Annotated in this window: 99 protein-coding genes and 1 rRNA gene (2 of these 100 running past the window's edge); 50 read left to right on the forward strand and 50 right to left on the reverse strand. The window is 38.2% G+C overall.

Features of this window, described 5'->3' with window-relative positions; all coding sequences use genetic code 11:
- Nucleotides 1–1,498, reverse strand: a 16S ribosomal RNA gene (locus RBH95_RS10910) (it extends 27 nt beyond the left edge of the window).
- Nucleotides 1,499–2,156: 658 nt separating this feature from the next.
- Between RBH95_RS10910 and thrS the strand changes: the two genes are divergently transcribed.
- From thrS to RBH95_RS10935, 5 genes are all read left to right on the forward strand, one after another.
- On the forward strand, nt 2,157–4,100 hold the full coding sequence (thrS, locus tag RBH95_RS10915) for a threonine--tRNA ligase (RefSeq protein WP_307899625.1): 1,944 nt from the start codon (nt 2,157–2,159) through the stop codon (nt 4,098–4,100).
- Nucleotides 4,101–4,137: 37 nt separating this feature from the next.
- The gene (infC, locus tag RBH95_RS10920; protein WP_307902251.1) at nt 4,138–4,686 is read left to right on the forward strand and encodes a translation initiation factor IF-3; all 549 of its coding nucleotides are present in this window, start codon (nt 4,138–4,140) and stop codon (nt 4,684–4,686) included.
- 58 nt (nt 4,687–4,744) lie between these two features.
- Nucleotides 4,745–4,942 (forward strand): 50S ribosomal protein L35, encoded by a 198-nt coding sequence (gene rpmI / locus RBH95_RS10925; protein ID WP_102754533.1) that lies wholly within the window; start codon nt 4,745–4,747, stop codon nt 4,940–4,942.
- 104 nt (nt 4,943–5,046) lie between these two features.
- Nucleotides 5,047–5,391 carry a 50S ribosomal protein L20 gene (gene rplT / locus RBH95_RS10930; protein ID WP_053992364.1) on the forward strand — a complete coding sequence of 115 codons (345 nt, stop codon included), beginning with the start codon at nt 5,047–5,049 and terminating at the stop codon, nt 5,389–5,391.
- A 113-nt stretch (nt 5,392–5,504) separates the two neighbouring features.
- Nucleotides 5,505–6,818 carry a CoF synthetase gene (locus RBH95_RS10935; protein WP_307899626.1) on the forward strand — a complete coding sequence of 438 codons (1,314 nt, stop codon included), beginning with the start codon at nt 5,505–5,507 and terminating at the stop codon, nt 6,816–6,818.
- On the opposite strand, the gene RBH95_RS10940 is transcribed toward RBH95_RS10935, so the two are convergent.
- The gene (locus RBH95_RS10940; protein ID WP_307899627.1) at nt 6,805–7,827 is read right to left on the reverse strand and encodes an ATP-grasp domain-containing protein; all 1,023 of its coding nucleotides are present in this window, start codon (nt 7,825–7,827) and stop codon (nt 6,805–6,807) included. The two genes, RBH95_RS10935 and RBH95_RS10940, sit on opposite strands and share 14 nt — an antisense overlap.
- Nucleotides 7,828–8,101: 274 nt before the next feature.
- On the opposite strand from RBH95_RS10940, the gene RBH95_RS10945 reads away from it, so the two are divergent.
- The 3 genes from RBH95_RS10945 to RBH95_RS10955 all read left to right on the forward strand — a co-directional run bounded on the left by RBH95_RS10945 (nt 8,102) and on the right by RBH95_RS10955 (nt 13,515).
- Nucleotides 8,102–9,211, forward strand: a complete 1,110-nt coding sequence (locus tag RBH95_RS10945) for a hypothetical protein (protein ID WP_307899628.1) — start codon at nt 8,102–8,104, stop codon at nt 9,209–9,211.
- A 151-nt stretch (nt 9,212–9,362) separates the two neighbouring features.
- On the forward strand, nt 9,363–12,623 hold the full coding sequence (locus tag RBH95_RS10950) for an amidohydrolase family protein (protein WP_307899629.1): 3,261 nt from the start codon (nt 9,363–9,365) through the stop codon (nt 12,621–12,623).
- 67 nt (nt 12,624–12,690) lie between these two features.
- Entirely contained in the window at nt 12,691–13,515 is an 825-nt protein-coding gene (locus tag RBH95_RS10955; RefSeq protein ID WP_307899630.1) for an HAD family hydrolase, read from the forward strand.
- Here RBH95_RS10955 and RBH95_RS10960 read toward each other — a convergent pair.
- The 8 genes from RBH95_RS10960 to tgt form a co-directional block, all read right to left on the reverse strand.
- Nucleotides 13,495–13,917 (reverse strand): secondary thiamine-phosphate synthase enzyme YjbQ, encoded by a 423-nt coding sequence (locus tag RBH95_RS10960; RefSeq protein ID WP_307899631.1) that lies wholly within the window; start codon nt 13,915–13,917, stop codon nt 13,495–13,497. The genes RBH95_RS10955 and RBH95_RS10960 overlap by 21 nt on opposite strands.
- Before the next feature lie 6 nt (nt 13,918–13,923).
- A complete protein-coding gene (locus tag RBH95_RS10965) occupies nt 13,924–15,108 on the reverse strand; it encodes an asparagine synthetase B (protein WP_374047830.1) in 1,185 nt (394 codons plus the stop codon).
- Nucleotides 15,109–15,264: 156 nt separating this feature from the next.
- Entirely contained in the window at nt 15,265–16,287 is a 1,023-nt protein-coding gene (locus tag RBH95_RS10970) for an AI-2E family transporter (protein ID WP_307899633.1), read from the reverse strand.
- 208 nt (nt 16,288–16,495) lie between these two features.
- Complete coding sequence (gene dnaB / locus RBH95_RS10975) at nt 16,496–18,043, reverse strand: replicative DNA helicase (protein ID WP_307899634.1); 1,548 nt, start codon at nt 18,041–18,043, stop codon at nt 16,496–16,498.
- Nucleotides 18,044–18,214: 171 nt separating this feature from the next.
- Complete coding sequence (locus RBH95_RS10980; protein ID WP_307899635.1) at nt 18,215–19,168, reverse strand: acetyl-CoA carboxylase carboxyltransferase subunit alpha; 954 nt, start codon at nt 19,166–19,168, stop codon at nt 18,215–18,217.
- 153 nt (nt 19,169–19,321) lie between these two features.
- Complete coding sequence (locus tag RBH95_RS10985; RefSeq protein ID WP_307899636.1) at nt 19,322–20,215, reverse strand: DMT family transporter; 894 nt, start codon at nt 20,213–20,215, stop codon at nt 19,322–19,324.
- Nucleotides 20,202–21,278: an LptF/LptG family permease gene (locus RBH95_RS10990; protein ID WP_307899637.1), complete on the reverse strand. Its 1,077-nt coding sequence runs from the start codon at nt 21,276–21,278 to the stop codon at nt 20,202–20,204. Before RBH95_RS10990 ends, RBH95_RS10985 begins: the two co-directional genes overlap by 14 nt.
- A 4-nt stretch (nt 21,279–21,282) precedes the next feature.
- Nucleotides 21,283–22,413 carry a tRNA guanosine(34) transglycosylase Tgt gene (gene tgt / locus RBH95_RS10995; RefSeq protein ID WP_307899638.1) on the reverse strand — a complete coding sequence of 377 codons (1,131 nt, stop codon included), beginning with the start codon at nt 22,411–22,413 and terminating at the stop codon, nt 21,283–21,285.
- Between the two features lie 251 nt (nt 22,414–22,664).
- Between tgt and RBH95_RS11000 the strand changes: the two genes are divergently transcribed.
- From RBH95_RS11000 to RBH95_RS11010, 3 genes are read left to right on the forward strand one after another with little or no spacing between them, the layout of a single operon-like run.
- The gene (locus RBH95_RS11000; protein WP_307899639.1) at nt 22,665–23,510 is read left to right on the forward strand and encodes a transketolase; all 846 of its coding nucleotides are present in this window, start codon (nt 22,665–22,667) and stop codon (nt 23,508–23,510) included.
- A 17-nt stretch (nt 23,511–23,527) separates the two neighbouring features.
- Nucleotides 23,528–24,481: a transketolase family protein gene (locus RBH95_RS11005; protein WP_307899640.1), complete on the forward strand. Its 954-nt coding sequence runs from the start codon at nt 23,528–23,530 to the stop codon at nt 24,479–24,481.
- A 53-nt stretch (nt 24,482–24,534) separates the two neighbouring features.
- Nucleotides 24,535–25,173, forward strand: coding sequence for an outer membrane beta-barrel protein (locus RBH95_RS11010; RefSeq protein ID WP_307899641.1), 639 nt, complete (start codon nt 24,535–24,537; stop codon nt 25,171–25,173).
- Between the two features lie 77 nt (nt 25,174–25,250).
- On the opposite strand, the gene hisS is transcribed toward RBH95_RS11010, so the two are convergent.
- Nucleotides 25,251–26,621 carry a histidine--tRNA ligase gene (gene hisS, locus RBH95_RS11015; RefSeq protein WP_307899642.1) on the reverse strand — a complete coding sequence of 457 codons (1,371 nt, stop codon included), beginning with the start codon at nt 26,619–26,621 and terminating at the stop codon, nt 25,251–25,253.
- A 132-nt stretch (nt 26,622–26,753) separates the two neighbouring features.
- Between hisS and RBH95_RS11020 the strand changes: the two genes are divergently transcribed.
- Complete coding sequence (locus RBH95_RS11020; RefSeq protein WP_307899643.1) at nt 26,754–27,995, forward strand: ABC transporter permease; 1,242 nt, start codon at nt 26,754–26,756, stop codon at nt 27,993–27,995.
- A gap of 1 nt (nt 27,996) precedes the next feature.
- Here the strand turns inward: RBH95_RS11020 and RBH95_RS11025 are convergent, their stop codons facing one another.
- From RBH95_RS11025 to rpsF, 4 genes are all read right to left on the reverse strand, one after another.
- On the reverse strand, nt 27,997–28,464 hold the full coding sequence (locus RBH95_RS11025; RefSeq protein ID WP_307899644.1) for a DUF6495 family protein: 468 nt from the start codon (nt 28,462–28,464) through the stop codon (nt 27,997–27,999).
- A 71-nt stretch (nt 28,465–28,535) separates the two neighbouring features.
- A complete protein-coding gene (gene rplI, locus RBH95_RS11030) occupies nt 28,536–28,985 on the reverse strand; it encodes a 50S ribosomal protein L9 (protein WP_307899645.1) in 450 nt (149 codons plus the stop codon).
- Between the two features lie 13 nt (nt 28,986–28,998).
- The gene (rpsR, locus tag RBH95_RS11035; protein WP_053975405.1) at nt 28,999–29,295 is read right to left on the reverse strand and encodes a 30S ribosomal protein S18; all 297 of its coding nucleotides are present in this window, start codon (nt 29,293–29,295) and stop codon (nt 28,999–29,001) included.
- A gap of 3 nt (nt 29,296–29,298) precedes the next feature.
- Nucleotides 29,299–29,637 (reverse strand): 30S ribosomal protein S6, encoded by a 339-nt coding sequence (gene rpsF, locus RBH95_RS11040; RefSeq protein ID WP_307899646.1) that lies wholly within the window; start codon nt 29,635–29,637, stop codon nt 29,299–29,301.
- 197 nt (nt 29,638–29,834) lie between these two features.
- On the opposite strand from rpsF, the gene RBH95_RS11045 reads away from it, so the two are divergent.
- The gene (locus RBH95_RS11045) at nt 29,835–30,530 is read left to right on the forward strand and encodes a LytTR family DNA-binding domain-containing protein (RefSeq protein ID WP_053976999.1); all 696 of its coding nucleotides are present in this window, start codon (nt 29,835–29,837) and stop codon (nt 30,528–30,530) included.
- 38 nt (nt 30,531–30,568) lie between these two features.
- Here RBH95_RS11045 and priA read toward each other — a convergent pair whose 3' ends face one another.
- Genes priA through nadC form a run of 3 tightly spaced genes read right to left on the reverse strand, consistent with a single transcriptional unit; the run spans nt 30,569 to nt 34,865 of the window.
- Nucleotides 30,569–33,022 carry a primosomal protein N' gene (priA, locus tag RBH95_RS11050; RefSeq protein ID WP_307899647.1) on the reverse strand — a complete coding sequence of 818 codons (2,454 nt, stop codon included), beginning with the start codon at nt 33,020–33,022 and terminating at the stop codon, nt 30,569–30,571.
- Nucleotides 33,023–33,964, reverse strand: coding sequence for a YihY/virulence factor BrkB family protein (locus RBH95_RS11055; RefSeq protein ID WP_307899648.1), 942 nt, complete (start codon nt 33,962–33,964; stop codon nt 33,023–33,025).
- Between the two features lie 40 nt (nt 33,965–34,004).
- A complete protein-coding gene (gene nadC / locus RBH95_RS11060) occupies nt 34,005–34,865 on the reverse strand; it encodes a carboxylating nicotinate-nucleotide diphosphorylase (RefSeq protein WP_307899649.1) in 861 nt (286 codons plus the stop codon).
- A 96-nt stretch (nt 34,866–34,961) separates the two neighbouring features.
- Here nadC and rlmH point away from each other — a divergent pair, with 96 nt between their 5' ends.
- Nucleotides 34,962–35,435: a 23S rRNA (pseudouridine(1915)-N(3))-methyltransferase RlmH gene (gene rlmH / locus RBH95_RS11065; RefSeq protein ID WP_307899650.1), complete on the forward strand. Its 474-nt coding sequence runs from the start codon at nt 34,962–34,964 to the stop codon at nt 35,433–35,435.
- A gap of 2 nt (nt 35,436–35,437) precedes the next feature.
- On the opposite strand, the gene RBH95_RS11070 is transcribed toward rlmH, so the two are convergent.
- The 4 genes from RBH95_RS11070 to RBH95_RS11085 all read right to left on the reverse strand — a co-directional run bounded on the left by RBH95_RS11070 (nt 35,438) and on the right by RBH95_RS11085 (nt 40,558).
- Complete coding sequence (locus RBH95_RS11070) at nt 35,438–36,463, reverse strand: DUF481 domain-containing protein (protein ID WP_307899651.1); 1,026 nt, start codon at nt 36,461–36,463, stop codon at nt 35,438–35,440.
- A gap of 69 nt (nt 36,464–36,532) precedes the next feature.
- Nucleotides 36,533–36,832: an HPF/RaiA family ribosome-associated protein gene (locus tag RBH95_RS11075; protein ID WP_307899652.1), complete on the reverse strand. Its 300-nt coding sequence runs from the start codon at nt 36,830–36,832 to the stop codon at nt 36,533–36,535.
- An 83-nt stretch (nt 36,833–36,915) separates the two neighbouring features.
- The gene (locus RBH95_RS11080) at nt 36,916–38,979 is read right to left on the reverse strand and encodes a M3 family metallopeptidase (protein WP_307899653.1); all 2,064 of its coding nucleotides are present in this window, start codon (nt 38,977–38,979) and stop codon (nt 36,916–36,918) included.
- A gap of 31 nt (nt 38,980–39,010) precedes the next feature.
- Nucleotides 39,011–40,558 (reverse strand): lipopolysaccharide assembly protein LapB, encoded by a 1,548-nt coding sequence (locus tag RBH95_RS11085; RefSeq protein ID WP_307899654.1) that lies wholly within the window; start codon nt 40,556–40,558, stop codon nt 39,011–39,013.
- A 154-nt stretch (nt 40,559–40,712) separates the two neighbouring features.
- Between RBH95_RS11085 and RBH95_RS11090 the strand changes: the two genes are divergently transcribed.
- The 3 genes from RBH95_RS11090 to RBH95_RS11100 all read left to right on the forward strand — a co-directional run bounded on the left by RBH95_RS11090 (nt 40,713) and on the right by RBH95_RS11100 (nt 44,213).
- Nucleotides 40,713–41,288, forward strand: a complete 576-nt coding sequence (locus RBH95_RS11090; protein ID WP_307899655.1) for a non-canonical purine NTP diphosphatase — start codon at nt 40,713–40,715, stop codon at nt 41,286–41,288.
- Nucleotides 41,289–41,482: 194 nt separating this feature from the next.
- Entirely contained in the window at nt 41,483–43,267 is a 1,785-nt protein-coding gene (locus tag RBH95_RS11095) for a DEAD/DEAH box helicase (protein WP_307899656.1), read from the forward strand.
- A 163-nt stretch (nt 43,268–43,430) separates the two neighbouring features.
- A complete protein-coding gene (locus RBH95_RS11100) occupies nt 43,431–44,213 on the forward strand; it encodes a carboxypeptidase-like regulatory domain-containing protein (RefSeq protein ID WP_307899657.1) in 783 nt (260 codons plus the stop codon).
- Between the two features lie 38 nt (nt 44,214–44,251).
- Here the strand turns inward: RBH95_RS11100 and RBH95_RS11105 are convergent, their stop codons facing one another.
- Complete coding sequence (locus RBH95_RS11105; protein ID WP_307899658.1) at nt 44,252–44,626, reverse strand: VOC family protein; 375 nt, start codon at nt 44,624–44,626, stop codon at nt 44,252–44,254.
- A gap of 29 nt (nt 44,627–44,655) precedes the next feature.
- Entirely contained in the window at nt 44,656–45,321 is a 666-nt protein-coding gene (locus RBH95_RS11110; protein ID WP_307899659.1) for an RNA methyltransferase, read from the reverse strand.
- 36 nt (nt 45,322–45,357) lie between these two features.
- On the opposite strand from RBH95_RS11110, the gene RBH95_RS11115 reads away from it, so the two are divergent.
- Both RBH95_RS11115 and RBH95_RS11120 read left to right on the forward strand, forming a co-directional pair.
- The gene (locus tag RBH95_RS11115) at nt 45,358–46,041 is read left to right on the forward strand and encodes an NAD-dependent deacylase (protein WP_307899660.1); all 684 of its coding nucleotides are present in this window, start codon (nt 45,358–45,360) and stop codon (nt 46,039–46,041) included.
- 153 nt (nt 46,042–46,194) lie between these two features.
- Nucleotides 46,195–47,439 (forward strand): LamG domain-containing protein, encoded by a 1,245-nt coding sequence (locus RBH95_RS11120; RefSeq protein WP_307899661.1) that lies wholly within the window; start codon nt 46,195–46,197, stop codon nt 47,437–47,439.
- Nucleotides 47,440–47,472: 33 nt separating this feature from the next.
- On the opposite strand, the gene RBH95_RS11125 is transcribed toward RBH95_RS11120, so the two are convergent.
- Nucleotides 47,473–48,594: a C1 family peptidase gene (locus tag RBH95_RS11125; protein ID WP_307899662.1), complete on the reverse strand. Its 1,122-nt coding sequence runs from the start codon at nt 48,592–48,594 to the stop codon at nt 47,473–47,475.
- A gap of 176 nt (nt 48,595–48,770) precedes the next feature.
- Here RBH95_RS11125 and RBH95_RS11130 point away from each other — a divergent pair, with 176 nt between their 5' ends.
- The 4 genes from RBH95_RS11130 to RBH95_RS11145 all read left to right on the forward strand — a co-directional run bounded on the left by RBH95_RS11130 (nt 48,771) and on the right by RBH95_RS11145 (nt 51,920).
- Nucleotides 48,771–49,838 (forward strand): BamA/TamA family outer membrane protein, encoded by a 1,068-nt coding sequence (locus RBH95_RS11130; protein WP_307899663.1) that lies wholly within the window; start codon nt 48,771–48,773, stop codon nt 49,836–49,838.
- Between the two features lie 108 nt (nt 49,839–49,946).
- Nucleotides 49,947–50,645 (forward strand): lysoplasmalogenase, encoded by a 699-nt coding sequence (locus tag RBH95_RS11135; RefSeq protein WP_307899664.1) that lies wholly within the window; start codon nt 49,947–49,949, stop codon nt 50,643–50,645.
- Nucleotides 50,646–50,778: 133 nt separating this feature from the next.
- A complete protein-coding gene (locus tag RBH95_RS11140) occupies nt 50,779–51,273 on the forward strand; it encodes an RNA polymerase sigma factor (RefSeq protein WP_307899665.1) in 495 nt (164 codons plus the stop codon).
- Nucleotides 51,274–51,278: 5 nt separating this feature from the next.
- Nucleotides 51,279–51,920, forward strand: coding sequence for a hypothetical protein (locus RBH95_RS11145; RefSeq protein ID WP_307899666.1), 642 nt, complete (start codon nt 51,279–51,281; stop codon nt 51,918–51,920).
- 15 nt (nt 51,921–51,935) lie between these two features.
- Here the strand turns inward: RBH95_RS11145 and RBH95_RS11150 are convergent, their stop codons facing one another.
- Entirely contained in the window at nt 51,936–52,733 is a 798-nt protein-coding gene (locus RBH95_RS11150; RefSeq protein WP_307899667.1) for a 1-acyl-sn-glycerol-3-phosphate acyltransferase, read from the reverse strand.
- 46 nt (nt 52,734–52,779) lie between these two features.
- Nucleotides 52,780–53,442, reverse strand: coding sequence for a CoA pyrophosphatase (locus RBH95_RS11155; RefSeq protein WP_307899668.1), 663 nt, complete (start codon nt 53,440–53,442; stop codon nt 52,780–52,782).
- A 37-nt stretch (nt 53,443–53,479) separates the two neighbouring features.
- Between RBH95_RS11155 and RBH95_RS11160 the strand changes: the two genes are divergently transcribed.
- Entirely contained in the window at nt 53,480–54,214 is a 735-nt protein-coding gene (locus RBH95_RS11160) for a peptidylprolyl isomerase (protein WP_307899669.1), read from the forward strand.
- 94 nt (nt 54,215–54,308) lie between these two features.
- Complete coding sequence (locus tag RBH95_RS11165) at nt 54,309–56,471, forward strand: M3 family metallopeptidase (protein WP_307899670.1); 2,163 nt, start codon at nt 54,309–54,311, stop codon at nt 56,469–56,471.
- A 64-nt stretch (nt 56,472–56,535) separates the two neighbouring features.
- On the opposite strand, the gene RBH95_RS11170 is transcribed toward RBH95_RS11165, so the two are convergent.
- Together RBH95_RS11170 and RBH95_RS11175 are read right to left on the reverse strand one after the other, a co-directional pair.
- Entirely contained in the window at nt 56,536–57,141 is a 606-nt protein-coding gene (locus RBH95_RS11170; RefSeq protein ID WP_307899671.1) for a trimeric intracellular cation channel family protein, read from the reverse strand.
- Nucleotides 57,141–57,857, reverse strand: a complete 717-nt coding sequence (locus RBH95_RS11175) for an RDD family protein (RefSeq protein WP_307899672.1) — start codon at nt 57,855–57,857, stop codon at nt 57,141–57,143. Before RBH95_RS11175 ends, RBH95_RS11170 begins: the two co-directional genes overlap by 1 nt.
- 32 nt (nt 57,858–57,889) lie before the next feature.
- Here RBH95_RS11175 and RBH95_RS11180 point away from each other — a divergent pair, with 32 nt between their 5' ends.
- The 8 genes from RBH95_RS11180 to RBH95_RS11215 all read left to right on the forward strand — a co-directional run bounded on the left by RBH95_RS11180 (nt 57,890) and on the right by RBH95_RS11215 (nt 68,219).
- Nucleotides 57,890–58,867 (forward strand): stage II sporulation protein M, encoded by a 978-nt coding sequence (locus RBH95_RS11180; RefSeq protein ID WP_307899673.1) that lies wholly within the window; start codon nt 57,890–57,892, stop codon nt 58,865–58,867.
- Nucleotides 58,864–59,736, forward strand: coding sequence for a hypothetical protein (locus RBH95_RS11185; protein ID WP_307899674.1), 873 nt, complete (start codon nt 58,864–58,866; stop codon nt 59,734–59,736). Before RBH95_RS11180 ends, RBH95_RS11185 begins: the two co-directional genes overlap by 4 nt.
- A gap of 75 nt (nt 59,737–59,811) precedes the next feature.
- Complete coding sequence (locus RBH95_RS11190; protein ID WP_307899675.1) at nt 59,812–60,486, forward strand: DUF4129 domain-containing protein; 675 nt, start codon at nt 59,812–59,814, stop codon at nt 60,484–60,486.
- The gene (locus tag RBH95_RS11195) at nt 60,483–61,703 is read left to right on the forward strand and encodes a DUF4350 domain-containing protein (protein WP_307899676.1); all 1,221 of its coding nucleotides are present in this window, start codon (nt 60,483–60,485) and stop codon (nt 61,701–61,703) included. Before RBH95_RS11190 ends, RBH95_RS11195 begins: the two co-directional genes overlap by 4 nt.
- Nucleotides 61,704–61,727: 24 nt before the next feature.
- Complete coding sequence (locus tag RBH95_RS11200; protein WP_307899677.1) at nt 61,728–62,729, forward strand: MoxR family ATPase; 1,002 nt, start codon at nt 61,728–61,730, stop codon at nt 62,727–62,729.
- Between the two features lie 3 nt (nt 62,730–62,732).
- Entirely contained in the window at nt 62,733–64,064 is a 1,332-nt protein-coding gene (locus RBH95_RS11205; RefSeq protein ID WP_307899678.1) for a DUF58 domain-containing protein, read from the forward strand.
- 32 nt (nt 64,065–64,096) lie between these two features.
- Nucleotides 64,097–66,022, forward strand: a complete 1,926-nt coding sequence (locus RBH95_RS11210) for a transglutaminase family protein (protein ID WP_307899679.1) — start codon at nt 64,097–64,099, stop codon at nt 66,020–66,022.
- Nucleotides 66,023–66,026: 4 nt separating this feature from the next.
- Nucleotides 66,027–68,219, forward strand: coding sequence for a hypothetical protein (locus RBH95_RS11215; RefSeq protein WP_307899680.1), 2,193 nt, complete (start codon nt 66,027–66,029; stop codon nt 68,217–68,219).
- A 114-nt stretch (nt 68,220–68,333) separates the two neighbouring features.
- Here RBH95_RS11215 and RBH95_RS11220 read toward each other — a convergent pair whose 3' ends face one another.
- A complete protein-coding gene (locus RBH95_RS11220) occupies nt 68,334–68,813 on the reverse strand; it encodes a Dps family protein (RefSeq protein WP_307899681.1) in 480 nt (159 codons plus the stop codon).
- Between the two features lie 106 nt (nt 68,814–68,919).
- Between RBH95_RS11220 and RBH95_RS11225 the strand changes: the two genes are divergently transcribed.
- Nucleotides 68,920–69,864 (forward strand): hydrogen peroxide-inducible genes activator, encoded by a 945-nt coding sequence (locus tag RBH95_RS11225; protein WP_307899682.1) that lies wholly within the window; start codon nt 68,920–68,922, stop codon nt 69,862–69,864.
- A 31-nt stretch (nt 69,865–69,895) separates the two neighbouring features.
- Here the strand turns inward: RBH95_RS11225 and RBH95_RS11230 are convergent, their stop codons facing one another.
- The 7 genes from RBH95_RS11230 to RBH95_RS11260 all read right to left on the reverse strand — a co-directional run bounded on the left by RBH95_RS11230 (nt 69,896) and on the right by RBH95_RS11260 (nt 74,958).
- Nucleotides 69,896–70,768: a hypothetical protein gene (locus tag RBH95_RS11230; protein WP_307899683.1), complete on the reverse strand. Its 873-nt coding sequence runs from the start codon at nt 70,766–70,768 to the stop codon at nt 69,896–69,898.
- A gap of 52 nt (nt 70,769–70,820) precedes the next feature.
- Nucleotides 70,821–71,864 carry a cytochrome-c peroxidase gene (locus RBH95_RS11235; protein ID WP_307899684.1) on the reverse strand — a complete coding sequence of 348 codons (1,044 nt, stop codon included), beginning with the start codon at nt 71,862–71,864 and terminating at the stop codon, nt 70,821–70,823.
- A 76-nt stretch (nt 71,865–71,940) separates the two neighbouring features.
- Nucleotides 71,941–72,741, reverse strand: coding sequence for an MbnP family protein (locus tag RBH95_RS11240; protein ID WP_307899685.1), 801 nt, complete (start codon nt 72,739–72,741; stop codon nt 71,941–71,943).
- A gap of 74 nt (nt 72,742–72,815) precedes the next feature.
- On the reverse strand, nt 72,816–73,142 hold the full coding sequence (locus RBH95_RS11245) for a hypothetical protein (RefSeq protein WP_307899686.1): 327 nt from the start codon (nt 73,140–73,142) through the stop codon (nt 72,816–72,818).
- Between the two features lie 139 nt (nt 73,143–73,281).
- Nucleotides 73,282–73,479 (reverse strand): hypothetical protein, encoded by a 198-nt coding sequence (locus RBH95_RS11250; RefSeq protein WP_053975444.1) that lies wholly within the window; start codon nt 73,477–73,479, stop codon nt 73,282–73,284.
- Between the two features lie 166 nt (nt 73,480–73,645).
- Nucleotides 73,646–74,446 (reverse strand): TIGR00266 family protein, encoded by an 801-nt coding sequence (locus tag RBH95_RS11255; RefSeq protein ID WP_307899687.1) that lies wholly within the window; start codon nt 74,444–74,446, stop codon nt 73,646–73,648.
- A gap of 50 nt (nt 74,447–74,496) precedes the next feature.
- A complete protein-coding gene (locus RBH95_RS11260; protein ID WP_307902253.1) occupies nt 74,497–74,958 on the reverse strand; it encodes a DUF4442 domain-containing protein in 462 nt (153 codons plus the stop codon).
- Between the two features lie 145 nt (nt 74,959–75,103).
- Here RBH95_RS11260 and RBH95_RS11265 point away from each other — a divergent pair, with 145 nt between their 5' ends.
- From RBH95_RS11265 to RBH95_RS11290, 6 genes are all read left to right on the forward strand, one after another.
- Nucleotides 75,104–75,550, forward strand: a complete 447-nt coding sequence (locus tag RBH95_RS11265; RefSeq protein ID WP_307899688.1) for a DUF4870 domain-containing protein — start codon at nt 75,104–75,106, stop codon at nt 75,548–75,550.
- A 129-nt stretch (nt 75,551–75,679) separates the two neighbouring features.
- Nucleotides 75,680–76,024 carry a PadR family transcriptional regulator gene (locus tag RBH95_RS11270; protein WP_307899689.1) on the forward strand — a complete coding sequence of 115 codons (345 nt, stop codon included), beginning with the start codon at nt 75,680–75,682 and terminating at the stop codon, nt 76,022–76,024.
- Nucleotides 76,017–77,795 (forward strand): PspC domain-containing protein, encoded by a 1,779-nt coding sequence (locus RBH95_RS11275; protein ID WP_307899690.1) that lies wholly within the window; start codon nt 76,017–76,019, stop codon nt 77,793–77,795. The genes RBH95_RS11270 and RBH95_RS11275 overlap by 8 nt, the downstream gene beginning before the upstream one ends.
- A 107-nt stretch (nt 77,796–77,902) precedes the next feature.
- Nucleotides 77,903–78,628 (forward strand): head GIN domain-containing protein, encoded by a 726-nt coding sequence (locus tag RBH95_RS11280; protein ID WP_307899691.1) that lies wholly within the window; start codon nt 77,903–77,905, stop codon nt 78,626–78,628.
- A 111-nt stretch (nt 78,629–78,739) separates the two neighbouring features.
- Nucleotides 78,740–79,579, forward strand: coding sequence for a GIN domain-containing protein (locus tag RBH95_RS11285; protein WP_307899692.1), 840 nt, complete (start codon nt 78,740–78,742; stop codon nt 79,577–79,579).
- 22 nt (nt 79,580–79,601) lie between these two features.
- Nucleotides 79,602–81,419, forward strand: coding sequence for a M2 family metallopeptidase (locus RBH95_RS11290; protein ID WP_307899693.1), 1,818 nt, complete (start codon nt 79,602–79,604; stop codon nt 81,417–81,419).
- Nucleotides 81,420–81,510: 91 nt separating this feature from the next.
- Here the strand turns inward: RBH95_RS11290 and RBH95_RS11295 are convergent, their stop codons facing one another.
- The 9 genes from RBH95_RS11295 to RBH95_RS11335 all read right to left on the reverse strand — a co-directional run bounded on the left by RBH95_RS11295 (nt 81,511) and on the right by RBH95_RS11335 (nt 91,984).
- Nucleotides 81,511–83,124: a peptide-N-glycosidase F-related protein gene (locus RBH95_RS11295; protein ID WP_307899694.1), complete on the reverse strand. Its 1,614-nt coding sequence runs from the start codon at nt 83,122–83,124 to the stop codon at nt 81,511–81,513.
- 187 nt (nt 83,125–83,311) lie between these two features.
- The gene (gene trxB, locus RBH95_RS11300) at nt 83,312–84,274 is read right to left on the reverse strand and encodes a thioredoxin-disulfide reductase (RefSeq protein WP_307899695.1); all 963 of its coding nucleotides are present in this window, start codon (nt 84,272–84,274) and stop codon (nt 83,312–83,314) included.
- Between the two features lie 183 nt (nt 84,275–84,457).
- Nucleotides 84,458–84,655, reverse strand: a complete 198-nt coding sequence (locus RBH95_RS11305; protein WP_307899696.1) for a DUF6327 family protein — start codon at nt 84,653–84,655, stop codon at nt 84,458–84,460.
- Nucleotides 84,656–84,660: 5 nt separating this feature from the next.
- Nucleotides 84,661–85,008: a hypothetical protein gene (locus RBH95_RS11310; protein ID WP_307899697.1), complete on the reverse strand. Its 348-nt coding sequence runs from the start codon at nt 85,006–85,008 to the stop codon at nt 84,661–84,663.
- 1 nt (nt 85,009) lies between these two features.
- Nucleotides 85,010–85,369, reverse strand: a complete 360-nt coding sequence (locus tag RBH95_RS11315; RefSeq protein WP_307899698.1) for a YtxH domain-containing protein — start codon at nt 85,367–85,369, stop codon at nt 85,010–85,012.
- 204 nt (nt 85,370–85,573) lie between these two features.
- A complete protein-coding gene (locus RBH95_RS11320) occupies nt 85,574–87,226 on the reverse strand; it encodes a sodium:solute symporter (RefSeq protein ID WP_307899699.1) in 1,653 nt (550 codons plus the stop codon).
- Between the two features lie 163 nt (nt 87,227–87,389).
- A complete protein-coding gene (xylA, locus tag RBH95_RS11325; RefSeq protein ID WP_307899700.1) occupies nt 87,390–88,706 on the reverse strand; it encodes a xylose isomerase in 1,317 nt (438 codons plus the stop codon).
- An 11-nt stretch (nt 88,707–88,717) separates the two neighbouring features.
- A complete protein-coding gene (locus tag RBH95_RS11330; RefSeq protein WP_307899701.1) occupies nt 88,718–90,226 on the reverse strand; it encodes a xylulokinase in 1,509 nt (502 codons plus the stop codon).
- A 30-nt stretch (nt 90,227–90,256) separates the two neighbouring features.
- A complete protein-coding gene (locus RBH95_RS11335) occupies nt 90,257–91,984 on the reverse strand; it encodes a glycoside hydrolase family 43 protein (RefSeq protein WP_307899702.1) in 1,728 nt (575 codons plus the stop codon).
- A 187-nt stretch (nt 91,985–92,171) separates the two neighbouring features.
- Between RBH95_RS11335 and RBH95_RS11340 the strand changes: the two genes are divergently transcribed.
- Complete coding sequence (locus tag RBH95_RS11340; RefSeq protein WP_307899703.1) at nt 92,172–93,200, forward strand: LacI family DNA-binding transcriptional regulator; 1,029 nt, start codon at nt 92,172–92,174, stop codon at nt 93,198–93,200.
- Between the two features lie 18 nt (nt 93,201–93,218).
- Here the strand turns inward: RBH95_RS11340 and RBH95_RS11345 are convergent, their stop codons facing one another.
- Entirely contained in the window at nt 93,219–95,510 is a 2,292-nt protein-coding gene (locus RBH95_RS11345) for a glycoside hydrolase family 3 C-terminal domain-containing protein (protein WP_307899704.1), read from the reverse strand.
- 226 nt (nt 95,511–95,736) lie between these two features.
- Between RBH95_RS11345 and RBH95_RS11350 the strand changes: the two genes are divergently transcribed.
- The 5 genes from RBH95_RS11350 to RBH95_RS11370 all read left to right on the forward strand — a co-directional run bounded on the left by RBH95_RS11350 (nt 95,737) and on the right by RBH95_RS11370 (nt 103,933).
- Nucleotides 95,737–97,833 (forward strand): alpha-glucuronidase family glycosyl hydrolase, encoded by a 2,097-nt coding sequence (locus RBH95_RS11350; RefSeq protein ID WP_307899705.1) that lies wholly within the window; start codon nt 95,737–95,739, stop codon nt 97,831–97,833.
- Between the two features lie 23 nt (nt 97,834–97,856).
- Nucleotides 97,857–98,591, forward strand: coding sequence for an SDR family NAD(P)-dependent oxidoreductase (locus RBH95_RS11355; RefSeq protein ID WP_307899706.1), 735 nt, complete (start codon nt 97,857–97,859; stop codon nt 98,589–98,591).
- Between the two features lie 20 nt (nt 98,592–98,611).
- Nucleotides 98,612–99,784, forward strand: coding sequence for a mannonate dehydratase (gene uxuA, locus RBH95_RS11360; protein ID WP_307902254.1), 1,173 nt, complete (start codon nt 98,612–98,614; stop codon nt 99,782–99,784).
- Between the two features lie 41 nt (nt 99,785–99,825).
- Nucleotides 99,826–102,744 (forward strand): glycosyl hydrolase 115 family protein, encoded by a 2,919-nt coding sequence (locus RBH95_RS11365; RefSeq protein ID WP_307899707.1) that lies wholly within the window; start codon nt 99,826–99,828, stop codon nt 102,742–102,744.
- 61 nt (nt 102,745–102,805) lie between these two features.
- On the forward strand, nt 102,806–103,933 hold the full coding sequence (locus tag RBH95_RS11370; RefSeq protein WP_307899708.1) for an endo-1,4-beta-xylanase: 1,128 nt from the start codon (nt 102,806–102,808) through the stop codon (nt 103,931–103,933).
- Nucleotides 103,934–104,171: 238 nt separating this feature from the next.
- Here RBH95_RS11370 and RBH95_RS11375 read toward each other — a convergent pair whose 3' ends face one another.
- Nucleotides 104,172–105,896 (reverse strand): glycoside hydrolase family 43 protein, encoded by a 1,725-nt coding sequence (locus tag RBH95_RS11375; RefSeq protein WP_307899709.1) that lies wholly within the window; start codon nt 105,894–105,896, stop codon nt 104,172–104,174.
- Between the two features lie 158 nt (nt 105,897–106,054).
- Nucleotides 106,055–108,751 carry a sialate O-acetylesterase gene (locus RBH95_RS11380; protein WP_307899710.1) on the reverse strand — a complete coding sequence of 899 codons (2,697 nt, stop codon included), beginning with the start codon at nt 108,749–108,751 and terminating at the stop codon, nt 106,055–106,057.
- 177 nt (nt 108,752–108,928) lie between these two features.
- On the opposite strand from RBH95_RS11380, the gene RBH95_RS11385 reads away from it, so the two are divergent.
- The 4 genes from RBH95_RS11385 (at nt 108,929) to RBH95_RS11400 (ending at nt 113,334) form a co-directional block, all read left to right on the forward strand.
- The gene (locus RBH95_RS11385) at nt 108,929–110,728 is read left to right on the forward strand and encodes a carbamoyltransferase (RefSeq protein WP_307899711.1); all 1,800 of its coding nucleotides are present in this window, start codon (nt 108,929–108,931) and stop codon (nt 110,726–110,728) included.
- The gene (locus tag RBH95_RS11390; protein WP_307899712.1) at nt 110,729–110,878 is read left to right on the forward strand and encodes a DUF5989 family protein; all 150 of its coding nucleotides are present in this window, start codon (nt 110,729–110,731) and stop codon (nt 110,876–110,878) included.
- Nucleotides 110,879–110,881: 3 nt separating this feature from the next.
- Nucleotides 110,882–111,241, forward strand: a complete 360-nt coding sequence (locus RBH95_RS11395) for an SxtJ family membrane protein (RefSeq protein ID WP_307899713.1) — start codon at nt 110,882–110,884, stop codon at nt 111,239–111,241.
- A 563-nt stretch (nt 111,242–111,804) separates the two neighbouring features.
- Complete coding sequence (locus RBH95_RS11400; RefSeq protein WP_307899714.1) at nt 111,805–113,334, forward strand: carbohydrate binding domain-containing protein; 1,530 nt, start codon at nt 111,805–111,807, stop codon at nt 113,332–113,334.
- A gap of 313 nt (nt 113,335–113,647) precedes the next feature.
- Here the strand turns inward: RBH95_RS11400 and RBH95_RS11405 are convergent, their stop codons facing one another.
- Nucleotides 113,648–115,343, reverse strand: the 3' portion of a protein-coding gene (locus tag RBH95_RS11405; protein WP_307899715.1) for a tetratricopeptide repeat protein. 128 nt of this gene lie beyond the right edge of the window; the window shows 1,696 of its 1,824 coding nt (coding positions 129–1,824); its start codon lies off the right edge, out of view; it ends in the stop codon at nt 113,648–113,650.

Consider the following 115,343-nt stretch of genomic DNA (forward strand, 5'->3'; position numbering starts at 1 on the left):
GGTACGGCTACCTTGTTACGACTTAGCCCTAGTTACCAATTTTACCCTAGGCCGCTCCTCTCGGTGACGGACTTCAGGCACTCCCGGCTTCCATGGCTTGACGGGCGGTGTGTACAAGGCCCGGGAACGTATTCACCGGATCATGGCTGATATCCGATTACTAGCGATTCCAGCTTCACGGAGTCGAGTTGCAGACTCCGATCCGAACTGTGATAGGTTTTGTGGATTCGCTCCTGCTCGCGCAGTGGCTGCCCTCTGTACCTACCATTGTAGCACGTGTGTAGCCCAGGACGTAAGGGCCGTGATGATTTGACGTCATCCCCACCTTCCTCGCGGTTTGCACCGGCAGTCTTGTTAGAGTTCCCGGCATGACCCGATGGCAACTAACAACAGGGGTTGCGCTCGTTATAGGACTTAACCTGACACCTCACGGCACGAGCTGACGACAACCATGCAGCACCTTGTAAGTAGTCCGAAGAAAGTCTGTTTCCAGATCATGCAACTTACATTTAAGCCCTGGTAAGGTTCCTCGCGTATCATCGAATTAAACCACATGCTCCACCGCTTGTGCGGGCCCCCGTCAATTCCTTTGAGTTTCATTCTTGCGAACGTACTCCCCAGGTGGGTCACTTATCACTTTCGCTTAGCCACTCAGACCGAAGTCCGAACAGCTAGTGACCATCGTTTACGGCGTGGACTACCAGGGTATCTAATCCTGTTCGCTCCCCACGCTTTCGTCCATCAGTGTCAGTACGTTGTTAGTGATCTGCCTTCGCAATCGGTATTCTATGTAATATCTATGCATTTCACCGCTACACTACATATTCTAACCACTTCACAACGACTCAAGACCGACAGTATCAAGGGCAGTTCTACAGTTGAGCTGCAGGCTTTCACCCCTGACTTACCGGTCCACCTACGGACCCTTTAAACCCAATGATTCCGGATAACGCTTGGATCCTCCGTATTACCGCGGCTGCTGGCACGGAGTTAGCCGATCCTTATTCTTACGGTACCGTCAAGCTCCTACACGTAGGAGTGTTTCTTCCCGTACAAAAGCAGTTTACAACCCATAGGGCAGTCTTCCTGCACGCGGCATGGCTGGATCAGGCTCCCGCCCATTGTCCAATATTCCTCACTGCTGCCTCCCGTAGGAGTCTGGTCCGTGTCTCAGTACCAGTGTGGGGGATCCCCCTCTCAGGGCCCCTATCTATCGTCGCCTAGGTGTGCCGTTACCACACCTACTAGCTAATAGAACGCATGCCCATCTCTTACCGCCGAAACTTTAATACCATTGTGATGCCACATCGGTATACTACGGGGTATTAATCCAAATTTCTCTGGGCTATCCCCCTGTAAGAGGTAGGTTGCATACGCGTTACGCACCCGTGCGCCACTCGCCGGCGGAAAAGCAAGCTTTTCCCCGCTGCCGTTCGACTTGCATGTGTTAGGCCTGCCGCTAGCGTTCATCCTGAGCCAGGATCAAACTCTTCATCGTTAAATCTTAAATATTATTCAGACTCCCGAAACGGAATTTTCTTGGTTCTCAAAATGGCTTGTTCTTTGTTTGACCAGATCTTATAAAAGATCCAATCTTACGCTGTCAATTCAATATGTTAATGAACTTGTCTTCTTTGTTTTTCCTAAGCTCAGCGCTTAAGCGGGTGCAAATATAGAACCCTTTTTTGAGTCTCACAAACAGTTCGGTTTTTTTTTTTTAAAAAAGTTTTTTTTTCGTGGCGCAATCACCTCTCAAAACCCCTATAACCGATACTCTCAATGAACTCCTTCCGCTACAACAGCACTCGCTGTTTTTGCGGGTGCAAATATACCGCCTTTTTGGATATGTGCAACTCTTTTTTTGTGTTTTTGAAAAATATTTTGAGATAGGAATTTTAGAAGTCTGAAATTGAAGTGTTTGATTGCGGAAATATTTTATGGTTTATAGGAAGTTCCGTGTTGAGCTGTTGTAGCATGCCCATTCATGCTCCTATTATATAAATGTATGAGACAACGACACTGCCTACCAATATTAAACTTCAGTATTCAGTCAAAAGCTTCTCTCATCATTAATGCCCTTCCAAATAATACATATATATATATTGTATGAAATTATTTATCCTCTTATCTTTGTCCTCTTAAATAGAAGACTATAAATGATTGATATTACATTACCAGATGGAACGGTAAAAAGCTTTGAAGAAGGCGTTACACCGATGGATGTTGCCAAAAGCATCAGTGAGGGGTTTGCTAGAAACGTGATTTCAGCAAATTTTAATAACGAAACCATTGAAGTTTCGACTCCAATAACCACCAACGGTTCCTTAATATTATATACATGGAATGATAAAGATGGAAAAAAAGCCTTTTGGCACTCCAGCTCTCACGTATTGGCCCAAGCTTTGGAAGAATTGTATCCTGGCGTAAAACTATCCATAGGTCCTGCCATTGAAAATGGATTTTATTATGATGTTGATTTTGGTGACCAATCCATTTCCGACAAGGACTTTAAGGCTATTGAAACTAAAATGCTTGAGATTGCCAGAGGAAAGCACGATTTTAAAATGCGTTCGGTTTCCAAAGAAGATGCCTTAGCTATGTACCAATCTCAAGGTAATGAATATAAAGTAGAATTGATCGAAAACCTGGAAGATGGTACCATTACATTTTGCGACCATTCTACCTTCACCGATTTATGTCGTGGAGGGCATATTCCTAATACAGGCATCATCAAAGCTGTAAAATTGCTTTCGGTAGCTGGTGCTTACTGGAGAGGAGATGAAAAGAATAAACAGCTCACCCGAGTATACGGTATATCCTTCCCAAAACAAAAGGAACTTACCGAATACCTTCACTTATTAGAAGAAGCCAAAAAACGTGACCACAGAAAACTAGGGAAAGAACTGGAGCTCTTCACCTTCTCCCAAAAAGTTGGTCAAGGTTTACCATTATGGCTTCCAAAAGGTGCAGCCTTAAGAGAGCGTTTGGAAAACTTCCTTAAAAAAGCTCAAAAGAAAGCAGGTTACGAAATGGTTGTAACCCCTCATATTGGTCAAAAAGAGTTATATGTAACTTCTGGCCACTATGCCAAATATGGAGAAGACAGCTTCCAGCCTATTCATACGCCACACGAAGGAGAAGAGTTTTTGTTGAAACCAATGAACTGTCCTCACCACTGTGAAATATACAACACCCGTCCTTTCTCCTATAAAGAATTACCAAAACGTTATGCCGAATTTGGTACCGTATATAGATATGAGCAAAGTGGAGAATTACACGGTTTAACTCGAGTAAGAGGCTTCACTCAAGATGATGCGCATATTTTCTGTACACCAGATCAATTGGATGCTGAATTTAAGGAAGTAATAGATTTGGTTCTATATGTATTTGGATCCTTAGGCTTCGAAAACTTTACAGCTCAAGTATCGGTTCGTGATCCTGAAAATCCAGAGAAATACATTGGAAGCGTAGAAAATTGGGAGAAAGCAGAACAAGCCATCATAAATGCCGCCAAGGACAAAGGTTTAAATTATGTGATTGAAGAAGGTGAAGCTGCCTTTTACGGTCCAAAATTAGACTTTATGGTTAAGGATGCCTTAGGAAGACAATGGCAATTGGGTACTATTCAAGTAGACTACAACTTACCAGAGCGTTTTGACCTTACATATAAAGGTAGTGACAATGAACTTCACAGACCTGTAATGATTCACCGTGCCCCTTTTGGAAGTATGGAGCGTTTCGTTGCAATTCTGTTGGAACACACTGGAGGAAACTTCCCTCTTTGGTTGGTTCCGGAACAGGCTATTGTACTATGTATAAGTGAGAAATATGAAAAATACGCCGAAAAAGTTTTAAATTTGTTGGAAAATCACGAAATTCGCGCCCTCATAGATAATCGTAACGAAACCATTGGGAAGAAAATCCGTGAAGCGGAAATGCAAAAAATCCCATATATGGTAATTATCGGTGAAAATGAGGAAGCTGAAGGTAAAATTTCAGTACGCCAACATGGAGGACAGGATTTAGGCTTGATAAGCATTGATGAGTTTTCCAACATTGTTGACGAAGAAATAAAAAAGACATTAAAGACCTTTAAATAAGAAAATTAAGTTTAACTAAAATTTATAAGTCATAGCAATACGTAGACACAGAAATAACTTTAAGAGAGAACAGAAAGAAGACCAGCACAGAATAAACTCTAAAATTAGAGCCGAAAAGGTAAGACTTGTAGGTGACAATGTAGAGGTGGGCATTTACGACATTAGGCCAGCTTTGGCCATTGCCGAAGAACAAGGTTTAGATCTTGTAGAGATATCACCAAAAGCTGATCCTCCTGTTTGTAAGGTTATGGATTATAAAAAGTTTCTTTACGAACAAAAGAAACGTGATAAAGCCTTAAAAGCAAAAGCGTCTAAAGTTGTTGTAAAAGAAATTCGTTTTGGCCCTCAAACCGATGACCACGATTACGAATTCAAAAAGAAACACGCTGAGAAATTCCTTAAAGAAGGAGCAAAGCTAAAAGCCTTTGTATTTTTTAAAGGACGTTCTATCGTGTTTAAAGAGCAAGGACAAATTTTATTGTTACGATTGGCGCAAGACCTTGAAGAATTTGGTAAAGTAGAACAAATGCCAAAATTGGAAGGAAAGCGAATGACCATGTTCATTGCTCCCAAAAAAACGAAATAACACCTAATTATTAGGTAAACAATAATAAGCGAAACGTAAATTAAAAACTAGGAGAAAGATGCCTAAAATGAAAACTAAATCAAGTGCCAAGAAACGTTTTAAACTTACTGGCACTGGTAAGATTAAAAGAAAGCACGCTTTTAAAAGTCACATTTTGACTAAAAAATCTAAAAAGCGTAAACTTGCCTTGACTCATGATACATTAGTACATAAGTCAGACGAGGACAATGTTAAAACCATGTTACGTTTAAAGTAATATCGGTCTTTAACCGGTTAACAAATTTATAAACCCTGGAGTTAGGCAAAACTATTTAGCAAGTACCTTTTTAGGTCGCCTACTACAAAAAAACAAATTAAGAAATGCCAAGATCAGTAAATTCAGTTGCAAAGAGAGCCAGAAGAAAAAAGGTTCTTAAGCAGGCCAAAGGTTACTTTGGAAGACGTAAAAACGTTTGGACAGTAGCCAAAAATGCGGTTGACAAAGCGATGCAATACTCGTATAGAGACCGTAGAAACAAAAAGAGAACTTTCCGTGCTTTGTGGATTCAACGTATCAATGCGGGAGCTAGATTACACGGAATGTCATATTCTAAGTTTATGGGAGCCCTTAAAGCTAACAATATCGAATTGAACCGTAAGGTTCTTGCAGATTTAGCGATGAACAACCCAGAAGCTTTTGAAGCAATCGTAAACAAAGTAAAGTAAGGCGTTCGCCTAAATAATAACAACAATTCGCTTATAAAAATCCGATTCTATTTGAATCGGATTTTTTTTGTTTACAGCCATATAAATGTTACATTTAATTATTTAAATGTGTTATGGCATTATTGAATGTGATAAGAAACCGCGTCTTTTGGACATTAGATTTTTTAAAAGGCTCGCCCATCCATACTCACTTAAGAGACATTGAAACCATTTTAAATTCTCCTGCTTCAACAACTTCGGAGGAGTACCGAAATCTTCACCTTCGCAACTTGTTGGATCACGCCACTAAAAGTACACCTTATTACCAAGCATATTTTAATTACAAATCTCTCGAAGATTTCCCTGTCATTCAAAAAACCATCATTCAACATAATTTTGAAAGCTTTCGGGCTTCAAATTACAAGGAAAAAGCGTCATTTAAGGTGGCTACTAGTGGTTCTACAGGAGTCCCCTTTTTTCTTTTTCAGGATAAGAATAAAAGATTTAGAAATACGGCAGATGTTATCTACTTTTCCAAATTGAGCAACTACAACATTGGAAATAGACTTTACAACTTGGAAGTTTGGCGAAAACACAATCAAAAATCGTCCATTCAATCTTACCTACAAAACATCATACAATTGGATATTACAAGATTGGATGACCAAAATTGTGAATTATTTTTAAATAGGCTACAAAGAGATAAACAAACCAAAACCATTCTTGGATTTGCTTCAGCCTTAGAGATTATTTGTCAATACCTGGAACGCTCGCAAAAAAAGCACATACCACCAAAAAAACTAACTTCTATAATTGCCAATGCAGAGCATTTAAATAGTTTCACAAAATCTCAACTTCATACCTATTTTGACGTGCCTATTTTATCCAGATACTCAAATGAAGAATTAGGAATTATAGCACAGCAAACCATTGAATCTCCAGATCACTACATAATAAATCATGCCAGCTATTTTATTGAAATATTAGACTTGGATACCGATGAAACTGTTGCTCCTGGTCATCCCGGTCGTATTGTTGTAACGGATCTCTTTAACTATTGCATGCCAATAATACGATATGACACTGGCGATATAGGACAATTGAACAAACATGAAAACGGCGTGACAAAACTGGAATACATTGAAGGTAGAAAAATGGATTTAATACATGATACAAGTGGGCAAATTATCTCATCCTTTATAGTTTATACCAAATTCTATAAATACTATTCTTATTTCAAGCAATTTCAATTTATTCAAGAAGCCAAGAATAAGTATACCGTCAAGCTTAATATCCATGATAATTTTCCCTATGAAGAAGATCTCATCGCCGATATTAAACAAGATTTTGGCCATGATGCCGAAGTGGAAATTCATTATGTTGACGAAATCCCAACACTTTCTTCAGGAAAACGAAAAAAGGTGTTAAACAACATTATGAAATATTAGCTCCCTTTACCCATATATTTTTAGTCCTCTTTATAAATTTAAAAACATAGGGAACTGGATCTTTAACTACATACTTCATTTGGGTGTTTTTAAGAATAAACAATTGATCTATCAAAATAGTCTTGTCCTCTTGAAAAAGTTTAATAAGCCCTTTTAAATTATAAAATCTTGCATTCTTATAGTCATCTGGAATAATTTGCTCCCCCATACTTGCCAAACAGTATAAATAGGGGAAATTAACACCAGCAATTTCCGAACCTTCCATTGATGACCAAAATCGAGTATTGATCTCAATAATTTTGTAATCACCTTTATCTCTATCGTATCGTAAATCTACATGAGCAATACCAGACCAATTCAATTTTGACATCAAGGATTCAACAATCTTATAAACCCGTTCTTCTTTAATGAATTCCATTCCAGATAATGGCCCAAGCGCATTCACTGCTTTTTGGAGTTCCTTTTGTATAGTATATGACACAATCTTACCGTCTTTACACAAAACACTACATCCCACATCATACCCTTCAATAAATTCTTGTATTAAAAAATGCTTTCCAAACTCTGCTCTCTTAAAATATAAGTCTTCCTCCTCCCTATTATGCAGTAACCAAACTCCTTGTCCGCCACCATACCCCTCTACTGGCTTAACAATTAAAGGATATTCTAGCACCTTGTCCCGAGCCCCTCCATTCATATATATAGTTTTCGGAACGGCCATATTATGATTTTGTAAAAACTTTACAAGAGAATTTTTATTTATAGCGGTGTCAAAGTTTTCTAAGGACGCCAACAAACCAAGTGCTTTAGGGTTTTTAATTTTCTCTTGATAAGCAATAAGCCTTCGTATTCCGGTCTCGAAAATTGGCATAATTACATCGATAGGATACTTATCTAGCTCTTTGTTAATATAATCTATCCAAATATTGCCATCAGTAGTTTCGGGATAATATGAAAACCTATGAATATTTCGTGAAAGCCGCATTGCAATCCATTTCTGGTTGGACATAACATGTATTTTAACCCCCCTACTTTGCGCAAGGCAATTCACAACATAAATCAACATATGACTTTCCCCGTCAGGAATCAACACAGAAATTTCCATAATACATGGGCATACCTTATCATTTGTTTTCTCGAAGATAGCACAATTCCCACATTAAAACACAAGAAAAATAAATATAAACCACTGAAAAACAGCTATCTATGTTAATTTTCATATATTTGTATCGAACTAGATTAATAGCATATGGTACAAATATCAATTCTAATCATATGCAATCATGAAAATCAAAACGAACCCTCACCACCTTTACTCCATATTGTTTGGAGTAATTATGACCTTAGGCATTTATAGCTGCCAAGTAGAACCATTAAATTCAGGAGAAACTTCAGTAATTGACACAGATTCTTCTGCAAAGCAACCAGCTCCAGCCACCTTTGTCGATTGTAATGAAACTTATTCAGAAACGGACCTATTAGCAGGACAAAACATACTTGTTGGTACGGTGAAAGTAGAAGTTGAAGGAAGCGATTACAAAATTACCTACTCAATTACCAATAGTAAATATTGTATTACTCAAACCCATTTATCTGTCGCCACCACCCCATTGGATTTTCCTGTAAACCAACCTGGCAACCCTCAAGTAGGTCATTTTGAAGAAAATGACAGATGGGACTGTGTCGATGAAGTGGTATACTTTGCCCCTATTGTAGACGGCCCTTTCATAGCTGCCCACGCCGTAGTACACTGCATCACCGATGTAACCAACGACCTATATCCGAATACTTTACCAGCTCAAGTTTCGCTATGTGTAACAGAAAAAGGAGTTGAAGCTGTTGATAGTTATTTCAACATTGAAATTGACCCAGAAAATTCCTTGACTGGTGCTTTTGATGCATGGTGTGCCGATCAAGATACTTCACTAGAAAGTGGAGATTGTTTTACGGCAGATGTTTATTCATCATATGAAACGCTACCAGAAGGTAAATTTGAACACCCAGAAAACTTTGGCGCCGTAAATTGGTTAATGAATCAAGGCTTTATTGGAACAGAGGCTACCCTTGAATTGGGCAATTATACCTTTGGAGATCTTCAAATAGCTATTTGGATGCTTATTGACGATAGCATTTGTAGCGAATGTTCTTATACAGGACCATATGATATGGACAGAGTAAATATGCTTGTTGACATGGCTTTACAACATACAGATTGCGTTCCTGTTTGTGGAGAAGATGTGGTCATCATTCTTATTCCTGAGGATGAAGATGTGCAATCCATTTTTATTACAATCCCTGTACCTTGTGATTGTGAAGAAACTGCTTGGGGAGATGGCTGTCCATTCCCAGGAAACCAGTGGGCCACCTATTTCCAATATGCAATCCCAGATTAATTATAGTTTTTAAAACATATAAAAATCCAGTTCTAATAGAACTGGATTTTTTTTACTTACAACTCACCTAAACACCTTTATCCATTGCAAAAGAACCCAACTATTTCAACAAATATAAGTATATTTCGGGCCAAAATAATTCATAATAAAAATGCTACGAACAAGCTCTTTAATACTACTACTGCTATCATGTCATTTTTCACTCTTCAGCCAGGATAAAGACAAAACCCCAACTTGGGATGTCAATAATCCTCAAGGTGATTTTGACTATCAAACCCATCATTTTTCTACAAATGAAGGAACTTGGATGAATCTAGATGTAAGCCCTGATGGTCAATTTATTGTTTTTGATATGTTGGGCGATATCTACAAAATAAAAAGTACTGGAGGAAAAGCCACTTGTTTGAGAGAAGGCATTGCCTTTGAGGTACAACCTCGTTTTAGTCCTGATGGAAAACATATTTCTTTCACCAGTGACGCCGGCGGTGGTGACAACATTTGGATGATGGATGCAGATGGTAGCAATGCCAAAGCCATCACCAAGGAGAATTTTAGACTTTTGAACAATGCCATTTGGACTCCAAACGGACAATACATTATTGCTAGGAAACATTTTACTTCAGAGCGTTCGGCTGGTGCGGGTGAAATGTGGATGTACCACCATTCTGGAGGGAGCGGTATTCAGCTTACCAAACGTAAAAACGACCAACAGGATGTCAACGAGCCTACCATATCTCCTGACGGCAAATACCTTTATTATAGTGAGGACATGTACCCTGGAGGCTATTTTCAATACAACAAAGACCCAAATAGCCAAATTTATGTGATCAACAGATACAACATGGCAACTGGGAAAATTGACAGAATTAGTGGTGGCCCTGGAGGAGCTGCTCGTCCTCAAATTTCCAGAGATGGAAAAAAACTAGCCTTTGTAAAGCGTGTACGAGAAAAATCGGTGCTGTATATCCACGATTTGGAAACTGGTCAAGAGTGGCCACTCTATGACAAGTTAAATAAAGATCAACAGGAAGCTTGGGCCATTTTTGGAGTATACCCAAACTTCAACTGGATGCCCAACAATGAAGACATTGTGTTTTGGTCTAGTGGTAAAATCAATAAAATCAACATTAATTCTTTTGAAGTCACCAACATTCCATTTCAAGTAGATGCTAATATTAAAATTGCCAAAGCTGTTGAATTTGACAATCCTGTGGCTCCCGACACCTTCGATGCCAAAGTTATCAGACATGCCGTGACATCCCCAGACGGCAAAACATTAGTGTTTAGTGCCGTTGGTCATTTGTGGTCCCAAAAGCTTCCAAATGGTACTCCCAAACGCCTTACCTCTAATACCGATTTTGAATTTGAACCAAGCTTCTCATCGGATGGAAAAAATATTATTTATGTAACTTGGAACGATGAAGACTTGGGTGCTATCTATAGAGTTTCAACTACTGGTGGTACTCCTGTGAAACTAACATCTGAAAAAGGCATCTACAGAAATCCTTCTTTTTCTCATAACAGCAAGCAAATTGTTTATTTGAAAGAAGCCGGTAACAGTGATCAAGGTTATGCTTATGACAATAACCATGGAATTTATGTAATGAATGCCGATGGTAGCAACACCAAATTTGTAACCAAAGAAGGTGATTTTCCTTTCTTTAATAATGAAGACACAAAAATCATTTACCAAACAGGAGGCAAATTCTTTGGAGCACTTACCAAAGAACTCAAAATTGCCAATCTTAATGGTAATGACGATCAAGTATTAGTAAAATCTAAACACGGCAACAGATTAGTTCCTAGCCCTGATGGTAATTGGATTGCTTTTATTCATTTGCATAAAGTATACATGGCTCCAATGCCACATGCCGGCCAAACTTTGGATATCACAGATACGACTAAATTTGTACCTGTAACACAGCTTTCGAAGGATGCAGGACTAAACCTTCACTGGTCTTCTGACAGCAAAAAATTACACTGGACTTTAGGGAACACCTATTACACGGCAAACATTTCAGAAGACACCAAATTGGTTGAAGATGGCATTACCATCAATTTAAAAGTGAAAACTGATAAACCTAAAGGACGTATTGCTTTAACAGGAGCAAGAATCATTACCATGGAAGGTGATGAAGTGATTGAAAATGGAACCATCATTATCAATGAAAACAGAATTGAAGCTTTAGGTAGCACTTCCGATGTTAAAATCCCATCCAATGCTAAGGTATATGATGTAACAGGAAAAACCATTATGCCCGGAATTGTAGATGTGCATGCCCATGTTGGAGGCTTTAGAGATGGTCTACCAACCCAAAAACACTGGCAATTCTATGCTAATCTTGCTTTTGGAGTCACTACTGCCCATGACCCATCAGCTAATTCAGAAACGATTTTCACCCTATCCGAATTACAAAAAAGTGGTGATATGGTTGGCCCTCGATTATTTTCTACAGGGTTCATTCTTTATGGTGCCGATGGCGACTTTAAAGCTGTTATCAACGGACTTGAAGATGCCCGTTCTTCCATCAGACGTACCAAAGCATTTGGAGCGCTTTCTGTAAAAAGTTACAACCAACCAAGACGTGACCAACGACAACAAGTATTACAAGCCGCTCGTGAAGAAGGTATTTTTGTAGTGCCTGAAGGAGGTTCCAATTTCTTCCACAATATGTCTATGATTATGGACGGTCATACAGGAATTGAGCACAACATTCCTGTGGCTCCTGTTTATAAGGATATTGTTGAATTATGGAGTAACAGTAATGTTGGCTACACACCTACTCTTATTGTGAATTATGGAGGATTAAATGGCGAATACTATTGGTACCAAAAAACCAATGTTTGGGAAAATGAAAAACTGTTGAAATATACTCCAAGAGGTATTATCGATGCTCGCTCAAGACACAGAACCATGGTTCCAGATGGCGAATATGAAAATGGACACATTTTGGTATCTGAAACCTGTAAAAAGTTGTCTGATGCTGGTGTAAAAGTGAATTTGGGTGCCCATGGTCAGTTGCAAGGTTTGGGAGCTCATTGGGAATTGTGGATGTTGCAACAAGGAGGCATGACTAACCACGAAGCCCTAAAAGCAGCTACTATCAATGGTGCGGATTATATTGGGATGGCCAAGAACATTGGTTCTTTAAAGGAAGGTAAACTGGCCGACCTTATTGTAATGGATAAAAACCCATTGGAAGACATTCAAAATTCTGAAAGCATCATTTACACTATGGTGAATGGAAGACTTTATGATACCGAAACCATGAACGAAATTGGTAACTCTCCTAAAGAACGCACAAAGTTCTATTGGGAAAACAACAAGTACAACCAAGCGTTCCCATGGCATGAAGAAACTCAAAGTTTTACAACACCATCCTGTAGTTGCCATACAGGAGTTGCCCACTAAACGATATATTAACATTAATTTCAGAGCCTTTTAACTTGATAATCTTAGCTTTGGAAAAAATTTGCCTATGAATTTATCTCAAATCAAATTGGTGGTCACCGATATGGATGGCACACTGCTCAATTCCAAAGGGGAAGTGAGTAGTAATTTTTATAAATTATTCAACGAACTTAAAACCAATAATGTCCATTTTATAGCGGCTAGTGGCCGTCAATATTTCAGTATCCTTGACAAACTGGGTTCTATAAAAGACGAGATTACCATTATTGCTGAAAATGGCGGTCTTACCAAACAAGGCGACAAACAATTGCACGCCAATTATTTCCCAATGGAAGATATCAATCGTCTGATTCCTATTTTGAGGGACATTGAAGATTCCTATATAGTATTATGTGGAGAACGTTCGGCCTACATTGAAAGTAACGATGAGAGTTTCATCAATATGTTTAAGGAATATTACACCGAATTTAAACAGGTTGAGGACTTGACCCAAGTTAGCGATGACAATTTCTTAAAGATTGCCGTTTACAGTTTTGGCGGTTCTGAGCAAAATATCTATCCTCACGTAAAGCATTACGAAGACCATATACAAGTGAAAGTCTCAGGATCTAATTGGTTGGATCTTTCGCATATGAATACCAATAAAGGTTATGCTTTACAACAAGTTCAGGATTTATTGGGAGTTTCAAGGGAAGAAACCATGGTTTTTGGTGACTACAACAACGATTTGGAAATGATGGCACAAGCAGCCTATAGTTATGCCATGAGCAATGCCCACCCAAATGTGAAAGAAGTAGCACGCTACCAAACCAAAAGCAATGACGAAGAAGGTGTAGAAGTTATTTTGGAACAACTTATCAAAGACAAGCAATCAATTGCCAAAGGCCGTTAATACCAAATGCCTTCCAGAGGCATGATTGCGATGTTCGCATAAATAAATACCTTGCCAAATTCCTAAATTCAATTGTCCTTGAGTAATCGGAATTTGAACAGAGGTTCCCATTAAAGAGGCCTTGATGTGTGCTGGCATATCATCAGGGCCTTCATAAGTGTGGCGGTAATATGGTTGATTTTCGGGCACCATTTTATTGATATGACTTTCAAAATCGTCACGTACTGTTGGATCGGCATTTTCATTAATGGTCAAACTCGCGGAAGTGTGTTTGATAAACACATGAAACAATCCCACGTTTATATTTTGAATTTCTGAAAACTGACTGAGTATTTCTTGGGTGACCAAATGAAATCCTCTTGACTTGGCCGAAAGCCGAATTTCTTTCTGAAAACTTTTCATGCTTATTTAGGTCTTCTGCTTTTTCTTCTTAGCGGCAGGGAACAATACGTTGTTCAATATTAATCGGTAACCAGGAGACGTAGGATGTAAATCCAATTCCGTTTTGGGGTCTCCTACCCTATGTGTGTAATCTTCTGGATCATGCCCGCCATAAAAAGTAAAGAACCCTTTTCCTTTTATTCCGTGAATATACTTCGCCTCACCATTGGTTTTGTTTTCTCCCATGATGAGCACATTCGACTTTATTTCATCACGTGTAAAGGCTGTAGTTTGCCCCATAAATCCTTTCACCAAAGCCGTATGATTTTGGCAAAGCATGGTTGGCACAGGATCCCATTTAGCTGAAAAATCCATTAGGGTAAAATAATCGGTTGTTTTTGGAATGCGACGCTTTTGGGTCATGTCTATCGATGAGAATTCATAAACATTAGGATTACGCTCCAATAAAAAGTCCTTAAAAGCAAATGTTTTGCTGAAATCAATTTTATTCTGATAAGCTGGATCGCTGCCATCACCATCAAACATTGGCTCACAAATATCCACACCTTCAGCACTTAATGCAATATCAAAACTATCGGTAGCACTGCACATGGCAAACATAAAACCACCTCCAACTACATAATCCCGAATCTTTAGCGCCACAGCCAATTTGGCTTCAGATACTTTATCATATCCCAATTTTGCAGCCAATTCTTCCGCTGCTTTTTTCTCTTCAATATACCATGCCGCCGATTTGAATGATCTATAGAATTTACCAAATTGCCCTGTAAAATCTTCATGGTGCAAATGCAACCAATCGTACAACAACAGCGCATCATTCAACACTTCTTCATCATAAACCGTCTCGTAGGGAATTTCAGCATAAGTCAACACCATGGTAACGGCATCGTCCCAAGGTTGCTTACCGTAAGGAGTGTATACGGCAATTTTAGGCGCCTTTTCCAAGACAACCGCCTCCATATTTTGAGAAGGACTACTGATGAATTCCAAAATTTCTTCGGCTTTGGAATTGGATAAGACTTCAAAGCTTACACCTCTTATCTGGCACTCTCGTTGGATTTCCTCCGCATCAGGCAACAAAAAGGAACCTCCTCGGTAGTTCAACAACCACTTCACCTTAAGCTGCTTTTCTAAGGTCCAATAGGTAATGCCATAAGCCTTTAGATGGTTTTGCTGCCCTTCGGCATCCATAGGAACCAAAATGTATGAGGCAAAACTAGCATTTGCACATAAAACCAAAAATACTACTAAGGCGACTATCTTCTTCATAGTGGAAAGATACTTAAAAATTAGCCGTCAATAAAAAGCTTTAAGGAAATATTAGACAAACCAACTAGGCAATTTAGACTAGGTTGTTCCCGATAACAAATCTGCAATACGTTTGGTATTGGGAAATTGCTCTAAGATAATTTTTATAAAAACAGTTATTGGAATAGCCATAATTAAACCAGGAATACCCCAAATGAATCCCCAAAGCATCAACATTACCAATACGGTAATGATATTGATTGAGAAGGATTTTCCCATAAAAATTGGCTCCATAATGGCTCCAAACAACACTTGAACACCTGTTATGGACAGCACAAAAAAGAACAAAGTACTACTAGGATCCAACTCCACAAAGGCAAATATGGCCAAAGAAATTACGGCAATAAACGAACCGACCATTTGCACAAAGTTAATGGCAAATGCAAACAAGCCCCAGAAAATAGGGAAGCTCACATCAAAAAACACACAGGCCAATCCGGTGCCAATCCCTGTAAGCAAGCTCACCAAAAACTTCACTTTAATAAACTTTATCAAGTCTTTTTCAATTTTGATGAAGGTCTTTACCGAGGTATGACGCTGCTTTAAAATGGTAGTATTCAACAGTTGGTGCATATTGATGGACTCTGCCAACCATAATACCACAAAAAAGGCTGTCATCAGTATGGATGTTGCCAATTTTCTGATAAAATCAAAGGTAGTTCCCAAATTTTCCTTTTGCAGAAATTGCGCCAGCACATTTTCGTTTTCCTTGAATTCCACACCAAAAGTTGTAGTGAGATAACTTTTTAAATTGAGAAGTTTTATTTCCGCCTTATCAAAAAATTCACTTTTAGTTGCCATAATCTGCTGGCTAGACAATTTTACCAACTCAATCCCTACCCACAATCCTAAAACGATTAACAAAACCACAATGACGATACTTGCCATTTTAGGAATATTTCGTTTTCCCAACCAACGCATCAATGGCAAAAACAATAGAGCTATAAACATTGAAAACACCAAGGGGATAAAGATAAACGACAGGGTTTTCAATAAATAAAACACCAATGGAATTACTATAATTAGCAATAACATGTTGGTAGTACGGGTTTGATTGATCATGTTGGCAATTTTTCTTTTATAACAGAGCGCAAAGTTACACCAAAATGTTTGGATTGTCTTCAAAATTCCCTCTATTACAAAGGTTAAAATTGTGTTTAAAAAACAGATTTTATCTCATCACTATATTCTAAAAGAATCCATAAAAAAACAGGAACCTTAGCTCCTGTTTCTTCACATCTTCAAAACGAGTAAAAACTCTATCAATTAATTAAAAAGGCACATCGTTATCGTCCGGTAGTTCCGGCGCTCCAAAGGCGTCGTGCGCCGATGGCGTAAAGTTTCCTGGATTGAAATTATCATCGCCTCCTTCATTCATTTTACTGTGGAATTCATTCCCAAATGGTGTATCAAATTCATCTAGGTTGTCAAATTTACCTAAATGTCCAATAAACTTAAGACGGATATTTTCCAAACCACCGTTCCTGTGTTTTGCCACAATAAACTCCCCTTGTCCTTCAGTTGGAGAGCGCTCTTCATCATCCCATTCCTCAATTTTATAATATTCAGGTCTATAAATAAATGATACAATATCCGCATCCTGCTCAATCGCTCCAGATTCACGAAGATCCGATAGCAATGGACGCTTACTACCACCACGGGTTTCAACCGCACGAGATAACTGCGACAGTGCTATTACTGGTACATGTAATTCTTTTGCAAGCGCTTTAAGGTTACGGGAAATCATGGAAATTTCCTGCTCACGGTTTCCACCTCCCTTTTGACTTCCCCCGGCTGTCATAAGCTGAAGGTAATCAATCATAATCATTTTAATACCGTATTGAGAGGCCAAACGTCTTGCCTTTGCACGTAAATCGAAAATAGAAAGAGACGGTGTATCATCAATGTACAACGGAGCTTTTTCCAACGACTTTACTTTCACGTTAAGCTGCTCCCATTCATGCTTTTCCAGTTTACCTGTTCTCAATTTTTCCGAAGATAATCCCGTTTCACTAGAAATCAAACGTGTGATCAGCTGTACGGAGGACATCTCCAGCGAGAAGAAGGCTACAGGTGTATTTCCATCTACAGCAATATTCCTTGCCATGGTTAAGGTTAAAGCTGTTTTTCCCATACCTGGACGCGCAGCAACAATAATTAAATCTGAAGGCTGCCACCCAGAGGTTAGTTTATCCAACTTTGTAAACCCAGTTGGAATACCACTTAATCCTTCTCTATTGGAAATTTCCTCAATTTTTTTCTTTGCCTGGATTACCAAACTTTGAGCCGACTCAGTAGATTTCTTGACATTCCCCTGCGTTACCTCGTAAAGCTTAGCTTCGGCATGATCCAATAGATCAAATACATCCTTGGTTTCATCGTAGGCTTCTTCTATAATTTCATTTGAAATTTTTATCAAACTACGCTGAATAAACTTTTGAAGAATGATACGGGCATGGAATTCGATATGCGCCGAAGATGATACTCTTTGGGTAAGTGAGATTAAATAGAAATCACCACCTACTAGGTCCAACTTCCCATCTTTCTTCAGTTGGGTAGATACCGTTAAAAGGTCAATTGGCTCACTGTTTTCAAAAAGTTTGAAAATAGACTCAAAAATATGTTTGTGAGCTTCCTTGTAGAAAGCATCGGGGCTAAGGATATCGATTACTTCGTCGACACCTTTCTTATCAATCATCATGGCGCCTAGTACTACCTCTTCCAAATCGATTGCTTGGGGTGGTATTTTGCCTTTCTCGAGGCTTATCAATGTACTTTTGTCGACTTTATATCCTTGTATTGGGTTTGGTTGTTTCATATATCACGAATGTAAATAAAATGATATGAAAGATTAAATAAATGGGGTTAATCAATCTTAACAATCCATCAACAATCTAACTGTTAATAAGTTAAAAAAATTGTTAATAGTGCCAAAAAAAACTGAAGCAACACACTTCAGTTTCCTTCTATTCTTTTATAAATGAATGTTTTAACCTTTAAACACCCCCATGTTAATGTACTTATCCATACGCTCGTTTACCAAGTCTTTTGGTGATAAGTTTTTAAGTACTTCATAATTCTTTTCGATGGCATTTTTAACGGCTAAAAAGGTTGACTCGCGATCGGTATGAGCCCCTCCAAGAGGTTCCTTAATAATGTCATCAACAAGTTTTTGTTTTTTCATATCGGGTGCGGTAAGCTTTAAGGCTTCGGCCGCTTGTTCTTTGTATTCCCAGCTTCTCCATAAGATAGAAGAACACGATTCTGGCGAAATAACCGAGTACCAAGTATTTTCCAACATTAACACACGGTCACCTACACCAATACCCAATGCTCCCCCAGAGGCACCTTCACCAATAATTATGGTAATGATAGGCACTTTCAATCTGGTCATTTCCAAAATGTTTCTGGCAATGGCTTCACCTTGTCCACGTTCCTCTGCTTCCAATCCAGGGTAAGCTCCAGGCGTGTCCACAAAGCTTACTACTGGAATACCAAATTTTTCTGCAGATTTCATCAAACGCAATGCTTTACGATACCCTTCTGGATTAGACATCCCAAAATTACGGTACTGTCTAGTTTTGGTATTGTATCCTTTTTGCTGCCCAATGAACATATAGGTTTGATCACCAATTTTACCCAAACCACCAATCATTGCTTTGTCATCTTTTACATTTCTATCGCCATGAAGTTCCAAAAATGTATCACCACAAAGTGCTTTGATATAATCTAAGGTATAAGGTCTGTCTGGGTGACGTGACAACTGTACACGTTGCCATGGCGTCAAGTTTTTATAGATGTCTTTTTTAGTCTCTAATAATTTCTTTTCAATCTTCTTACAGGTCTCACTAACATCGACTTCGCTCTCCTCGCCTATAAGTTGACATTTTTGCAATTGGTCTTGAAGTTCTTTAATGGGAAGTTCAAATTCTAAATATTCCATTGAAACTTAAGTTTAATTTTAGTTAGCCTACAAACCTACATAAATTTTCGTTTTTAACTCATTAAAAAATACGAAATGTAGGTTGCTGTCCTATGACGGGGCAAAATTAAATATATTGATGAAGAATAGAAAAACTTTAACGGGTTTTACCAATTAATTAGCGTTTTCTTTTATTGATTTCCGCTGCTTTAAAATGGCTTCCAAAACCAAAGTTCCTAAAACCAAAACAACGCCATAATAAAAATGGATTCCCATAATCTCTGTCTCAGGAAATAGCAATACCGCCAAGACAATACCATATACGGGTTCTAGATTATAGGAAAGAATTACAGTATAAGGACTGATATACTTCATAACTTTTACGGCTTCTATAAAGGCATAAGCAGTACAAATAGACCCTAAAATAAATAGGTATAATAAATCCATCCATGAAATCTGAAAGAATTTTGCATTAACTCCATTCTCAAACACCATAAACACACTTAAAAACAAAACACCACTAACAAATTCATAAAAGGAAATTACGGTTGCATTATACTGCTTAATAAAAGCACCATTAAGCACAGAGAAAAGCGTTGATAGCAAAGCCGACACAACGCCCAATATCATACCATTAATATAATGCAGTTCTCCTCTCGAGATTAAAAACACCCCAAAGATTACAATTAATCCAAAGATGATTTCGTACCAAACAATACGTCGTTTATGAATAAGAGGCTCTACAAAAGAGGCAAAAAAGGCACCTGTGGAAAACATAGCCAACGTGATGGACACATTGGATTGGTTGATGGCCTCAAAAAACGTGATCCAATGTAAGGCAATAAGAACGCCTGCCAATACAAACTTAAATATGGCTTTTGCATTTAAGCGAATTGCCAGTTTTTTATACTTGATATATCCAAACACCAAGATACTGGCAATGACCATACGGTACCAAACCAAATCCTTTGCCCCCACAGAAATCAACTCTCCAAGAATAGCGGTAAATCCTGCAATAAAAACCAAAAAGTGTAACTGCAGATAGTGTTTTAGCTTAGCGTTTGGCATTGTATAGAAGGTATAAAGCTAATATACCAAAGATTACATTAGGAAACCATACGGCCACCAATGGAGGGAAATCGGACTGTTCAGCCATTACCCCAAATACCTTATCAAAAAATACGTAGACCATGGCAATGGAAATCCCAAAAGCCAAATTCACCCCCATGCCTCCTCTTCGCTTAATCGAAGACACTGCCACTGCAATAATGGTAAGAATAAATACCGAAACAGGTAAACTCCACTTCTTGTATTTCACTACTTCATAACGTCCAATATTGGAAGACCCCCGCTTTTTTTCCTTTTCAATAAACCTATTCAATTCACCATACAATAAGGTTTCTGCCATGTAATTGGCAGGGGTAAGATCGTCTAAATCGAACTTAAAAAGCGTATCGTAACGTCTTATACTTTCCAAGACTTCGTCATTCTCGTCATAAGTACGTTTTAGGAAATTGGTTAACTTATAAGTGGTGTCTTGTTCCACATAAGTTATATTATCTGCGAATATTTTGTATTCCAACTTATTACCTTCATAATGTTCCAAAGTGAATTTATTCCCTCGTTTCATTTTGGGGTCAAAACGACTTACATAAATAATATCATGGTCATTGATTTGCCGGTAGATATCTTGAGTCTCTATAACCTTACTGCCCTTCTTAAGGTATTTATAACGGAACTCATTATACCCTTTACTCGCCAAAGGCGCCAAATATAATCCAAGAAGCAAGGCAAAAGCTGCCACAATACTTGCTCCAATCATATAAGGTCTTAAGAATCTAGAAAAGGACACTCCGGAACTCAAAAAAGCAACAATTTCCGTATTGTTTGCCAATTTGGAGGTAAACCAAATCACCGACAAGAACAAAAACAAAGGAAACAACAGGTTGGCGAAATAAATAGTAAAATCCAGATAGTATTGTGCCACAGCAGGAAACGGTACTTCGTTCTCCAAAATTTTTCCGATTTTCTCGGCTAGGTTAACTGTAATTCCAATAGGGATAAACAGTAACAACATCATTAAAAATGTAAACAAATACCGTTTAAGTATGTACCAATCCAGTATTTTCATAGGCTTATAAACGCTTGTCCATTTGTTTAACCATCATATCTTTCCAGGTTCTGAAATCTCCCGCTAATATATGTTTTCTTGCCTCTCTAACCAACCATAAATAGAACCCTAGATTGTGGATTGTGGCAATCTGTTTTCCTAAGAGCTCATTTACAGAGAACAAGTGACGTAAATAAGCTTTACTATACTCCGTATCTACAAAAGTGATGCCCATGTCATCAATTGGCGAAAAATCATCTTCCCACTTTTTGTTTTTGATATTGATGGTACCGTGGGCCGTAAACAACATTCCATTTCGGGCATTCCTTGTTGGCATTACACAGTCAAACATGTCAATACCTAACGCAATATTTTCCAAAATATTGATAGGGGTCCCCACTCCCATTAAATAACGAGGGTTATCCTCAGGTAAAATAGCCGTTACCACATCGGTCATGGCATACATTTCCTCTGCAGGTTCCCCTACCGAAAGCCCTCCAATAGCATTTCCAACAGCCCCTGCATTGGCTATATATTCAGCAGATTGTTTTCTTAGATCTTTATAGGTACTTCCCTGAACAATTGGGAAAAACGCTTGGCTGTAATCATATTTAAACGGCACTTTTTCCAAATGGTTGATACATCTATCCAACCAACGATGGGTCATGTGCATAGAACGTTTGGCATAGTTGTAATCGCAAGGATAGGGTGTACACTCATCAAAAGCCATGATAATGTCCGCACCAATACTTCTTTGGATTTCCATCACATTTTCAGGAGTAAACGTATGGTAACTACCGTCAATATGCGACTTGAACTTCACCCCTTCTTCCTTAATTTTTCTATTCCCTGAAAGCGAATATACCTGGTATCCTCCCGAATCGGTTAAAATATTTCTGTCCCAATTCATAAACTTGTGCAATCCTCCCGCCTTTTCAAGGATAGGAGTTTGCGGACGCAAATACAGGTGATAGGTATTTCCTAAAATAATATCTGGATTGATCTCGTCTTTAAGTTCTCTTTGGTGCACCCCTTTTACCGAAGCCACCGTTCCAACCGGCATAAAAATAGGCGTTTCTATGGTGCCATGATCTGTGGTAATTACCCCTGCTCTGGCACTACTCTGGGGGTCTTTCGCTTTTAAGTCAAATTTCATCCGTTCTACTGCTAATATCAACGTCCCTAAACTTCTTTTAAAGTCACCCTATAAGCAACTAATTTCAGAAGTTTTTAACGCTAAAAAAATGTATCAATCAGCAAAGATAATTAACTAAACACGATCTCTCTCGGTATTTAAAAATAAACTTTGAAAACTCTGTTGAAAATGCCCCTAAAATACCTCTGAATTCGTTTTGTTTACGGCCTATAAAGCCTTATTTTAGCGGCTTTAAAAAATACGTTTAAAAGATGCCAAAAACACAACAATTAGAAGACTTAGTAATTCAAGTGCGTAGAGATATTCTACGTATGGTACACAAGGTAAACTCAGGGCACCCTGGGGGGTCTTTGGGATGCACCGAATTTATGGTAGCACTGTACAATGAGATCATGGATCGTAAGGAAGGTTTTGATATGGATGGAATAGGTGAAGACCTTTTCTTCTTATCTAACGGACACATCTCTCCTGTATTTTACAGCGTACTCGCTAGAGCTGGATACTTTCCAGTAGAAGAATTAAACACATTCCGTTTAATTGATTCCCGCTTACAGGGACACCCAACAACACACGAAGGGTTACCAGGTGTAAGAATTGCTTCTGGATCGTTGGGACAAGGTATGTCTGTGGCACTTGGTGCTGCACAAGCAAAAAAATTGAATAACGACGCTCACTTGGTATACAGTTTACACGGAGATGGAGAGCTTCAAGAAGGGCAAAACTGGGAAGCGATCATGTACGCCGCTGCTAAAAAAGTAGACAACATTATTGCAACTGTAGATTTGAACGGACAGCAAATTGATGGTGCTACAGACGAAGTATTGCCAATGGGTAACATCCGTGAAAAGTTTGAAGCATTTGGTTGGACTGTTGTTGAAATTGAAGAAGGAAACAACGTAGAAGCCATCATCAAAGGAATGGCTGAAGCCAAATCAAAAACAGGTCAAGGAAAACCAGTTTGTGTTTTGTTAAAAACCATTATGGGTAACGGTGTTGACTTTATGATGTACACTCACGAATGGCATGGTAAAGCTCCAAACGACGAACAATTGGAGAATGGATTAAACCAAAACCCAGAAACTTTAGGAGATTACTAATAACAACGCAACACACAATGAAAACATATACATATACAGAAAAGAAAGATACAAGAAGTGGTTTTGGAGCTGGTTTGGCTGAATTGGGACGTACCAATCCTGATGTTGTAGCGCTATGTGCCGATTTAACGCCATCCTTAAAAATGGGCGAGTTCATCAAAGAAAACCCGGAGCGTTTTTTCCAAATAGGAATTGCTGAAGCCAACATGATGGGAATTGCTGCCGGTTTCACCATTGGAGGTAAAATTCCTTTCACAGGAACTTTCGCCAACTTCTCAACAGGTCGTGTTTATGACCAAATCCGTCAGTCTATCGCCTATTCAGGTAAAAACGTAAAAATATGTGCTTCTCACGCCGGTTTAACGTTAGGAGAAGATGGTGCAACCCACCAAATCCTTGAAGATATTGGATTAATGAAAATGCTTCCAGGAATGACGGTAATCAATCCTTGTGATTACAACCAAACCAAAGCAGCTACCATCGCTATCGCAGAACATGAAGGCCCTGTTTACTTACGCTTCGGGCGTCCGTCTGTGCCAATCTTTACACCTGCCGATCAGAAATTTGAAATCGGAAAAGCGATTCAGTTAACTGAAGGAACAGATGTTACCATCGTAGCAACTGGTCACTTGGTATGGGAAGCTTTGGAAGCCTCTAAAGCATTGTACGAGCAAGGTATTTCTGCAGAGGTTATCAACATCCACACCATCAAACCATTAGACGAGAAAGCTATTTTGGATTCTGTAGCTAAAACAGGTTGTATTGTAACTGCTGAAGAGCACAACTACCTTGGTGGTCTTGGAGAAAGTGTTGCTAGAGTATTGGCAACAAACAATCCAACGCCTCAAGAATTTGTAGCAACTCAAGATACTTTTGGGGAATCTGGAACGCCAGCTCAATTGATGGACAAGTACGGATTGAACGCTGACGCCATTGTAAAAGCATCGCAAACGGTAATGAAAAGAAAATAATAACTGCTTCATAACGTTTTAGAAGGTATAACCCAAATCTAAAACAAGTATTTATGAAAACGTTACAGGATTCTTCGAATTTAAAAAAGAGGAACTATGGCAAACCATTCAAGCTTTTGTTTGCCATGTTCCTCTTTTCATGTTTTAGCCATAACGCTCTTGCTCAAGACCTAATTGGTTATGGACTGAAAGGTGGCTTGAATTACAGTACTAATGGCGAATATTTTGAAGCTGCTTCACTGAGTTACAAATCTCCAGACAGAAATATCGGGTTCCATTTTGGGCTCTTCGGAAAAATAGGTGGTCGTTTGTATTTTAGACCGGAATTGGTGTATACCAATACCAAAAGTGAATACGATAACGACGACCTTAAAGTTCAAAAGTTGGACGCCCCTATGCTTTTAGGATTTAGAGTTGTTGGTCCATTGCATGTTTTTGCAGGGCCATCTTTTCAATATATTTTAAAGACTGAATTTGCAGATAACACTATCGACCAGATTGAAAACGACTTTACTACAGGACTCAATATTGGAATTGGAGTAACCATCCATAAATTGAGTATCGATTTAAGGTACGAAAGAGGTTTCAATTCCAACGAAGCCCAATTTATAAATAATGACCTTAATGTGTTGCAAGACCGCATCGATACACGCCCAGATCAATTCATTTTAAGTTTGGCATTGTTTATTTAAATTGTGATTCACAAATTCAACGATAAAAAAAGGCCCCGAAATTACTCGGGGCTTTTTAATTTACTTCTTGTAATTTTTTATTTCAATGTTTCTATCAACTCTTGAAGAGGAATCGTTTCTTGCACTCCTGTTGCCATATTTTTCAAAGTATAGGTATTAGAGTTTAATTCAGACTCCCCTACCATCACCACAAAAGGCACTTCACGTTTATTGGCAAAGTTCATTTGCTTTTTCATCTTAGCGGCGTCTGGATACATCTCTGCAGCCACTCCTTGCTTACGAAGTTCCTTAATAGCCTTTAAACAACCTAAGGCTTCTGCTTCTCCAAAATTGATAAACAAAACTTTTATATTTTCCGTAATGGTTGGAGGGAATAAATCCAGCTCTTCCAAAACCAAATAAATTCTGTCCAATCCAAAACTAATGCCAACACCACTTACATCTTTCAACCCAAAAATTCCGGTTAGGTCATCATAGCGACCTCCACCACCAATAGAGCCCATAGCAACTCCCTCTGGAGCGGATACCTCAAAAATAGCTCCGGTATAATAGTTCAAACCTCTAGCCAAAGTCACGTCCAATTGCAACTTGGCGGTTTGCAGTCCTAATTCGGTAATCGCGTTGTCGATAAACTGTAATTCTTCGATACCCTTTTTACCTTCTTCCGAAGTATTTAAGATTTCACCTAGCACATCAACCTGCTCTTCAAACGTTCCAGAAAGTGAAAACAACGGCTGTAGTTTATCAATCCCTTCTTGAGGAATCCCTTTGCCCAACATTTCTTCCTTCACCTTCTCCTCGCCTATTTTATCAAGTTTATCCAAGGCCACTGTAAAATCGATCAATTTATCATGAGCACCAATCACTTCGGCAATCCCCGATAATATTTTACGGTTGTTGATTTTGATAGTCACCCCTTTCAACTTCAAAGCAGTAAATACCGCATCGTACAGTTGTACAAACTCCACTTCCTGCCATAGGGATTTAGACCCTACCACATCTGCATCGCATTGGTAAAATTCTCTAAAACGTCCCTTCTGCGGTCTATCTGCTCTCCAAACCGGTTGGATTTGGTAACGCTTAAATGGAAATTCAATCTCGTTTTGGTGCTGTACCACATAACGAGCAAATGGCACTGTTAAATCATAACGCAGGGCTTTTTCTGAAATTTTAGAGGTCAGTTTTTGAGCATCCTTTTCAGCATATAACTCATCATTCACCTTTCCTAAAAAATCACCAGAATTCAAAATCTTAAAAATAAGACGGTCACCTTCATCACCATATTTTCCCATTAAGGTTTCAGAATTCTCAAAACTTGGCGTTTCTATAGGTTGGAACCCGAAGGTTTCAAAATTTGCCTTAATCGTATTGAAAATATAATTTCGTTTTGCCACCTCCATGGGGCCAAAATCTCTCGTACCTTTTGGTATTCCTGGTTTTTTTGCCATATCTAACGTTATTGAACCACAAAAATATTATAATTTTTACTGGCAGTCATAAGTTATTTCGATTTTATAGTAACTTTATTGGGTATTTAAAGTCTTATTATAACAAGACACCAATTATTGAATTCCTATTGAATGTTTTCACTGGCTAAAGAAAATTTTAAAATCGCTCTGGACTCCGTAAAAAGTCAAGTATTACGAACTGTTTTAACTGTGTTGATAATTGCCATTGGCATCACGGCTTTGGTGGGTATTTTAAGTGCTGTTTCCAATTTGGAAAACACCATCTCCAGCGATTTTTCTTCTATGGGCGCCAATACTTTCAACATTCAACGTTACGAATTTACGGTGCAGCGTCATGGCCGCAGGGAACGCCAAAAAATAAACCCAATTATCACCTATCGCAACGCCAAGGATTTTGAAGACCAATACAACTACCCGTACACCAAAACATCTATTTCGTTTTACGGCACTTCAAGTGCGGAAGTAAAATACGAAAATCAAAAAACAGATCCCGAAGTAGCGGTTATTGGGGCCAACGAACAGTACATCCAAAATTCAGGGCTTGAAATAGAGGACGGTCGTGATTTCAACTATTTTGATATTGAAAACAACAACAGTGTTTGCGTGATTGGGAGCGATCTTAAAAAAGCGCTGTTGGATAATGTCAACCCTATCAACCAAACCTTAAGCGTTCGCGGTGCTAAATTTAAGGTCATTGGGGTGCTTAAGTCTAAAGGATCTACATTTGGCAATAATCAAGACCTTAGAATGATTATTCCCCTTCAAAAAGCCAGAGGGATGTTTACCAATTCCGACATCAATTACAGTATTAGTGTCAAAACCGATAAGAATGATATGCTTGAAGGAGCGCAAGACTATGCGGTAAGCACCTTTAGAAATATCAGAAAACTGACCCCGGTTGAAGAAAATAACTTTGGCATTGAACGCAGCGATGACCTCTTGAACCGCATTGGCTCCATAACCACTTACCTTTACCTGGCAGCATGGATCATTAGTATCATTACCATTATAGGCTCTTCCATAGCCTTGATGAACATTCTGTTTGTTTCCGTTACTGAACGCACCCGTGAAATAGGAGTGCGAAAAGCCTTAGGCGCCAAGCGTAAAACCATCGCTTTCCAGTTTTTTATGGAAGCTATTCTTATTGGCCAAATGGGTGGTATTGTAGGTATCCTGCTGGGCAGCCTTATTGGCTTTATTTTTGCAAAAGTAGCCGACTTTAATTTTGTTATTCCATGGTTGGCAATGTTCTCGGCTTTTACCATAGCGTTTATTGTGGCTATTGTGGCAGGATTGCTTCCCGCCATAAAAGCCGCCAAACTAGATCCAATAGAATCTTTACGTTACGAATAGATTAGTTTATCAATTTATCAAAAAACTGATAAAGCTCTCCTTTGGTAATCACTCCGCCTTGTTGAATAAGCTTAAACTTGTCTAAAGCTTTATCATCGGAATACTCTTTTTTAGCATTCAGAAACTCTACGTCTTCGTCCATTAAGTTTTCACGTAACCAATTAAATCCATCTCTTGTGGTTAGGTCGATGGCATTCTTTAGTCTAATGGCAATAAGTTGCATGTGCTCTTCGGTACAATAAAACAGGTGGATTTGTTGTGGAGAAATATGTTCCAAATACACAACCTTTCCCAGAACCCCTTCCCAAACCAAATCACTGAACACATCCAGTTCCTGCTCTGCTACTTCTGGTTTGTTAGTTTTGATATCTGCCCATTCCTCTGCGGTAATGGATTGCGTTGCCAAAAAATTTATAAACTCTTGATGCAATTCTTCAAATTGCTCCTTGGTAAGCCTTGAATATTTCATGTGTAGATTTTATATAATTAAAAAGCCTCAATCCAAAGGGTTGAGGCTCTTTTGTAATATGATGTTGCGAATTATGCTTCAGCAATAACTTCGAATGGTAACTCTACAGTCACTTCACGGTGCAATCTTATCACTGCCTCGTATTTTCCTAATCTCTTAACAGAACCACCAATTACATTGATGAATTTCTTCTCGATAGTGTGACCTTCTTTTTGTAAAGCATCTGCCAAATCCATGTTGGTAACAGAACCAAACAATTTATCTCCAGCACCAGCCTTAGAAGCAATCTTGATTTCCAAAGCTTTCAAAGCCTCAGCAATTTTAGTAGCCTCGTCAACAATTTTCTTTTCTTTAAAAGCTCTTTGCTTTAAAGTCTCTGCCAATACTTTTTTAGCAGAAGCTGTAGCCATTACAGCAAATCCTTGAGGAATCAAAAAGTTTCTACCATAACCGTTCTTAACTGTTACAATATCGTCTTTAAATCCTAAATTTTCAACGTCTTGTCTTAATATAAGTTCCATAGTTATTGGTATTTTATTTTAATAAATCTGCTACATATGGCATCAACGCAAGGTGACGCGCTCTTTTTACAGCTACAGATACTTTTCTTTGGTATTTCAAAGAAGTTCCTGTTAAACGTCTTGGCAACAATTTACCTTGCTCGTTAACAAACTTCAATAAGAAATCTGGATCTTTGTAATCAACATACTTGATTCCTGACTTCTTGAAACGACAATATTTCTTCGTTTTGCTAGTATCGATGTTTAATGGAGTAAGATACCTGATCTCTCCATCCTTCTTTCCTTTTGCTTGTTGTTCAATTGAAGACATAATTTACGCTTTTTGTTTGTTTCTATTTCTTCTCTTTTCTGCCCAAGCAATTGCATGCTTGTCTAATTTCACGGTCAAGTAACGCATAAAACGCTCATCACGTCTGAACTCCAATTCTAGTGGAGAAATAACCTCACCTTCTACGGTGTACTCAAATAAGTGATAGAAACCACTCTTTTTGTTTTGAATTGGGTAAGCTAATTTTTTAAGCCCCCAATCTTCCTTGGCTATCATCTTTGCCCCTCTAGAAACAAGAAAATCTTCGTATTTCTCTACTGTTTCCTTTACCTGAGTCTCAGATAAAACGGGATTTAAGATGAAAACAGTTTCATAATGATTCATATAAAAATGTATTTATAATTAAAAATGGGTGCAAAAATAACCATTATTTCCAATACAAACAACATTTTCCCAATTAAAAAACCGTCTTTTACCTTCAATAAATTTTTGTTAAAAATAACGTTTTACCGATGTTTTTTGGTTTTTATCCGAATTTTTTGTACTATTGTCGATATCTTAACCTAAAACACAACAATGTTATGACTTTAAACTGTGTAGTAGTTGACGATTCTGCAATCCAGCGCTTATCCATCGTAAAGTTAATAGAGAACCATCCTTCTCTAAACCTAATTGCAGAGTACAGCAGTGCTTTAGAAACCAAAAATGGTTTAAACACACACAAAGTAGATTTAATCTTTTTGGACATCGAGATGCCCGTTTTGAATGGGTTTGAGTTATTGGACGTATTAAATAATAAGCCCCAAATTATTTTTGTGACCGGTAAAACCGAATATGCCTTTAAAGCTTTTAACTACGATGCTACCGACTACCTTCAAAAACCAATTACCAGAGAGCGCTTTAATATTTCTGTAGACAAGGCCATTGAACAGCACAAACTTAAAATGGACTTTAACGAAACTGACGGCGAACATATATTTGTAAAAAGTAACCTAAAAAAACGAAAAGTATATATTAAGGACATTAAGTGGATTGAAGCCCTTGGCGATTACGTTAAATTGGTAACCGAGGAAAACAGCTTAGTGGTACTTTCTACTATGAAAGCTTTTGAAAAAGAACTTCCAGAAGGCAAGTTTTTAAGGATTCACAAATCCTATATTGTAAACCTTGACAAAGTAGACCGCTTTAACAGTAAAAATGTAGAAGTTGGCGCTTATGAAATTCCATTAAGTAGAAACAAAAAAACGCAACTTGTAGATGCGTTAAATAATATTTAATAAGACAACTTCTCCTAACTTATGTTTAGGATAAGATTTTAATAATTGTCAACATTAAGAACTACTCTTACAGCCCTAAAATCTTTAACACTATTGAAGCTATTGTTTATTTTAACGATAGCTTCTTTTGTTTTTCCCAAAGACTGTTTTTGAGGAATTTTAACCAAAATGTTTTTATGGTAATTATTCCTAATTCTTGATACTGGCGGAAACTCTGGCCCCAACACATACTCCCCGAAAAATTGACGCAGTGATTTAGCATACCAATCAGCAGCCACATTAACGCGGTTATAATCCTTATGCTTTAAAGTAAGCTTTATCAGCCTATATATAGGAGGATATTTAAAATTATAGCGTTCATCCAATTGTTCCTTGTACATATCCAAATAACTATTGGTAGACACCTGTTGCAGTATTCTATGATGTGGATCGTAGGTTTGAATCAATACCTTACCACGTATATCCGTGCGGCCCGCCCTACCTGATACCTGCACCATAAGTTGATAACTGCGCTCATGCGCCCTAAAGTCTGGAAAGTTCAACAAATTATCGGCATTCATCACACCTACCAGCTTAACGTTCCTAAAATCGAGCCCCTTGGTAAGCATTTGGGTTCCCACCAAAATATCTACTTCCTGTTGTTCAAAAGCCGTGATGATTCTTTCGTACCCAAATTTCCCTCTAGTGGTATCCAAGTCCATCCGCCCTATTTTATGCTCTGGAAACAAAGCCTTTGCCTCCTCCTCTACCTGTTCGGTCCCAAAACCTTTACTATCCAATTCGGCACTTCCACAAGCTTGACAGGATTGAAGCATTGCCATATGGTAGCCACAATAATGACAACGCAATTCATTTTTATATTGGTGGTAGGTTAAACTCACATCGCAATTTGGACATTGCGGAGAATGTCCACAGGTATTACACTCTACAATTGGCGAAAAACCTCTGCGGTTTTGAAACAAGATTACCTGATGTCCTTCTGATAGGGTTTCCGTAATTTCTTCAATAAGCCGATCGCTAAAATGACCGTTCATCCGCTTGCGTTTATGCTTATCCTTGATATCTATCAATTCAATATCAGGCATCAGCACATTATTATAACGATGTGCCAACTCCACAAAACCATACTTACCCTGTTGGGCATTAAAATAACTCTCTAAACTTGGAGTAGCAGAACCCAACAACGTTTTTGCATGAAACAAACTTGCCAACACAATAGCTGTATCTCTTGCATGATAACGTGGAGAGGGATCAAACTGTTTAAAGGACGATTCATGTTCCTCGTCCACAATAATCAATCCTAACTTATGAAATGGCAACAATACCGATGACCGCGCACCCAATATAATTTGAGCTTTTGGAACGTTGTTCAAAACATTGTTCCAAACCTCAACGCGTTCATGCGATGAATATTTGGAATGAAACACCGAAACCTTCTCTCCAAAATAATCCTGAAGCCTATTGACCAACTGGGTAGTAAGTGCTATTTCAGGCAGCAGATACAGCACTTGCTTTCCTTGATCCACCATCTCCTCAATAAGCTTTACATAAATTTCCGTTTTACCGGAAGACGTCACCCCATGAAGCAGCGTGATATTTTGTGTTTCAAAGGCATCCTTTATCTCTCGTAATGCTGTTTCCTGATGAGTATTCAGATTTTTGGAAGCCATATTTTCGTCGCCTTCATATTGTACGCGATCCGTTTGAATATGGTATTCCTCAAAAATACCCTTGTCGATCAAAGCCTTCACTATAGCGGATGATGCCCCACTTTCTTCTGTCAGCTCCGTAACCTTAACGGGTTTTTGGGTTTTGGCCGAAAGCATAAATAAGCTCATAACCACTTCCCGTTGTTTTGGTGCCCTTGACAATTGCTCTAAAAGCTCTTTCAGATTATCTTCTGAAGTATGCGAAGCCCCAAGTTTCACATACCGCACCAATTTTGGCTTATACTTTTCATACACTTCTTCTTCTACGGAAATGATTTGTTTTTCCAACAACCTTTTAATAACCGGAAGGACATTCTTTCGATCCAAAATACTTTCCAAATCCTGAAGCTTTAAGGACGATTGATGTTGAAGGGCCTCGTACACCAAAAATTCATCATCCTTTAACAACGTATCATCTTCAATAATAGCGTCTCCTTTGGTTATTATGGTTTCGCTTTCCAAAATAAAAGCTCCGGGAAGGGCTGCCCGCATAACTTCCCCTAAGGTAGACAGATAATATTTGGCTATCCATTTCCAATGCTGAATCTGTGTTGCAGTTACAATAGGCTCTTCATCCAAAATTTGATGAATATCCTTTGCCTCATACGCTAAAGGTTTTTGAGTATGTACACGCAACACTATGGCTGTGTAAATTTTACTCTTCCCAAAAGGAACAGAAACCCGCATGCCTGGTTTCAAAAAGTTTGATTCAGCCTCCGTGATATGGTAGGTGAACTGCTTTTCCAAAGGAATCGGTAATATGACATCAATAAAATGTGACATTTAAACACTTTTCTTTAAACGGTTGATGGTTGCGTTAAGCTCGTAGCCCAACAACAAAATATTGGAATTCAACCACAGGTAAAAAAGAAGAATCAACAAAGCTCCAATTGACCCGTAGAGCTCATTATATTGCGAAAAGTTTTCTATGTAAATACCAAACAGATAGGAATTCAAAATAATGAGTAAGGTTGTAAACAACGCCCCCACCGAAAAGAACTTTGAAGACTTCCCCTCTTTGGTTCCAAAATAATACAGTACAGCTGTTGCTAAGTATACCATTAATACAAAAAAGACATATTTGGCAACAATCAACCAAGTTACATTACTCTCTTTAGGCGCCAATCCTTGCTCATGCAAACTATCCAACAAGGGTTGGATGATATAAATTTCAAAATACCCAAAAATAGCGACTGTAATAATTAACAACAACCCCAAGATTAAAGCTACACCCACCGCCAACAAGTACTGTCTAAACACGCTTCTGGTTAGCTGTTCGTGATACGAGCTTTCAAAGCCAGAAAATACAGCACTTACACCATTGGCCATAAGCATGATGGACAGCAGAAACACCGACGACAGCAACCCACCGCGCTCAGTGTTTTCAATATTACCAAAAATATTGGCAAAGAAAAAATCGGAAGTTTGTGGCGGTAAAAAAGACTCCAAAAACATCAAAAACTCCTCTCTAAACCCATCAATAGGAATATGGGGTATCAGAATCAAAATAAACAGTAAAAATGGAAATATAGCAGTGAAAAAACTAAAGGCAATGGCACTTGCCCTCGAGGTAACTGCTCCCTTTACAATTCCAGTAATATAGAGTTTTAACAGGTCGTATAATGTCAATCCTTCTAAGGCGGGAAGCTGGATTTTTTTCAATAACCGCATAAGAGTACTTATTACAGGAATTGACTCTAGCTTTTCTTCTAAGGATTTGGTCATTGACTAAATTATTGTTTACTTAATTTTGAAGCAACCTCAATTACTCTACCGCCTTTAAACTTAGGTCCATGTTATTAACCGAATGTGTCAAGGCTCCAGAAGAAATATAATCTACACCGCATAGGGCATACTCTCTAATAGTAGCTTCGGTAATCCCTCCGGAAGACTCGGTTAAGCATACATCTCCAATCATTTCGACAGCCTTTCTGGTATCTTCGTAATTAAAGTTATCGATTAAAATTCGATAAATCCCTTCGTTTTGGAGAATTTCCCTTATTTCATCCAGATTCCTAGCTTCTACAATAATTTTCAAATCCCTATCGGTATCTTCCAAATATTGCCTTGTTTTAGTAATGGCCTTGGTAATGCCGCCCGCAAAATCAATATGATTGTCCTTCAACATAATCATGTCATACAAAGCGAAACGATGGTTTTCGCCTCCTCCAATTTTCACGGCCCACTTTTCCAAAGCACGAATTCCTGGAGTAGTTTTTCTGGTATCCAACAATTTGGTTTTGGTCCCCTCCAATAAATCTACATATTTTTTTGTTTTGGTGGCTATGGCACTCATGCGTTGCATGGCATTAAGCACTAAACGCTCTGCTTTTAAAATAGACTGTGAAGATCCCTCTACATAAAACACCACATCCCCTTTTTGCACCGTTCGACCGTCCTTGATAAAGGTTTTTACAGACAAGTTTTTATCCACACTTTTAAAGACCATTTTAGCAAAGTCCACACCTGCTATAATGCCATTGTCCTTCACCAAAAGTTTCGCCTTCCCCCTTGCTGTAATTGGTATACAGGCCAAAGAACTATGATCCCCATCTCCCACATCCTCTCGAATGGCATTGGTAATAATCAACTCTAATTCTTTATTAAATTGCGCCTTGGAAATCATGATTGCTATATTTTATGCTAAAATAAGAATAGATTTCCGATAATGGAATTCCCAATACAGATTTCAATTCACAATCTTTAGTTGTAATTTTGCGGTATGACCATAAAACTTTTAGCCATAGGGAAAACCGATTCTAAGGACTTGCAATCCCTAATCAACGATTACGAAAAACGTTTGGGGTTCTACATTAAATTTGACCTAGACATCATTCCAGACCTTAAAAAAGTAAAACACCTCAGCGAAGCCCAACAAAAACAAAAAGAAGGCGAACTGATTTTAAGCAAGCTTCAGCCTACCGATGTATTAATTTTGTTGGATGAAAACGGAAAGCAACTGGACTCCGTAGGGTTTTCAGAATACCTTCAAAAACATATGAATTCTGGGATTAAGCAATTAGTATTTGTAATTGGTGGGCCTTATGGTTTTTCGCCTGAAGTGTATCAAAAAGCACAAGGCAAGGTTTCCCTATCCAAAATGACCTTTTCACATCAAATGGTACGCTTGTTTATGATTGAACAGCTGTATAGAGCCTTTACCATCCTAAAAAACGAACCCTATCACCACCGCTAAGCTCAATCTGTCTCCCAGCCAAAGGTTGTTTGGAACACATAATCATTGGTAGAAGCTCCTTCAACAGGTTTGCTATCATAATTATAGGTAAGTCCCATTTTTATAAACAAATTAAATGGCAAGTCGTATTTTCCTGTAATGTTTAAATCTGTACGGAATCGATTCTTTTCCGTTAAACTGGGATACCCGGTTACATTGGTGTATAAGTCAAAATCATCGAAGTCGAATAAATTGGCTTCTACCGCTAAAAACGCCTCCAAACTGTTCCTGTTACTAATCGCTGGATCTGTATAACGCTCGTTGTTCCATGCCAATCCCCCACCTGAAGCCAAGTACATTCTGTTGGAATGGATGATATATTTCCCTATACCACCTTGAACAGCGGTACGAAGTTTTAATTTCTGTTCGTCATTGGAAAGGAAATTTGCAGAAGCCAAGGCAAACCAGTCCTTTTTAAGGAAATAACGGGATCCTAAAGTAGCATCGGTACGAATAGTCGACTCCACATTATCCTGACTACTACTCACCCTATTGTATCCCCCGTTAAAAAACCATTTGCTTCCCGTATAGGAAATTTTGCTATTAACGGCTAATTGCGCCAAATTATTCACCTTAGTAAAGTTGAATCCTACTGAAACCTCTGCATCTACTCTTGAAATGAAATCGGATTCCACCTCCTTAAAATAAACAATCTCATCCACTTTAACTGTAATGGATTCTGTTTCACTCACCAAAAGGACTTCATCAGGGTCGTCCTCAGACATTTTTATAGATCCATTAAAACGTGTACCGTTGGAAAGATTGATTAAAAAAAGCTGCATGCTTTTTACTTCTTTAACATGCAGCCATTTTATTCTAAAATCGTCTTTACTATAATCAGTTTCTATGGTCAATACCCCATTGTTCATTTCCTTCATAGTCCCAACAAGTGTATTGTTGTTCTTTAAAACAATGGTGTCGTTTTGTGCATTGAGTTGCAGTATCGCAACTATAAAGACCACAAAAGAGCAGAGTACTTTTTGTTTCATACGAGGCTTTGGATTTTTAACTAATTAATAATTAAGTCTAATATAGACAAAATCACTCACCTCACGAAATCAATAAGTTGCAAAAACTTGCTTTCTTTTTTTTAGCTGTTTTTCCAAATCACCAATAGTTTCTTTAACCGCCATTTCAAAATTCCTTTCAGTTGAAGAAGCAAAAATTCTTGGACCAGGTAAACTCAATTCCATATTACAAATTTTCCAATGTTTTTGATGATTGTTATCTTCTTTAAAAGAAACACTGCAATTGATTACCCAATCATATTTTTTTGCTAATCCTTCAAGTTTTTTAATTGTGTAAGTAGATAAAGAATTGCTGTTATCTAGATTTACGTATTGAATTTTGATTTTCATGATTGTGGCTTTTAAGGGTTAAACATATTGCAATTTACAGCCCTTAAACCAAACAAAATATGACCACCATCATAGTTACCAAATTACTCCAATCCTAAACTTTTTATATACGCTTCGTTGTTTGAAGGTCTTCCCAAAAACTCTTCCACAGCACTTACCACATCGCGTTGACTACCATTGGATAAGATCAACTTTCTATAGCGAACGCCCGTTTCTTGATCTGTCAAACCATTTTTCTCAAAAAGGGTAAACATATCTTGAGCGTATACTTCAGACCATAAATATCCGTAATAGTAAGTTGGGTGAGTGTTCACGTGAATCCAACTTCCTTGCGGATGTGTTCCTTCAACATACCAATCCATAACACCCATTTGTTTGTCGATATTCTTCCAAATCTCATCCGTATTTACAGGGTTGGCAGGATCGTATTTGTCATAAAGGTTCATGTCGTAGATACACTTTCTCAACATAGACTGTGCATTCAAACCAGAAGACACATTTTGGGAGGCTTTCATGTTATCAAACAACTCCTTAGGGAATACTTCTCCTGTTTTGTAATGTTTCGCAAAAGAACTCAACATCTCATAATTTCCAATCCAGTTTTCAAAGATTTGCGACATTGCTTCCACAAAATCGGAATTAGCCTGAGCCTGAACATTGAATTCTCCATCGTAAGACATGCTGTTTACAATATGACCAAACTCATGGAACAGCGTGCTCAATTCTTTATAGGTCAATAATGAAGGCATATCTTCAGTTGGCTTGGTAAAGTTCCCCAATAGCATAGCCACAGGCACCTCATATCCTTCCGCTGTTTGTCTACCATAAGTTAATGGCACCCCATAGAACCAAGTTTCTTTAAAAGGTCTTGGATATAAATCCAAATAGAAACGCCCTTTCAACTTGTTGTTCTCGAACACTTCGTAAGCTTCCACTTCTTCAGACCAAACTGAAGCATTTTCCGCCCTGCGGAACTCAAGTCCTAACAACTGCTGATAAATAGTAAACAAACCTTCCAAACAAGCATCCATTGGAAGATATTCCCTGATTTTTTCGTGGTCTACATTGTATTCGTTCTTTAAGATTTGATCTTTATAATATCCCAAATCCCAAGCGTTAACTGTTTGTCCTTTCTTGGCCGCGACAGCTTCCAACACTTTTAAATCTTCAACAGCCTTACCTTTAGATTCTGCTACCAAACCATCAATAAAGTTCCATACGGTTTCTGGAGTCTTGGCCATTTTCAATTTCAAATTATACTCTGCATAAGATTTGGCTCCAAACAACTGTGCCAATTGGTAACGCTTGCTCACCAAAGAATCTAAAATCTCTAAGTTCTTATCGGCTCCACGGTTGTCATACTTAATCGTGTAAGCCTTTCTAACCTCAGAGCTATTTGGGTTGTTCAACATGGTTACTCTAGTAGCATTGATTACAGGAATACCATAGGAACCATCTTCCTGTTTGTACTGAGCTTTGAAAGATTCTGGCAAACCATCGGTTTCTGCCTCAGACAAGGTCAATACTTCATTAGCTGTATTCATATTTGTTGAATACTGTGAAGACAAATCGCTAATTTCTGCTGTAAGCGTTTTAAACTTCTCAAGGTTTTCAGGGCTTAAATTAACCCCAGACTGCTTGAATCCTGCAATCACATCATCCACCATTTTCTTTCTATGCCCCTGTAATTCATTATATGCTTTGGAAGCCGCAAAGGTTTCCAACTTGTCAAACAATAATTTATCAGCCCCTATTACAGTTCCCAAAGAATCCACTTTCTGATTGCCTTTCAAACCTTCAGCACGTACAATAGAATCTGTAGATACCCAATACAACATAAAGGCATTATTACTGGCTTTGCTCAATTGGCTGTTAATTCTGTCGTAGGCTACAAACGTATTTTCAAAGGTAGGAGTTTCCTGTGCTTTGATAGCTTCTACCTCCGTCACTACATTATCGATAGTAGTTGCTACATATTCTTCTATAGCAGCACCGTCCACAGATGCGTAATCTATTGGTACATTTAATTTAACATTGAATGGATTATTTTCCGAAAGTGTTTTAAGCTGCACCTGTTCAGTCTTGGTATTATTAGCACATCCCATTAGCAATAAGAGTGTAAAAAGTGAATAAAAAGTAGTTTTCATTAAAGTATTTTTAAAAATCCGGACAAATATACTATTCCATAACTACTTTGTCTCCTAATAACATCTTAACTTTTTGAATTCCTTGTTCTACCAACTTTCTTTTCGGGCCTCGCTCTAGAGCAAGCTCATATTGTTGTAAGGCTTCTTCATAACGTTTTTGCGCTACCAGCCATTCCGCATACAACTCGTGTGTTGGTTTTTGAATGGATGGTGGCCCGTAGCTATAGCTCATGGCCTCTTGGGCGGCTACCGAAGCCTTTAAAAATGTTTCTGTTTTTTCGACATCCTCATTCAACCACGCCTGTAGCGCTTTGAGTTGAGTCAATATTACTGTTGAACCATCTATACTACGTTGTGTTGGTGTTTCCCTAGTCACCGAGGCACAAAACGCGGCTCCTTGTGAAAGATTATCAACCAGTAAACTTTCCTTTTGTATTTTTTCTTCTAAATCTACAATGAGACTATCCAATTGCTGTGGTTGCTTATCATAAAACGCTTTGTAACCATCTAAAAACTGATTCATGGCTTTAATTGAAATTCGCAACCCGGACACATCTATGGGAATCTCGACAATAGCATTATCCCAATCATCCGTTTCACACAAATAAGTTCCTTTTAAAAATACCATATGCGTTCTGGCACGTTTGGAAGGCAATTCATTGGTGTATTTCTGCATGTCCCAAACCATGTCCCTAGCCTTGTTGATGCTATCCATTTGCAAATAGCCATATTCCAACCAATGATAAGAATGATATCCTCTCGCATCATTATCCAATTCTTTGGCATTCTTTCTAGTAATACTAGCTCCATAAGACGCCACGTTGGAACTTACCACCTCATCCCACATGCCCAATGCCACATAAATATGGGATGGCATATGCAAAGCATGGCTGGCATCTGGAGCAACTTTGGAATAGCTATTGGCGGCATCCAAAGCCAAATGCGCATGATAAGGATCGTCATAAGAATGTATCAAATAATGTAAAGCCCCAGGGTGCTTAGGATTATCTTCCAACACCTGTTTTGCTATCACAGCGCCCTGTCCAAAAATAGAATCATTCCTAGCCCCTACCACAGAGCCCAATTGAGAAAGCGCATAAAAAGAGGCTACTTCATTATTACCTGGATACTTTTCATACAAACTGCCCATAAAATCCCGATACTTTACATCACGTTCATTCTTGGACGTTTTGGGGGTATATAGTATTTCTACGGCTTCTATAAAGTCCTGCTCTATTTCGGACAACTCATCCAAATGCTCCATTTGTTTCAATTCTGCAATAACTGCATTAGCTTCTTCAAAGTCTTGCTCAGACCACAAACTATGATTGTAAGTCATCGCCTCTCCCCAATAGGCCATGGCCAAGTTTGGATCTAATTCCTGAGCCTTTTTAAAAGCTTCCCTAGCATCAACATATTCAAAACTATGCAATAGCAACAATCCTTTTTCAAAATATGGCTTTGCCTGTTCATCCCCATGGACAGTAAACTCTACACTTCCCAAGACCGATTCCTTGGGCACTTGTTCTTTACAATTAAAAAGGATAAGGGCTAACAAAAGAAAACAAAAAGGTTTCATAATAAGTCTATTTACAACAACGCTTTAAAGCACTATTTATAAGATTTATACTCAAATATAATCAATTATTAGTAGACCTAGATTCATTGAGAAAGTCTACTTGGGTTTTAATTTGAAATACTAAGTTGTACTTTTGAACTCTAAATTTCAAGCTATGAAACTGGTTTTTGCCACTAACAATCTGAACAAACTTCAAGAAGTTCAAAAGTTAATTCCCTCAAACATCCAATTGCTGAGTCTCAAGGATATTGATTGTTTGGAGGACATCCCTGAAACCCAAGACACCATTGAAGGCAATGCCATTCAAAAAGCCAATTATATCAAAGAGAATTATGGCTACGATTGTTTTGCAGACGATACCGGTTTAGAGGTTGAAGCTTTAGATGGTGCCCCTGGCATCTATTCTGCACGCTATGCAGGACCACAAAGAGATGCCAATGACAATATGGACAAGCTACTGGAAGCATTGAAAAACCATTCCAACCGAAAGGCACAATTTAAAACCGTTATTGCCCTTTCACTTAACGGAAAACAACATACTTTCACTGGGATTTGCAAAGGCAACATCACTCAAGAAAAAGCTGGCTCGGCTGGCTTTGGATACGATCCTATTTTTAAACCGGAAGGATACGAGCTTACCTTTGCCGAAATTTCCATGAAAGAAAAAAACCGCATAGGGCACCGTGGAAGCGCCGTGACACAACTCGTTGACTTTTTAAACCAATTGTAGACGCTCTTAACAAAATCATAATTATCGGGGAATTCCTGTTCTCTGAAATAAAAAGCGTATATTTGCCGGCTGAAACTCAAAACGTTGAGTCAAATTCCTCAGAGTGAGGATGTGTTACAGGAAGATTTAGGTTAAGTATGTCGATTCGCTTCTTATGTAACACTACAAAAACATAATCGAATACTTACAATCGAATGAACACATTCCAAGATTTAGGTCTTAATGACGACCTATTGCATGCTATTAATGATTTAGGATTTGAAACTCCTAGTGACGTACAAGCGCAAGCCATCCCTATTTTAATTGAAGAAGACACCGATTTGGTGGCCTTGGCACAAACCGGAACAGGAAAAACAGCCGCTTTCGGATTTCCAATGTTACAAAAAATAGATGTGGGAAGCAGAACAACACAAGGGCTTATCTTATCGCCAACACGTGAACTTTGTCTACAAATCACCAATGAGCTTAAACTTTATGGAAAGTACTGCAAAGGCTTAAATGTAGTCGCTATCTATGGTGGTTCTAGTATTAGCGATCAAGCAAGAGCTATCAAAAAAGGGGCGCAAATTATTGTAGCCACTCCTGGTAGAATGAAAGACATGATTAGCCGTAACATGGTGGATATTTCAAAAATTGAATATTCTGTTCTGGATGAGGCCGATGAAATGTTGAACATGGGATTCTATGAAGACATTACAGACATTCTATCTCATACACCAACAGATAAAAGCACATGGTTGTTTTCGGCTACCATGCCAAGAGAAGTAGCATCTATTGCCAAAGAATTCATGTATGATCCAAAGGAAATCACTGTTGGATCTAAAAATGTAGGTAGTGACCAAGTATCTCACGAGTACTATTTAGTAAACTCAAGAGACCGCTACCAAGCCTTAAAACGTTTGGCTGATGCCAATCCTGATATCTTTTCAGTGGTATTCTGTCGTACTAAGCGCGATACGCAAAAAGTAGCCGAGAACCTTATTGAGGACGGTTACAATGCAGGAGCACTTCACGGAGATTTAAGCCAAAATCAAAGAGATTTGGTAATGAAATCCTTCAGAAACAAGCAAATCCAAATGTTGGTAGCTACCGATGTAGCTGCTCGTGGTATTGATGTAGATGATGTGACCCACGTGATCAACTACCAACTTCCGGATGAAGTAGAAACCTACACCCACCGTTCTGGACGTACAGGTCGTGCAGGAAAAACTGGGGTTTCTATGGTGATTGTTTCCAAAAGTGAACTGAGAAAAATCAAAAGTATCGAGCGTATCATTAAAAAACGCTTTGAGAAAAAAGACATTCCTAGTGGTATGGAAATTTGCGAAGTACAATTATTATCCTTGGCAAACAAAGTCCACAATACAGAAGTAAACCACGAAATTGATAAATACCTAAGCAGTATCAACGAACTTTTTAAGGATACAGACAAGGATGAATTAATTAAAAAATTCTTCTCTGTAGAGTTTAACCGCTTCTTCAACTACTACAAAAAAGCCCATTCCTTAAATGTGGAAGAACCTCGCGGAGATAGAGAGGGTAAACGCTCATCCAGCAACGATGTCCGCTACTTTATCAATATTGGTAAAAAAGATGGGTATGACTGGATGAACTTGAAGGATTTCTTGAGAGACCTTCTTGAATTAGGCAAAGATGACGTCTTTAAGGTAGACGTTATGGACAGCTTCTCTTTCTTTAACACAGAGCCAGAATTACAAGAAAAAATCCTGAGCTTCTTCACAGACTTTAAACACGAAGGCCGATACGTTAATGTTGAGCTTAGCTCGGACAAAGGAAACCGTGGTGGCAAGAGACGTAAAGGTGGTAGACGCGACGGCGGAGGAAGAAGAAGAAGCAATGACGACTTTAAAGGAGGAAACTCACGCAAAAGATCGGAAAGCGGTTCTAAACCAAGACGCAGCGGAGGACAAAAAGCTAATACCGTAGCAGGTTCCAGACCAAGACGTTCTAGACGCTAATCAATAAAACACTAAAAGGCTATCCTATAGAAAACAGGATAGCCTTTTAACATTCAAATAGCCATTAATTAAGAAAAAGGCTTGTTAATTTTTAGTCAAAATTTTTTGGATGTATCAGTAATATATGTTTAGTTTATTACTTTTATACCTTACAAAGATTGATATGAAATACCTACTTCTGCTAATATGTACTTTTTTTATAACAAGCCCTGCACTCTCTCAGGAAGATGAATCTAGGGTAAAAGGTATTGTTGTAAGCTCAAGTACGGGAGAAACTTTGGAGAAGGTTAATATTGTTAATCTTAATCAGGTTATTGGTACTTCTACCGATGACAAAGGAGCCTTCGAAATTGAAGCTAAAGCCAACGACACTTTACATCTATCTTATCTAGGGTATAAATCTATCAAAGTAAGAGTTACCAACGACTGGATCAAGTTTGGAGAAACCAAAATAGAACTTACTGAGTCTGCCTTGGCCCTTGAAGAAGTTGTTGTAAACCAATTACGACTTACCGGCTATTTGGAAGTAGACGTAAAGCAGGTGCCCATAAAAACCAATTACAGATATAGTATCTCAGGTTTGTCCAATACCGGATATGAAGCCGGAAACAACTCACCAAATGCAGTTAACAAAGTTTTGGGAGCGATTTTTAATCCTGCTGATTTCCTTTACAATGCCTTTGGAAGAAAACCCAACGAAATGAGAAAATTACGCCAAATGAAGGAGGATGACGAAATCCGAAACCTTTTGGCAACCAAGTTTGACAGGGAAATGCTTACCGTCCTCCTACAGGTAGACCGGTATGATTTAGATGAAATAGTAAGCCACTGCAACTACTCAAAAGACTTTATAGAGACTGCGAATGACCTTCAAATTTTAGATGCTATCAGTGAGTGCTACGAAGAATACAAAGTTCTCAACAGAAATAGGCCGAGTAGGTTTTAAATACTAAAGAAAAAGTCGAAACTAAGTTTCGACTTTTTTTATGCTCTGGAGTGAAGGGCAATCCTATTGCCTTCAGAATCTATAAACGCGGCCATATAACCATGCTCTGGTGAAATTTGCGTTTTGGGCTGATAAATTTGCCCACCGGCGGCTTCAATTCTGTCTAATTCATTTTGCACATCTTCACTAATAAAATAAATAAGCGTTCCCTCTTGACTAGGGATATATGAATCCTGCTTAATCAAGGTTCCTTGGGCTCCAGTGACCTCTCCTCTATCTGGAAACCATCCCATCTGCAAGCCTCCAAAATCATGAAGAGCAATCTCTACCTGAAAAACCGTTTCATAAAAGGTTTTGGCCCGCGCCATATCCGATACTGGAATTTCAAACCACCCCACCATATTATGTGCCATGCCTTTTGAATTTATAATTATACCTAAAGTTACAAATTCTCCTTGTTATCATGATAGTGCGTTACGATTTTATCATAGCTTTTAATAGACTTTTTAATCCAATCCATACGCTTTTCCAAAATTTCTTCCTCCGTGAGTCTCCAGTCCAAATCGCTCAGTCTCATTTTTGAAGTCACATGCTGCAATATAATTGCTGCAGAAACCGAGATATTCAAACTTTCGGTAAAGCCTACCATTGGAATCTTTAAATAGCAATCAGCCTCCTTTAAGACATCTTCAGAAAGGCCTTCGGTCTCTCTTCCAAAAAAGAAACAGGACTTTTTAGTGAAATCGAATTCATGCAAATCGCAGTCGTTGGTATGCGGCGTTGTGGCCACAATTTGATACCCTTTGCTCTTTAAATCCTTTAAACACGATTTTACTGTGTGGTACCGATTGACATCTACCCATTTTTGGGCTCCCATAGCAATTTCCCTATCTATTTGTCTAGAGTTGCGTTCTTCAACAATATGTACTTCCTGTATCCCAAAAACATCACAGCTACGTATTACCGCACTGGTATTATGTAATTGAAAAACATCTTCTGTAGCCACCGTAAAATGTTTGGTACGCTGGGCTAAAACCTCAGCAAATCGCTGTTTTCTACTATCGGTAAGATACCCTTCCAGGTATTCTAAAAGTTTGAGATCCATCATGCTCCAAATATAATTTATAAATAGTAATTTTAGCCCATGAAACACCTCGTAGTACTCACTGGTGCAGGAATGAGCGCCGAAAGTGGCATCAAGACCTTTAGGGATGCCGATGGGCTTTGGGAAGGCCATGATGTTATGGAAGTGGCTTCCCCAGAAGGCTTTAGAGCCAATCCTGAATTGGTTTTGGACTTTTATAACCAAAGACGTCGCCAATTATTTGAAGTGATGCCCAATACGGCACATTTTGCTTTGGCCGAACTGGAAAAAGACTACCACGTAAGCATCATTACCCAAAACGTTGACGACCTTCATGAACGCGCTGGCAGTACTAAAGTCATCCATTTGCATGGAGAATTACTAAAAGCGAGAAGTACTTATGACGATACAGACATAATAGACTGGACTAAAGATATTGTAATGGGAGATAAATGCAAAAGAGGACATCAAATACGCCCACATATTGTTTGGTTTGGAGAAGCCGTGCCTATGATAGACCCTGCTATTTCTATATGTGACACAGCAGACGTACTGCTTATAATAGGCACCTCGTTACAAGTCTACCCTGCGGCTAGTTTAATGCATTATGCACCTACAAACACGCCCACATTTTATATCGACCCAAGACCAGCGGTTTCTAGCTCAGAAAACATTAACGTAATTGCCGAAAGTGCCACTCAAGGCATAGAAATTTTCAAGCAAAATTTAAAATCACTTCTTTAACTCAAGTTTATTAAAATCAGCCCACTAAACACACAAACACCTAATAAACAGCACTTAAAGACACTTTTCTTTGAGGTTAAATTAAGGTTAATCCGAAGCTTTTCACCATCTTAAAACTGAAAAGCTTGCTAATTTTAATTTACTAGCCAATTTATGACAGTAAAGATCATGATAAATATTATGCCTTTAAAAAAACAATTTCATTTCATAATACTATTACTAAGTACTGCCCTATCTGCTCAAAATGCCCTAAACTTTGACGGTGTTGATGATTATATACAAACAGACTACAAAGGCATTGAAGGCGATGGTGCACGAACTGTAGAAGCTTGGATAAAAGTAGAGCCTAGTGATACTTGGCGATTTATTGTTGACATGGGAACCTCAGGAATTGGACAACGATTTTCTTTTAAAATAAATAATAATGCACGCTTTATAAGAATTGAAGTTGGTGGCGGCGGTATTTACGGCAAAACAACCATTACAGACAACAAATGGCATCATGTAGCAGCTACCTTCGATCCTGAACTATCAGAAAATCAATTTAAACTATACGTAGACGGAAATTTGGATGGAGAAGGAGATCTTGATATAGAAGTTAACACAGTAACAAATAAGCCTGTAAGGATTGGCTATAGCAACTATAACTTAGGTCCTTTTGAAGGTATACTTGACGAAGTGAGGGTATGGTCTGTTGCCAGAACAGCGGAAGACATTAAAACCAATATGAATACCGAAATATGTGACGCTCCTAATCTAGAACTTTACTATAGGTTTAACCAAGGCTCTGCAAATGGCAAAAATAAACATATAAAAAATGCCCTGGAGTTAACTGGCAATGCACAAAACAGTGAGCTGATTGGTTTTAACCTCGCTGGCTCAACCTCTAATTGGGTTGCGGGAAGTCCCATTACTCCAACCCCCATTGACAACACCATTAGCATAAAAGGTACAACCCTTAGCGCCAATCTAAATGAGGCAAAATACCAGTGGGTTGATTGCTCCAACCATAACAATGAAATAAAGGGAGCTACATTGCAAACCTTCACCCCCACTACCATTGGCTGTTATGCAGTAAAAGTTACCGATGCCGATGGTTGTTTGAAGTTTTCAAAATGCATTGTTGTACCTTCCTTGAACAACAAAGCAAACACCTTTAAAGACCGTGTTAGATTTTCCAAAAACTATTCGGAAAAAACCATTGATTTCGATTTGGGAGCGTCTTTTCAAGAAATAGAAAGCAAACTCTTAGGTATGGATGGACACACTATATCCGAAAGTAAGTTTAAAGATATTGACAAGTTCGAAATGAGTATTGACCAATTACCTGGCTTATATTTCATTCAGATTTCAACCAACACTGGAGATTCGGGTATTTTTAAGATTATCACACAATAAAAAAAAAAGCAGCAATAGAATTGCTGCTTTTTTTTATAAGTTTAATTGACTTTTTACCGAAGGCTTTAACGCATCTTTATGTACCATTATTGAAATGGCTTTTAATTTAAAATAGGCCTCACTCATATAAATAAACCCTTCATTGGAAACACGCTTGGTATTTTTCCCCCAAGAATTTTTCACTTTATAATAAAGCGTACCATTTTGATCTTCCAGCATACCTACAATATGCATGAGGTGATCATCTGTAGTATTAAAATTCTCAAACTCCTGTTGACGATATTCCGGCGTCACCTCCTTTTCTTTCGAAATTTCTTTCAAAGCATGGACTCCTAAGGTTTCATCTTCCGGAATTACAGCAAGACCATATTTAGATGAAAAAGTATCTTCGGTAACATCACAATCCAGTTCAATGCTAAAACCTGCATTCAAGGCATCATTTGTAATCTGAGCCAACTCGTCCAAGGTCACATTATAATAACTTCCATTGGAAAAATTATCTGGAATCTCCAAAATAAAATTGCTGTGGTAAGGATGATGGGAAAAGGACGTGATACTGACATAATCCTCCAATTTAAGTCCTGTCATTTCCAAAAATGACTTTGGAGTATAGGCCGCTCCTTCATACTCAAATGTATCAACAGGTTTCCCCAAGGCCTCATCCAAAACAGCTTCAACGTTACTTTTCCAATCCCCTTCATAAGTAACTGGACTTTTAATATAAGCATCTAGAATTGGCTTTATATCTCCTACTATTTTTGAATGGTCATGTGTTGTATGGGAGCCTTGCAATCCCGTATATACCTCATTGGGAACCAAACCAAACTGCGAGATGCTATTCATTACATCATGAGCTAATCCTCCTTCGCTTAATTGTGCCGTTCCTTGACGCATGACATAATTCCAAGCCTTTTTAGGATAGGTCTGTCTGACATTATACATTTCAGATAAATCGATATGCTTACCGGTAAGTCTGATAATCTCACTTTCTAAAAACGATGACGTTGAAAAACTCCAGCATGTACCAGTTTTCCCTTGACTAATAACTTCGGTGGCTTCTAGATCTATAAGGGTTTTAAATTTGTAGGTTTGAGAAAACACTACCGTAGAGGTTGCAATAAGCAACAAAAAAATCAGGGCATTTTTATATGTCATTTTTCCTATACTTTTTTAGGTCTTCAAAAATAAGAAAAATGGAAAAACACTTTTAACAACCTTAATAAAAAATAACATTCCTTTACACTTTTAAATCACTTCCACAAAAAAACATAACTCACTCACTGTAAGAACTATCGGAAATATTTGTATATTTAAATACAACTAATCCAATTATGAAAAACATATATTTACTGCTCCTTTTTCTATGTGCCATCACTCCTAGTAAAGCCCAACAGGAATCTTCTAAAACAACCAAGGATTCCATGGTTCAAAAACCACATGAATTTACTGTAATGCCATACATAAGTTATAACAGAAATCTAGAATTCATGTTTGGCGTAACACCCATGTACATGTTCAGGACCAATAAAGACGATTTGAAATCGCCTAGGTCCATGGTGGGATTGGCTGGTGTATATACTACCAATAAATCCTATTTTATTGCAGCATTTTCACAACTGTACTTTAACGAAGATACTTGGCGGCTTCAAGTATTTGGCGTCACGGGTGATCATATCTCCCAATTTTATGCGGGAGACGTTGATGAACCAGGTTTTTATGATTATGCTACAAATACTACCATTATAAACGTGGGACTTAAAAGAAAGATTGTTGAGTATTTATATGGAGGGCTCGCCTACACCTATGCGCATTACGAAACAGATTTTTATAATCTGCAACCAGCCACCGAAACAACATCCAATGGCCTTGAAATCAATTTCATGATTGACAAGAGAAGTAATATATACTATCCCACAAATGGTTACCTAACCAAATTACGTTTAAAAATGTATCCTTTATGGATGGGAAACGATGAAAGAGCCAACAGGATTTTAAGTTCGCACAACCACTATTTTCCTTTTAGAAAAGACAAAGATGTTTTGGCCGCTCGATTTTCGGGACAATTTGGTGTTGGAAACATTCCTTTTGAACAACAGGTAACTATTGGTGGAAAAGATATTCGCGGTTACTCCGAAGGGAAATACCGAGGAGATGGGTTAATGGCACTTCAAGGAGAATACAGATGGAATTTTCACCGAAAAATGGGCGTTGTAGGCTTTGCTGGCCTAGCTACCATTTATGGATCTGACACCTCCAGCTTTGATTGGAAACTCTATCCTGGTGCAGGAGTTGGGTATCGCTATCAAGCATTTAAATCTATGAAATTTAATGTCGGCCTTGACGCAGCTATAGGTAAAGATGATTGGGGCATTTATTTTAGAATTGGAGAGGCATTTTAACAATTTTACGGCTTTTAAATTCATCGATAGCGTTTTTTGTTACAATTAAAAACAATATCTTTAAAGAAACCTTTGATTAGGTTACTCCTAAACGAATACAATACTTTAATGCTTACCAAAACAGAAAAGTCCTTTAGCCTCATCTACTTCATTATTGTCATAGCCGAATTGGTTTTTGGAAATTCTGAACGCCTGCACGCTTTGCATTATGTGAGCAAACCAGCCATTTTAACCACTTTAATTATCTTTTTTGTTGCACGAAGCAACCACCTCAACAAAACGTTGCGATTAATGGCCTTATTTGCGCTTTTATTCTCGCTTTTGGGCGATATAGAGCTCATGTACGCCAAAAGGGACGAACTCTATTTTATCTTTGGCCTAGTGGCTTTTTTGGTTTCCCACATCATGTATACCTTCGTATTCCTAAAAAACAGGGATCCCGAAAAAAAAGCATTCCCCTTTATAGGCATTCTGCTTCTCTTTGGAGCAGGATTATTATTTATAATTTACGAAGGATTAGGGCATTTAACCGTAGCTGTCGTTACCTATATGTTGGTTATCTTAACCATGGTTACAACAGCTTACCTCCGAAAGGAAACTGGAACACGCAACAGCTACTATTTGATATTCTCAGGCGCTTTGTTGTTTATGCTTTCCGATAGTATTTTGGCTATCGACAAATTTCACGAGCCTCTTCCCTATTCACACATCAGTATCATGTTTACTTATGCCTTGGCCCAATATTGTATTGTACTGGGATTATTAAAATCAAGGGACAAAAGTGAAATTCTTCAAAAGGCTACCTAACTTTTAAATTGTTAGTTTTCAGAAGTAAAAATGGAGCTTGTGTTAAAAATTTCAAAATTCTTATTTTAAATTGCCTCCAAAGTGTAACAACTTCACATTTGGGACTACATATAGACAGCTAACTACTAAAAATTTGGATAAAGAACTAGAACATAGTTTTGTAAAATTACTTGAAGAGCACCAAAACATTGTGCACAAGGTGTGTAGGCTATATACCAACAACCAAGATGCCCACAATGATTTGTTTCAGGAAATTACAATACAACTCTGGAAAGCCTATCCAAAATTTAGGGGTGATGCCAAGTTTAGCACATGGATGTACCGTGTTGGTTTAAATACAGCCATTACACTATATAGAAAATCTAAACGCCGAATTGCGACCCAGGAGTTTGATGCTGTACAATTCAAAATAAAGTCTGAAGTGTATGACGACACTGAAGAACAACAACTAAAGCTCCTGTACAATGCTGTCTACCAATTGAACGACATTGAAAAAGCCTTAGTGTTTTTATACCTAGAGGATAAAAACTACAAAGAGATTAGTGAGACCTTGGGGATTACAGAAGTGAATGCCAGAGTGAAAATGAATCGCGTGAAAACAAAATTAAAAACCATCTTAAATCCGTAAGCCATATGGATGAATTAGAATTTTTAAAGAAAGACTGGAATAAAAATGGGACAACCTATCCCAAATTATCCTATAATGATATTTACAAGATGATCTTGAAAAAATCTTCTTCTATCGTTAAATGGATCTTTATTCTTAGCATGCTGGAATTTGTATTCTGGTTAGGGATTTCATTTTTGTTGAAAGACTCTAAAAACCTTAAATCCTTTAACGAACTGGATGGGAGTTACCTTTTGATCCCCTTAACGGTTCTTGGATATATTGTATTGGCCTACTTCTTCCTTCTGTTCTATAGAAATTACCGAAAAATTTCGGTTACGGACAGTGCCAAACAACTCATGGAAAATATCTTAAAAACCAGAAGAACTGTCAAGCAATATGTGGCATTCAATTTAGTGTATATGGTACTTTCCAGTTTGGCCGTGCTGTTTATTGAATTTGACCAAAATCAGAATTTAATAGCCAAAGTAAATGAAGCCTCTGCCAATGGCCATATTTTAATGTTCTATGCCAAAGTTTTCCTATCCTTTGTATTGGTATTTGGACTAGTAATCCTGATATTGCTTGGCTTCTATTGGTTAGTTTATGGTATTCTACTTAAAAAGCTTAATAGAAACTACCACGAACTTAAAAAGTTGGAAATCTAAACAACTAAAAACTTTCTACCACTCACGTTGTTTATTGAGCTCTTCCAATTCCATGAGTTCCTTTTGGGAAATTACCTTTAAAAACGACGGATGCTGCTCGATAGCATATTCAATTTTTTCTACAATGTCTGCTACAGAATCATTGTCGTAATCAATTTCCAAAGGTTCCTTGATTTCAAAAGATTGCAAAACATTTTTCTTCTTTACACGGAGTCCCTTTTTATCGAAAGAACGTCTAAAGCCATCAATTACAATAGGAACCACCACAGGTTTGTATTTTTTAATGATATGGGCCGTTCCTTTTCTAATAGGTTTAAAAGGGGTTGTGGTTCCTTGCGGGAAGGTAATTACCCAGCCATCATCCAAGGCCTTTCCTATATTGGAAATATCACTCATTTTTACCTGACGGTTCACATCCTTGCCTTCGGCTCTCCACGTACGTTCAATACTCACAGACCCCACATAAGCCAAAACTTTAGGTAGTAATCCTGCCTTCATGGTTTCTTTGGCTGCAACGTAGTATAAATTCAATTTTGGGTTCCAAAGGTATCCCACATTTTTAATGGAATCTATTCTCCCACTTAAACTGGCGTTGAATACATGGAACATAGCCACGACATCCGCAAAATAGGTTTGGTGATTAGAAATGAACAGCACATTCCTGTCGGGAAGGTTCTTTATAATTTCAGACCCTTCAATTTGAAGTTCGTTAAACCCCCTAAAACGTCTGTGGGTAATAACACCCAAAACACGGATTAACCATTTCTTAATAAACAATATATGTCCAAAAGGATTTTTTTTAAACAATCCCATACCCTTTAAGTTTTTACAAAGCTACAAAAGTAACAATTCTATGATTTTATGACCCCTGTTTTAACAAGTCTTTTAACTCACTAAGCATCATGGCTGTAGCCCCCCAAACAATATGATTATTCAATTTAAAGGCAGGGACCTCCACTTTAATTTTGTAAGAAGTGTCTACAATGGCACTTGTTAGACAGCCATCATCAATAAAATGTCCAAAAGGAACTTCTATTACATCTTCTACCTCATCTTCCTGCTTGATGAAACTTGGGGTTTTGTTGGTGACACCCAAAAATGGGTATACAGTAAAATTACTAGGTGGGATATATAGGCGGGTCAAAGGTTTTACAACACTAATGTCTGAAATAGGCACTCCAATTTCTTCATGCGTTTCACGCAAGGCGGTTACCTCCAAATCACGATCTTCATGCTCGTAACGGCCTCCAGGAAACCCAACTTGGGCCGAATGTACACCCCGATAGGTTTTCCGTAAGATAAGCACCAATTTGGTATACAATCTTTCGTCAGGATAAAACAGGGCCATCACGCCTGCATTTTTAGAGTGTTTCATAGCCTGTTCCTGTTGCTTCATCAGCTCCAAACGGAACGGTGGCGACATTTTAACCTGCGAGGCTTCTCCCGGAAGTGGCAGATTTTTTATTTTTGAAACCAACTTAGTGAATGCATCAAACTCCATACGCTTTTTGTATTTGCCCAATCACTCAGGAAATTAACAAATCCGTAAATATACACAGATGTCCAATATTATCAAGACTCTAACAACAACAACTCTAATATTGCTCTCCTTTTCTGTTCTTACCAACTGTGAAGGTACGCAATCCAAGAAAAAAAACACAACTTCAAAGGTAGATTCCACAAGCACACCCCAGATAAAACCTAAAGTAAAGGCCACTAATACTACGCCAAAACGAAAATTCCCACGGCTTACCGATGACAATGTCATGGAATTCTTTTTGGAATACGAAAAAGAAAACAAGGAGAATAAGGTGCGTATTACCACCGATTTTGGTGAGATTGACATTTTACTTTTTGACGAAACAAAGTTCCACCGAGCCAATTTCATTTTCTTGACCAAACAACACTATTTCGACGATACTCAATTTTATCGTGTTGTGAATAATTTCATCATCCAAGGAGGGAGCTCCGATGATTATAACATCTCCAAAAAAAGGAGCAACATTGGTAAATACCTTCTTCCGCCAGACACCAAAAAAGGTTTCAAGCATGACCGTGGTATTGTAAGCATGCCTAGCAGCGAAATTGAAAACGCCTATAAGTTAGCTTCCCCTTATGAGTTTTTCATTGTCCAAAAACAAGGTGGCGCTCATCATTTAGACGGTGCTTATACAGCCTTTGGGAAAGTCATAAAGGGCATGGACGTGGTAGATACAATTGCGGCTCAAAAAACGGACAAGGCAGAATGGCCTCTTCACAATATCTATATAAGAAAAGTAGAAATTATCGATTAAAACCCTACTACAAGCTAAGGTTTTAACGAAAAATTCACGCAATATTCAACAGAGATTTAATACCTTCGAGGCCATTAATAAAAACTAATTCTAAATGAAACAAAAAAGTATCACTAAACACGTCCAGGCCTTTGGATTATGTGCTTTAGTTGCATTTACCTCTTGCAAAGATGTCCCTAATCAAACAGAAGACACTGCTATGGCAACCAATACCGAAAACATTTTGCTACAAGAATGGACAGGCCCTTACGGAGGTGTTCCTGCCTTTGATAAAATGAAGGTAACCGATATCAAACAAGCTATGGAAACGGCTATGGAATCGCACCTTCAAGAAATTGATAAAATTGCCAACAATCCAGAACCAGCTACCTTTGAAAATACCATTGTAGCTATGGAAAGTTCCGGAAAAACCCTGGATCGTGTATATGCTTATTACGGCATTATGAGCAGCAACGTTTCTACACCAGAATTTAGAACCATTCAAGCTGAATTAGCGCCTAAATTATCTGAGTACGGTTCTAAGATTTCACAAAACGAGAAGTTGTTCCAACGCATCAAAACAGTTTACGATGCGTCTCAAACAACACCTTTGGAAGCAGATCAACAACGTGTCGTTGACTTGACTTACAAGCGTTTTGAAATGAACGGTGCCAATCTTGATGCTGAAAAAAAGGCTCGTTATGCTGAAATCGATAAAGAATTATCAAGTCTTTACAACAAGTTTTCGGATAACTTGTTACACGATGAAGAAAACTATGTAACCTACCTTAACAAAGAGCAATTAGGAGGGCTTTCAGAAGGGTTTATCAAATCTGCAGCTAAAATCGCTACCGATAAAGGCCATGAAGGTGAATATGCCATCACCAATACGCGCTCGTCAATGGATCCGTTCCTTACCTACTCTACCGAGCGTGACTTACGCAAGCAAGTTTGGACCAATTACTACGCTAGAGGAGACAACGGCGATGAGTATGACAACAATGCTTTGATTGCCAAAATTCTAAAACTCCGTAAAGAGCGTGTTGGATTAATGGGTTACGACAACTATGCACAATGGCGTTTACAAGACCGTATGGCTAAAAACCCAGAAAATGCTATGGATTTAATGATGGCTGTTTGGCCAGCGGCTATTGGTAGAGTTGCCGAAGAAGTGGCAGACATGCAAGCTATTGCCGATGCTAATGGAGACAATATTACCATCGAGCCTTGGGATTACAGATACTACGCAGAAAAAGTACGTCAGAAGAAATACGAATTAGACAGTGACGAAGTAAAACAATACTTGCAATTGGATAAATTAACCCAAGCATTATTCTACGTTGCGGGAGAATTGTTCAATTATGATTTTACACCTGTTAAAGAAGGAAGCGTACCTGTATTCCACGAAGATGTAAACGTTTGGGAAGTAACCGATAAAGATTCAGGAAAATTAGTAGGACTTTGGTACCTAGACCCGTATGCACGTGAAGGAAAACGTTCTGGTGCTTGGGCAACCACCTATAGAAGCTACACATCTTTTGAAGGAGAAAAAAGCGTATTGGCTTCCAATAACTCCAACTTCGTAAAACCTGCTCCAGGTGAAGCTGTATTAGTATCTTGGGATGATGCTAACACCTTCTTCCACGAATTTGGTCACGCATTACACTTCTTCTCTGCTAATGTAAAATACCCAACATTGAATAGCGGTGTTAGAGATTATACCGAATTCCAGTCGCAACTATTAGAGCGCTGGTTATCTACAGATGCGGTTATCAACAAGTTTTTGGTACACTACAAAACAGGAGAGCCTATCCCGGCTGAATTGGTTGCGAAAATTAAAAAAGCATCCACCTTTAACCAAGGGTTTGCTACTACAGAATACTTGGCTTCTGCTTTAATAGACATGAAATTGCACTTAGCAGATCCTACAAACATCGATATCGACAAATTTGAGCGTGAGACTTTAGCAGAATTGAACATGCCTAAAGAATTGCCAATGCGTCATAGAACACCTCAATTTGGCCACGTATTCTCTGGTGAAGGATATGCCACTGCATACTACGGTTACATGTGGGCTGATGTATTGACGAGTGATGCATCTGAAGCCTTTGCTGAAGCGCCAGGAGGATTCTACGATAAAGAAGTTGCCGATAAATTAGTGAAATATTTATTTGCCCCAAGAAACTCGATGGATCCAGCAGAAGCTTACCGCTTATTTAGAGGCCGTGATGCCGAAATTGAAGCCTTGATGAGAGACCGTGGGTTTCCAGTTAAATAATTAAGACGTTCATTCCACAAAAAAACCACGCAAATGCGTGGTTTTTTTGTGCTCTATCTAATTTCTATTCTCTATACAAACTTGGTAAACTTATCTTGAATCTAACAGCTAAAAGCCTTATTACTATCACAACCAAAGCTGCCACAACAAAAATAAAATTCTCTTCGATGGGCAATTGCCTCAACACAAAATAGGTTGTCCCACCTAAAATACAAGCTGTAGCATAAATTTCCTTTCTAAAGATGACAGGAATCTCATTGCATAATATATCACGAATTACCCCGCCAAAGCAAGCGGTCATGGTGCCTAGGGAAATACAAATTAAAGGGTTTAGTGAGGCCACCAGCCCTTTCTCAATTCCCACCACAGTATACAGGCCAATACCAATAGTATCAAACAATAACAAAGAGGTTCTTAAATAGTTTAGTTTACTTTTAAATAAAACAGCAAATAAGGTGGCTCCAAAAATGACGTACACATAAGTCATATTAGTCATCCACGAAACCGGTGTTTGGCCAATTAGGACATCACGAAGGGTTCCGCCTCCAACCGCTGTTACAAAGGCAATAATAAACACACCAAAAGGATCCATCTTTTTACTCAAGGCCACCAAAACTCCTGAAATAGCAAAAGCTATGGTTCCTAGTATATCAATAATTTGAAAAAACATTACATCTGTTGTGTATAGTAGTTATAGTCCTTGATTACGGTGTCTACAAAATCAATTGGTTTTTCCTTGGGTTCAATACCAATCACTTTTACAATTTGATCATGCAGCATCACAATTACATTATGCTGCCCATTTCTCTTGGCATCTTGATATAACCCTTTTATGGTTTGCATATCACTGTCCTTAAACAAGGTAACTTGAGTATAGGTAGGTATATAATCCGTTGGCAAATCTCTTAACACCATATCATTCACCGAAATAAAGTCCTTTTCACTTATAACTGTAGTTCCTGCCGCCATATCTCCTAGGCGCTGCCCATTTCCTTTAAACAAAATGGTCAATATGGCTACACCCCCACTGGAAAGGCTCACATCGATAATCCTTAAAATCCATCTCACAAAATAATTGGCAAAGGTCGGTTTCGATCCATCCAATTTCACTACTCTTATTTTTAAGGCATACTTCCCTATAGTTTGTCCATTCCAAAAGGTTTCCAACAACAGATAATACAAAAAAGCAGGAAGTGTTACCAATAAGGATACCGCCCATTGATCTCCCAAGTCCATATCTAAAGCTGCTAAAAGCATAATTACCAATATAATATAACAGCCTACCACTAAAGAGTCCAACAAATATGCCAATATCCTATCCCCAATGCCGGCTACATTTTGATGGATGCCTACATTTTGCGCAGTTTCTATTTGAAATTTTTCCATATTTTCTTTTCTTTGAAAGCAAATAGCTACCTATGCGTGAAGCTGCTTTCGCCAAGCAAAATAAAAATAAATGGTTACAATTTGAAAACATTCTTTCAAATAAAACTACGGTAAACCCAAATGAGCTTTCCGACCTCTATATTGAAATTACTGACCATTTAAGCTACGCCAAGACGTTTTATCCCAACAGCAACACCGAACGCTATTTAAACCAATTGGCTTCTAAGGCACATTTAAAAATTTACACCACCAAAAAGGAATCCAAAAACAGACTTATCGCTTTTTTCAAAACCGAATTCCCTACACAGTTCTACTATCATCAGCGTGAATTGTTAATTGCATTTTTGGTTTTTGCCCTTTTTTCAATTGTCGGGGCCTATTCGACAGCCCATGAAGGCGACTTTGTTAGAGCCATAATGGGGGACAGCTATGTGAACATGACCCTTGAAAATATTGAAAACAACGACCCTATGGCCGTATATAAAAAGATGGGGGAAGTGAATATGTTTTTAGGCATTACCATTAACAATATCAAGGTAGCCATGATGGCTTTTGTTTATGGCATTTTATTTGGTGTTGGGTCCTTGTACGTAATGCTCCAAAATGGTATTATGTTGGGAAGTTTTCAGTATTTCTTTTACGAAAAAGGATTGTTTTGGGAATCAGCTAGAACCATTTGGATTCATGGAACCTTTGAAATTTCGGTAATCATCATTGCCGGTTGCGCAGGTTTGGTAGTTGGAAACGGCATCCTGTTCCCTGGAACTTATACCCGATTGGACTCCTTTAAACGAGGCATCATTAACGGATTAAAAATATTACTGAGCACCCTTCCGTTTTTTGTAGTGGCGGGCTTTCTAGAAGGGTTTGTGACGCGTCACACCGAAATGCCCGATTGGCTTGCTATTTTCATTATTGGCAGCTCCCTATTTTGTATTTTATATTACTACGTGATATACCCCATTCAATTACATAAAAAATCAACCAAAACACTAACCCCAAACCAATGAAATCCTATATAGAATTTAAACAACAGCGCGAACTTGGAGCTATTTTAACCGATACTTTTGCTTTTTTTAGAAATGAATTCAAGCCCCTATTTAAAGCCATTTTCCAAATAGCAGGTCCCTATATTGCCCTCTTTTTGGTATCTCAGGTATTTTACGTTTATACTATAGGGGACAGTTTTAATTTTGAATTAGGCAGTGGCTTCCCCGACACCAATCCATTGGTATTTGTTTCTGTCTATTTAATTTATTTGGTCTGTGCAATTTTGGCCTACACCACAACGACCTCTGCGGCATTGCACTATATTAAATCGTACATTAAAAATAAGGGAGAGACCAATATCCTGGAAATTAAACAAAATGTAAAACAGACCTTTTGGAGCTTTTTAGGACTTTCTTTCCTTAAAGGGCTTACCATCATAATTGCCGCGTTAGTATGCTGCTTGCCCGTGTTCTACTTTTTTGTTCCAATGGCGGTAGTATTACCTATTTTGGTGTTTAGAGAAATGACTGCTGGAGATGCTTATGGCTATGGGTTTACTTTAATAAAAGATGAATTCTGGATAACGCTAGCCACCTTAATTGTTTTTTATATCATTATTTTGGTTGCAGCCAGTATCTTTTCAGTTCCTACTGCAATCTACTCACTTATTAAATCAGGCGTCTTTAGCGGAGCTATAGATCCTGCAAACATGAACCAAATGAAGGATCCCGTAATGATTCTTCTCAATGTTTTGAGTTCCTTATTCCAATATGCCTTGAACCTTTTGGTTACCATTGGGACCTCTTTTGTATATTTCAATTTAAATGAACGCAAAAACTTTACAGGTACCATGGAACGAATTAAGGCCATTGGAAACACAGACCAATAAATGCGGTTTCAAAATTTCATAGTAACATTTGTATTTCTATTAGGATCTCTAGCCGTTGCGCAAAAAGATTCTCTAATGGTGCACTTAGACGACAGTCCTGTAGATGTTAAGCGCATTAGCCAGGAAGATCTTAGCAAATACAACGAAGACAGCGATTTCAACTATATTGAAACTCCTGAAGGCGACAATGCCATTGCCGAATTCTTCCAAAGTGTTTCCTCCTTTTTTATAGATATCTTGAGGGCAATTTTGGAAGCCATTTTTGGCGTGGGTCACGCAACGGGAATTTTGAACTTTATTTTGACTGCCTTTCCCTATTTGGCTTTTGCAACACTTGTTTTTTTATTCTTGAAATTTTTTCTGAAAGTCAAGTCAAAAAATATTGTTTACGGACAGGCTAATCCCCCTACAGTAAAGTTTTCGGATGATGAACATATCATAAAAAATGAAGACATTCAAAGTTTGATACAGAAAGCCATTTCGCAAAACAACTATCGGTTGGCTATCAGATATCATTATCTCCAATCGTTAAAGCACCTATCCGAAAAACAGATTATTGATTGGAAACAACAAAAAACCAATGAAGATTACATAAAGGAAATTTCGCAAGACCAATTAAAAACTGAATTTACAACCATTACACGCATTTATGATTATGTATGGTATGGAGAGTTTCCTATTGATGACCTTAAATTTGGAACCCTAAGTACCGTTTTTGAAAAATTAAACCTAAGCCTCAAAACAATTTGAATAGAAAGGGAAAAATATATATAGCCTTAGCGGTCTTTACTTTATTGAGCATCGTCGCCTTGGAAGCAACCAAACCCAATGAGCTCAATTGGTTCCCGTCCTACGCCAAACACCATAAAATTCCCATGGGTACTTATGTGTTCCATGAACAATTGGACAGGTTGTTTGCAGCCTCTAAACCTATCAATTTAGACCGACCTCCCTTTGAATATCTTGAAAACAATCCTGACGTCACGGGGACCTATGTCTTTATAAACAACGACATTAATTTTGGCCAAAGCGAACTGGACAGACTTTTGGATTGGACCTCTAACGGCAATACACTTTTTGTGGCATCTTCAGCTTTGGAAAACCAATTATTAGACACCTTAAAGCTGGAGACTTCATATTTAAGCCAACTTGATGGTTTTGGATTTGATTACGAACTTCAACTAAAAAACAAGGCCCTGTATACCGATAAGGTTACTTTCAACAATGAAGAAATACAGAGCTCCTTACTTTACTTCAGCTCGATTGACACTTTAAACTCCAAAGTTGTAGGCGTTGTTGAAAAAGTGAATAGTTCAGATTCGTTAAAAGTTGCCCACCCCAATATCATTAAAACCCCTTTTGGAGAAGGGACCGTTATTGTGAGCTTATTTCCACAGGCCTTTACCAATTATTTTATGCTCACAGCTCCAAACCAACAATACGCAGCAAGTCTGATGTCGTATTTTAGTGAGGAGCAGCCCATTTACTTGGACCAGTATCATAAATCTGGTAAAATATTTTACAGTTCCCCCTTGTACCTCATGCTTAATAACAAGCATTTAAAATGGGCCTATTACATCATGCTCATAGGTGTTGTCTTTTATATCATTTTTGAAGGCAAACGCAAACAAAGGGCCATTCCTATAGTAAACCCATTGCGCAACCAAACCCTTGATTTTACTAGAACTATTGCCAACATGTATTTTGAAAAAGGCAACCATCATGACATTGCACTGCATAAAATTCAGCATTTTATGGATTACATTCGCACCCAACTTTACCTATCTACCGAAACCATTAATACTGAATTTATCAAAAACCTAGCGGCAAGAAGCAACAACAGTGTTGAAGCTACCAAGACTCTATTGAACACCATTGAAAGCATATCAAATACACCAAACATATCCGCCTCGGAATTGGAAACACTTAACAACTTAATTGAAACTTTTAAATCCAAACATGCCTAAGGTGCATGCTTAAAATATTGTAATATGGACGAACAGATAACACCACAACAGGACAATTTGGAATTCAATAACCGCATTCCTCTCGAGGATCTAAAAAATGCCGTAGAACAAATTAAGGCTGAACTACAAAAAGTCATTGTTGGTCAAGACCAGTTTGTAGAATTACTTATTGTAGCCCTATTGGCCGATGGCCACGCCCTTATTGAAGGGGTGCCGGGAATTGCAAAAACGGTCACTGCTAAGCTATTTGCCAAGGTATTGAAAACAGACTTCAACAGAATTCAGTTCACCCCCGATTTAATGCCGAGTGATGTATTGGGAACTTCTGTATTGAACATGAAAACCTCCGATTTTGAATTTAAAAAAGGCCCTATTTTTTCAAACATTGTCCTGATAGACGAAATCAACAGAGCCCCAGCGAAAACACAGGCAGCCCTATTTGAAACCATGGAGGAAAGACAGGCATCCATAGACGGTACCACTTATAAATTTGAAGCCCCTTTTATGGTTTTGGCCACGCAGAACCCAATTGAGCAGGAAGGCACCTATGCCCTTCCCGAGGCGCAATTGGATCGTTTCCTGTTCAAAATAAAAGTGGATTATCCATCGTTGGAAGAAGAAATTAAAATTTTGGACACCCATCACCAACGTCAGGGCAAACAACCACAGACACTAATTTCTCCAGTTTTGGATGCGGAACAATTGGCCGCCTTTAAAGAAAAAACTCAAGCCATTTTGGTCGAGGAAAAGATTATAAAATACATTGCCGAATTGGTGTCTAAAACTAGAAATCACCCCCATTTATATTTGGGAGGCTCTCCAAGGGCATCCATTGCTATTTTAAATACCGCCAAAGCTTTTGCAGCCATTAGCGGTAGGGATTTTGTCATTCCTGAAGATGTTAAAAAAGCCATTGCACCTGTATTAAATCATAGAATCATTTTGACCCCAGAACGTGAAATGGAAGGTATGACCACAGAACAGGTCATCGATATGGTTGTACAATCTGTTGAAGTGCCGAGATAACCCATGAAGTTTATTAAATCCCTATACATCCACGGCCGTTTTTTTGTCTACATGGCAATAGTCAGTCTATGCTTCCTGGCATCCTATTGGCTGACTGCTTTATATGCTCTAGCATGGGCCATGGTACTAACCCTAGGCATTCTATTTGTAGTGGATTTAATATTGCTATATCGTTTTAAAAATGCTGTAGAAGGAAGGCGTATGCTACCTGAGAAATTTTCAAATAGCGATGAAAATGAAGTTCCTATTACCGTTTCCAACAGATATCCATTTAAAATTTCTATCCAAGTCATTGATGAACTTCCTGTTCAATTTCAAAAAAGAGACTTTTCATACACCTCTGTTTTGGAATCCAACGCTACCCATAATTTCAATTATTTGGTGCGCCCTGTAGAACGTGGTGAATATGTCTTTGGCCAATTGAATATTTTCGCCTCTACAGCCCTTAAAATTGTAAAAAGAAAGTATCAATTCCAGAATGAGCAAATGGTAGCCGTTTACCCTTCCTTTATCCAAATGCAGAAATATGATTTTCTGGCAATCGGCAATAAACTAACGGAATTTGGCTTAAAAAAAATACGCCGCATTGGGCATACTCTGGAGTTTGAACAAATAAAAGAATACGTAACTGGTGACGATTTTAGAACCATTAATTGGAAAGCCACTGCCAAAAAGGCCCAATTGATGGTCAACCAATACCAAGACGAAAAATCGCAGCCCATCTATTCAATTATTGATACGGGACGTGTTATGAAAATGCCCTTTAATGGACTGAAACTTTTGGATTATGCTATCAATGCCTCTTTGGCCTTTAGCAACGTTGCTTTAAAAAAACAGGACAAAGTGGGCCTTTTAACCTTCTCTAAAAATATTGAAACTCTCCTGCCAGCCAACCAAAAATTAACCTACCTCAATAGGATTTTGGAGGCTCTTTATAATGTCAACACCCAATTTACGGATAGTGATTATAGTTTGCTATATGCCCAAATCAAGAGAAAGATCACTCATAGAAGTTTACTGTTGCTATATACCAATTTTGAACATATTAGTGGATTGAAACGGCAATTACCATTTCTACAGGCCATTTCAAAAACGCATCTTTTGGTAGTTATTTTCTTTGAGAATACCGAATTGGAATCCCTAATTAGCACTGACGCCGAGGATTTACAAAGCATTTACCATAAAACCATTGCCGAAAAATTCTCCTATGAAAAACGATTAATGGTTAAAGAACTTAACAAGCACGGTATACAAACTATATTAACCGCTCCTGAAAATCTAACTATAAACACTATAAATAAATACCTCGAAATTAAAGCGCGAGGGCTCCTTTAATAAATACCATAACCAATATTAACCAACTATTTATGAAAAACAAGCTACTACCACTTTTAGGTCTTGTTACCCTGTTGGGGTATAGTCAGAAAAAATTTGACCCAACACCAGAACACATTACACAAGCAAAAGAATTAAATGAACAGTTCCCCGAAGAAGACGTTATTCTTTTAAATACTAAGGATTATGTTAAATTCGATATTGATAAGCGCAACACCTTGGTAACCGTTGACCATTCCCAAGAACAGCAAATGATGAACATTAGCAACCGTGCAGACATCCAGAAGTACGACTTTTACAACGGGGAAATAGAGATTGAGGATTTCTACTTTAGCCATAGGAATAAAGATTACGCATCGATACGAAACTATCGTGAATCCTACACCAGTAACGATCTATTTCACAACGACTCCAAAGTTATTTATGCAAATGTTGATTTTCCTGTCCAAGGCTACCAATATTTTTTTCAAGAGAAAAAGCACTACAAAGACATTAAGTATTTTACCTCCATCCATTTTACAGATGAATACCGCATTTTAGAAAAAGAAGTTGAAATTAGAATACCACAATGGTTGGAAATTGAATTCAAAGAAATGAACTTTGAAGGTTTCGATATTACGAAAAAAGAAAGCAAAGACGAAAAAACAGGAGATATTATCATCACTTATTCCGTTAAAAACCTAGAGGCTCGCTATGATGAACAAATGATGCCTGGGCCTAGTTACATCTACCCTCATATCTTAGTCTTATCAAAATCATTCACTTATGACGATAAAAAGCATAAGCTATTTGGAGAAACAGCAGACCTTTATGCTTGGTACAGCTCGCTGATAAATCAAATGAAGGACAACCCTGCCGAATTTAAAAGCAAAGTGGCCGACTTAACCGCCAATGCTAAATCTGATGAAGAAAAAATTAAGAACATCTACTATTGGGTACAAGATAATATTAGATACATTGCCTTTGAAGACGGTATTGCAGGCTTTAAACCCGACGATTCCCAAAATGTTTTCAAAAAGCGCTATGGAGACTGTAAAGGGATGGCCAACCTAATCAAACAAATGCTAGTGGAGGCAGGTTTTGATGTACGCCTTACTTGGATTGGCACCAAACATATTGCCTACGATTACTCTACGCCTTCCCTTTCTGTAGACAACCATATGATTTGTACCTTATTTAAAGACGGAAAGAAAATCTTTTTGGACGGCACCGAAAAATACAATTCCTTTGGAGAATATGCCGAACGCATCCAAGGAAAGCAAGCCTTGATTGAAGATGGAGACAATTTCATATTGGAACCAGTTCCAGTTTCTACTGCAGCAACCAATGCTTCTTCGTTTGTTTACAATGCCAAAATAGTTGATGAGGAAATTACAGGAACAGCCAAACGCACTTTTAAAGGAGAAAGTAGAGCATCATTTCTTTATCATTACCACAACTTAATGAATGATAAAAAAGAGGAGGCCCTAACCTACTATTTGGATGATGGTGATAAAAACATCAAAGTAGAGAACATCGTGACCTCTGATTTGGAAAATAGAGAAGCTGACATGGCTATAGATTATTCCTTGACCCTTAAAAATGCTATTTCCAGTTTTGATGGGACAATATACTTAGATCTTGATCCAAACAAAGAGTTCTCAAGTTACGAACTTGAAGATCGTAAAATAGACCTAATGTTCCAATACAAAACGCATTACCAATTTCAAATGAATCTAGAAATCCCTAAAGGTTACGCCATAGACAACCTTCCAGAAGCAATCGACATAGACAACGAAGACTTTAGGATTAAAGTGGAGCTTCAATTGCAAGACAACAAATTAGAATACAACAAATTGTTTGTTATTAAAAACGCCCAAATAAAGCAGCGTAATTTCCAACTCTGGAACAACACAATAAAACAGCTCAAAAAAATATACAATGAACAACTATTATTAACCAAACCAAACAACAACTAAAAACATGACAAAAAATTTAGCCTTAAGTCTATTATGCTTATTTACGGTATTCGCCCTACAGGCGCAATCTGAAGAACAACTCAAAAAGATAAAGAAAATTGAAGCCAAAATTTGGAGCAAAAGAGGTCCCTACAACGACGTTTTTGACATTCCTGAGAAATGGCAAAATGAATCAGCTGTTTATATAGTTCGTTCAGTAGACTATTACTACATACGTCCTCAAAACAGTATAGAATACACCAAATTGGTAAGAAACAGAATTAAATTATTAGATCAAGCCGCAGTAACAGAATATTCCGAATTTAAGTACAAAAATGACAACCAATACAGACGCATTGGTACCAGTGTAGTCACCAATACTTTTTATTTAGGAGTCAAAGTAATCAAACCCAACGGAGAAGAGTATATCGTAAACACCAAGGAAGAAATCATCGAAGGCGATGATGAAAGAAAAATTGCCATCCCAAACTTGGAAAAAGGAGATATTATAGATTACTACTTCTACACCGATATGATTCCAGGTGAAAATGACCTCTACCGTTTTAAATCAGTAGAGGGTATCGTAGAAGCTAACTACCCTATCATGAACTACGATTTCAAACTTCATACCGAAAAAGATTTCTTTATAAGTTTCAATACCTATAATGAAGCCCCTGAATTGGAGAAATACCCAGCTACAGGGAAAAAAGGAAGAGATTGGCACTACGGCTTTAAAATGAAAGATGTTGAAGAAAACACTTATCCTAGATGGTTTTACCCTTATCTAGAACTCCCTTGCTATAAGTTTAACGTCACCTTTGCGCGAACTCGCGGGAACCAAGAAGATGCTTATGCCTTTATCCCTGCGGAGGATACAACCATCAAAAAGAAAGTCTCCCAAGAAGAAGTTTTTGAATTTTATGAAAGTAGACTTGCTCCAGATGGAAAATTAAAAGATGTAAAAAAATATATCAACGACCATGACTTTAAGTCCAATGCAGAAAAAGTAAAGTCCATATTTTACTACATGCGCCATGCCTACCTGACCAAATACATTGAAGCCATTGTAATGGACGAGGCTAAAATCATCAATTTCTATCAACATTATGACAATTTTCCAACCTTATACAAAAGTGAAGAAAGGTTCATGCGTTATTTTACTAACGTCCTTAAGGATGAAAAAATTGATTACGATATCCTTGTAGGCACCAAACGCTACAATGGTACTATAGATGAACTTTTACTAGAACATAACACCGATTTTGTCCTGAAGATAAATACGGAAACACCCGTTTATATTGATTTATTTAACGCTTACGCCATGGCCAACAATATCTCTCCTCTTTTGGAAAACTCAAAAGCCTACGCTCTAAAAGTTGAAAAAAGAAAGAATATCGAAGGGATTGAACAATTTACATTTCCTAGCACAACTTACCAAGCCAACAATTCTAAAGAAGTTATGGAAGTGAGTTTTAAGGAAGATTTCATGGGGTTACAAATGAATAGAGTTTCCACACATACAGGGCATAATAAAACCGGTGAGCAAGAAAATAGGCTAGAATATTTCGACTTTATTTACGAAGATCACGACAAATATGAAACCTTGCCTATCCTAAAACATGTTAGAAACAAGAAAAATAGAACTCGATTAGAAAAAGAGTACGCTGCGTTATTAAAAAAGCTTAAAGAAAAGCAACAGGAAACTTGTAAGAAATCAACGGCAAATGAATACGCTTTGGAATTGGACGAGTATAACTTTGAAGTAATAAATACTGGACGTTTTGACATTAGTGATCCTTTAAGTTTCAAAGAGAATTTTACCACTAAAGGAGATTTAATCAAAAAGGCTGGTCCTAATTATATCTTCAATGTAGGCAAATTAATAGGTAGTCAATTTGAAATCAATGACAAAACTCGAGCCCGGACCCACAATGTATATTTGGGTAACCCTCGTTCTTTCACAAATGAAATCAACATTGCCATTCCCGATGGTTTTGAGGTTACAGGTCTAGAAAAACTAAACTATCATATAGAAAATGAAACAGGCGCCTTTATTAGTACGGCCAATATAGAAGGAAATACCCTTACTATTAAAACCGAAAAGGTATATAAAAATTACTTCGAGCCAAATGCAAATTGGAATATGATGGTAGAGTTTTTGGAAGCAGCTAACGATTTTGAAGAGGCAAAAATCCTTTTAAAACGCAATAACAGCTAGTAAATCCATTAGAATGAATTAAAAAGCGCCACAATTAAATAATTGTGGCGCTTTTTTATAACAAAAACCACCGCAATTGCGGTGGCTTGACCAATCATTATCAATTAAAACTCGTTAGATGCTTTCATCCAACCAAGCTTTCATCATCCAAACGGTTTTTTCCTGTTCTGTGATAAAATCACTCATCATGGAGTTGGTTCCTTCATCATTGGCTTCATCAGAAGCTTCCAAAATCTCTCTTTCAATTTGTAACAACTCCTTTAAGGAATCTACTATTAAACGTACGGCCTTTTCATCTTGAGAAATATTTTTCCCAACAGGTACTTTGGCACTTTTAGTATAATCTTCAAAGGTGTGCAACGGTGTGGCTCCCAAAGTTAGTATACGTTCTGCAATTTCATCCACTTTCACATTAGCATCGGTATATAATTCTTCAAACTTAACGTGTAAATCGAAGAAGCGTTTACCTTTAATATTCCAATGTATTCCTCTTAGGTTTTGGTAATATATTTGAAAATTAGCCAATAAAACATTTAGGTCTTCTGCAATGGCTTTTGTTTGTTTAGTATCTAATCCAATACTATTAAATGTCATAACATATTGATTTTTAGGTTCAATACAAATTTACAGGATAATTAACACATTCACCCATAAGTTTTATTAATAGTTTTTATATTTTTATAGCTTAAATTAATAACCCATGACCATAACCCAGCTACACTATGTTTTAGCCATTGCAGAATACAAAAATTTCACAAAAGCGGCTGAAAAATGCTACGTTACTCAACCTACTTTGAGTACACAAATTCAAAAATTGGAAGACGAGTTGGATGTACTTATTTTTGACAGAAGCAAAAAACCAATCGAACTGACCGATGTAGGAAGAAAAATTGTACAGCAGGCACGTAATATTGTCAACGAATCTGACCGGATTCAAGATATTGTAGATCAACAAAAGGGATTTATAGGAGGAGAATTTAGACTCGGAATCATTCCTACCGTAATGCCGACCTTACTGCCAATGTTCCTAAAAACCTTTATTAAAAGGCATCCAAAAGTTAAGCTTATTATAGAAGAACTTACCACCGAAGAGATTATTACCCGTATTAGTGAAGGTCATTTAGATGCAGCCATTGCCGCTACGCCTTTGCAAAACGAGTTGATAAAAGAGCGTGTTTTGTACTATGAACCCTTTGTAGCCTATATTCCAGAGAGTCATAGACTTCACGAAAAATCGAAAATTAGCACCGAGGACCTTGAAATAGATGATATGCTATTGTTGGAAGACGGCCATTGTTTTAGGGATGGGGTCATTAATTTATGTAAGGTATTCAAAAACCATGTTGATGATAGTTTTCAATTGGAAAGTGGTAGTATTGAAACCTTGGTAAAACTCTCGAACGAAGGTCTTGGTATGACCTTATTACCATATTTACATACTATGGAATTGAATGATAAATTACAATCTAACCTGCGTCATTTTGAAGAACCATCCCCTGCCCGAGAAGTCAGTATCATTTACCACAAAAGTGAGCTTAAAATGCAAATAGTTGAAGCATTACAGTCTGTTATTTCGGGAATTATAAGAGGTGCCATTGCGTTTCAAAATGTTGAAATCATCAGCCCACTGCCTACTTCAAAATAAACACAAAACACTTAAAATCATTATATCTCAACTACAGGCTGTAGTTGAGATATAATGCATACTGTTGCTGGAAATTAACATTCCCTTCAAACAAATCTTGAGCAATGGGCAAAGTATATTTTACTCCCAAAACAAATTTTTCCTTGGAAACTTCAGTTCCCAAGGAACCATTAAACATATGTCCATCGGTATTGGCCAATGTCTCACTATACTGCTCTATATTTTCGTAGATATCTCCAGACACTCCAATAAAAGGCTTCAATATTATTGTTTTCAAACTCACGCTATAAAACACATTTGCAGCGCCGCTAAGCTGATTGCCGAACTTATAATCATTCTTATTTTCAGTCTTGAAATAATAAGCCAAACTAGCCCCTACTCCCAAGTTCTTCTTTTTATAACTATACAGCACAGTAGCCAAAACATCCCAACTTCCTGTTCCTACTTGAAACCCTGGATTGACTCTGTCGGTGAGCTGTTCCTCAAATTCACCTGTGGGAAGTTTCATTCCCAAACCAAAATTCAAACCGTGACCTGATAGTTCTTTAGTAGCAAACACCAAGCTATCGTTTTTCTGTTTTTTGTAAAAACTAAGCTGGTACCAGCCCATAACATTGACATCGCCCAAACCATTAATATGCTCTACACGATCATCAAAATGTCTATACAAATCCTGATACGGCACAATGGCACTCACATAAAACTTATCAGACAACGGAATTCTCCCCCACAATTGGTAGGTGTGAAATGTTTCCTCACTTTGGGGAGAGTTTTCAAAAATTCCATCCTTAGATTTATATCCCTGTTGAATATACCGTAGGCCAATAAAATTTGAGGAGCTTAAATCTCCAAATCCAGAACTAGCACTACTACTGCTACAACTGCATAAATCACATGCTTTCAAGCTACTTGTTAGCCCTAAACATAGAGCCAATACAATAAAAAGAGTATATTTTTTAATATTCTGAAAAACGGTCATCAGTCAAAAATTCATTATCGGTTAAAGTTTTCAAAAAGGCAATCAGACTTTCCTTTTCATAAGCATCCAAAGAGATACCATAAGTTTGATCCTCTCTCAATAAAAGGGGATCTACATTACCATTATCTACCATGCCATGGTCGTAAAAATCCAATACAGCCTCTAAGGTTTGGAACCTCCCGTCATGCATATAAGGATAGGATGTTTCTACATTTCGCAAACTGGGCACCCTAAACTTGTAAAGGTCATTAGGGTCTTCAAAAATGTCAAAACGTCCCTTATCATTCAATTGCGGATTGACCGGCAAACCATTATCACGATAACTTTGATCAGTAAACAAATCGGTAGCATGACAAGAAGCACATTTGTTTTCAAAAGTTTGCAAGCCATCCAATTCCATAGCAGATAAGGTAACGCCTTCTTCATTGCGCACATATTTGTCATATTTTGAATTGGAAGACACCATCATCACCATAAACTGGGATAAGGCCTTGAGCATATTGGCAGCGTTCACGGCACCGTCTTCAAAGGCCCTTTCAAACTGCTGTTGGTAATTAGGGTCGGCCTTTAACTTTTCAACAACATTTCCCATGGTTTCCCCCATTTCCAAATGGCTGGTAATAGGAATAATGGGCTGCATGTCTAAATGCGTGGCAGCACCATCCCACATAAATTCATTTAGAAAGGCTAAATTTTGGATGGGCAGCGAATTACGAAGGCCAATGGCGCCATCAACACCATGACTTAAATTATGCCCATGATGAGTAAAAGCAAAGGCCTGTTCATGGCAAAAAGCACAAGGAATAGCATCATTCACCGAAAGCTTGCCGTCATAAAACAAGGATTTGCCTAACTCAAAGCCAGCTTCGGTAAGTGGATTGTTGTCTAAATTATAGGCCAATTCAGGGAAATTGGAAGGTGCCTCCAAAGTTAAAGGTAATGGTACATAACCAACTTCCTGATCGTTGGAACAAGACAACACAAACACCTGAAGAAGCATCATTACAATGATCTTTTTCATCACAACGTCATATTAAATGATAGTGCACAGGCTGGAACCTCCTTTTGAATGATCCAGACAAACACTAACTTATTTATTAGTTATTATGAACGTGGTGTACTTCGAACATACCCGGAAGGTTGTTCGCAATTACCGGCGTAGTTTCTGAACTGGTGTGTACCTGACCATAACCATCGGCAAAATTCACGGAAGTTTCTCCATCAAACACCTTGGCAAAATCGGCCTTGATATGCACTTCAGGAAAAGCTGTTTCTCTTACTCTTACGGTGTTTGGAAATGATAAGGTTACTTCTCTATAGTTGTCCAAAGAGGTTCCAACGCTTCCCATATGAATGTTCAAAGGTTGGTCAACAAGCTCTCCTGTTGAATACGTACCGTCAAAACGTGTAAATTTATAGCCGGTTGCCCAAGACCACATCATTCCAGCTGCTTCAGCCTCTACAAGAAAATCGCCTTGTCCTTCAGCTCCCATCGCGAAGCGCTCTTGATCAATTCCAATACCAAAAGTAATTTCGACATAGTCGGCTGCTTCAACATTGTCCAAAGTCACAAAAATCTCACCGGCATTGTTACCATTGCTCTCATCAATAATAAAAGCGTTGCTTTCCGAAGGGTAGGTAAATGTATTCCCTTCGGCATCCTTTACGCGAATGTTGCTTATGATGTATTTAAGGGTTTCCAATTGATAGGATTCTCCGTTGGACTTATTATAGGTCACGCCAAAAATAAAATCTTGGTCACCTACACCGTTATCGAATTTTAAAGCTAGAGTTCCTGTTTGTCCTGTTAAGTCTGTTGTATTATTGTCATCATCAGATGAACATGATATAATTGAGGTGCATAGCAATACTGCAAATGCAAATTTGATAATCTTCATTTGTAAAATTTAATATTGGGGTGCTTTTAATGGCAAGCACCATAAGCCTTGTCAAAAAAATTGAATATTAAATTTTAGGCCATTGGAGGCTTGTAGATGGAATGCTCCACCAAATGGGTATACTGCTTATTGTAATGGAATTTTGATTTCTTCTGAAGGTCTAAATGGTTATTTTTAAAAATCACCTCAGACTGTTGAACCAAAAACACCGGAAAAAAAGCTTCTGCCAAAAATGTAGCATCGGTATTATCTTCGGAAGACGTTGAAGTAAGCTGCATTTGTTTTGCCAAATGACATTTTCCATTACACTGCAACTGCGGTTTGTCCTTATTGACACAATAAGTTTCAATAATGTAGTCGATATTCAACTCATAATAGCCTATCTGGCCCAAGTAGAACATGGGGCGTAATGAAAAGGCAACCAACAATATGAGAAGAAAAATCTTTTTCAGAATGAAATTTTCGGCAAAGATAACTCGCTAATCCTTATTATTCTAAAAAAGAGTTATAAAAAAGGCGACCAATTGGTCGCCTTTTTCTTTATGCTTTTAAATAAATTAAACATTGATTTAGTTCTGGGTTTTGCTGTACAAGCGAATCAATAAAGATTCTAAGTTCGTCAATTTCATATGGTAATAATCTATTGACTGCCTTTTGTACCTCTTTGCAAAACAACGTAGCATCAAAACTCACTTTTTTAAGGATTGTTTTGGTGTACTCAAACATTGCTCTTGCCATGCGTTTGTTAGGTTTTTAGGTTTAAAGTAGATTTATGTATAGGCTTAATGTTAAGTTTTCCATGTTTTAAATGTAGTAAAAAAACCTATATGTCTGACCAAAATCTCAAAATTTTAACACGGAAAAACAAACATTAATATAGGTTTAAGAAACTATTATAATGGGCTTAAAAACGGTTGTCTCCATCCAACAAATCTCCCAAACCTCCTAAAATACTTCCCTCTCCTTTACTTCTTCCTCCTGCCTGAGGCGCATTGGCCAATACTCGTCCTGCAAGTCGGCTGAATGGCAAAGATTGAATGTAAACAGTTCCTGGTCCCTGTAACCTGGCAAAGAACAAGCCTTCACCTCCAAAAATGGAGTTTCTAATACCGCCAACAAATTCAACATCATAATCTACCTCCTTGGTAAACCCTACAATACAACCCGTGTCAACCTTAAGGATTTCCCCCGGTTGCAGTACTTTTTTAGCTAAAGTTCCCCCGGCGTGAACAAACACCATTCCATCACCTTCCAACTTCTGCATGATAAATCCTTCTCCTCCAAATAGGCCTCTTCCTAAACGTTTACTGAATTCTATTCCAACACTCACCCCTTTAGCGGCACAAAGAAAAGCATCCTTTTGGCAAATAAACTTCCCGCCAAACTCCGTTAAATCCAAAGGCACAATTTTTCCTGGATAGGGAGATGCAAAAGATACATTTCGTTTTCCTGGTAGGGTATTATAAAATGCCGTCATAAATAGGCTCTCACCAGTTAAAATACGCTTTCCTGCTCCTAAAATAGAGTCTAGAAAACCGCCACTCTTTGTAGAGCCATCTCCAAAGATAGTTTCCATCTTTACACCGTCATCCATCATCATAAAACTACCGGCTTCGGCAACCACTCCTTCATTGGGATCGAGTTCAATTTCTACAAATTGCATTTCTTCTCCATAAATTCTATAGTCGATTTCGTGTGCTGTCATGGTTTCATTTTTTGATTAAACATCTATAAGTTGTTCTTTTTTAAACTTTGTTACAGCCGTTCCTTTAATTTAATGGTCCATTCAAAACTAAAGGCAGACACCTCTTCCCCTTCACTATTGATTCCTTTAGCATTCATTACAAAACTTTGCCCCTCCTTAGTAGCAATTGCCTTTTCTATAACTTCATCCAATTTATGGCCGTCCACACAGTGAAACATGATTTTACCCACCGCTTTTTTACTAAAAGTAGAACTATTGGAAACCACCAACATAGAAATTGACTTACCAGAAGCTCTTATTTTTGAAAGCACCAAGGCTCCTGTGGTTAATTCTGCTGCCATTCCCTGAACGGCCCAAAACATAGATCGAAATGGGTTTTGATTGATCCAACGATGCCTCACCTTAACCTCGCAACGTTCATCATCGATATAGGTAGCACGGACGCCCGTAAAGTAAGCTGCCGGTAATTTGGACATTAAGAAAAGGTTGATTTTTGCTGGAGTAAGCTTCATAATAACGATTAAAATTTCACTAAAAGTATTGAAAATTAAGGAATTGATTATTGTTAATATTTTGTTAATTTTAAGTACTTTGTATTGCATAATACCTTCTTTTAGATATATATTTGCATAAGAAACTATTATATGTTTTAAAATCATGCTAGACAATCACCAAAAAAATATCGCCACCTTCATTCATTTATCCACCTTTTCAAGGTTCGTAATCCCCATGGGTAACTTTATAGGTCCTGTTGTTTTATGGATTGCCAACAAGGATAAATCGGAGTTTGTAGACCAACATGGTAAACAGGCAATTAATTTTCAGATTAGCATTTTGTTATATGCCCTGATTATTGGAACCCTTACCGTTCCGTTTTTCGTTTTTAAATTTCTTCATGGCATAGATTTTATAGATTTTCATGGGTTACACGATTTCCACATCAATATTGGCAAACCTTCTCCCCTTCTCTATATAGGTGGTGGATTGGGGGTTTTGGCCTTTATAGGATTTATCTTGGAATTGGTTTTCATCATAAAAGCTAGTCTTAAGGCTAGGGATGGTGAACCGTTTCACTACCCATTTACCATAAATTTCATCAAATAATCAATCAAAAAATGAACAGTTTAACTTTTAATTCCCCAGTACCATGACACGAACAGTATCAGGAATTTTTCAACACAAAATTAACACAATGCCCACTGCGAGTGATCATTGAAAAAACAGCATTGACACATGAAAATAGAAAACACAAAAGCACAAATGCGCAAAGGTGTCCTTGAATACTGCATACTTTCCATTCTAAAAGATGACGATGCTTATGTTGCAGAAATTCTGGAGACCCTTAAAGATGCAAAAATGCTTGTAGTAGAAGGGACTATTTATCCCCTACTAACAAGATTGAAAAATGCTGGACTTCTCAATTACCGTTGGGAAGAATCCACCTCTGGACCACCAAGAAAATATTACGGTTTAACCGAAACAGGAAAACTGTTTTTAAAAGAATTAAATACCACTTGGAGTGAATTGCAACACGCCGTTAACCTAGTAACAAGCCAAAAAAACAAACAAAATGAATAAAACAGTCAACATAAATTTAGCAGGTATATTTTTTCATATCGATGAAGATGCATACTTAAAACTGCAACGCTATCTTGAGGCTATCAAACGTTCATTTACCGACTCCCAAGGTCGCTCAGAAATCATTGCAGACATAGAAGCTCGTATTGCCGAACTTTTCAACGAACGGGTACAGCACGATAAACAAGTCATTGGCGCTAAGGAAGTGGACGAAGTCATCGCCATTATGGGACAACCTGAAGACTACCTTGTAGATGACGAGATTTTTGAAGATGATCCAAAAACAAGCTACCAAAGCAAATCCAGATCTTCCAAAAAGCTATATCGAGACACCGACAACTCATACATAGGGGGTGTGGCCTCTGGTTTAGGACACTACTTGGGCGTGGATGCCGTTTGGATTCGTTTGTTATGGATTTTATTGGCTTTGGGCTCTGGGGGAACCTTTATATTTATCTACATCCTGTTTTGGGTGTTGGTCCCGGAAGCCGTGACCACTGCTGAGAAACTCACAATGACTGGAGAGCCTGTAAATATCAGCAACATTGAAAAAAAAATTAAAGACGGATTTGAAAATGTCTCCCAAACGGTATCAGATACGGTAAAGAATATTGATTTGCCGAAACAAGGCAACAAAATCAAATCTACTTCCAAATCGTTCTTTGAAACCATAGGAGACATTATCATGTTCTTCCTTAAAATATTTGCCAAGTTCATTGGTATTATTTTAATCATTTTTGGAGCAATTTTACTCTTTGGACTTATCATAAGCTTGTTTTCTCTTGGAGGCTCCAGCTTTTACAGTCCATGGTGGATGGATTACCCTGAAGCACTCAACACAACGGGATTGCCGCTATGGGTAGGCTCGGTCTTACTGTTCCTTTTGTTTGGAATTCCATTGTTTTTCATTTTCTATTTAGGATTGAAAATATTGATCAACAATCTCAAGTCTATTGGTAATGTGGCAAAATTTACACTATTGGGCCTTTGGTTATTGTCTTTGGTAAGCATTATTGTCATTGGAATCACTGAAGCTTCTCATTTCGCTTTGGAAAATTCAGTCACCCAAACCGAAACATTAGACCTTACCAAAAAGGATACCCTTTCCATTAAAATGGTATCCAGTGAATTTGATAAGTATAAATATGGCATGCACAGAGATGGTGGCTTTGAAATTAAATACAACGATGAAGACCAAAAGGTAATCTTCTCCAAAAATGTAATGCTCAATGTACGGTCTACCCCCGACAGTTTGGCTTATTTACAAATTGTAAAAGAAGCCAAAGGCAGCGACTATATTGAAGCTAGAGAAACCGCCGAAAAAATAGACTACGAGTTCGCGCTTAAAAACAACCAGTTATTGTTGAGCAACTATTTGCACACCGATTACAAAAACAAATTTGCCGACCAAAACGTAACCCTCATACTGTATTTACCAGAAGGTATGGTGTTCAACCTCCATGGTAATACAAGGTCTTATCTAAGACATCACAGAAACAATGACAACATCGCTACTTATGACGATACCTCCCACACTTTAAAAGTGATGGAAGACAGCAGCATTTGTTTGGACTGTGACGATGACGAGTTTAAAGTTAAAGTCAATATTAAAGACGACAAATCTGGTTTAAATATTGATGACGAAGGTGTTCGTTTCAATAAAGACAGTGTACAAATTGAAATTAACAACCAAGGCGTAAAAGCAAAAAAAGAAGATGTTAATGTAGATATCTCTGAAGATGGTATTGAAATTACCTCTGATGATAATTAAGCTACAATTCATCTTTAAAAATCGACAGCCCATACGTTTTTAAAAGTATTCATCAATAACATATCATACATTAGCACAACCAATTATCAATCAAAAAACAATCAGTTATGACAACCTTATCCAAAATTATCATCGCCGCCTTATTAGGAGCATTGGCAAGTTCCTGTAATATGGACTTTAAAATCTCTGGTGTTAAAGGCAATGGAAACGTAACTACTGAACAGCGCCAAGTAACGGGCGATTATAACCAAATAAAAATCAGTAGTGGTCTGGATGTTTATTTAACACAAAGTAACAACTCCAGTATTGAAGTAGAAGCCGACGAAAACCTTCAAGACATTATAATTACTGAAGTGGATGGCGAAGTTCTTAAAATTTATGCCAATGAAAATATTTCCAGTTCGGCCTCCAAAAAGGTAATGGTAACTTTCAATAAAGCAACTCGCATCAAAGCAACCAGTGGCAGCGATGTATACGGAACCAACACCATTGAAGGGGATCATTTTGTTTTGGAAACTTCCAGTGGGAGCGATATGGAATTAAGCTTAAAGGCCCAATCCATAGATTGCAGTGCCTCCAGCGGAAGCGATTTGGAACTATCTGGCTCTACTACAGATCTTATTGCCAAAGCAAGTAGCGGCAGCGACATCGACGCCGAAAATTTAAGCACCCAATCATCGCATGTTAAAGCCACCAGTGGAGCTGGAATTAAAGTTAACACCTCCAAAGAGTTAATTGCAACGGCCACTAGCGGCGGAGATGTGACCTACTATGGCAATCCTCAAAAAGTGGAAAAAAGCGATAACGTTTCTGGCAGCATCAAAAAACACTAAGCACAGGAATAAACACCAACAAGCCAATCATTTTGAAAACCATTTCAGGCTCATTTTAGAGTTTGGGATGGTTTTTGTATATATTTGCTTAACGAACCTTAAATAAACCTGATGAACAAAATCCTTTTAACGTTATGTATCGGCATAGGTTTTATTCTAACGGCCTCTGGCCAAAGTGACGATAAAATAAAAGGTGACAGGAATGTAACCATCAAACAAACCTACATTGATGCATTCAACAAAATTATAGTTGGTGAAGACTTCTCAATTGAAATCATCTATAATTCAAAACCTTCCGTCGAAATTGAAACTGATAGCAACCTCCACGAGGTTATTCTGTTTGAAGTCAAGGACAGCACCCTAGTCTTTAGTACTTCAAAAAAAATCACTTCGAAGAAAAAAATGCATATCACCGTTAATTATAGCCACGACCTTAAACATATTGAGGTGAAGGATGACGGCGAAATAAGGTCCTTGACCTCATTAGAGCTAAAGGATACCTCTTTAAAAACTATGGGGTCTGCTCGGGCTTATTTAAATATAAATGCAAGTAATTTTGAGTTTTCGAGTAACGACAGGTCCAAAGTCAAATTGAATGTGTCTGCCGATAGCTCTAAAATAATCCTTAACGACAATAGTAAAACGGAAGCCCTTATCAACTCCAAACATTTAAAATTGGATATGTACCAACGTTCTGATGCGAACATTGAAGGCGCTTCTAAATCATCTTTAATCCGTACGGACAATTCTTCCAGTTTTGAAGGCAAGGAGTTTACTACCAAAACCTGTAACCTGGTCAGCGACCTGAGTAGCTATGTGGCCATTGGAGTTGAAGAGACGGTAACTATAGATGCCTCTGGAAATTCAGAAATTTACCTCTATCACGAACCCAGAATAACAATCAATAGATTTACCGGGACAGCTAAACTTCAAAAAAAAGAAACTAATTAAATTCTATAATTATATAACACAAATGAGAAAAATAACCCCTTTAATTTTTCTACTTCTTACAATGCTAGCTTGTAAAGAGGAAGACAAGAAACCAGAGACGGCCTCCAATGTAAAAGAGGAAGCCCAAGCCTTTTTGGAAGACTATTCCAAAACTTATAAAAAACTATATTATGATTCCTCTAAAGCAGAATGGGCTGCCAATACCCACATTGTAGCAGGCGACACCACAAATGCTTACAACGTACAAAAGGCCAATGAAGCCTATGCAAAATTTACGGGAAGTACAGAAGTTATTGAAAAGACAAAACAATTTTTAGAGCATAAAGACGAATTGGACATCGTTCAGGTACGTCAATTGAATACCATTCTTTATGGAGCAGGTAACAACCCTGAAACGGTTTCGGATGTTGTATCCAAAAGAATTGCGGCTCAAAATGCACAAAGTGAAACGCTTTACGGTTTCGATTTTCAAGTGGATGGCAAATCGGTAACTACAGGAGATATCGACAAAGTGTTGAGAGAATCTTCCAACGAAACAGAGCGTCTTAAAAACTGGGAAGCTTCCAAAGCCGTTGGAAAAGATTTAAAAGATGGCTTGGAGAACTTACGTCAATTGCGCAACCAAACAGTGCAGGCCTTAGGCTACGACGATTACTTTAGCTACCAAGTATCAGAGTACGGAATGGACCGTAAAGAAATGCTTGCAGAAATGAACAAAATGGTGAAGGAAGTTTGGCCTTTATACCGAGAATTACACACTTGGGCACGTTACGAATTAGCCAAGAAATATAACGCAGAAGTACCTGAGTACATCCCTGCCCACTGGTTGCCTAACCGTTGGGGGCAAGACTGGAGCCCATTGGTAAATGTTGAAGGGTTAGATATCGACGCTGCCTTGGCTGACAAAGATCCTGAGTGGATTGTAAAAGAAGGAGAAAACTTCTATGTGAGTATTGGGTTTGATCCGCTTCCAGCGAGTTTCTACGAAAAATCAAGCATGTATCCACTACCTGCTGATGCCGATTACAAAAAGAACAACCATGCCTCTGCATGGCACATGGACCTTGAAAACGATTTGCGTTGTTTGATGAGCGTAGAGCCTACTGCAGATTACTATGAGACCATTCACCATGAATTGGGACATATTTACTACTATCAAGCCTATACCAATCCAAATGTACCGCCATTATTACGCGCTGGTGCCAATAGAGGATACCACGAAGCTATTGGAAGTTTATTAGGGTTGGCCGCAATGCAAAAACCTTTCTTGGCCAGTAAAGGTTTAGTTGACGAAAACGTAAAAATTGACGAGATCCAAAACCTTTTAAAAGAAGCCTTAAACTATGTAGTATTTTTACCATTCTCTGCAGGAGTAATGAGCGAGTTTGAAAATGCCTTGTATGCCGAAAATTTACCTAAAGACCAATACAATTCAAAATGGTGGGAATTGGCTAAAAAATACCAAGGTATGGTACCTCCATCAGAAAGAGGAGAAGATTTCTGTGATGCTGCTTCAAAAACCCATATCAATGATGATGCGGCTCAATATTATGACTATGCCATCTCATACATTTTATTGTTCCAATTCCACGATCACATTGCAAAAAACATCTTACACCAAGATCCTCATGCCACCAATTACTTTGGAAGCAAGGACGTAGGGACTTTCTTAAGAGGTGTCTTGGAAACTGGAGCTAACAATGATTGGAGAGAGCTTTTAAAATCAAGTGTAGGAAGTGAAATGAGTGCCAAACCTATGTTGGACTACTTTGCGCCTTTAATGGACTACTTAAAAGCACAGAACGAAGGAAGAACTTATACGCTACCAGAAACGATCTAAGTTTTAACTAAAGAGAAATAAAAAATCCGAAGCAATTTGCTTCGGATTTTTTTGTTGTAGTTATTGTAGTTTTAGTTGTGGTATAACTTATTTAGTTGATATCTCCTTGTATGTAAACTGATACAGGAATTTTTCCATCACCGCCAACAAACTCCGCATCAGGAACTTCAATTTTAAAGGAGTGAGTTCCTTGAGAGAGCGCTCCCAACTCATAAGTTCTGATTGGAATAACATCTCCTGGGCACCAATTGTTCCAAGCCGTCCACCAAGCCTCTGACTTTGGTGATCCAGTATAAATTCCATTCCCTTGAGTATTGTATTGACGGTAAGGTTCACAAGATTTCCCTCCAGGCATGTACATATCCAACTCACTGTTATCAAAATAAATAAAATGCTCTCTTCTTACATACTCCTCTCCCCCAGTGCCAGCACCATGGTTAGAGGTAATCAAGTGAATTTTAGCATTGCTTAGGTTTTCTTCAATCTCGAAAGTAAATGTCTTCGTAGTTTCACCTAATACATCTGTACCGTTGGAATTATAATTATTTACATTTATACTAGCTGCAATTGGCTCTAAATGTTGTGCCACATGCTCGTAAGTCTTATCTGTAGAAACAAATTTTAAAGTACCTAAGAAAGTATCAATTCTTCCAGCACATCCGGCAACCTCAGTTTGTGCCGCATAAGGAACTCCAAACACATACAATTCAATCCAAAAATCGTAGGTACTGCTAATTACAGGGTCGTTAAACAATAATGCTAAATTATCAACTTCAAATTCATAAGGCACCTCTGTAGGCTGAACATTTTTATTCATAAAAGGCGTGATAAAACGTCCTATTTCAATACGCTCCTCAACGGCAGCTGTACTAAATTCCGTCCCACTAGGCACCAAGTTTAAATACACCCCACCAATTCTATCATAATTGTCACATAAAGCTCCAATCGTTACTTGCATGGTCAACTCATCACTAAACAAATCAATAGCCTCCTGTGTTAACTTGGTAACATTTGAGGCATTGTTTTTTCTAATAACACCAGCAGGAACCGGTTCGCTAACCGTGGCGGCATAACCGTCATAAAAAACTACCTCATCAAATACAGTTACTTCTGTAGATTGGTACAACACTTCTAAAGAAAGAACCTCTGTTTCTAAAAGGGTTCCTTCATGCATATAGGTAGCCTTTACTTCATAAGTTCCTGTTTCTTCCGGAGTGTATTCATTTCCAGAAATTTCGGCATCATTGATATAATAAGTGGCGTCTGAAGTAACATCCGCCCCATTGTTTCCTATTACACTAAATGTAAAAGTGTCACCAATTTCAATACTTTCAGATGCAGCACTAATTTCAATAGAAGTCAAAAGCATTTCAGTTACAGTAAAAGTAACCATATTACTTGTTAAGTTGGAACCATTTAACGAATAGGTCGCCTTTGCTGTGTATTGCCCCTCTGCTTGTGGAGTAAATACATTGGATTGTAGGATTGTATTGTTCACCAAATAGGTAGCGCTTGTCGTTACATTTTGGTTCTCGTGCGTCATCACTTCAAAGGTGATACTCTCTCCCAAAGGAAGGGTCTCTACATTGCTCGATAAGGTAATTGCCGGAGTTATTGATTGGGTGCCATCGTCATCGCTACAGGAAAGCACCATAAAAAACACCGATAAAACACTGGATAAAAGTAATTTTGTATGTTTCTTCATAATAATAATTAGGGTTAATAAAGCCGCTAATTTAGAAAATAATAGTTAAGCCCAAAGTTTTAACAGGTCTTTAACCTTTAATTAATCAAGAATTGTAAAATTTTAATTTTTAGTCAGCTTAAATCGATAAACCCCATAAAAAAACCGAAGCGTTAACTTCGGTTTTTACATTATTTTAAAAAATATATTAGGCTTCAACTGGCGTTTCTTTAGCCGCCAAATAACGTTCGGCATCCAAAGCTGCCATACATCCTGTACCTGCCGCCGTAATAGCTTGTCTGTATACATGATCTGCTGCATCACCACTAACAAACACGCCCTCAACATTAGTTTTGGAAGTTCCTGGTTTGTTGATAATGTATCCTGTTTGATCCAAATCCAAATACTCTTTGAAGATATCGGTATTTGGTTTGTGCCCTATAGCTACAAAAAATCCTGTAGCTGGAATGGTTTTAAATTCTCCTGTAACGTTGTTTTTAACCTTTACTCCAGTTACCACTTGACCATCTCCCAGTACTTCTTCAGTTTCTGTATTGAATAGAATCTCAATATTCTTGGTGTTCTTTACTCTGTTAGCCATGATTTTAGAGGCGCGGAATACATCTCTTCTTACCAACATAGTTACTTTGGAACATAATTTGGATAGGTAATGTGCTTCCTCACACGCAGAATCTCCTGCTCCTACGATCACCACTTCTTGGTTTCTGTAGAAAAACCCGTCACATACCGCACAGGCAGAAACTCCACCTCCCAACTTTAAATATTTTTGCTCTGAAACCAAACCTAAATATTTAGCAGAAGCCCCTGTAGAGATAATTACCGTGTCACAATGTATTTCCTTATGGTCATTTACCCATACTCTGTGTACATCTCCAGAAAAATCAACTCTGGTAATCCAACCATCTCTTACATCGGTTCCAAAACGACTTGCTTGCTTTTGAAGTTCTATCATCATTTCTGGTCCCGTGATTCCATCTGGATACCCCGGAAAGTTCTCTACTTCATTAGTGGTGGTTAATTGCCCTCCTGGTTGGGTTCCTTGGTACAATACTGGTGCCATGTTAGCTCTAGCCGCATATATTGCTGCAGTATATCCGGCAGGTCCCGAACCTATGATAAGGCATTTTACTTTTTCAATTGTATCTGACATAATTTCTCTGATTTAATCATAACAAAAGTAGAACTTTTACAGAAAAACTTACCTCGAAGTTATTAAAAGTTATTATACAGGGATAGGATACGCCAATTAACCTATAAACCCAATAAAAAATCCCGAGACATTCCCATTTTATAAAATGTTCGGGATTTTAAATTTCTAATTTATTAGAGCTGTCTAAAACAACTTTTTAAACAATAAATAAGCGCCATATTTTCCAGCTGAATTCAACACAAACTGCATCCAATTGGAAGGCTGTAGATCTTCCTTTAAGCCTCCTTTAACTCCCTTCAACTCTTCCAAAGCAATCTTCCTTTCCAAATCCAATCGCTTTAAGTCATATTCTATTTCTGCAAACGAATTATACTTTTTCATAAAATTTAATTAAAGAATTTTTGAGACATGGTCTGGATGACCTTTTTATTGATAAGATGCCTAAATAAATAAACCAACAGAGCCAATAGCAAAAAGAAACCACCTACTATTGTGGTTGAAAGGGCAAAATCGTCCAATATACGCCCCAATGCTATGGCCACAGCAATGGCAAAAAAGAAAAAACCAATGAGAACAAAACTGCCAATGAGTAGGGCCTTGCCTAATAAGCTCATAGAAATGGTGAGCTGTTCAAAGACCTTTAGCTTGGCATATTCCTTAGATTTACTTAAAAATACTTCTCCAGAATCTACGGCTTTTGATGATGCTTCATTTAATGACTCAAACAAATTCATACTAGGCTTTTTGATATTTCTTGTTTTTAGCTTTTAAGTCGGCCAATTTCTTTTCCAACACCGAGATAATATCATCGGCTTTTACACTGGCTTCTTTTACCAAACTCTCCAAATTGGAGTCTAGTGTATCCTTATCGTTGCTTATAAAACTGGAAACTTTCTCCTTTAGGTCATGTGCAGTAGTACTGGCTTTATCCTTTAAATCATGTGCGGTACTGTTAAACTTGTCAGCTGCTGTCAAGGCTTCATCCGCAATACGCTGCCTAGTAGCGCTGCCCTTGTCTGGGGCAAAAAGAATTCCTAAAGTTGCGCCAACTGCGGTTCCTACCAAAAGTCCGAAAAGTGAATTACTGTTGCTCATAATACTATGTTTTTTATGGATTAATATTTTCAGTGCTTGCTACTAATCGAATGGAAACTACAAAATAAGCATTTTGTAGTTCACTTACTAAAATTAACGCTAAAAGCTTAATTAACAATGACTAAACTCCAATATTTTTCTGTACTTCAAAAAAAAATGGCCAATCAATTTTGATTGGCCATTCTCAATTAAAATATTTAAAAATCAACTTGTAAAATACGACAGTATGGCCACAACAATAATGATTAAAAGTACAGAAAGTACAATATCAACGGTACCATAACTGCCTTTGGTAGCTGCTCGGTCCTCTGCCGTCAAGGTCCCAAAGGACAACCCACTTATTTTCGCATAATTTGGAGCCCCCGTTACCAAGCTAACCGTGACGCATAAAATTACCGAGAAAATAAACATAAAAATGGCCATATGGGCAAAGTTAATGGAAGCAAAAGCAAACATTACACTGTCTACCGTCTCTCCGGCTGCAATTTGAGGCTGGTAATAAATTTCAGCTCCCAAGCGAAGTATCAACAATACCAATCCCGCCATTAAGGTTGTAATGGCTGCTTGGGAGTTGACACGTTTCCAAATAATCCCCAAAAGAAATACCGCTGTTACTGGAGGTGCTATGTACGACTGTACATTTTGAAGGTATTGATACATCACACCGCCCCCAATTTTTTCCATAATAGGAATCCAAATAATTCCCAGAACTACTATAAAGCCGGTAGCCACTTTACCAATGGTAAGCAATTCCCGTTCACTTTTTTGTGGTTTCAACTTTTTGTAAATATCGATGGTAAAAATTGTCGAGCATGAGTTGAACACAGATGCCAGCGAACTCATAAGTGCTGCCATCAATCCTCCTGCTACTAAACCTTTCAATCCTACAGGCAACAAGGTTTTCACTAACATTGGGAATGCTCTATCAGCTTTCTCTACACCAAACATTTCTGGATTTTGAATGGTCAAGGCAAAAGCAATGATGCCAGGAATCAAGAAAATCAAAATAGGCAATAGCTTAAGGTAAGCTCCAAAAATAGCTCCACGTCTACCTATTTTAATGTTATGGGCAGCCAAAGTACGCTGCACGATATATTGATCGGTACACCAATACCAAACCCCCACAACGGTCCCTCCAAATAACATCCCTGTCCAAGGAAAATCGGGATCACTTATGGGGCGCCACATATTGAAATGGTCTGGACTCACGGCTGTAACCGTTTCCCTTAATTGCGACCATCCACCAACTTCCTGCATTCCTAAATAGGTAATGATCATGGATCCCAAAATAAGGATAACCGTTTGAAGGGTTTCCGTATAAATTACAGCTTTCATCCCTCCTACTACGGTATAGATTCCTGTGAAGATCACAATGCCAATGGCTCCGTACCAAAAAGGAATTCCCAATAATTCAGAAACCACAATTCCTCCAGCATAAATGGTTACCGATACCTTCGTCAACACATAGGCCAACAATGAAAAAACCGACAAGAACCATCTCGAGCGACTATCGAATCGTTTTTCTAAAAATTCAGGCATAGTAAAAGCGCCGCTTCTAATGTAAAATGGTAAAAACAGCCACCCCAAAAGCAGTACAATCCATGCATGCAACTCATAATGTGCCATTGGAGTTCCCGATTCAAAACCTGTTCCTGCCAAGCCAACCACGTGCTCCGACCCTATATTGGAAGCAAAAATAGAGGCTCCAATAACAAACCAACCTACATTTCGACCTGCCAAAAAGTAATCCTCGGTATTTTTATTCTTTTGAAGTACAACCCATACTGCTACGGCAATTAGAGCCAAAAAATAGAGTCCCAAAACCCACCAGTCGGCGGTTTGCAAAACTGTTTCCATAAATATTAGTTTAGTTATTATTAGATGTTAATCTACATTATGTAGTGTTGAAAGTTAAGGTTTTTATTGAAACTGAATTTGATAATTTTTACGCACTAAAAAACATTGGAATTAGTCTTTGAATGACTAACTCCAATAAACTTAGGAAGAGTGAACGTCCATTTTAAATGTATTGGCTAATAATGTTCTCAAACAACTCCTGCTTACCACTTTGCAGAGGGATTTCTCCTTCTTCTGCAGCGATATCATATAAGTCTGACAGGTCCAATTTTCCTTTTTCAAACTCCTTCCCTTTACCTGAATCGAAAGAACTATAACGTTGTTTTCTTAAGGAATCGTAACCCGAATATGAAATGATTTTGTCCGCAGTAATCAAAGCCCTTGCAAAAGTGTCGGCACCACCAATATGGGCTAGAAAGAGATCTTCCAAATCTGTAGAATTTCGGCGGATTTTAGCATCAAAGTTAACACCTCCCCCTTGCAGTCCACCGGCTTTTAAGAATACTAACATCGCTTCGGTAACTTCCTGTATGTTGTTAGGAAATTGATCGGTGTCCCAACCATTTTGGTAATCCCCTCTATTGGCGTCGATACTTCCCAACATTCCCGCTCTGGCAGCCACTTCCAGTTCATGCTGAAAGGTGTGTTGTGCCAAGGTAGCATGATTAACCTCCACATTAATTTTAAAATCACGCTCCAAGCCATATTCCTTCAAAAACCCAATAGCCGTAGCCGTATCAAAATCATATTGGTGCTTAGTAGGCTCCATGGGTTTGGGCTCAATAAAAAAGGAGCCTTTAAACCCTTGTTCCCGTGCATAATCGCGAGCCATAATTAAAAATTGGGCCAAGTGGTCCAACTCCCTCGCCATATCCGTATTCAACAGGGACATATAACCTTCTCGTCCCCCCCAAAACACATAATTTTCACCATGTAAGGCAATGGTGGCATCAATGGCCAATTTCACTTGCCCTCCTGCCCTTGCCAAAACCTTAAAATCTGGATTGGTAGCAGCTCCATTCATATATCTAGGATGAGTAAAGCAATTGGAAGTGCCCCACAGCAATTTTTTACCTGTAAATTTTTGTTTCTGTTTTAAATAATCCACAATGGTACTTACTCGCTTTTCAGATTCGGCAAAGGTGTCTCCCTCCTTGACCAAATCAAAATCGTGCATACAATAGTAATCAAAACCTATTTTATCCATAAACTCAAATGCGGCATCCGCCTTATCTTTCGCCGCCTGAATGGGATCTGAGGATTGATCCCAAGGAAAGTTTTGTGTGCCAACGCCAAAGGGATCAGCTCCCTGCCCGCAGAAGGTATGCCAATAGGCCACCGCAAATTTGAAATGTTCCCGCAAGGTTTTCCCTGCTACAATCCTATTAGGATCATAATATTTAAATGCCAATGGATTATGGGACAAATTTCCTTCATATTCGATATGCTTGATACCTTTAAAATATTCTTTAGTTGCCATTTTTAATGTTTTTATTGATGTATACTGTGTTTCAAATTGTTTAAATATCGCTGGTTCAGGTCCTGTTCCCATAACTGAAAAGCCTCACTGTAAGGCCCCTTATCGGAAATTGGAGCATACGTGCATACTTTTTCATTATCTGAAAAAACATCCTCCAAACTTTTAAAGTCCCCCATACTAACACCAGCTGCCCTCGCCGCACCAATAGCCCCTGTAGTATCCAAAATGTCTATTTCAGAATCTATTAATGTTGCCAAAGTGGTGGCAAAAATTTCGGATCTAAAGAGGTTATCATTACCGGCCCTTATGTTTCCTACCTTCACACCGTCTCTCTTCATAATATTAACTCCATAAACAAAGGAAAATGCAATGCCTTCCAGAGCTGCCCTAAAAAGATGTCCTACCTGGTGTTTATTAAAATTTAAATTGAAGATAGCTGCCCCATCGTTGCCATTGTTCAGCATGCGCTCAACGCCATTCCCAAAGGGAACAACACGCAGTCCTTCAGCTCCTATTGGCACATTAGCCGCCATGGAGTTCATTACCTCATAAGATTGAGCTCCCAGCACATGCTGCTTCATCCAACTGTACTGAATTCCAGCACCATTAATATTCAAAAGTTTACCTATCAAAGGTGTATCAGGAGTATAATTTACATGTGCAAAATTGTTGATACGTAGACTCTCCAAGCTTTGTTGATGGTCTGTTACCGCATATACCACGCCTGAAGTCCCCCCAGTTGCCGCTATTTGGCCAGGGCGCAAAACATTTAAAGACAAGGCATTGTTGGGCTGGTCTCCTGCCCTATACAAAATAGGAATGCCACTAGGCAACCCCGTAGCCTTGGCTGCTGTTTTGGTTACAGAACCCTGAACTGAGAAAGTTGGTACCATCCGCGGAATCAAACTTGTATCAATTCCCAAATGTTCAAACAACCATAACGCTGGAGTATTGGTTTTAAAATCCCACATAATGCCTTCAGAAAGCCCTGAAATAGTAGTCGTGGCTTCTCCTGTTAATTTAAGGGCAATGAAATCTCCCGGTAACATAAACTTATCAACCTTTTCGAACAGAGAGGGCTCATTGTCCTTAACCCATTTCAATTTAGACAGGGTGAAATTTCCTGGAGAATTCAATAAGTGCTGCATACAGGCGTCCTCTCCCAAATCACCGAAGACTTTATTTCCTATTCCAGCGGCCCTACTATCACACCAAATAATGGAAGGTCTCAAAACCTCCAAATCCTTATCTACCAAAACCAAGCCATGCATTTGATAGGCTATTCCAACACCTTTTATGGTCGTTTTGGATACTCCCGTTTGCCTTATCAACTTTTGGGTAAGAATTCCTAAATAGTCCCACCATAAATTGGGATCCTGCTCGGCCCAACCGGTTTTGGGAGACTTGATTTCCATTTCTGTTTCTGGGTATTGGGCCAGTCCCAAAACCTTTCCTGAAGCAGCATTGACCAATGCCGCTTTGATAGAGGAGCTTCCTAAATCATATCCTATATAATACATCTTATGGCTAGTTAGTAAAATACATTATTGTTAAAAATGATTTTTGGAAGCGTACATCGCCAACATACTTCCTACAAACCCTTTGGCAACTTTGGTGCTCAACAATGAGGCATCCACATTGGCCTTCAGCAATCGCCAATCGTCATGCTCATTTTGCTTGTAATAAAAATCATAATATTTGGTACGCCCCACAATTCTTACCAAAAGATCATCGTCTTCATTCTCCACTACTTTTGAGGCTAGAATCTCCAACGTTTCACCAAAACTTTGTTCTAAAAACACCTCTAAGTTCCCCTGTTCATTCCTACGCTTGCCTAAAAAGAGATAATGCTTCTCATTTTGAAAGGCCACCAATCCCGCCGCTTCTCCTGATTTGGAGGGAGCAAAAGAAAACTTCGTAGCCACTTCAAAATTGCTGTGTTGCTGACGTCTTCCAATAAAGGAAAATTTGGACACCTCATGCATACTTTCGGCTTGAGGTTCCATGACCAACGTGCCTCCTTCAATATCATAAAATTGTCGGTCCGGTGTTCTTAAAAAATTCCAAAGAACATCTAGTGTATCAGACTCAAAATCATCTCTAGAAACAAAATTACCCGATGTTGGTTCTATTCTTTCTTGGCTTAATGGCAATGCAGGCCTAGGATGAACAAACGGATGCGGTTGAGTCCCCTGCTGAAAGGTGGGCCAACCATTTTCTTGCCATTTAAGAGGTAACATAAACGTTTCTCTTCCCGTATTGTAATACTCTACCTCGTAGGGACGGCATCCCAAATACACGCCCCACCAGTCTCCATTGGGAAGTTCAACAAAATCGGCATGACCCGTCGTTGTAATTTGATGGGCACGATTCTTAGGCAAATGCCTTTGCGTTAAAATAGGGTTGTTTTCATAGCTAGTATATGGACCATAGATATGCCTACTCCTAAACACAACTTCTGAGTGCTGATAGCCAGTGCCTCCTTCGGCACAAAACAAATAGTAATAGCCATCCTTTTTGAACATATGGGGACCTTCAATCCATACAGGTTCCTTGGCCATATCGGTACCTCCATCTACTAATAATTTTTGATTGGATACTATTTTTTGTTGTTGCAAATCATATTCCCAAGTGTAAATAGCCCTGTGTCCATTATGCTTGGAGATATTATTCGGAGGTGGACCATTGTGAGTAATGTATACTTTACCATTATCATCAAAAAACAAATCGGGATCAATCCCATCTATTTCGGGTAACCAAATGGGGTCTGACCATCCCATTTCTGGGTTTGTACTTGTGACAATAAAATTTCCTTTAGAACTTACATTGGTACAAATAACGTAGAAAACGCCATTGTGATATCTGATGGTAGGAGCAAACAGCCCTCTCGATACACCGCCTGAAAAATTAGCTTGAGACGCTTTGGTTATAACATGTCCAATTTGTTTCCAATGCACCAAATCGGTACTCTTAAACAAAGGAAGCCCTGGAAAATAGGAAAATGAAGAAGTTACCATGTAATAAGCATCGTCTACCCTGCAAATACTGGGATCTGAATAAAAACCAGCTAAAATAGGATTGAAATAGTCGTCATTAGTTTTATCTGAACGCTCAAAGACAGCATCTTGCCCTTTATATTCAAACCAATCATAAGTTACCACATGCTTATACGCAATCGGTTGCTTAAATGAGTAAATTTTTTTGGAATGCGAAAGCATTGCCAAACCCAATGTTAGCAAGGCAACAGACATTATAAAATGATTTCTAAATAAATTCATGACTAGTTCTCAGGGATAAAACTCAACTTTTAATTCTTGACAATTTACAAAAGTTTTATGTAAAATTTAACAATTAAATAATATTTATCCTTAAAATTTTCATTTTGCCAATTTTAACACTAAAAAAATTCAACAATCGGTAATTTGTTAAAAAAGACTATTTTTGTAGGACGTTCAAAATTCCTGTATGAAACAAAAAAAGGACATTACCATATATGATATTGCCAAGGCCCTAAATTTATCGACTTCTACGATTTCAAGAGCCTTGAAAAACCATCATAGTATTAGTAAAAAAACCATTCAAAAAGTAAAAGAGGCCGCTAAAGAGATGGGCTACTCCCCCAATACTATTGCCGCCAGTTTACGGAACAATAAAACCTACACCATTGGGGTTCTTATTTCTCGGATAAACCGTCCCTTTATTTCAGATTTAATAAGCGGTATTGAAGAACGAGCCCAAAAATCAGGGTTTAATATTATCATTACCCAATCCAACGATTCCTACGAAAACGAAATTAATATGGCCCAGGCCCTATATAATAGTAGGGTTAGCGGTGTTATTTGTTCCCTGGCAATGGAAACCAAGGACACTGAACATTTCAAACAATTTATAGACAAAAATATCCCCATCGTGTTTGTGGATCGGGTGCCAAAAGATATTGAAACTTACCGCGTCATGATTGACAATTATTCTGCGGCCTATAAAGCTACAAAGCACCTCATTGAACAAGGCTGCAAGCGCATAGCTCATTTTGCGGGGTCTCAATACATGAATATATACAGTGAACGTAAAAGAGGTTATATGGAAGCCTTAAGGGATCATAATTTGGACATAGATGAAAACCTGATTATTTATTTCAATACATTGAGTTATGAAGAAGGGGAAAAAGCCACGAAAAAACTATTGAAAATGCAAAATCCACCGGATGGTATTTTCTCCGCGAATGACACCACTGGAGTGAGCGCCATTCAAATAGCCAAAAAAATGAACGTCAAGGTTCCGAATGAATTGGCTATAATAGGTTTCAATAACGACCCTATTGCATCCATCATTGATCCTGGATTGTCAACCGTAACACACCCCGCCTTTAAAATGGGGCAAACCTCAGCTGAAAAAATCGTCAACCACCTAAAAAATGCCTTGAACGATGATATCACCGAAATTACGTTTCTAAACACAGAAGTACTTGTAAGAGAATCTTCAAAACGAACCTAAAACAATTGTAGCTACTAATTATTTGACAACAACTGTTACCTCAGCCGGTTGGGAAGCACCCAAGTCATGACTTCTTTTCATTGGACTGGAACCTCCTATGTAAATTTTAAAAGCTCCAGGCTCAATAACACGCTCCCCTTTTGCATTTACCACTTCAAAGGCCTCTGGCCCCAGCTCAAAGGTTAGGATTTTACTTTCTCCTGCCTTAAAATGGCTTCTGTCTACAGCCTGAAGTTGAAAATTGGGAACTTTAAAACTCGCTTCCGTATCGGTAACATACAGTTGTACTACTTCATCGGAATCTACGTTACCTGAATTAGTAACTTCAACCGATACAGTAACCGTATCTTTGGAGGTAATGGTCTTGGAAGACAGCTTAGGTGTACCATAATTAAATGTTGTATAGGACAGTCCAAAACCGAAGGGATACAAAGGCTCCTTTTCCATATATTTATAGGTACGTCCATTCATAGTATAATCTTCATAGGCAGGAAGCTGGTCATAAGATTTTGGGAAAGTAATTGGCAAACGTCCTGAAGGGGACACCTTTCCAAAAAGGATATCCGCCACAGCATTACCACCTTCTTCTCCTGGATACCATACAAAGAGTACCGCATCAGACAAGGCTTCCACTTCTGCCAAATCAATAGGACTGCCTCCCGTAATCACCGTAATAATAGGTCGCTCACCTGCTTCTTTCCGTAATTTTCTTAAAAACTCCAATTGGTTCTCTGGCAATCCATATTCAAAACGGTCACCTAGAGTTGCTGAAGCAATGGATTCTCCTTCCTCTCCCTCCAACAGTCCTGAAATCCCTAAAACAGCAATGGTAGCATCACTTTTACCAGCATTTGGCGTGGTCCAGTCCTGAGGGTTAGCATTAGGTTGATCCAACATAATTCCCATTCTATATTGCAATTGACTGGCGTGGTCAACTGCTCCCGCAATACCTTCCAAAACAGTGACCAACTTAGGATTGACCCCAAAATAATTACCTAATAAAACATCAGAATTGGCTGCATGGGGCCCGGTTACAAAATACCGCGCCAAATCATTCTTTAAAGGTAAAGCCCCATTATTTTTCAACATAACAATTCCTTTTTGGGCAACCTCCCTAGCGAGGGCTCGATGCTCATCGCTATCAACAACATCTATAGAAATACTATCGTATTGATTACTCCCTTCTGGGTCAAAAAGTCCTAATTTAAATCGGGTTTTAAGTAGGGTAGCCAATTCCCTGTCTACTTCAGCTTCTGTTAATATACCCTGTTTTACGGCCTCCGGAATCCCCTCCAAATAGGTACTACCACAATTTAAACTCACTCTATTTTTAACCGCCAAAGCAGAAGCTTGAGCTGCCGTTTCCACAGTGCCATGCCCCCCTTTGTCGGAGGGAGTAAAAAAATCTACAATCGCCCAACAATCGCTCAACACATGTCCTTTAAATTGCCATTTTTCCAAAAGCACATCTGAAATTAAGTATTCATTGGCACAACACGGTGCTCCATTGGTACTGTTGTATGCACACATCACCGCTTCTACATCTGCATTCACTAAAGCCTCAAAAGCTGGCAAATAGGTTTCCCACAAATCTTTTGGATTGGCCTTAGCATCAAATTCATGGCGCAACTTTTCAGGACCACTATGTACAGCATAGTGTTTGGCGCATGCAGCCGTTTTTAGATAATTGGGATCTTCTCCCTGAAGCCCTTTTACAAAAGCAGTCCCCAACCGAGCTGTTAAATAAGGGTCTTCTCCATAAGTCTCCTGCCCCCGACCCCATCTAGGATCTCTAAAAATATTGATATTGGGGGTCCAAAAGGTCAATCCTCCGTAACGCTTGTAATATCCCTTGGCCTTTGCAGCATTGTACATGGCTCTAGCTTCATCAGAAATGGCTGAGGACACCCTTAAAGCTAGATCCTCATCAAAGGTCGCTCCCAATCCTATGGCTTGCGGAAATACCGTCGCCACTCCAGAGCGTCCCACACCATGCAAGGCCTCGTTCCACCAGCTATATGCCGGTATTCCTAGGCGTTCTACACCATTGGTATTGTGCATCATTTGATCGGCTTTCTCCTCCAGAGTCAATCTTAAAATCAAATCCTCAACCCGATCATCAAGGGGTAGTGATGGGTTGTAAAATGGAAAATCAAAATCTTGTTTGGCTTCCTCTAAAGTTCCCTCTTTCTCAGAATTTGAACTTTCTTTAGAATCAACTTGCTTCTGGCAAGCAACTGCAAACAAGAAAACCAGTATTAAACCTAGGGAAATAGAGTGAAATTTCGGCTTACGGATTGAAAAGCGCATAATTTTATGAAATTGATAATAAAACCAAATATCAATTAAAAAAACAATAAATGCAAACGATTGCATTTATTGTTTTGACAATAGCATTATTTTTGTTTATTTTACACTTAATTCAGTTTTGAGGTGTTTTAATATCTCATAATGTAATGTAAAACTAAAGCGTATACCTATGTCTAAATGTTTCAAATGGCTTTCTACTTTTGGTGTTATTTTAGTCTTTCATAGCATGACTTACGCAACCGATGGCTATAAATTATGGATGGACTACAAAACCATTTCAGACAGCGCGCTTTTGAAAGAATACCAATCGCTGATAGGAAGTGTTCAAACTTATGGCAACTCTGAAACAATGAAAAAAGCAACCACGGAAATCTATAATGGAATTTCGGGTATATTGGGGATGAAAAATCAAAAGCTCGATGGAAAATTTAGTATTATTCTTGGCTCTTACAACAACTTACCAAAAACCATTGCCCAACAACTTTCACAGGAACTGGAAAACCTTAACGAGGAAGGCTATTTAATCAAATCATTCTCTAACCATATCGTTATTACAGCCAAAACGGACATTGGAGTTTTGTACGGAACCTTTAACTTTTTAAAACGTCTACAAACCCACCAATCTATTGAAAATCTAAACATTTTGGACAGTCCTAAAATTGACCTCCGGATATTAAATCATTGGGATAATCTGGATCGAACAGTGGAACGCGGTTATGCTGGATTTTCACTTTGGAACTGGCACCAATTACCAGAGTACAAAGATGCTCGGTACGAAGATTATGCCAGAGCCAACGCCTCCATAGGCATCAATGGAACAGTGCTCACCAATGTCAACTCCAATGCATTGGTGCTAACCCCACAGTATTTGGAAAAAGTAAAAGCCTTGGCGGATATTTTCCGCCCCTACGGTTTAAAAGTATATTTAACGGCGCGATTCTCTGCTCCCATAGAAATTGGAGGACTAACCACTGCCGACCCTTTAGATGCGAATGTCAAAGCTTGGTGGAAAAATAAAGTTGAAGAAATATACACTTACATCCCTGATTTTGGAGGCTTTTTGGTGAAAGCCAATTCCGAAGGGCAACCAGGACCCCAAAACTATGGACGTAATCACGTGGATGGTGCCAATATGATGGCAGAAGCCTTAGCCCCTTTCAACGGGGTGGTGATGTGGCGTGCCTTTGTCTATTCGGAACATGATACAACCGATAGAGCCAAACAGGCGTATAGCGAGTTTGTACCCCATGACGGAGAATTTCAGGACAATGTCATCATTCAGGTAAAAAATGGACCTATCGATTTTCAGCCAAGAGAGCCCTTCCACCCTATGTTTGGCGCCATGCCCAACACCAATTTGATGATTGAATTTCAGATTACCCAGGAATATATGGGAGGTGCCACCCACCTAGTCTATCAACCTAAATTATTTGAAGAGGTTTTTGAATCAGACACCTACCAAAAAGGAAAAGGTTCTACGGTGGCAAAAGTGATTGATGGCAGCTTAGACAACAAAAAAATTACAGGAGTTGCAGGGGTTTCCAATATAGGAACCGATCGCAACTGGACCGGTCACCATTTCCTGCAAGCCAATTGGTATGGATTTGGCCGCTTGGCCTGGAATCCATATTTAAATTCCGAAGACATTGCCAAGGAATGGGTAAGAATGACCTTTACCAATAAAGAAGAGTCCGTAAATAAGTTAACTGATATAATGATAGCATCTCGGGAAGCCGTCGTAAATTATATGACGCCTCTAGGCTTGCATCACATTATGGCTACTGGACATCACTATGGTCCAGGACCTTGGGTAAGCGACCTATCTAGGCCAGAATGGAATCCCGTTTACTATCATAAAGCAGATAACAATGGTGTTGGTTTTGACCGCACACCGTCTGGTAGTAATGCTACAGCACAATATGCTCCTGAAGTAGCAACCATGTTCAATAATTTAGAGACCTGTCCCGAACAGGATTTACTATGGTTCCATCACGTACCATGGACCTATAAATTAAAAAGTGGCCATACACTTTGGGATGGCTTGGCTCTAAAATACCAAAAAGGTGTAAATGAGGTGGCTGAAATGCAAGCCACTTGGAATCAATTAGAAAATGAGGTGGATACACAACGCTTCAACGAAGTGAACATGCTACTAAGCATACAATATAAGGAAGCCAAATGGTGGCGAGATGCCTGCTTATTATATTTTCAACAATTTTCAAAAATGAAACTTCCTCAAGGAGTTGAGGAGCCAAAACATACATTAGAATATTATAAAAGTTTACAGTTTCCATATGCCCCTGGCATACGACCACAATGGTAATATAAAAATGACAAAAAGAACACATGAATAAAATAGCAATTGTAACAGGAGGAAATTCAGGTTTGGGATATGCCACTGCCAAAAAATTATGCGACAACGGTATTGTTACCTACATCATAGGCCGCTCGGAAGACAAAACCAAAAATGCCTGTAAAGAGATAGGTCCTAATGCAGTACCTGTAATTTTCGATCTGAACAACCTAAAGGAAATCCCCAATATGATTCAAGATATTGCTGGCGATGGAAATATAGACATCTTGGTCAATAACGCCGGTATTAACATGAAAAAACCTTTCGAGGAAGTATCTGATGAAGAATTTGCAAACATCATTCACACCAATGTACAGAGCGTTTTTGCGGTGAGCAGAGAGGTGGTCAAGGTTATGAAACAACACCAAGGCGGAAGCATTATCAATATCAGTTCTATGGCTTCCCAATATGGGATTCCAAAAGTAATTGCCTACACAGCAAGTAAAGGTGCCATTGAGGCCATGACTCGATCTATGGCCGTGGATTTGGCCCAATATGGTATTCGGGTGAATTGTATTGCTCCAGGGTTTATTAAAACCAAGATGTCTGCCAAAGCTTTGGATAATGACCCAGAACGCAAAAACAAAGTATTAGGCAGAACCCCAATGGGAGTTCTAGGAGAACCTTCCAATATTGCAGATGCCGTGTACTTTTTCGCCTTAAATGAAGCCAGCTTTGTCACAGGAACCGTATTACCTGTAGATGGCGGTAACAGTATTGGATTTTAAACTTGTAGGCCATGATACAAATGCAACAAACAATGAGATGGTTTGGTCCCAACGATACCATAAGCCTCGAAGACCTTAGGGAGTGTGGCATCACAGGGATTGTAAGTGCCCTTCACCATATCCCTGTGGGGGACATTTGGGAAATTGAAGACATCCAACAACACCAACAAACCATTGCTAATGCAGGATTGAAGTGGACTGTTATTGAAAGCCTTCCGGTGCATGAAGACATTAAGCGTCGTGCCGGAAACTACAAGACCTACATTAAAAACTATAAACAAAGCCTTAAAAATATTGCCCAATGTGGCATTAAGGTGATCACCTATAATTTCATGCCTATTTTGGATTGGGTAAGAACGCATCATAGCTTTACAAATCCAGATGGCACCAAAGCCCTTTTATACAATCCAAAGGCTTTCATCTATTTTGATGTATTTCTTTTAAAGCGTCCAGGAGCTCAGAGCGACTACTCCGAAACTCAAAAAGCCGATGCCTACGCATACGGGGAACAGCTTTCTGAGGCAGACAAAGCAACCTTGTTCCGAAATGTGCTCTTGGGACTTCCGGGAAGTAAAAAGAATTTTACGGCAGAAGAAATTTTGTCCCTTTTGGATAATTACAAAGGCATTGACGACGATGCTTTACGAAGTAATTTAATTCACTTTCTAGAAGAAGTAGCTCCAGTAGCCGAGTCCTTGGATTTAAAACTTGCCATACATCCAGACGACCCACCATTTTCGGTATTGGGATTACCAAGGGTCATGTGCACGTCCAAAGATGTGCAAGCCATTTTCGACGCGGTACCTCTTAATGCCAATGGTTTATGTTACTGCACGGGATCCTTTGGAGCCCATCCTGACAACGATTTGTTGCAAATGATAGACGACTTTGGAGATCGCATCCATTTCTTGCATTTGCGCAATGTTACTAGGGAAAAGGAAGGGATTTTCAGGGAATCTGAACACCTCCATGGAAATAATCCAATTGCTCAAATTATGGAACGTCTCATTATGCTAATGCAAGAACGACAAAGCAGTCTCCCCATGCGACCCGACCATGGCTTTTTACATTCCATTGAAGCAGGAAAGGAACAGTATCCTGGCTATTCGCTAGTTGGTAGATTGAAAGGTTTGGCTGAATTACGGGGACTGGAACTTGGTATCATTCATTCCATAAAAAACCATCAAGCCTGAAAAAGCTTATGAATAATTAAATATCTTTTAAACCATTAAAAGTGAAGACAATTGCCACTTACATACTAAATATTTCAGTAGGACTCATTTTTCTATGTTCAATACAAGCTAACAGTTCTTCTTCCGTACAAAGAAATGACTCCCTTAGCTATATTGCTACTAATCCAATTTCACAAGGATTTCCAATTTTTCACAATGAAAAAATTGCTCCAATAATACTAAGTGAAGAAGAATATCCTGGTGTAAAACGAGTGGCTTCCCACCTCCAAAAAGATCTGGAGGCCGTGACATTTTCCAAACCGGAACTTTTAATGGACATTCCTAAAAATGACAAGCACATCATTATTATTGGCAGTATAGATAGTCCAATCATTCAAAAACTTGCACACTCTGGAAAACTTGATATTACACCACTGAAAGACCGCTATGAAAAACACATCATCACAACCATTGAAACACCTTTTAAGGGTGTAGACAAAGCCTTGGTTATTGTGGGAAGTGATAAGCGCGGAACCATTTATGGCATGTATGACCTCTCCAAAGAAATCGGTGTTAGTCCTTGGTATTATTGGGCTGATGTACCTATTGTACAAAAAAAAGGTCTCTATGTAAAACCTGGAACGTTTTCCAAAGGAGAACCCAAAGTCAAGTATCGTGGCATTTTTATTAACGATGAAGCTCCAGCTTTAAGAGGATGGGCAAAGGACAAATTTGGCGGGTTTAATGCACTGTTTTATGATAAAGTCTATGAACTTATCTTACGAAATAAAGGCAATTATTTATGGCCTGCCATGTGGCAACCATCAGCCTTCGCCGATGACGATCCAGAAAACGCCCGATTGGCAGACGAATATGGCGTAGTGATATCAACCAGTCACCATGAACCCATGATGCGGGCACATGACGAATGGAAACGTTATGGAGAAGGTCCTTGGAATTACGTGACCAACAAAGAAAAACTACGTGACTTTTGGAGAGATGGGATTTTGAGAATGAATGACTACGAAAGCGTAGTCACTCTAGGAATGCGAGGTGATGGAGACGAAGCCATGGGAGAAGGCACGGCGATTGCTCTATTGCAAGAAATCATTTCCGATCAACGTAAAATCTTAACAGACGTGACCAAAAAACCTTTGGAAGACATTCCTCAGGTTTGGGCCCTCTATAAAGAAGTACAAGACTATTATGACAAAGGAATGCGGGTTGCCGATGACATTATGATTCTTTTTTGTGATGACAATTGGGGGAACGTTCGCATTTTACCCAAAAAAGAGGATATTAATTACAAAGGAGGATTTGGAATGTATTACCATTTCGATTTTGTAGGTGGCCCCGTATCTTACCGATGGTTAAACGTCACTCAAATTGAACGGGTATGGGAGCAAATGAACCTTTCGTATCAATGGGGCGTAAAAGATCTATGGCTCGTTAATGTTGGGGACATAAAACCCATGGAACTTCCCATTAGCTTTTTTCTGGATTTTGCTTGGAATGCCGAAGAAATCCAATCGAAAGACCTTCCCTCCTACTATAAAAATTGGGCAGCACAACAATTTGGGCCAACATATGCCAATGACATTGCCGAAATACTATCGCTCTACACCAAGTACAATGCAAGACGTACGCCTGAAATGCTAAAACCAGATACCTATAATATAAATAATTATAGGGAAGCAGATAGAATTATTGAGGAATATGATGCCTTGGTTGAAAAAAGCAAACGCATTTATCAAAACCTAGATGAGTCCTATAAATCGGCATTCTATCAATTAGTACTTTCCCCTGTTGAACTATGCAGTAATCTCAACAAAATGTATGTTGCGATAGGAAAAAATAGGCTATACCACCAGCAAGGAAGAAGTTCTACAAATATCTATGCTGAAAAGGCCAAGGACTACTTTTTAAAAGATTCCATATTAACTAAGCAATACCATCAATTGGAAGATGGCAAATGGGACCATATGATGTCGCAAACCCATATAGGGTATACCAGTTGGAATAATCCGCCAGTAAACAAAATGCCGGATGTTTCAGTTATCAAACCTCAGGAAAATGCCCAATTGGGGTACGTAATTGAACATGGCATCCCCTTGGACTCCCAAAAGGATAATGATGATAACTCAGGGCTGTATAGCCAATCATTTTCAACCTTCGACCCCATTAACAACCAAAACTATTATATTGAGATTTTTAACAAGGGCTTACAAACATTAAATTATACACTAGATACTCAGGAAAAATGGATAAAGCTTTCTTCTAAAGGTGGAAGTTTACAATATGAGGACAAAATATTTGTGACTATCGATTGGAACCTTGCTCCAAAAGGCAAACACTTTGGTCAAATTCTTATTGCTTCCAATGGAAAGGATTTTCCGGTTCAAGTTCCTATCCAAAATAGCCCTCAAAAAGTTTCAGGATTTATCGAAAATAACGGGGTAATAGCTATTGAAGCTGCAAATTATACAAACAAACACAACTCCAAAGATGTCCAATGGATTGAGGTGCCTAACATGGGAAGAACACACGCTGCCATGACCATGACACCATCCAATGCAGACAAGCAAGAACTAGGTAAAGACACCCCCTATCTGGAATATGAATTCACTACATTTAATACTAGTGACCTAAAAGTGGAAACCTATCTTTCTCCTACTTTGAATTATAAGAAAAAGGAAGGCTTGCAATTTGCCATTGCCATTGACCAAGAGGCCCCACAAATAATCAATATGAACGAAGGTGAAGATGTTCCGGATTGGGAATACCCCGCATGGTGGAACAATGCAGTGGCCGATCACATTAAGAAAAAGCTTTCAAAACATAAAAACATCACTGCAGGGACACACAAATTAAGAATTTGGATGATGGATCCCGGTGTTGTATTTCAAAGATTTGTTATCGACCTTGGAGGGTTACGAACTAGCTACTTAGGCCCTCCTGAAAGCATACATGTTAAAAAATAGTGGAAATAAGCCGAAAAACCACCTAAATTTTGGAGTAGGCATAAAGAAAAACCAATTAACAATGAAAAAGATATTTAAGCTACTTATCTGTGCGCTCATCGTTTCCTGTAGCAGTAGCGATGACGGAGGACCTAGTGTTGGAGGCCCAACCAACCCTACTGATGATGACCCTGTAGTAAATCAATACCTTCAAGAGTTTTCAGATTTTCCTATAGGCAACATTGTGTCCGCATCTAAGCTAAGTTCTAGTTCAGCTGCAAATACAACATTTAAGAATGTCTTATTAGATGATTATAATAGCATCACGGCCGAAAATGACATGAAAATGGCAAATATTTTTGTTGGTCCAGACACATTTGATTTTAGTGATGGTGATGCCATTGTTGCCTATGCCAAAGCTAATGGACTTCGTGTGCATGGCCATACACTACTATGGCATCCGGAATATGCCATTCCGGATTGGTTAGAAAATTTCTCTGGAACCGATGCCGAATTCGAAGCTCATATAGAAAACTATGTAAAGACAACAGTCGCTCATTTTGCTGCAGAAACTGATGGAAATGGAAATTCAATTGTTTCTGGATGGGATGTCGTAAATGAATATTTTGATGGATCGGACATTAGGTCAACTCTTTTTACCCAAAGAATGGGTAGCGATTACATTAAACGGGTTTTTCAATGGGCTCGTGAGGCTGATCCTAACGTAAAATTGTTTTACAATGATTATAATGTAGTCATCCAGACCAAACGTCAAGCAATCATTAACATGGCTAATGAATTTATAGCAGAGGGCATCCCTATTGATGGAATTGGTTTGCAGATGCACTTAAACTTTGAATGGCCTTCTGCTTCTGATATCTCCAATGCTTTAAATGATATTACCAATACCGGTTTGCTAGTTCATGTTTCTGAATTGGATATTGGGGCCAACCCTAATAATGATATCACATCCCTTACCAGTCAAAGAGCTGAGTTACAAGCCGACCAATACCAAAGAGTTTCTTATTATTATACAGAGAACGTACCAGCCAATCAACAATATGGTATAACGATCTGGGGGTTTAGAGACCAGGATAGTTGGAGGTATGATGGTGGGACTGATTGGCCTTTATTATATGACAATAGTTATAATACTAAACCATCTTATGATGGATTTAGTGCTGGCCTGAGTAGTATTCCCGTGAACTAATAATATTTTCAAACAAAAAACAAAGCCGTCATCTGCAGATGACGGCTTTGTTTTTTGTTTATTTCTAAACTTTGCCTGAAACTAAAACCACTCAATTTAATGAAAAGACCGCTTTTAAATTAGACACATTTCAATTCCATAAGAGACATTAGCAATAACCATAAATAATCATTTTTGCAGGCCTAAAAATTATTATGGCAGTTTCCTCCATTATAATATTGTATTCGATTATTTGTAACTAATCTATAACAATATCATTTGCAGAAGTAGCATATAGCCCCAATAAGCACCCCGTAAATCCGCCCGCTACATCAGTGGATAAAATATCACCTGACAATGTTCCTCCCAAATTTTCAAAAGCACTTCCATTGATAGCATAAGAAAAACTATAATCATCTCCCTTTGCTGAAATTTTCAACTTCACAGGACTTTTGACATCAATTTTTGTACTTGCAATTACCTCTGAAATAACAGGCCCTTTCCTCCCTGGCCATTTATTTCTTTCCAAAACCAAATAGGTGTCCTTCCCTTTTTTGGTAATACCAAACACATAATTAGATCCTTCATTTTGTAAGGCCACTACACCCGCCAAATCTTTTTCAGATTGTGGTTGATACTGTAAGGTTGTGGTAAAGGAAAAATTATCATGCTGTTGCCTGTGAAATAATGTGGAGGTGGGCTTTGCTTCTTTAATGTGAGTCTCAAAAGGCTGAATTTTTAATCCTTTTTTAGTGATTTCAATAAACTCTTCGCGAGGCCCTCTCAGCCCAATCCAACGATAATCAAGCTTATTTGAGGTAAAATTCTCCACAATCGTGAAATTTCCATTAGGCAAAAAACTATCCTGTCCCGTTTTATTCATAACACCCTTCGGCAGTTTCACTTTGGGTTCTATAGGCACCAATCCGTTCACAAAAACGGGATACTCCCCAGACCAGTCCACAGGCAAAATAAAGGTCTCACGCCCTGTATTTACCCTTCCCTTTTCATTTGGACGTACAGCCAAAAAAACGCCATAATACTCACCATTAGGCCCTTCAATCAGGTCTGCATGTCCTGCCCAATCTACTTTATTGTCCCTATCCTTACCAAAGTAGCGTTGGGTTAAAATAGGGTTACTTGGTGCTGGAATAAATGGCCCTTTGGGGCTGTCACTTTTAAAAATAACTTCGCTATGCCAACCGCCTGTACCACCCTCGGCACACATTAAATAATAGGAGCCGTCTTTTTTGTAAAGATGCGGAGCTTCAATCCAAATTGGTTTTTTAGAAAGATCGACACCGCCGTCCACAATAATTTTGTCTGTTCCATGAATAACTTTATCGTTTTCTAAATCATATTCCCAAATCTTAATAACTCGATGCCCGCTGTACAACTCTTTTCCTTTATCAGGCGCGTCATTATGCACTACATAGGCTTTTCCGTCATCATCGAAAAAAATGGAAGGATCAATACCTCCAAAACCTAATTTGATAGGACTTCCCCAACCTTGTTTAGGATCTTTGGTTTTAACAATAATATTACCGAGCCCACCTGAAAACGCTGTTACTATCATATAGAAAGTATCGTTGTGTGGGTTATAAGTTATTCCTGGCGCATAAACACCGCCGCTAATACCTGTATTGTGAGGGTTAAATTCTGACACATCATCAAGCACACCTCCCAAATCTGTCCAATTCACTAAATCTTTAGAATGAAAAATAGGCACCCCTGGAAACATAGCAAATGAGGAACAAACCATATAATAATCATCACCTTTTTTGGTAATTGCGGGGTCTGGATAACACCCTTGTAAAATAGGTGAGTAAAACTCATTGTCAGCTAGCGGATAGTCTTTATATACTTGATCGTTGCCTTGATAAATTACTTCTGTAAAAAGAGGTATGTTTTTATTTTGGCCTGTCGCCTTAAATATAAACGCAAGCAAGATCATAAACAATACGGATTGACCTTTGTTGGACATATTGAATAATTTAAAATTTGAAATCTTCATTGTTCTAATTCCTTATTTTGACTTTTACTTGAATCTCAAAATGAAAAGGAGTCTCTGAGTTTTGAAATTTCAGCTGAAATCCTGCTTAACCCTCTCAACAGCACTCCTATCTTGATAATTGCTTTGATTTAGTTGGACTGATTTTTCTTGATGTTTTCTATCACTTCAATCATAGAGGCCGTCCACACCTCATCCTCATGTTCTTTGAGATATTCTACTAATTGTTTGTGTGCCTCTAGGGAAACATTCATAGAGTGTTCGCCTCCAACCCCATGAAATAAGAATACTAACAACGAATTGGTTTCCACTGCCTTCTTTACCAAATCAATCATTTGCTCACCTGTTTCACCAACAATAGCATAAGAGTCTATATCGTAAATATCGATGTCTTCTAATTTATGCATTTCGTGTCTAACAGCACGCGCACCCGCTAAATCATCTTTTAAGTCATCAATAAAAAAGTCATTGCCGTTTACCGTGAAATCTCCACAAGTGAATGCAAAAGTTCGATTGGTTTTGCCATCAACAGCCTCAAGAAGTGTATTGTTGATTTTAATTTCATCTACCATACGTTCAACCGTATAGGTACCCATATCGTAATTTTTATTAACCCAAGGGCGCGTGTCTTTCCCTATGCAAGGATGAAAAATAGTATGATTTCCAAGTTCATGACCATTTTGGGCCAAACGCCTCCAATCGTTGATTCTATTTCTAAAAGCATCGGAATAAGTGGACACATAAAAGGTTGCTTTTAACCTATTCTGGTTCAATAATGGCAAGACATGGTCCAAATGCACATTTAAGGCATCATCATAGGTTAAAACAACCGCAGCTTGTTTACCTTGCCAAGGCCTATCATTTAACTTATCGGGATCATAAGTTCTAAATGGAGATGCCGGCAGCCCTTCCTTATTGTAAAGATTAGCTCCCAACGGATTGTCTGCCCAAGCATAGCGAACATATCTTGGATTCTTGACTTCCGGACTGGAAACCTCTACCGTTTCACCTACTATTTTAGCATCCGCCCAAACAAAATATTGGTCTTCTCCAGCAATTTCAAATCTACTTAAAGGTTCATCATCGATAGAGATTAATCCACTTCCCACAAAATCAAAAGACAACACAATTTTACCTCCTACAATTTTTGAAGATTTATAAATAGGCCCAGAATGGACAATATCCTCACCATAAGTCAATTTCATAGCCCCCAGAGCCAACCGTTTTCCAACATCTGCTTTGTTTAGGGGATGGATATCGTTCCATTCGCCTAAATCTATGCCAACAGCCAGAGCTGTATTGGGTAACGATAACGCCTTTAACTGAGCTTCCCGTAACTCTGCCCAATTACTTTCAGTAGGCAAGAAATCAATATCTCCAAAATTAACCAACTGCACAATCAAAAAAGGCAACTCTTCAGCATTCCATTGATTCCTCCAATCGTTTATAAGAGCTTTTAAATAGCCTTCGTAAGCTTTAGGGTTTCCAGTATTTGACTCGCCTTGATACCAAAGTACGCCTTTGATTTTTTGGTTTCTAATTGGCGCAATCATCGCATTATATAACGAGGTTGGTTGGTTTTGTGCATTGATTGGTCGAGACTCATTTTGTCTAACATTGTTGTAATTAAAAGGCTCAAATACCTCTCCAACCTTATATTGCCAAGTTCCTTTTAAATCAATCTCCTGACCTTTTGCGGTTAAATAATAAGGTTTATCTGGAACAAAACCTCCTTTGCCGCCTCTATTGGTAACACGAATAGTTATGATATTTTTTCCTGCTTTTAAAATACCACCTGAAACCGTGTAACGCCTTGGAGGATATTGGTAAGTGATATTACCTACTTTTATGCCATTTACGTAAACCTCATCCGCATTTATAATCCGCCCCATATACAATTTAGCTTCCGCTCCCGTCATGGATTCTGGCACATCGATTTCCTTTCTAAACCACACAACGCCATTTAAGTTTTTTAACCCTTGGTCCTCCCAGTATCCCGGAATATTATAATTGCGCCAACCTTTTGGAATATAGTCCTTTTCAAACCATTTTAGATCTCCTGAAAGACCTTTGTCTGCTGGTGTTGTATTATTGCTACTATATTGGCTGTTGCTGTTTGGTGTTGGCTTGGAATTAAGATGTTTTATATAGTCTTTATTTTCTTGAATCAACTCTAACTGGTTTGGAAATTCCTTATAACCTGCTTCACTAATCCAAGATTCAATTGGTGTACCACCAACACTGGCATTTATTAGCCCTATGGGAATACCATATTTTTCGTATACATCTTTGGCAAAAAAATAAGAAACCGAACCAAATCCCAAAACATCTTCACCAACTGCCGATTTCCATTGTCCTTGAGGCAAATCATTTTGCGGGCCTTCTAAATTAGTTTTTGTGGGAATGAAAAAATTTCTGATTTCCGGATAATTAGAGTGAAATGCTGCTTCTGGATATTTTTCTTTAACCCGCTCTATAGGGTTTACCATATTAGATTGCCCCGAACACAACCACACATCGCCAAATAAAATATCGCTTATTTCAATTTTATTTTTTCCTTGTAATTTCATTGAAAATGGTCCACCTGCTTTTTGTGGAGGCAAATTGATAGACCAAGCTCCGCTGCTATCAGCCTTAGTTCTATATTTTTTATTTTGAAATGTTAAGGTTACAGATTCATATGGCGATGACCACCCCCAAATTTTCACATCTTGGTCACGTTGTAAAACCATACCGTTGCTCACTAATTGAGGAAGTTTTATTTGGGAATATGAAACCGTAAATTGAAAGAAAAGAACAGCTACGAAGGCTATTTTTAATAATTTCATTGGTAAAATGCGTTAGTTTAGTGATACTCTTTCAAAAGTAAGCATTTAATATTATAGATGACAGCTCTTGTTTTGCTAATTGCAAGGCAAATACCAAATAGTTTTGTTAAGGTTTTGAATATTATTCTGATATTTTATAAGTATATTTCGCCTAAACCTATTAAGAGATTTGTTTAAATGAACATTTTGGGGATCTCCGCCTACTACCACGATTCTGCTGCTGCAATTATTGTCAATGGTAATGTATTGTATGCCGCTCAAGAAGAACGCTTTTCAAGAATAAAAAACGATGCTGCATTTCCAGAGAATGCTATTAAATATTGTCTTGATGAATCTGGCATTGGTATCGATGAAATAGACCTCATTGCCTTTTATGACAAGCCGTTTTTAAAATTTGAAAGACTTTTAGAAACCTATTATGCCTTTGCTCCAAAAGGATATAAATCGTTTGCTAAGGCCATGCCGTTATGGTTAAAAGAAAAATTGTTCACGAAACAAGTCATCCGGAAAAAGTTAAAAGAGCTAGGTCAATCAAAAACCAAAAAAATTGAGATCAATTTTCCTGAACACCACTTGTCTCATATTGCCAGTGCTTTCTACACTTCCCCTTTTAAAAAAGCTGCTTATTTAACGGTAGACGGTGTAGGCGAATGGGCTACAACATCTTATGGCATTGCTTGTGGAGAAAAAGGCATTCAAGTATTGGGTGAGCTACATTTTCCGGATTCGTTAGGATTGTTTTATTCTTCATTCACCTATTTTTTAGGTTTTAAAGTTAATTCCGGAGAATATAAAATGATGGGACTGGCTCCTTACAGCAATCCAAAATCCGAAAAGGTAAAACAATACATCGATAAGATAAAAAACAACCTTGTAGACATAAAACCGGATGGATCCATTCAACTCAATAGAAATTGGTTTGAATTTCCCGTTGGACTGCGCATGGTAAATCCAAAAAAATGGGAACCCCTTTTTGATATAAAAAAACGAGACCCAGAAGATCCACTGGAACAAGCGCATGCCGATTTGGCCCTTGCTGCTCAAAAAGTACTGGAAGAAATACTCATCAAACTAATTACGTTTGTAAAGCATCAAACTGGAGAACCAAATTTGTGTATTGCTGGAGGCGTTGCTCTTAATTGTGTTGCCAATTCTGTTTTGTTTAATCAAGGACTTTTTGATGATATTTATATTCAACCTGCCGCAGGCGACTCCGGTGGAGCTATTGGCGCTGCATTGGCAACTTCATATATAAAACAAAGTCTGTCTTTTGAGGGTTTAAAACAACCTTTTAATACTTATTTAGGACCTCAATATTCTAATTTGGATATAGAAAAACTGCTACGAAAACATCAATGCCAATATCTCTTTTTTGAAAAACAAGAAGAACTGATTCATACCGTAAGCCATCACATAGCGAACAAAAAAGTGGTGGGTTGGTTTCAAGGAAGAACCGAATTTGGCCCAAGGGCATTAGGGAACAGAAGTATTTTGGCAGATGCTACAGACCCCGAAATGCAATATAACTTGAACATGAAAATTAAATTCCGGGAAGGGTTTAGGCCTTTTGCTCCCGTAGTTTGTAAAGAAGACTATGACACCTATTTTGAAAAAGGAAAACACTCCTACTACATGTTATTTACCAGTAAAGTTAAAAACACATTAAGAAAACCTTTGCCGGATAATTTTGATGTTTTGGGTTTAGATGAAAAACGTCGCATTCCAAAATCCAAATTGCCCGCCATCACACATATCGATTTTTCTGCCAGAGTTCAAGTGGTACAAAAAGAATTTAACCCCTTGTTATGGAATTTAATTCAATCTTATAAAAAGTATACCGGAATGGGAGTGCTTATAAACACCAGTTTTAATGTAAAAGATGAGCCCATCGTGAATACTCCTGAAGATGCCTATCTTTGTTTTATGAAATCAGGTATGGATGTCCTTGTTTTAGAAAACTATCTAATTGTAAAATAAATGGAATTTATTATTGAGTTTTTTCAGTTTTTAAAAGAAAGAAAAAAGTGGTGGTTGATACCCCTTATCATAATTTTTGTGATTTTTGGGCTGCTTATTTTTTTAACCAATAGCACAGCACTCGCTCCGTTTATTTATTCTATCTTTTAAAATATGACTAAAGAAAAAGGACAGGAAACCATAATTGTATTAGCTTTAGTTTGCCTTGTCGCCTTTGTGAAATTTGAAGCTCTTTGGCTAATTTATGTAGCATTAAGTTTTCTTGTTATTAGTTTGTTATCTAAAAGACTAACTATTGCCATAGGAGCTTTATGGCTTTCTTTTTCCCATTATTTTGGTTTGATAATGAACTATTTTATCATGTTCTTTATTTTCTATTGCATTCTAACTCCCATATCCTTTTTTCAAAAGTTGTTTGGCCATAACCAAATTTTAAAAAAGAATAGACGTGGCTCTTACTTCCATGCAAAAAATCATTATTACTCCAATAACGATATTGAGAAACCTTGGTAATAATATTTAGTTGGTATTCTGATAGAAATTCCCTCTTTACCTTTTTTATAATTAAATCAACTAACTGAAGCAATAGCGACTAAAGTATTTGTCAATTTGAACTGACAATTATATTCCTATTTCTATACGATCTACCAAGTTGATCTACATTATTCAATAGACGATAAGTTCTTATCATGTTCTCCTGTTTTAAGTTTATAATATCGAAAATATTCATCTGTGTTAGTAACAACCCATAAATCCATCTACAAAAGTTTTTAATAAAAAAATGCAGGTTTTGCTAGATAGTAAAAAATTTTAAACAATCGGTTGCTTAATACGATCTATTGCTTATATTTGTTAAATTAATAATATTGAGGATTAATTTTTACTAAATCTTTATTTAAAAGCTATTTTAATTAAAACTTAAGAAATCGCTTAAATAAAATTTAATTAATCCGAAAGATTGGTTGAGATAGACGATAACCTATTTACAACATTTTTAAACTATTTCAATATGGCTTGTAGTTCAGATATATTATAAGTTGATTAAAACGATACAACTAACCTTAAATTCTAAAATTATGCCAAAAACTCTAAAATTTATCAGTAAAATTTTTGCAATTTTTGCGATTATTTTTGCAACAAGTTGTTCAGACGATGATGATTTTTCCCCTGTCGTCATTGAAAGTATTACGTCTGATCATTTTTATCCTGGTGAAGATGTAATTCTGACGGGAAGAAACTTTGATGATGTTTTATTTACTTTTCTGGAAAACAATCAGGTCCCTTTTCAATTGGAAGGTGATTCTATAATTTTCATGCTACCAGAATCATCTGCTATTGGAAACACGCTGCTTACTTTAGTAATGGCTGATGGTTACACAGTAACTGCCGATATAGAAGTTGTGGCTAGACCTTTTCCCATTATTCAGGCAGTATCCCCTAATATAGCAGAGGAAGGAGCTCAAGTTACCATTACGGGAACATCTTTAAACAATCTAATATCGGTAACAATTGGAGAGGTAGAAGCTAGTGTGGTGTCGTCTACAGCTACAGAATTGATTGTTACGGTTCCTGCAGGTCTTGCACAAAATGTACCCACCGAACTTAAAGTGGTTACAAACGGTGGTGAAGCAGTACCTACTTTACCGTTTTATGTTGGTACAAATTTACTTTTGAATGGAGATTTAGAATTGGGTAGTGGTGATGATTTTAACAATTGGGGTAAATGGAATGGAGGTGACGGAATGACCGCCACAACCGCTTCCGGTGAAGCCTATTACGGCAGATCGTTACGTGCTGAGGCTGCCGGTGGAAACCCTTGGAATACTCAGTTTGTAAGCGATCCTGCTCCTACAGAAGTAGGTTCGGAATATACTTTGTTTATGTATATCAAAGCCCAGCCGGGAACTCCTGGCGATGGTGGAAACATCAGATTTTCAACAAATCCAGACGCTCTTTACAGCGGTAATTATGACATCACTGGTGAATGGCAACAAATTGAGTGGTCTTTTGTTGCAAATACAACGCAAACAAGAGCTGTTCTAGATTTAGGCGTTGTGGCAGGTGCCGTATATTTTGTAGATAACATTACGTTAATTAAAACAGGGACACCACCGCCACCACCAATCAACACAAACGGTAGCTTTGAAGATTCCGATCTAGGAGCCGCAGACAACATTGCAGGCTGGGGAGGCTTAAATGGAAACCTAGTAAGTGGTGAGATTACGGATGTCCATAGTCATGATGGCGATAAAAGTCTTAAATTAACCATTAACGATATAGGAGCCAACCCTTGGGACATTCAACCTACTTCAAGCATGACTGTGGTAGATGGCGAAACCTACCATTTAAGCGTTTGGTTTAAAGGTAACGGAATAACGAATATTAAAATTGCCATTGACCAAGGAGGTGATCCCGGATGGCTAGAATGGGCTGCACCTGAACAAGGATTTCTTGATAACGAATGGACTGAGATTTCTTATGATTTTACTGCTGACACAACAAATAGCAGTGATGGTAACGCAAGATTCGCTATAAGTATGAGTTACTCAGGAAATGTTGGAGGAGTTATTTATATAGATGATTTGGAAGTAACCCCTGCCCAATAACATTAGCCCCAATAAAATAACTAAGATATACAAAACCGTTTGTCAATGACAAACGGTTTTTTCTTTGACATACCGATAGATAAAAAATAATTTAAGGCGTTTTAAGGAGCTAAAACAATGTAGTCTTTACCGTTTATCGGTTCATGGATTTCATACGCTAAAATCTATCTATAATTACGTTCAGAGCTAAAGTATAAACTTCATCTTCTGTCTACTTTATTCAATTTGACAGTCCATGACTGCTAGAATAAACTTTAGAACAAATCCGGACTAGAACTTGGGGAGTTAACTTTAAACAAAAAATACAAATCTTTTACATTTCTAATCTAACCTCCTCTGGCTGTATGGCTTGAGTAGCATCTTCTATTAATTCTTTCAAATTAGGCACCTCCAACCCTCTATTTCTAGCTTGCGCAAGTGTTTTTTTAGCTTGTTCCATTTGATTGGATTTTATATACGCAGTTGCCAATTCTTCCGCAGATTTACTACTATTTTCAAAATAATGATATCGATATAAATAGAAAACAGCTCTTTTGTAATCCCCTTTCTTCATACACATGTTTCCTGCCATTTGATAGACTGCTCCCTGCTCCGGATATTCAAAAATCAAAGATTGTGCAATGTCCAAACCTTTTTCATACTCTTCATCATGTTCATACATTTTATACGCAGTTGCCATGGCATGGTCCCATTTCATAATATCCATATTAATATCTTGTGCCATTTTTATTTCTGTGTATTTATTTTTCAAATCTTTATTAATAATGGAATCCCTTTCCTCCGCAATTTGATTAATATTATAAGGCCACGATTGTTTAAGTTTCTCTATAACCATGATGCCTTGAATGGAATCAATTTGAGAAACAGGAATATCTTGTATGGCGTCTTCATATGCGATATAATTTTGCCAACCATCCAATAATTTAAGTTCTTTTATTTTATTGTAAAAAGCATCTGCCATTAAAAACTGGCCTTTAATATTGGGATGTACGTGCTCTGTCATTAACTCGTCTCCTACAATTCCATTACTAGAATGTGTTTCAAAAACAGATTTCATATCTACCAATGATGTGCTGTATTCGTGAGATAATCCTATAATCGATTCGTTTATTTTTTCAGGCGCCCTAAACCTTAAAAGATCCAATTCTTTAGCGAGATGTAAATACTTTTTAGCGGAATCCCTATTTGTTTCCAAATAAAATGTACCCAAACTATAAGCGGCATGCGCATTATTTTGTGCTATTTTTTTAGCTAAGGGATTTTGTTCATTAACAGCTTCATTAAATTCCTCTATGTTGGGAATAGTGTCGCTGATGAAAGGAATAATATCCCTTTCGTTACTTACAAGGGTTGATAAAATTACGGGGATATCGTGCCTTTTGTATTTGGATAAAACCTTCTGCAAATTATTTCTATATTGCTCAACACCATCTAGGTATACTTTAGAATTAAACGGAATACGCTGCTCCTTAGCCATTACTTCCATTAAAGTTGTGGTTCTATTGGAGGGTTTTTGAGCACTTGAACTAGCAATTTTATAGTAAGCCTGTTCAAATAGTTGGAAAAAGCGCATCTCTTTTAACATGAGGTATGAGCGTACTATCGCGGGGTAGGAACCATAAGAAATTGAAGAACCTACTCCTAACGCCCCATAATACTCATTATGTCCTGCATAAATAATAACCAAGTCAGGCTTTTGTTCTATAATATCATCAGCTAAATCTAACAATGTGTATGAGTTCACCGCAGTCATTCCCGTATTTATAACTTCTATATTTTTGTTGGGAAATGTTAGGGCCAATCGGTGTTTTAACATTCTAGGGAATGAACCTCCTTTATAAAATGGAAATCCTACCACGGTTGAGGCCCCTTGTACAAACACCCTAAATGTACTGTCCGTTTTAGTTTCTAGGAATAAATCGGATTGATTATCAGCTCGCAAGTCATTGTCTTTAAAGTACTTTCTTGCCATATGCTTATTCATCACCAAATAATCTGGCTTGTCTTCC

Origin of the sequence: Mangrovimonas sp. YM274 (assembly GCF_030908385.1) — a bacterium.
Taxonomy (GTDB): Bacteria; Bacteroidota; Bacteroidia; order Flavobacteriales; family Flavobacteriaceae; genus Mangrovimonas_A.

Coding starts and splice junctions, on each gene's coding strand:
- rplT (WP_053992364.1), top strand. CDS start 5,047: ATGCCAAGATCAGTAAATTCAGTTGCAAAGAGAGCCAGAAGAAAAAAG.
- RBH95_RS11005 (WP_307899640.1), top strand. CDS start 23,528: ATGAAAACATATACATATACAGAAAAGAAAGATACAAGAAGTGGTTTT.
- RBH95_RS11010 (WP_307899641.1), top strand. CDS start 24,535: ATGAAAACGTTACAGGATTCTTCGAATTTAAAAAAGAGGAACTATGGC.
- RBH95_RS11305 (WP_307899696.1), bottom strand. CDS start 84,655: ATGAAAAAGTATAATTCGTTTGCAGAAATAGAATATGACTTAAAGCGA.
- RBH95_RS11245 (WP_307899686.1), bottom strand. CDS start 73,142: ATGTTCTACTTGGGCCAGATAGGCTATTATGAGTTGAATATCGACTAC.
- RBH95_RS11290 (WP_307899693.1), top strand. CDS start 79,602: ATGAGAAAAATAACCCCTTTAATTTTTCTACTTCTTACAATGCTAGCT.
- RBH95_RS11160 (WP_307899669.1), top strand. CDS start 53,480: ATGTCCAATATTATCAAGACTCTAACAACAACAACTCTAATATTGCTC.
- RBH95_RS11075 (WP_307899652.1), bottom strand. CDS start 36,832: ATGAAAATCAAAATTCAATACGTAAATCTAGATAACAGCAATTCTTTA.
- RBH95_RS11200 (WP_307899677.1), top strand. CDS start 61,728: ATGGACGAACAGATAACACCACAACAGGACAATTTGGAATTCAATAAC.
- RBH95_RS11220 (WP_307899681.1), bottom strand. CDS start 68,813: ATGACATTTAATAGTATTGGATTAGATACTAAACAAACAAAAGCCATT.
- RBH95_RS11255 (WP_307899687.1), bottom strand. CDS start 74,446: ATGACAGCACACGAAATCGACTATAGAATTTATGGAGAAGAAATGCAA.
- RBH95_RS11095 (WP_307899656.1), top strand. CDS start 41,483: ATGAACACATTCCAAGATTTAGGTCTTAATGACGACCTATTGCATGCT.
- RBH95_RS10960 (WP_307899631.1), bottom strand. CDS start 13,917: ATGAAAAGTTTTCAGAAAGAAATTCGGCTTTCGGCCAAGTCAAGAGGA.
- RBH95_RS10955 (WP_307899630.1), top strand. CDS start 12,691: ATGAATTTATCTCAAATCAAATTGGTGGTCACCGATATGGATGGCACA.
- RBH95_RS11120 (WP_307899661.1), top strand. CDS start 46,195: ATGACAGTAAAGATCATGATAAATATTATGCCTTTAAAAAAACAATTT.
- RBH95_RS11340 (WP_307899703.1), top strand. CDS start 92,172: ATGAAACAAAAAAAGGACATTACCATATATGATATTGCCAAGGCCCTA.
- RBH95_RS11190 (WP_307899675.1), top strand. CDS start 59,812: ATGGTGCACTTAGACGACAGTCCTGTAGATGTTAAGCGCATTAGCCAG.
- RBH95_RS11310 (WP_307899697.1), bottom strand. CDS start 85,008: ATGAATTTGTTTGAGTCATTAAATGAAGCATCATCAAAAGCCGTAGAT.
- RBH95_RS11055 (WP_307899648.1), bottom strand. CDS start 33,964: ATGACCAAATCCTTAGAAGAAAAGCTAGAGTCAATTCCTGTAATAAGT.
- RBH95_RS11275 (WP_307899690.1), top strand. CDS start 76,017: ATGAATAAAACAGTCAACATAAATTTAGCAGGTATATTTTTTCATATC.
- RBH95_RS11215 (WP_307899680.1), top strand. CDS start 66,027: ATGACAAAAAATTTAGCCTTAAGTCTATTATGCTTATTTACGGTATTC.
- RBH95_RS11400 (WP_307899714.1), top strand. CDS start 111,805: ATGCCAAAAACTCTAAAATTTATCAGTAAAATTTTTGCAATTTTTGCG.
- RBH95_RS11380 (WP_307899710.1), bottom strand. CDS start 108,751: ATGAAATTATTAAAAATAGCCTTCGTAGCTGTTCTTTTCTTTCAATTT.
- RBH95_RS11115 (WP_307899660.1), top strand. CDS start 45,358: ATGAAACACCTCGTAGTACTCACTGGTGCAGGAATGAGCGCCGAAAGT.
- xylA (WP_307899700.1), bottom strand. CDS start 88,706: ATGGCAACTAAAGAATATTTTAAAGGTATCAAGCATATCGAATATGAA.
- RBH95_RS11280 (WP_307899691.1), top strand. CDS start 77,903: ATGACAACCTTATCCAAAATTATCATCGCCGCCTTATTAGGAGCATTG.
- tgt (WP_307899638.1), bottom strand. CDS start 22,413: ATGAAATTTGACTTAAAAGCGAAAGACCCCCAGAGTAGTGCCAGAGCA.
- RBH95_RS11000 (WP_307899639.1), top strand. CDS start 22,665: ATGCCAAAAACACAACAATTAGAAGACTTAGTAATTCAAGTGCGTAGA.
- RBH95_RS11080 (WP_307899653.1), bottom strand. CDS start 38,979: ATGAAAACTACTTTTTATTCACTTTTTACACTCTTATTGCTAATGGGA.
- RBH95_RS11085 (WP_307899654.1), bottom strand. CDS start 40,558: ATGAAACCTTTTTGTTTTCTTTTGTTAGCCCTTATCCTTTTTAATTGT.
- RBH95_RS11335 (WP_307899702.1), bottom strand. CDS start 91,984: ATGAATTTATTTAGAAATCATTTTATAATGTCTGTTGCCTTGCTAACA.
- rlmH (WP_307899650.1), top strand. CDS start 34,962: ATGACCATAAAACTTTTAGCCATAGGGAAAACCGATTCTAAGGACTTG.
- RBH95_RS10985 (WP_307899636.1), bottom strand. CDS start 20,215: ATGCCAAACGCTAAGCTAAAACACTATCTGCAGTTACACTTTTTGGTT.
- RBH95_RS11225 (WP_307899682.1), top strand. CDS start 68,920: ATGACCATAACCCAGCTACACTATGTTTTAGCCATTGCAGAATACAAA.
- RBH95_RS11110 (WP_307899659.1), bottom strand. CDS start 45,321: ATGATGGATCTCAAACTTTTAGAATACCTGGAAGGGTATCTTACCGAT.
- RBH95_RS11350 (WP_307899705.1), top strand. CDS start 95,737: ATGACTTACGCAACCGATGGCTATAAATTATGGATGGACTACAAAACC.
- RBH95_RS11045 (WP_053976999.1), top strand. CDS start 29,835: ATGACTTTAAACTGTGTAGTAGTTGACGATTCTGCAATCCAGCGCTTA.
- uxuA (WP_307902254.1), top strand. CDS start 98,612: ATGCAACAAACAATGAGATGGTTTGGTCCCAACGATACCATAAGCCTC.
- RBH95_RS10950 (WP_307899629.1), top strand. CDS start 9,363: ATGCTACGAACAAGCTCTTTAATACTACTACTGCTATCATGTCATTTT.
- RBH95_RS11265 (WP_307899688.1), top strand. CDS start 75,104: ATGCTAGACAATCACCAAAAAAATATCGCCACCTTCATTCATTTATCC.
- RBH95_RS11090 (WP_307899655.1), top strand. CDS start 40,713: ATGAAACTGGTTTTTGCCACTAACAATCTGAACAAACTTCAAGAAGTT.
- RBH95_RS11135 (WP_307899664.1), top strand. CDS start 49,947: ATGCTTACCAAAACAGAAAAGTCCTTTAGCCTCATCTACTTCATTATT.
- dnaB (WP_307899634.1), bottom strand. CDS start 18,043: ATGAAACAACCAAACCCAATACAAGGATATAAAGTCGACAAAAGTACA.
- thrS (WP_307899625.1), top strand. CDS start 2,157: ATGATTGATATTACATTACCAGATGGAACGGTAAAAAGCTTTGAAGAA.
- RBH95_RS11125 (WP_307899662.1), bottom strand. CDS start 48,594: ATGACATATAAAAATGCCCTGATTTTTTTGTTGCTTATTGCAACCTCT.
- rplI (WP_307899645.1), bottom strand. CDS start 28,985: ATGGAACTTATATTAAGACAAGACGTTGAAAATTTAGGATTTAAAGAC.
- RBH95_RS10945 (WP_307899628.1), top strand. CDS start 8,102: ATGAAAATCAAAACGAACCCTCACCACCTTTACTCCATATTGTTTGGA.
- RBH95_RS11240 (WP_307899685.1), bottom strand. CDS start 72,741: ATGAAGATTATCAAATTTGCATTTGCAGTATTGCTATGCACCTCAATT.
- RBH95_RS11395 (WP_307899713.1), top strand. CDS start 110,882: ATGACTAAAGAAAAAGGACAGGAAACCATAATTGTATTAGCTTTAGTT.
- trxB (WP_307899695.1), bottom strand. CDS start 84,274: ATGTCAGATACAATTGAAAAAGTAAAATGCCTTATCATAGGTTCGGGA.
- RBH95_RS11295 (WP_307899694.1), bottom strand. CDS start 83,124: ATGAAGAAACATACAAAATTACTTTTATCCAGTGTTTTATCGGTGTTT.
- RBH95_RS11210 (WP_307899679.1), top strand. CDS start 64,097: ATGAAAAACAAGCTACTACCACTTTTAGGTCTTGTTACCCTGTTGGGG.
- RBH95_RS11270 (WP_307899689.1), top strand. CDS start 75,680: ATGAAAATAGAAAACACAAAAGCACAAATGCGCAAAGGTGTCCTTGAA.
- RBH95_RS11175 (WP_307899672.1), bottom strand. CDS start 57,857: ATGGAAAAATTTCAAATAGAAACTGCGCAAAATGTAGGCATCCATCAA.
- RBH95_RS11145 (WP_307899666.1), top strand. CDS start 51,279: ATGGATGAATTAGAATTTTTAAAGAAAGACTGGAATAAAAATGGGACA.
- RBH95_RS11385 (WP_307899711.1), top strand. CDS start 108,929: ATGAACATTTTGGGGATCTCCGCCTACTACCACGATTCTGCTGCTGCA.
- RBH95_RS11150 (WP_307899667.1), bottom strand. CDS start 52,733: ATGGGATTGTTTAAAAAAAATCCTTTTGGACATATATTGTTTATTAAG.
- RBH95_RS11345 (WP_307899704.1), bottom strand. CDS start 95,510: ATGCGCTTTTCAATCCGTAAGCCGAAATTTCACTCTATTTCCCTAGGT.
- RBH95_RS10980 (WP_307899635.1), bottom strand. CDS start 19,168: ATGGAATATTTAGAATTTGAACTTCCCATTAAAGAACTTCAAGACCAA.
- RBH95_RS11025 (WP_307899644.1), bottom strand. CDS start 28,464: ATGAAATATTCAAGGCTTACCAAGGAGCAATTTGAAGAATTGCATCAA.
- RBH95_RS11390 (WP_307899712.1), top strand. CDS start 110,729: ATGGAATTTATTATTGAGTTTTTTCAGTTTTTAAAAGAAAGAAAAAAG.
- RBH95_RS11205 (WP_307899678.1), top strand. CDS start 62,733: ATGAAGTTTATTAAATCCCTATACATCCACGGCCGTTTTTTTGTCTAC.
- rpmI (WP_102754533.1), top strand. CDS start 4,745: ATGCCTAAAATGAAAACTAAATCAAGTGCCAAGAAACGTTTTAAACTT.
- RBH95_RS11370 (WP_307899708.1), top strand. CDS start 102,806: ATGAAAAAGATATTTAAGCTACTTATCTGTGCGCTCATCGTTTCCTGT.
- hisS (WP_307899642.1), bottom strand. CDS start 26,621: ATGGCAAAAAAACCAGGAATACCAAAAGGTACGAGAGATTTTGGCCCC.
- RBH95_RS11260 (WP_307902253.1), bottom strand. CDS start 74,958: ATGAAGCTTACTCCAGCAAAAATCAACCTTTTCTTAATGTCCAAATTA.
- rpsF (WP_307899646.1), bottom strand. CDS start 29,637: ATGAATCATTATGAAACTGTTTTCATCTTAAATCCCGTTTTATCTGAG.
- RBH95_RS11020 (WP_307899643.1), top strand. CDS start 26,754: ATGTTTTCACTGGCTAAAGAAAATTTTAAAATCGCTCTGGACTCCGTA.
- RBH95_RS11180 (WP_307899673.1), top strand. CDS start 57,890: ATGCGTGAAGCTGCTTTCGCCAAGCAAAATAAAAATAAATGGTTACAA.
- RBH95_RS10970 (WP_307899633.1), bottom strand. CDS start 16,287: ATGATCAATCAAACCCGTACTACCAACATGTTATTGCTAATTATAGTA.
- RBH95_RS11165 (WP_307899670.1), top strand. CDS start 54,309: ATGAAACAAAAAAGTATCACTAAACACGTCCAGGCCTTTGGATTATGT.
- RBH95_RS11105 (WP_307899658.1), bottom strand. CDS start 44,626: ATGGCACATAATATGGTGGGGTGGTTTGAAATTCCAGTATCGGATATG.
- nadC (WP_307899649.1), bottom strand. CDS start 34,865: ATGATTTCCAAGGCGCAATTTAATAAAGAATTAGAGTTGATTATTACC.
- RBH95_RS11315 (WP_307899698.1), bottom strand. CDS start 85,369: ATGAGCAACAGTAATTCACTTTTCGGACTTTTGGTAGGAACCGCAGTT.
- RBH95_RS10935 (WP_307899626.1), top strand. CDS start 5,505: ATGGCATTATTGAATGTGATAAGAAACCGCGTCTTTTGGACATTAGAT.
- RBH95_RS11355 (WP_307899706.1), top strand. CDS start 97,857: ATGAATAAAATAGCAATTGTAACAGGAGGAAATTCAGGTTTGGGATAT.
- RBH95_RS11375 (WP_307899709.1), bottom strand. CDS start 105,896: ATGTCCAACAAAGGTCAATCCGTATTGTTTATGATCTTGCTTGCGTTT.
- RBH95_RS11185 (WP_307899674.1), top strand. CDS start 58,864: ATGAAATCCTATATAGAATTTAAACAACAGCGCGAACTTGGAGCTATT.
- RBH95_RS10990 (WP_307899637.1), bottom strand. CDS start 21,278: ATGAAAATACTGGATTGGTACATACTTAAACGGTATTTGTTTACATTT.
- RBH95_RS11070 (WP_307899651.1), bottom strand. CDS start 36,463: ATGAAACAAAAAGTACTCTGCTCTTTTGTGGTCTTTATAGTTGCGATA.
- RBH95_RS11320 (WP_307899699.1), bottom strand. CDS start 87,226: ATGGAAACAGTTTTGCAAACCGCCGACTGGTGGGTTTTGGGACTCTAT.
- rpsR (WP_053975405.1), bottom strand. CDS start 29,295: ATGTCTTCAATTGAACAACAAGCAAAAGGAAAGAAGGATGGAGAGATC.
- RBH95_RS11130 (WP_307899663.1), top strand. CDS start 48,771: ATGAAAAACATATATTTACTGCTCCTTTTTCTATGTGCCATCACTCCT.
- priA (WP_307899647.1), bottom strand. CDS start 33,022: ATGTCACATTTTATTGATGTCATATTACCGATTCCTTTGGAAAAGCAG.
- RBH95_RS11330 (WP_307899701.1), bottom strand. CDS start 90,226: ATGTATTATATAGGATATGATTTAGGAAGCTCCTCTATCAAAGCGGCA.
- RBH95_RS11235 (WP_307899684.1), bottom strand. CDS start 71,864: ATGAAAAAGATCATTGTAATGATGCTTCTTCAGGTGTTTGTGTTGTCT.
- RBH95_RS11100 (WP_307899657.1), top strand. CDS start 43,431: ATGAAATACCTACTTCTGCTAATATGTACTTTTTTTATAACAAGCCCT.
- RBH95_RS11250 (WP_053975444.1), bottom strand. CDS start 73,479: ATGGCAAGAGCAATGTTTGAGTACACCAAAACAATCCTTAAAAAAGTG.
- RBH95_RS10965 (WP_374047830.1), bottom strand. CDS start 15,108: ATGGATGCCGAAGGGCAGCAAAACCATCTAAAGGCTTATGGCATTACC.
- RBH95_RS11170 (WP_307899671.1), bottom strand. CDS start 57,141: ATGTTTTTTCAAATTATTGATATACTAGGAACCATAGCTTTTGCTATT.
- RBH95_RS11285 (WP_307899692.1), top strand. CDS start 78,740: ATGAACAAAATCCTTTTAACGTTATGTATCGGCATAGGTTTTATTCTA.
- RBH95_RS10940 (WP_307899627.1), bottom strand. CDS start 7,827: ATGTCCAACCAGAAATGGATTGCAATGCGGCTTTCACGAAATATTCAT.